This window comes from Rhizobium sp. SEMIA4064, from assembly GCF_003025035.1.
Classification (GTDB): Bacteria; Pseudomonadota; Alphaproteobacteria; order Rhizobiales; family Rhizobiaceae; genus Rhizobium; species Rhizobium paranaense.
On sequence record NZ_PYJN01000016.1, the window covers coordinates 114,211 to 228,595 of the forward strand.

Here is a 114,385-nt window from a genome sequence, read left to right on the forward strand (position 1 = left end):
GCTCCTCGGCCTGACGTCCATGGTTGAATTGGGTGGCACCCATCGGGTCGCCGCCGGTGATGCGGCTGACCATGATCGGACGCGCAGTGCTGCCCGAGCCGGCAATCGCACCATCGACCCAGTGATTGCCGGTCGCGTCGAACGCCTTTGCCAATTCGGCCACGGCGGCAGCTTCACCACCGGACGTCCACCAATGCGTTACTTCAAGGTCAGTTGCCTTGGCCGCACCAAGCGGCAACGCGACGGAAGCAGCCAGTGCAACGGCCATCAAACGAATATTCATGAGTTCTCCTCCCTCACTGAAACGTTACCGGAAAAACGTAGTCTAATCATTTTCAACGCGCAACCGCCCGCCCGCAAAATTTTTCAGCAAGCTCAAATATACCACTTAAGATTACATTCCTTCTCCTAAATAAGCCAAAGTGCCCGACTATTCATCTCATCATTTCCGGGTGACGAAGCAATTTAATTTATTGATTATATTTCGTTATTTTCATCATCATTCACCAGCTCCTTTCAATTGCCTTTCGCACTTGCAAAATTTTCGGCAGGACCTGTGGATTCAACTGCCGGGTATACCGGCTCTATCGACGTCAGAAAAAGCGCTCGACTTTTCTACTGTATCGTTACAGATTTTCGAGACGAGGGAGGAGTGACCACATCGCGCATATGCTTGCAGCGCTACGGCAGGCAATATAAGCGGATGGTCGCGGGAGGCAGCATTGCAGGACATGGACAGTAAGAAGATTTCCGGCGGCGGCACGCAATCCGCCCACGAGCGACCGACGCTCAAGACGATCGCCTTCATGACCGGGCTCGGAATAACCACCGTCTCACGCGCCTTGAAAGATGCTCCTGACATCGGCGCCGAGACCAAGGAGCGCGTGCGCATGGTCGCCCGGCAATTGGGGTATCAGCCCAATCGTGCCGGCGTGCGTCTCAGGACCGGGAAGACCAACGTTATCGCCCTGGTACTCAGCATCGACGAAGAAATCATGGGCTTCACCAGTCAGATGGTCTTCGGCATTTCCGAGGTTCTGGCCGGTACGCAATATCATCTTGTCATTACGCCGCACTCGCATAGCAAGGACCCGCTGGTCCCCGTGCGCTATATTCTGGACACCGGCTCGGCCGATGGCGTCATCATCTCACGCACGGAGCCGGACGATCCGCGTGTGGAACTCATGCACGAGCGCGGGATGCCTTTCGCGACACATGGGCGCACGAATATGGGAATTTCCCACCCTTTTCACGACTTCGACAACGAGGCTTTTGCGCGCGAGGCGGTGCGTGCCCTGGTCGCCAAGGGGCGGCGGCGGATCGCGCTTTTGCAGCCGCCGGGCAAACTCACCTATTACCTGCACACCCAGATCGGCTTTCAAACGGGACTGCGCGAATGCAACGCCCAGGAGGTTCCGCTGAGAGCCAGTACCGACACGACGCTTTCCGAAATCAAGGATACGGTCGAGGAACTGATGCGTTCCCCCCATGCGCCTGACGGCTTCGTCTGTTCCAGCAGCGCCGGCGCCATCGCCGTCAATGCCGGCCTCGAAGCGGCAGGTTTCCGTCTCGGCCACGATATCGATATGGTCGCCAAGCAATCGACGGATGTGCTGAGCTGGATACGCCCGGAAATCATCTCGATCCTCGAAGATTTTCGCCAAGCCGGTCGGGAACTGGGTAAGGCGGTCATTGCGCGCATAGACGGCGTCGAGCCCGAGTTGCTGCAAAGTATCAGCCCGCCTGTCTGGCCAAAGAGCTAACGAAGCTGACCTTCACAAGAAAAAGGCCCGCCGAAAATGTCCGGCGGGCCTTTCCTTTAGTCTCTTCAATCCGAAGCGGCGGATCAGCCGTTCGCGCCGCTGCCCCACGGGCCGTGATGGATGTCCTTGCCATCGACGCGGTCAAAACCATGGGCGCCGAAGAAGTCGCGTTGCGCCTGAATGAGGTTCGCAGTGCCGCGAGCTTGGCGGTAGGCGTCGAAATAGGTCAGCGCCGAAGCCAGAGCCGGAACCGGCAGGCCGGAAGCCGTGGCCGCAGAAACAATGCGGCGCAGCGACGGGATCGATTCCTTGACCATGGCGGCGAAGGCCGGCGTCACGATGAGGTTGGCGGCATCCGGCGCCTTGGTGAAGGCGCTGGTGATTTCATCGAGGAACTGCGAACGGATGATGCAGCCCGCGCGCCAGATCTTGGCGATGACCGGCATCGGCAGCGACCAGTTGAACTCCTTCGAGGCTTCCGCCATCACGGCAAAGCCCTGTGCATAGGCACCGATCTTGGCGGCAAAGAGTGCCAGCTCCAGATCCTTCAGCAAATCGGGACCAAAGCCGATCGGGAACTTATAATCCGGCGTGCCGAAAATCTCCTGGGCGGCTTCGCGCTGCCCCTTGATGGCCGACAGGCTACGAGCTGCGACAGCGGCTTCGATAGCGGTTGCCGGGATGCCCATGTTCTGAGCCTCGATGGCAGACCATTTGCCGGTGCCCTTCTGGCCCGCCTTGTCGAGGATGACGTCGGGCATGGCATTGCCGGTCGCCGGGTCCTTGGCGGCCAGAACCTTCTCGGTGATCTCGATCAGGTAGGAGTTCAGCCGGCCCTTGTTCCATTCGCCGAAGATGCCACTGATCTCTGCGGCGCTCTTGCCGAGGCCGTCGCGCAGGATGCCGTAGATCTCGGCGATCATCTGCATGTCGGCATATTCGATGCCGTTATGGATCGTCTTGACGAAATGACCGGCGCCGTCATTGCCCAGCCAGGCGACGCACGGATCGTCCTTGTACTTCGCGGCGATCGAAGTCAGCACCTTCTCGACGCGCTTGTAGGATTCTTCCGTGCCGCCGACCATGATCGACGGACCATGACGCGCGCCTTCCTCACCACCCGAAACACCCATGCCGATGAAGGTCAGGCCGGTATCCTTCAGACGGTCGAAGCGCGAAATCGTATCGCGGAAATTGGCGTTGCCAGCGTCGATCATGATGTCGCCCTTGTCGAGATACGGCTGCAACGCCGCCATCTGCTGGTCGACCGGCTCGCCGGCCTTGATCATGATGATGATCGGCCGCGGCGGACGGATCGCTTCGACGAACTCCTCGATCGTCTTGCAGGGAATGATCTTGTCTTTCAGCGCACCGGCGTTCGCATAGAACTCATCCGTCACCTGCGGCGTGCGGTTGAACACCGCGATTTTATTGCCCTTTTCGGCAATGTTGAGCGCCAGATTCGATCCCATGACAGCGAGACCGATCAGTCCGATTTCTGCCTTTTCCACGACAATCCTCCAATGGGCTGCGTACTGCGCTGCACGGCCTGAACACGGGCAAAGGACGCAATAACACTTTGAAATGACACATAACCCGAAAAAACTGACTCCGATTTTCAGGCTCTGCGTTAGCCGATGTTGTTGCACTCCGGGCGTGAAACGGCAAGCCTTTGCCGGCCTCGAATCGTCTCCATTGCAGGACCGTGCAAGAATGCCCCAGGATTCTTCAAGAACCGGCCTTTCCATTGAGCCGGTCCGTGCCCAATTCGGTAATTCACAAAGGACAAATATACAGGAGGAGGTATCCATGTCGACCATGACCGCAAAGATCGTTCATATCTCCATCGATCGCCCTTGGAAGGAAGTTTACGGCTTTGCCGGCCGTCCGGAAAACATGCCGCTCTGGGCCTCCGGACTCGCATCGGGTTTGGAGCAGGATGGCGAGGATTGGGTTGCCAAGGGCATTCTCGGCACCGTCCGCGTCAGCTTCGCGCCTCGCAACGAATTCGGCGTCATCGATCATACGGTAACAATCGAATCCGGCTTGAAGGTTCAAAACGCGCTCCGCGTCGTGCCGAATGGCGATGGCTGCGAGGTCATGTTCACGCTGCTAAGATTGCCGGGAATGACCGACGAGCAATTCACCGCAGACGCAGCGCACATCGAGAAGGACCTTGGCACGTTGAAGTCCCTGATGGAGCGATAGACGGCTCGGTCCTTTAGCAACTTCGGTACGAAAACTGCTTCGAACCTTACCTGGATTTGCTCTAAATCGAGCGCAGCGTCCAATCGACGAGTTCGGCCGTCACGCCGGCAAAGGCCGTGTCGAGCCCTCGAACGAAATCCGGATTGCTGCCGCCGCTGACCGGCACGACCTTGCGAAAGACATTCTGCGCCTTGACCGTGCCCGAGCGGTCGTTGAGAATCTTAACCGAGATTTCGACAGCAGCCGATTTCTGGCCCGCCGCCGTATCGATCTCAAAGGACCTGATATCCGTGACGATCTGATAGTCGATCGCCAGCCCCTGCCCCGGCACGCCGACGCCGCCGAGCTTGCCGGTGTTTTCGAAGGCTTCGACCAGCTTCGACTGCACTATCCGGCTCAGCTTGTCGCTCCACTGCGACTTGCCGAGATACTGAATCTCCCGGGGCGAAACGCGGATCACGATCTGATTGCTGTCGAGCGGCTGCAGCGCGGTCGGCAGCGGGATCAGAATCTGCCGGCGCTTCATCGACGGGCCGCTCGCCTTGACCGCGGCCGTGAGATCATACGTGTCATTGACGGCGGCTGAACCGCAACCGCTAAGTAAAGCTGCAAGCAGCGGCAGAACGATCGCTGCCTTTCGATTCACTTGAAAACGCTCACCCGAAACGCAACCAACCATAGTCAGCCTATCCCTTGCAGCCCAAAAATTGCTTTTCATTAACGCCTCGCCCGGCCGTCATATTGCTTGACGGTATCGCCGCCGAAAATCAGGCGCTGCGGATTGCGGTCGAAGTTAGTGATTGTATTGTTAAGGTTATTAACCGTGCCTCGCATATCGTTGACGAGAGACTGCACGTCGCGCAGGCCGCCGCTCGAGAACTTCTGCAGGTTGTCGGCGATCGGCCCGATCCGGGCGTTGAGATTGTCCGCCATCGTCTTGAAGGATTGGAGCGTGTCCCTTGCCTCCGCAAACAGCGACTTCGTATCGCCGGAGCCGAGCAGCGAGTCGACCTTGGTGAGAATGCCGTCGACCTTGTTGGAGGCGGAATTCAGCTTGTTGGAAATATCCTTGCCATTGGCAATCGTCTGATCGATATCCTGCTGATGAGCCGCAACCGAATTGGCAACATCGCGGATAGATATCACGGCCTTTCTGGCGTCCTTGGTCACCTCGGCGATATCGTCCATCGAACCCTTCACCTTGTTGGGATCGATCTGCGCTATGATCGCATCGACGCGGTCCAGGGTCTTTTGTGCATTCTCGCCGAAGGTCGTATAGGTATCGGCGGTCTTCTTGAAGGATGCGATCGTCCCCTTCAGATCGGTCGTCGCGTCAGCCACATTGGCGGTGATCTTGTCGGCATTGTTGACGACGTCATTGATCTTGTTCGCATCGACGGCGCGCACCAGCTTCTCGATCGCATCCAGCGTCGATTCGACACGAGGCGATACGCTCTTGATGGTATCGGAGAGCTGTCCGACGCTGGCGAGGAACTTGTCGATATTGTCGGAATTGTCAGCCAGCGCCTTTGAGAACTTCTGCGCGTTGCGCACCGTATCGGTCAGCGGCCCTCGGGAGTCGGAGATGAAGCCCTGGACGTCGCCAATTGTGTCGTTGGCGCGGTTCAGGATCTTGTCGGCGGTAGCAAGCAGGTTTGTCACGCTCGACTGGTCGGCGAGCAATACTGCCCGCTTACCGGTTTCGATCGACCGCTTGAGGATGTTCTCGTCGCCATTGCGACCGCCGGAAAGCTCGATATAGGCCGCACCCGTCAGGCCCTGGATTTCCAGAATGGCCTTGGTGGACGTATAGACCGGCGCGTCGGCGCGCACTTCGGTAAAGGCCAGCGAATAGTTCGGATCATCGGCATCGATCGAAAGCCCCTGCACGGAGCCGACCTGAATGCCATTGAAGCGGACGGGCGAGCCGACGCTGAGGCCGTTTGCCGAACCAGGAATGCGAACGACCAGCTCGGCCATCGGACCGCCGCGGCCATATTCCGCCATCCAATAGACAAAGCCGAAGGCGGCTGCGATGACCAGCAGCGTGAAGAACCCGACGATCGTGTAGTTGGCTTTGGTTTCCATTGTTCCAGTTACTTCTTGCGGCTGTTGGCGCCAGCGCCATTGTCGTCGTTGCGATTCCCTATGTCCTCCCGCGGCACGATTGATCGCGCACGTTTGCCCCGGAAATAGGACTGCACCCAAGGGTCGTCGCAGGCCAGCATGTCTTCAACCGTTCCCTCCACCAATACCCGCTTCTGTCCGAGAACGGCGATACGGTCGCAAACGGAAAACAGGCTGTCGAGGTCGTGAGTCACCATATAGACCGTCAGGCCGAGCGTGTCGCGCAACTTGGCGATCAGCTCGTCGAATTCCGCTGCACCGATCGGATCAAGGCCGGATGTCGGCTCGTCCAGGAAAACGAGATCTGGGTCGAGGGCCAGGGCCCTGGCAAGGGCGGCGCGTTTGATCATGCCGCCGGAAAGCTCGGACGGATATTTATCGGCAGCATCGGCGGCCAGGCCAACCATGCGGATCTTCAGATGTGCCAGCTCGTCCATCAGGGCCTGCGGCAGATCGAGATATTCCCGCATCGGTACCTGGATGTTCTCCTTCACCGTCAGCGAGGAAAACAGCGCGCCCTGCTGGAACAGCACGCCCAGGCGCATATCCAGCCTGTTGCGCTCCGGCTCCGAGAGCTTGTCATAGTCTTCGCCGAGGATCTCGATCTTGCCGGAACGGCGCGGCAGCAACCGCAGCACTGTGCGCAGCAGCACCGACTTACCTGCGCCGGAAGCGCCGACGAAACCCAGGATTTCGCCGCGATAGATATTGAGGTTCAACTTGTCGAGCACTACTTTCGATCCGAAAGCGACGGTCACGTCCTGCGCGGAGAGTACGATATCTCTGCCCTGCTCATCCTTGTCCAACGGGATTTCCGAGTGAAGCGCGCTCATCCTTGCCGGCCCTCAGAAATCGATCGCTGCGTAGAACATCGCAAACAGCCCGTCCATCAGGATCACCACGAAAATCGATTTCACAACGGACTGCGTCACATGCTGGCCAAGCGATTCGGCGCTGCCACCCACCTTCAGCCCTTCGACCGCAGCAACGATGCCAATGACCAGCGCCATGAACGGCGCCTTGATCATGCCCGAGATGACGGTGGAGAGACTGATCGCCTCGTGCAGGCGCGAAACGAAAGTGGCGAAGGTGATGCCGGAATAGGCCCAGGCGACCACAGCCGCGCCGCCAAGCGAGGCGAAATTGGCAAGGATGGTCAACAGCGGCAACGCGACGGTCAATGCCACCAGCCGGGGGAAGATCAGAACGCCGACCGGGTTCAGACCCATGACCTTCAGGGCGTCGACCTCTTCGCGCATCTTCATCGAGCCGATTTCGGCAGTAATGGCGCTGCCTGAACGGCCGGCGATCATGATGGCGGTCAGCAGCACGCCGATTTCGCGCAATTGCAGGATACCGACGAGATCGACGACGAAGATTTCGGCGCCGAAATAGCGAAGCTGGAATGCGCCTTGCTGCGCGATGATCGCACCGATCAGAAAGGACATCAGCAGGATGATCGGCACGGCGCGCACCGCCATATGGTCGATCTGATTGACGATCGAAGCCGGCGAAACACCGCTGCCGCGCCCGAACTTGAGCTGCGCGCCGCGCACCGCCGAACCGAGTATGTACATGGCCGCGACGAGATTGCCCCATATCTCGTAAACGCTTTCGCCGATCGGTGCGAAAATCCGTTCCGCGAGCGATTTCTTTGGCTTGGGCTCCGCCGCCTCCTGGTTCGGGTCTTCGGTAAAGGCGGTAAGCAGCTCATCGATATGGGGATTGGAGCCGTCGATGCTGACCGTAACGCCGTGCGCTTCCTGGCTCTCCCTCAGGCGACGGATCAGCAGCGCCCCCGCGGTGTCGACATCGGAGAGATCAGAGAGATCGATCACCACATGATCGCCGCCATGCTGTTTCGTAAGCTGATCGATCTGCCGCAACACGCCGTGCACATTGGCACTACGCCAATTGCCTTCCAGCCGATAGCGATGCCCGTTGCCATCAGGCTCGTCATCGATCCTCGGTGCATCGGGGCTTTGTTCGGCTGCTTTCAAACTCATGCGTCTTTCAGATCTTGCGTCACAATCGCCGACTCAGGAATCCCAGCTCGACGGTAATGGTTAATATCCGAGTGCATAGGCGATTTCCATGCCGCGCCGATGTCAAAATATGCCATAGCATTTTGATATCCAAATGAATTCGTTTTGCCCGCCTTCAGGAGGCCTCGCCCGCCCTTTCGCCAAACCCGGAACTGTGGGGCTGAAGATTGCGGGCAAGCACCACCATGGCGAGGCCGAAAGCTGCAACACCGGCCATGACATAATAGCTGGAAACACCGAGCCACGCGTAGAGATAGCCGGAAGCAAGCGTCATAAGCCCGAGAAACATGCCGTTATAAAAGAAATAAGAGCCCTGGGCGGAAGCCTCCTGGGCTTCCTGCACCGAGGCGACGATACGGCGCTGAATGCCGGTATGGACGCAGGCATAGGTGCAGGAATGAAAGCACTGCAGCACGAAATAGCCGATGAAACCGAAGTTGATCGGAAACAATATCCAGCGCAGGACACACATGCTTGAGCCGAAGAAAATCAGCGTCCAGGCGCTGAAACGACGGCTCAGCATCTTCGACATGAAGAAGACCATGACCTCCGCCGCGACCCCTATGCTCCAGAGGACGGCGATCTGCGTGCCGGAAAAACCGAGCGTCCGCCAATAGATCGACGCGAAGGTATACAGCACGGCATGGCTGGACTGCTGCACCGACACACCGATCATGGTGATCAACAACTGCGGTGAGCGCAGCCCGCCGCCGGTCGGCGCCTGCAGGTTGATCGGCTGATTGCGCCGGCGTGTCGGTCCAATGCGCGGACAGAAGAAGGCCATCACCGTCGTCAGGAAAAAGCCGCCGACCATGCTGGGCAGAACCATGCTGCCACCCCATTTCTGGATCATCTGACCGCCGATAAGGGTCGAGAAGATGAAAGCAATCGATCCCCATACGCGCATCGAGCCATAATCGAAACGCCAGCGCCGCACGCCGGAAATGGCGATCGATTCCACGACGGGTAAGTAAGGCGCGTATGTCGCCCCCTGAATGCCGTAGACCAGCAGAACCGGCCAGAAATCGCTTGTCCAGTAAAGCGCGATCGCCGTCAGCAGCGACAGTGCGCCCGACCAGAACAACACATTCGCACGTTCCTCGACGCGATCGGCCAGGATGCCGACAATGGGCACGACAAGAACGCGAACCACCATCGGTACAGCGAGGATGAGACCGATCTCGCGGTCACCGAAATTCAGTCCCGCCAGCCAGACGGGGAAAAACGGCAAGGCGATCCCGTTGACGAGCAACGGAGCACAATAGGACAAGGCGGTGCGCAAACGAAAATGCGGAGGAGCGCCCTCGCCCTGGAGAGATTTTGTCGCGGGAATCATGACAGACCTGAAGGGAAACTGATTGCTCCCTATCACTCCATCGTGAATACGACTATGGCGAGAAATAGCCCGATCGAAACGTTTCAGGGAAAATATGAGGCTGCAATCAGATAACGACGATCAAAAAATGTGACGGCGCGTTATCGGATGCGTGAGCGGCGCATATTATGCCGCCCGCACCCCAAGGGTTTCCGACAGATCCTCGATGGCGGCGCCGACCGGCTGTACCTCGGTGATCGTCTGCCAGGTGATCAGCTCGAAAGTGCCGTCTTCATGCTCGGCGATCGCCGTGCAGCTTTCGACCCAGTCGCCGGTGTTGATATACCGGATGCCATCGAAATCCTCGATGATGGCGTGATGGATGTGGCCGCAGATGACGCCGTCGGCATCGTTGCGCTTGGCCTCTTCGACCACAACGCGCTGGAACTCGCCGATGAAGTTGACCGCATGCTTGACCTGAAGCTTCGCCCAGGCCGAGAACGACCAATAGGGCATGTTCAGGCGGCGGCGAACCGCGGCGAGGCCGACATTGATGAGGATCGCCATATCGTAAGCCCAATCGCCGAGATAGGCGAGCAGACGCGCGTTGCGGACGACGACGTCGAATTCGTCGCCGTGCAGGACGAGGTATTTCTTGCCGTCAGCGGTCTCGTGGATCGCCCGCTGCGCCACTTCGATGCCGCCGAAATGCATGCCGGGGAAATCGCGCAGGAATTCGTCGTGATTGCCGGGGATATAGACGATGCGGGTGCCCTTGCGCGCTTTACGCAGCAGCTTCTGCACCACGTCGTTGCAATCCTGCGGCCAGTACCAGGTGCGCTTCAGCCGCCAGCCGTCGACGATGTCGCCGACAAGAAAGATGGTGTCCGCTTCGTGATGGCGCAGAAAATCGATCAGATAGTCCGCCTTGGCTGCTTTCGAGCCGAGGTGCACGTCAGAAATGAATAGCGTTCGAAACCGCCTGACATTCATGTTTTCATTCACGAACTCTATGTCCGTGCCCTATCCTACGTTGGCTATTCCAAAACCAGACTCGTGTTTCAGGATGATGACAAATCCTGTGCGATAGGACTATCGCGCAAGATCAGCCGCGCTTTGCAGCTATGGCGAGATCTGGGCGATCGGTTGTGAAACTTGCGACACCGAGGCGAAACATCGCCTTTGCTGCCTCGCTGGTGTGAGCCGCCCAGCCGTGCACCGTCACGCCGTTTTTCCGAAAGAACTCCGTTACTTCGGCATCGATGGACTCGGCCCGCAAGGCAATCTCGCGGACGCCAAACCGGCCGAGTGCGGCAATGACGCCTCTCCAGCCGATTTGCGCGACCATCAAGGGCGAACAGAGAAAGATAAGGCCCAGAAGTTCGCCGGCATTCAGGCCACGCTCCTCCAGCGCGACGCTGAAAACCTCCAGGCGCGGGAGCGCGAAACTGGTCACCATTGTCCGCTGCAGCATGTCGGTCGCCAACAGCTCGTCCGCAATACGGCCTTCCATGCCTTCATAGGGTTTTCCGTCCGGCCTCGCCTTGATCTCCAAGCGAAGGTCGACCGCGGACGGCCCGAAGATATCGATGGTCTGGGCAAGTGTCGGAATGGTCTCGCCGCCACTGCCGATGACGATATGGCGCATCAGTTCGTCATAGCTGAAATCGGCGATCGCGCCCTTGCCATCCGTCATGCGGTCGATCAACGCGTCGTGATGGATGACAAGCTTGTTGTCACGCGTCTGGTGCACATCGAATTCGACGAGATCGACATCGAGCTTGGCGGTTTCGGAAAAGGCGAGCCGGGTGTTTTCAGGCCACAGATGCGTACCGCCGCGGTGGGAAGCGATGAGGGTCATGAGCGTTCCTCCGTTTTTGCCCTCATAGGCCAGCGCCGTGACCCCCATGTGACGCATTTTCGCCCTTCGCTTACCATCGGGTCCGGAAGTCAGCGTTTGCGGACCGGAAAAACAATTCTGAAAACGACGCGACAAAAAACCTTCTGTCCGCGTCAATTGCATACTGTGCACCCTGGGTGATTGATGTATGCAGGGGGAATCAAACGCGAGCGCGCAAGCAGGAATGGAGGAGCGTAATGGATACGCACGACACATCGAAGGCAGCCAAGAACATGGCGAGTGGCAATCTCGACGACCAGGCTCTCTTCTTTCATCGCTATCCCCGTCCCGGCAAGCTGGAAATCCAGGCGACGAAGCCGCTCGGCAACCAACGCGACCTGGCGCTTGCCTATTCTCCCGGCGTTGCCGCGCCCTGCCTTGCCATCCGCGACAATCCGGAAACGGCCTTCGACTACACCTCGCGCGGCAATCTCGTCGCGGTCATCTCCAACGGTTCGGCCGTCCTCGGTCTCGGCAATATCGGTCCGCTTGCCTCCAAGCCCGTAATGGAAGGCAAGGCTGTACTCTTCAAGAAATTCGCCGGCATCGATGTCTTCGACATCGAAGTTGCCGCACCCACCGTCGATGAGATGGTCAGCGCGATTTCCGCGCTGGAGCCGACCTTCGGCGGCATCAATCTGGAAGACATCAAGGCGCCCGAGTGCTTCGACGTCGAACGTCGTCTGCGCGAAAAGATGGAGATCCCGGTATTCCACGACGATCAGCACGGTACCGCCATCATCGTTGCCGCCGCTATTCTCAACGGGCTTGAATTGGCCGGCAAGAAGATCGAAGACGTCAAGATCGTTGCTTCGGGCGCCGGCGCGGCGGCGCTTGCCTGCCTCAACCTGCTGGTCATCCTCGGCGCCAAGCGTGAAAACATCTGGGTCCACGATATCGAAGGCCTCGTCTATGAAGGCCGTACCGAGCTGATGGACGAATGGAAGTCCGTTTATGCCCAGAAGAGCGATAAGCGCGTGCTTGCCGAGTCGATCCCCGGCGCCGATGTTTTTCTCGGCCTCTCTGCCGCCGGCGTATTGAAGCCTGAGCTGTTGGAGCAGATGGCGGAGAAGCCGCTGATCATGGCGCTCGCCAATCCGACACCAGAAATCATGCCGGATCTCGCCCGTGCCGCCCGACCGGACGCGATGATCTGCACCGGCCGTTCGGACTTTCCGAACCAGGTCAACAACGTCCTCTGTTTCCCCTATATCTTCCGGGGCGCGCTCGACTGCGGCGCCAAGACGATCAACGAGGAAATGAAGATGGCCGCAGTGCGCGCCATCGCGTCGCTTGCCCGCGAGGAGCCGTCCGATGTTGCCGCACGCGCCTATACCGGCGAAACGCCGGTCTTCGGGCCGAATTACCTGATCCCCTCGCCCTTCGACCCGCGTCTGATCCTGCGCATTGCGCCCGCCGTTGCGAGAGCCGCGGCCGAAAGCGGTGTGGCCCTGCGCCCGATTGCCGATTTCGACGCCTATATGGACGAACTCAACCGCTTCGTCTTCCGCTCCGGCTTCATCATGAAGCCGATTTTCGCCGCAGCCAAAACCGCGGAGCGCAAGCGCGTCGTCTTCTCCGAAGGCGAGGATGAGCGCGTGCTGCGCGCTGCCCAGGTTCTTCTTGAAGAAGGCACTGCGGTTCCGATCCTGATCGGACGTCCGTCCGTTATCGAGACCCGCCTGAAGCGCTATGGCTTGAAGATCCGGCCGAATACCGATTTCGCCGTCATCAATCCGGAAGACGATCCGCGCTTCCGCGAATATGTCGAGCTCTATTTCTCGCTGGTCGGCCGCAGCGGTGTCATTCCGGAAGCAGCGCGAACGATCGTGCGCACCAACACCACCGTCATCGGCGCCCTGGCGCTGAAGCGCGGCGAGGCCGATGCGCTGATCTGCGGCCTCGAAGGCCGTTACGAACGCCATCTGCGCGTCGTACGCCAGATCATCGGCAAACGCCCCGATGTTCGCGATTTCTCGGCGCTCAGCCTGCTGATCTCGCAGCGCGGCGCGACCTTCTACACCGACACCTATGTCACCTTTAATCCGAATGCCGAGGAGATCGCCGAGTCGGCGGTGCTGGCAGCCGAAGAAATCAAACGCTTCGGCATTTCGCCGCGGGCCGCTCTCGTTTCGCATTCGAATTTCGGGTCGCGGGAATCGGAAAGCGCGACCAAGATGCGCAATGCCCTGGCGCTTGTCCGCGAAATGGCACCGGAGCTGGAAGTCGACGGCGAAATGCATGGCGACAGCGCCATCTCCGAAAGCCTGCGCCGTCACGTCATGCCGGACAGCACGCTTACCGGCGAAGCAAACCTGCTGGTCTTCCCAAATCTCGACGCCGCCAACATCACCCTCGGCGTGGTCAAGACCATGACCGACGGCCTGCATGTCGGCCCGATCCTTCTCGGCACGGCGCTCCCCGCCCACATCCTGTCGCCGTCCGTCACGTCGCGCGGCGTCGTCAATATGGCGGCCCTTGCTGTGGTCGAGGCTTCCCAGCCGAATTGAGGCAACAACCTTGTCGGACCGTCTTCTGAGGCGGTCCGACGGGCTCATGGCGGTCGGTTTCCGATTGTGTCGAAAATTTGCCTGGCAAAGTCACCAAACGGCGACAAGAGGCGAAGCCATGCTCCGTCTTTGATCATTTCGCAGGAATCCTCCTACCAGAAGTGTATTTCTGATAGGGACGTTGTTAAGCTCCACGCTGTATTCTTTCTCAAAGTCGAACCGCTTTCGAAGAGCAAAATCGTGAACCGCGGCAGAAATTCCTTCTCCTGTCTTTTGTTGTCCCTCTTGGTTGCATCGCCGGCTTCGGCGCAGACGAATACGCTCTGCGACGAACTGCACGGCCGGTTTGCCAATATCACGCAGGTTGTCGGTGCCAGCGCCGAGACACGGCAGCTTTCGCGCGCTATCGCCCAACAGAATCTCATGATCCGGCAGCTAAAGAGCGATATGCGCAATCAGGGCTGTGCTTCCGACAGCAGCGTGGTGATCTTCGGTTCCGGCTCCGGGGATAGTGGCGCCTGCGATGAGATGCAGACGTCGCTGGACCGGATGCAGCAGGACCTTGGTTCACTGATGGATGAGCGCGAGTTGAGCTTGACCCGCGTCGACGCCGAAGGGGCACAACGCCGCCAATTGCTCGCTACCATGCAACGCAATGGCTGCAACGCTCCCGCGTCAGCCGAGCCGGACACTGTTATCAACACCCGGTTGAAGCAGGAGCCTTACACACCTGAAGAGCAGTCGCTGGCGCAACCCGAAAGCTCGGTCACGTCAATCGAGACGCGGAAGCCCCAGCCGGACGCGACGTTGCCGCAACGGCAGATGCCGACGACCTCGGCGCCGGCAGTCACCCAGATTCAACCCAGACAAATGCCGGCGGACCGGCCTTACGATCCCTCGGCAAACAAGGTGCGCCAGGTCGGACCGCAATTCCTCGCGACCGACCAAGGTGGCATCGATCTCAAACATCCGAAAGCGGCCGGTCCGCAGCCGGCACAATAGCCGCTTTGAGCAGCGAGACGATCGCCTCATCGCCCGTTTCCCGCGCCAGATCCCGGTACGAGAGGCCGGATGCATCTCTCACCGAACGATCGGCGCCGCGCTCCAGCAGAAAGCGCATCGCATCGACCTGAGCATTGAGGATGGCAAAGCCGAGCGGCGTCAACCAGTCGCGGTCTGCGCTCGCCTGCCCGTGTGGACGAAAATCGCCGAAGCGGACGTTGATCTGATGAGGATGTTTTTTTAGACGCGCGGCCAATTGCTCAACTTGGCCAAAGGCGGCAGCCGCAAAGACATCGAGCGGCTTCGTCTTCAGGAATTCGACCATCTCCTCCTTGCCGTTGTATTCCGCCCAATCGATCGGCGGTGAATAGTAATAGGGATCGCGGATGGTGGTGTCGGCCCCATGTTCGATCAGCAGCTTCGCCATGTCGATATAGCCATGCAGGGCAGCCTCATGCAGCGGCGTGCGGCTGGTCATGGCGTTGACGTCGAAGCCGAGAGCAAGCATCCGGCGGACCGGCTCGAAGGCATTGTCCCCCGCCGCTTCGTGCAGCATCGCGGGGTAAATCCGCTGCATCGCTTCGGGAATGTCGAGCTCACGCGCTATTCTCTTTATGTGATCTGCAAATATCCCGAGATCGACGGGCATATTACCGGTCATAATCTGGATATAAACCCAGTCCTCCGTCTTGAGCCGAACGGCAACAGCGCCCTTTTGCACAAGGTACAGCGCAAGATCCTTGTCGCCACCGATCCGTGCCCATTCAAAAGGCGTTCGGCCATTGACCGGCTTGTTAACGTCAGCCCCATGCTCGACCAGCAGCCTGACGCGCGCGCCAATGCGTTTCTCGCAGGCCCAAGCCAGTTGATAGTCGAACACCGTCTGCGAATTCGCCACCATCAGACCGTCTTCGCGCACCAGCCAATTGTTCTTGTCGACAGCGGAAAGCCCGTACTCAAGCAGCAATTCCAGGCAGGAATTGTCGGGCTCGAACATCCGGTTATAGAGCGCCTGGCTGTCATTCACCTCCGCGCCGGCGTCGAGCAAAAGGCGCGCGAAAGCCTCGCAGTCGGGATGCGGCGGCTGCCTGACCTTGCCGGCTTCTCCCTCTCCGAAAACACCGGTCAATGCCGTGAAGCGATATTGACCGCCGTCGAGGAAGAAGGCGTTGGGATCCGCTCCACGCTCTATCAGGACCCGCGCCGCCGGCAAGCTGGAGTGGCCAGGCAGGCGAGCATAGGTGGCATAGAGCAAGGGCGACCAATCGTAAGGCCCGCCTTTCCGATCAAGAAGCTGCGGCTGCCGATCGAGCCAGCGCGCCACACCGGCGGCGTCGCCAAGTGCCGCGGCAATGTAGATACTGTCCTCGGCAAGCTCAGGGTTACCCTCCAGCAATTGCCGCGCCTCATCGAAGCGTACCGGATCAGCCGGGATATGAGGGAAGTAGGAAACCGTCGCCAGCGACAGGAATTGGTTGGCGAGCTGATCGCGAGGCGTTTGCTCGCGATTGGCGCTTTCCAGATGCGCTTTGAGTTTTGTCCAGCTTGAGAAGCCATACTCGCGGGCAAGAACAAGCTGGATCTCCTGAAGCCCGACTTCGGCGGCATTGGCGAAATACGGCTGGACACGACTGCGTGCCGCTGCCTCGCCGGAATGAACGGCTTTCAGAAAGGCCTTGGCCTGTTTTTTCAGGGAATCGACGGTGGCATTGCCCGCCAGAGAGCGCGTGGTCACGAAAGACCTCCTTTCATTCACGTCCGGTATCCGCGCCCACAGACTGAAAAGAGGTGTGGCAGTCTTACGTTCTATGCATCAGGTGGGCCTTGCCCTTCCCGCGGATCGGATGCGCCCTGCGAACGATCCGGAACTTATAGCGAGCCATCTGACCTGTCCAGAGAGATCAGGCCGGCTCGTAGCGGACATAGGCGAACTCGTCACCATCCGGTGACCAGTTCGGCACATTGATCGTCCCCTGTCCGCCGAAAAGCTCGAACAGCGTTGTGAGATTGCCGCCATCCATATCCATCAGCCGCAGCCGGACATGGAGATCGCGCGGATGGTCGAAGACATCGGGGTCGTAGGAGATCAGCACGACCTTGTCGTTCTTCGGCGACGGATGGGCGAACCAGTTGCCGTAATTGTCGTTGGTTATCTGCTGCAGCCCGGTACCATCGGGATGGATGCGCCAGATCTGCATCAGGCCGGTGCGGCTGGAGTTGAAATAGATCCATTGCCCATCGGCGGAATAGTCAGGCCCGTCATTGCGGCCTTCGCCATGCGTCAGCCGCGTCTCTTCGCCGCCATCGATAGAGATCGTGTAGATATCGAAGACATCGTCGCGAATGCCGCAATAGGAAAACCGCTGCCCATCGGGCGACCAGCCATGCCAATAAGAGGGCAGATTGCGCGTCACTTGCCGTGGCGTGCCATCCTCGGCGGGCAGGACATAGATGCAGGACTTGCCATGTTCCGTCTTGTCGGAAATGGCGATCAGCGAACCGTCGGGCGATATGCCATGGTCGTTGTTGCAGAGCGTCGCAAAACCGGTATCGACTTGAACGGCCTCGGCCTTGCCATCGAGCGCGAGCCGATAAAGCAGGCCATCGCCATTCAGCAGCAGATAGCGCCCATCCGGCGAAAAATTCGGCGCCTCGACCAGCCGCTCAGTCTGCCAGACGACCCGGCTTTCACCGGTACGGATGTTGTAGATCTCGACCGAACTGCGCATTGGCTCTCCACTTGCCGCGGGGCGTAGCGATCAACGATCGCGGAACCGGTTGGTGATCGGATAGCGTCGATCGCGACCGAAATTCTTCTTGGTAATCTTCACGCCTGGCGCCGACTGGCGGCGCTTGTATTCGGCGAGATAGAGCAGATGCTCGACGCGATGGACAGTGGCAACATCATGCCCACGCGCAACGATCTCCTCGACCGCCATCTCCTTTTCCACCAGGCATTCCAGAATATCGTCGAGCACCGGATAGGGTGGCAGCGAATCCTGGTCCGTCTGGTTAGGCCGCAGCTCGGCGGACGGCGCCTTGTCGATGATGTTGAACGGGATCACCTCACCCGATGGGCCAAGCGCGCCCGGCGGCACATGCAGATTGCGCCAGCGCGACAGCGCATAGACCTGCATCTTGTAGAGGTCCTTGATCGGATTGAAGCCGCCGTTCATGTCGCCATAGAGCGTGGCATAGCCGACCGACATTTCCGACTTGTTGCCCGTGGTCACCACCATCGAGCCGAACTTGTTGGAAATCGCCATGAGAATGGTGCCGCGGGCACGGCTCTGCAGATTTTCCTCGGTGATGCCGCTGTCGGTGCCTTCGAACAGATCCGAAAGCGCTGAGGTGAAGCCGGTCACCGGCTCCTCGATCGGCACGATGTCGTAGCGGCAGCCGAGCGCCTTGGCACAATCGGCCGCATCCTTCAGCGAATCCTGCGAGGTATAACGGTAAGGCAGCATAACGGTGCGCACCCGCTCTTCGCCGAGTGCGTCGACGGCGATGGCGGCGCAGATCGCCGAGTCGATGCCGCCGGAAAGGCCAAGCACGACCGATTTGAAGCCGTTCTTGTTCACGTAGTCGCGGAAGCCCAGCAGGCAGGCGCGGTAATCCGCCTCCTCACCCTCCGGAATATGGGCCATCGGGCCTTCGGCGCAGTGCCAGCCATTGCCGTTCTTCTTCCAGGTCGTCACCGCCAATGCGGTTTCGAACTGGCTCATCTGGAAGGCCAAGGACTTGTCAGCGTTGAAGCCGAAGCTTGCGCCGTCGAAAACCAGTTCGTCTTGACCGCCAACCTGGGCGGCAAAGATGAGCGGCAGGCCTGACTCGATCACCTGCCGTAGCGCAACCTGATGACGGACATCGACCTTGCCGCGATAATAGGGAGAGCCATTCGGAACGAGAAGAATTTCCGCTCCGCTTTCAGCCAGCGTTTCGCAGATGCCGAGATCGTTCCAGATCTCCTCGCAAATGGGAATACCGATGCGAACGCCGCGAAAATTAACCGGTCCCGCAATGGTCCCTTCGTCGAAGACCCGCTTCTCATCGAACTCGCCATAGTTCGGCAGATCAACCTTGTCCCTGACGAAGATAATCTTGCCGCCATCGAGCACGGCCACCGAATTGTAGCGACCGGTCTCGTCCTGACGCGGAAAGCCGATGACGACGCCCGGCCCGCCATCGGCGGTATCGGCCGCAAGGCTCTCCACAGCCTTCCGGCAGGCGCGGATAAAGGCCGGTTTCAACACCAGATCCTCCGGCGGATAACCGGAGATGAACAGCTCCGTCAGCAGCACAAGCTGAGCGCCCTCGCGCGCCGCCTCAGCCCGCGCTTCCCGCGCTTTTGCAAGGTTGCCGGAGACATCGCCGACCGTCGGGTTAAGCTGGGCGACAGCGATGCGGATGGTCTGGGTGATGGGGCTTTGTTCTGTCATGCCATATATTTAGCGAGCGCAACCCCGTTCCGCAACCGCCTTCCGCCCTCTCCATGTGTCAAAGATCGCGGTGCTCGCAAAGGACGTATTTTACCACCGAAAAATACTAAGGGAGCCTTGCGGTTCACCTGCCGTTCATGACAGAGAGGTGACAATTATATAAAGGTTTTATTAAATTGGAGAGACCTTTGGTCGCGCTGGTCCCCAGTTCTGCGTTGGCAGGCAGATTTGCCCCTCTACAAAAGCTTGGTGCCGCGAGCCGACAACAGACGGCTTTACGTCAGCTTCTCAGCCTTATTCTGACCTTCCTGCTCGCACTTTCCACCATCGTCGTGGTCGAATGGGTCGCGCGCGGTGAGCTGACGGATCTCCCCGACTATTTCATGTCGCCGATCCATCCCGGCTTCACCACGGTCGGCATCGTCATGTTGCTGATGCTGGTGCTTGACGCCATGTTCGGCCGGGCGCACCAATCGATCTTGTTGGTTGTGCCCCTCGTCCTGGTTCCGGCCTTTATCTCCAATCAGAAGCAGCATTATCTTTCCGATCCGCTCTATCCTTCGGACTTCCTTTTTGCGCATCAGATCCTGGAACTCATGCCGGTGATCGTGCGCGAGCGGCCGTGGACGGCGGTTGCCGTCGCTCTCGGGATTATCGCCTCGATCGTCGGACTCGCCCTTCTCTGGCGCTATACTTGGCGACATGCGACAGCGCTTTCGCGCAATGCAAGGATCGCGCGGCTGTCCGTCTGCCTGCCATTCATGGCCGTCTTCGTCTCGCAGATGGATCCGACGCAAAATTCCTTCATCAGGGAAAAGCTGCGCATCATCCCCATCGTCTGGGATCAGAAGGAAAACTACGGTTACAACGGCTTCATCATCGCCTTCTCGCTGAACCTGCCGATGGCCGACGTCAAAGCGCCTGCGGGCTATGGGCAAAATGTGATCGATGCCATACCTGCCCGCAACTATGGCTATCTTTCCGGCCCACGCGAAAAACCTGACATCATCATGCTGATGAGCGAGTCTTTCTGGGACCCGACCAGGCTTTCCGGTCTGACCTTTACGCCCGACCCCATGCCGAACATCCGCGTGGCGCAGTCGGGCTATGTCTTCTCCCCCGAATTCGGCGGCATGACCGCCAATGTCGAGTTCGAAGCTCTGACCGGCTTCTCCAACGCTTTCCTGCCCTATGGCAGCATCCCCTATCAGCAATATGTCCGCCGGCCGATGCCGTCGCTGGCCACCTTCTTTCGCGGCGAAGGCTATGCCGCGCGTTCCATCCATCCATTCAGCGGCTGGTTCTGGAACCGCAACGAAGTCTACAAGGCTTTCGGTTTCGAGGAGTTCCGCACCGAGGAGACCATGCCACCCATGGAGAAGCGCGGCCTTTTCGCCTCCGACGACTCGCTGATGAAGGAGATCATGCGCGAGGGCGATGCCATGGAGCGGCCGTTCTTCTTCTTCGCCGTCACACTACAGGGCCACGGCCCGTACGAACCGCATCGCTATGCGGAAAACACGGTCGATATCAAAGGCGATCTGAGCGACGCCGATCGAGACACGCTTGCGACCTATACGCAAGGCGTGCGGGAAGCCGACCAGAGCTTGAAAATGCTGATGGATTGGGCGTCTAAGCGCGACCGTGAGACCATCATCGTCCTCTGGGGCGATCACCTGCCGCCGCTTGGCACGGTCTATCCGGATACGAATTACATGCCCGAGCAGGTGGCGACCCGAAAAGCGCCACTCGACATCATGAAGCGTGAGCACGAAACGCCACTGGTCATCTGGTCGAGCAAAAAGGGCGTGCGCAAGGATGTCGGGACGATCAGCCCGTCGCAACTGCCCTATCACATCCTCAAGACCGCCGGCTACGAGCACCCGTTCTACACCGGCTTTCTCGGCCGCCTGCAGAAGAAATACACCATCGTCGACCGTTACCAATTGGCGACGCGCGACAATCAGGCTTTTCCGGATTGGGCTCGCAAGGAGCAAAATCTCGATCCGCTGATGCGCGAGTATCGCTATCTACAGCATGACGCGATGTTCGGACACGAATATGGGCTCGACCGGTTCTTCCCGTCGCATGTCTTGCTGGCAGACCAAAGCAGCTAGACTGCGACCCTTTTTGCATTGCATTTCCTGCGGGCAGTCGAATACTTGCGGCCAAATTGACCAAGTCTTCGGAGTGTTCCCATGTATAATCTACCCAATTTCGTTCATCAGCATTTCGACAAGACGGCCGAGGAGCTCGGCGAGATCGAAAAACGCGTATTGAAAAAGGCGCATGAGCGGAAAATCGTTTCCACCGATATCAACGCCGCCTTTTCAGCCGAGGCATCCACCGGCGAACGCCTCGCAGACGGTATTGCACGCGTGGGCGGCTCCTGGTCCTTCATTCTGGCGTTCCTCGCCTTCCTCGTCGTCTGGTGCGTCGTCAACACCATCGTGCTCATGACCCGCGCCTTCGACCCCTACCCCTTCATCTTCCTCAACCTCGTCCTCTCCATGCTCGCCGCCATCCAGGCCCCGATCATCATGATGTCGCAGAACCGCCAGGCCGAACGCGACCGCTTCGAAGCTGCGAAGGATTACGAAGTCAATCTCAAGGCGGAATTGGAAGTGCTGTCCCTGCATCAGAAGATCGACTTGCATGTCCTGACAGAGCTGTCGGCGGTGCGAGAGGAAATAGCGAAACTGAACAGGCTCGTCGCACAGAAGAACGGGATTTGATGTCAAAGGCCATACTCAGGATCGGAAATTGACTTTCAGCGATCTTCTTCTATTTTGTAATACAAACGGAGGTGAAATAGATGAAAAATCAAAGAGAGCTTTCCGACCCCATCACCTTGCGGGTTCCCGCTGACATTCTTGCAGAGATTGAGGAGATCGCTGAGGTTTGCGAGCGGACGCGCAGTTGGGTTTTTGTCCGCGCGCTTAAATCATATCTCGCATCCGAAGGTCGTGAAGTATTGGAGATCGCCAAGGCTCGCCGGGAGATGGCGAATGGCGAAGCATACGATCTCGACGATGTCATCAGTGAAGTGGCGAAGGTCGTCAAAGGGGCGGCCGCTTGAAACGAGTTCGCCTTTCGGCTGGCGCCAGAGCATACATCAGGTCGGAGGCGCAATATCTGAAGGATAGAAGTCCGGCTGCAGCTCTCCGTTTTCTCGACGACCTGAATCGGCTCAAAACCAACCTGCTTCTTTTCCCGTTAATGGGCTTTCAGAGCGACGAATTACCGATCCCCGGCGTTCTGAGATTCACTATGGGAGATTATCTGGTCGACTACGAAGTCGCTGGTGATCTGATAGAGATCAGAGCTATTCGCCATGGCCATCAAAGACCTCCGGGTCTCGCGATCGATGATGATTTCGATTTCGAGGGTTCCGAATAAATTGACTGCTCACCCTCTGGTCGGTCCGAAGGCCCTGCCGTCAGCAATCCCGGCCGCCCTTGCTTGTATTGCGGCAATCCATCGCCGATCTCGTAAAAATCGCCCTTGTCGGCACAATAGATATGGTAGGCCAGCTTTAGGTCACTTGGATTATCGAAGAGGCCAGCCATGATCGAGATTTCCCCGGCGTCGTCGGCGACCCAGAAAAGTGCCGAACCGCAGGTTCGGCAGAAGCCCCGACGGGCAAAGGAGCTGGCGCGATACCAGGTGATCGCGTCTTCGCCTTCGATCGTGATGTTGTCGAGGGGAACATTGGTCGCGGCGTAGTAGAGCCCCGTCTGCTTGCGGCACTGCGAGCAGTGACAGGCGACCACCTCCCGCAATGGGCCACGTGTTTTGAAACGCACGCTGCCGCAGAGGCAAGCGCCGGTGTGATCGTCATTCATGCTGATCCCCTCTCTTTTCGCGACAACTTCGACGACGATGTCCGTCGCGTCAAATGCAAAGAAGTGAAGGACGCTTCAGCAGGATTGATTTGCACAAAAAACGGGCCGGTATGAGCCGGCCCGTTTGCAAATGATGATGACAGCTTTCGATCAGCCGTGCGCGCGCATACGCTTCTCGTCCCGGCCGCCCTTCATGCGTTCGGCGAGCAGGAAAGCAAGCTCCAGCGCCTGGTCGGCATTCAAGCGCGGATCGCAATGGGTATGGTAGCGATCCTGCAGATCCTCTGCACCGACGGCGCGAGCGCCGCCTGTGCATTCGGTCACATCCTTGCCGGTCATCTCGATGTGGATGCCGCCAGGATGCGTGCCCTCGGCGCGGTGAATCTGGAAGAAGCTTTCGACTTCCGACAAAATCCGCTCGAACGGCCGGGTCTTGTAGTTGTTGAGCGTGATCGTGTTGCCATGCATCGGATCGCAGGACCAGACGACCTTGCGGCCTTCGCGCTCGACAGCGCGAATGAGACGCGGCAGATTGTCGGCGACCTTGTCATGGCCGAAGCGGCAGATCAGCGTCAGGCGACCTGCTTCATTCTCCGGGTTCAGAATATCGATCAGGTTGATGAGATCGTCCGCCTGCAGCGAAGGACCGCACTTCAGACCGATCGGGTTCTTGATGCCGCGGAAATATTCGACATGGGCGTGATCGGCCTGACGCGTGCGGTCGCCGATCCAGAGCATGTGCCCGGAGGTGGCATACCAGTCGCCGGTGGTGGAATCGACGCGGGTGAAGGCTTCTTCATAGCCGAGCAGCAGCGCCTCGTGGCTGGTGAAGAAATCGGTCTCGCGCAGACTCGCATTGCTCTCGGCAGTGATGCCAATCGCGCGCATGAAATCCATGGTCTCGCCGATGCGATCGGCAAGCTTGCGGTAGCGCTCGCCCTGCGGGCTGTCCTTGACGAAGCCGAGCATCCACTTCTGCACGTTTTCGAGATTGGCGTAGCCGCCCATGGCGAAGGCGCGCAGCAGGTTCAGCGTCGCGGCAGACTGGCGGTAAGCCATCATCTGACGGTCCGGATTGGGAATGCGTGCTTCTTCGGTGAACTCGATGCCGTTGATGATGTCGCCGCGATAGCTCGGCAGCGACACGCCATTCTGCGTTTCGATGTTCGAAGACCGCGGCTTGGCGAACTGACCGGCAATACGGCCGACCTTCACGACGGGCAGTTGCGCACCAAAGGTCAGGACGACGGCCATCTGCAGGAAGGCGCGGAAGAAGTCGCGGATGGTGTCGGCACCATGCTCGGCGAAGCTTTCGGCACAGTCGCCACCCTGAAGCAGAAAACCGTTGCCTTCGGCGACATTGGCAAGATGCGCCTTTAAACGACGAGCTTCACCGGCAAAAACGAGCGGAGGATAGCTTGCAAGCTGCGCTTCGGTAGCCGCCAGCGCTGCCTGATCCGGATATTCCGGCACCTGCTGGATCGGTTTTTGCCGCCAACTATTCGGTGTCCAATTCTGTGCCATCTCACTCACCTGTTTTCGCACTCGGTCTTTGCCAAGTGTCTCGCCGTCATAAATAACGCGCGCTTATAAACCTTTGCCGGCTGCTTGCAAAGGCGAACCATCTATTCAAGATGGTCTTTTGTGCGCGGTTGGAATTGCTGCCTAATTCTTTATACGCGCTCGCCGTTACGGATGCGATAGCTCGGCGTATACATCGTCACCAACTCTTCGGACGCCGTCGGGTGAACGGCCATGGTGCGGTCGAAATCTTCCTTGGTGCAACCGGCCTTCACGGGAATGCCGAGCAACTGCGCCATCTCGCCGGCGTCATGGCCGAGAATATGCGCGCCGATCACTTTGCGGTCGGCGGCATTGACGATCAGCTTCATGATTATCTTCTCGCTGCGGCCCGACAATGTTGCCTTCATCGGCCGGAACTGGGCACGATAAATTTCGAGGTCCCGAAACCGCTTCGCGGCGTCCTCTTCGGTCAGGCCGACCGTGCCGATCTCCGGCTGCGAGAAGACGGCGGTCGGGATCAGTTCATGATCCGGGCGGGTCGGATTGTTCTTGTAGACGGTTTCGATGAAGCACATGGCCTCATGGATCGCCACGGGGGTCAGTTGTACCCGATCTGTGACATCGCCAAGCGCGTAGATGTTCGGCACCGATGTCCGCGAATATTCATCGACGATGATGGCACCGAGTTCGTTGACCGCGACGCCGGCAGCCTCAAGCCCGATATTCTTGGTGTTCGGCGTGCGGCCGAGCGCCAGCATCACCGTGTCCACCGTCAGCCGCTTATCGTTCTTCGTCAGAACGCTCAGGCCATCTTCCGTCTTCGTCACCCGCTCGATGATGTCGTGGCAGAGGATACGGATGCCCTTGGCCTCCATCGCCTCATGCAGGCCCTTGCGCAGGTCCTGATCGAAGCGGGATAGGATCTCGGCGCCGCGATAGATCAATGTCGTCTCGACACCGAGCCCGTGGAAGATGTTGGCGAATTCCACGGCGATATAGCCGCCGCCGGCAATCAGGATCGATTTCGGCAGCTCTTCCAGATGGAACGCCTCATTGGAAGAGATGCAGAGCTCGTGGCCGGGAAGCGCCAGATGCAGGTTCGGCGTACCACCGGTGGCAACGACGATCGTTTCGGCCGTGACGGTTTTGCCAGTCTTCAGCAGGCGGATCGTATGGGCATCGACCAGCTCGGCGCGCGTATCGAAGATCTCGGCCTTGGCATTGTCGAGCCCCTTGCGATAGAGCCCTTCCAGGCGGGCGATTTCCTTGTCCTTCGCTTCGATCAGCTTCTTCCAGTCGAATGTGCTTTCGCCCACCGTCCAGCCGAAACCGGCTGCGTCCTCAAAATGCTCGCTATATTGCGAAGCGTAGACGAAGAGCTTCTTCGGAACGCAGCCGCGGATAACGCAGGTGCCGCCATAGCGGTATTCCTCGGCGATGCCGACCTTCTTTCCGAGGGACGCGGCAACGCGTGCGCCGCGCACGCCGCCGGAACCGCCGCCAATGACGAAAAGATCGAAATCGAAGGAAGACATTCGAATACTCCTGCAGAAATGAAACGGCACGCAACGCACCGACAAAGGATCGGCACTGATATAGGATTTCGAAGGGCAAAAAGAAAAGCCCGGAACGATATCCGGGCTTTGAAATTCGAAGGTCTAGTCCGCGATCCCGAAAAATGTGGAGATCGTGGAAAGGATCAAGCTTACTTCTGCTTCGCTGCCGGCTTCTGTGCTGGAGCCGTCGCCGGTGCCTGCTGAGCGTTGTCGGTGGCGTCCGTCGGCACGGGAGCGATCGGGGCCTTCACAACCTTCTGCAGAGCGTCACTGCTTTGGTTGGCGAGATCCCGCGAGATGCCCTGCCCCCAGATATCGGCAGCCTTGTAAAGCGCGCGCGTTGCGATCGGGCCGTCCTTGAGAAGCTTCTTGCCAGCCGGCGAGTTGTAGAAATCGGCAATCGCTTTCAGTTCGTCGGTGCTAAAAGCCTTCGCATAGGTCACGGCAGCTTCCCGCTCGAGATCGGCGCGGCGCGGCGCCAGAGCAAGTGCGGTTGCATCGACGGACGAATTGATGGCGTCACCGAAGTTCGGGTTCGCCTGGATCATCGTGCTCTTCAATTGCTCGGCGAGATTCGGCAGGATGTTGTCGAACTGGTTCGTGATGCCGAGCGCGGTGATTGCCGCCCGCGCGGCCTTGATCTGCTCTTCCGAGACTTCCTGAGCGCTGGCGGAACCGAGCGCGATTCCCGAAAGAACGATGGTCGCAGCGGCAAAACGGCCAAGACCCGCTATTTTGATCATGAGTTCAGTGCTCCTATGTATTGTTCGCCTGCAACGTGCGTGCGCCGGCAGGACCGGCAATGATCGCAAGTGTCGCCATGTTGATGAAGAGCCCGTGTTCGACAACACCGGGAATCGAATGCAGCTCAATCGACAGCGCCTCTGCATCAGGAATGCGGCCAAAAGATGCGTCGATAATGAAATGCCCACCGTCGGTAAGGAAGTTACCATCGCCCGACTGGCGCAGGCTGAGCGCCCCGGAGAGGCCAAGGCGGGATGCCGCCTTCTCGATCTTGATACGCGTGGAAACGAGGCCGAACGGATTGACCTCGATCGGCAGCGGAAACGCGCCAAGCGTCTCGACGACCTTGCTCTGGTCGGCAATGACGATCATCCGGGCCGATGAAGCTGCGACGATTTTTTCCCGCAGCAAAGCACCGCCGCCGCCCTTGATCAGCCGCAGCGCGCCGTCCAGTTCATCGGCACCGTCGATGGTAAGGTCAAGCTCGGGAAGCTCATCGAGCGACTTCAGCGGCACGCCGAGTTCGACGCAGAGCTTTGCCGTACGCTCGGAGGTCGGAACGCCCTCGATCACGAGGCCAGCCTCAACCTTCTCGGCAAGCAACCGAACGAATTCTTCCGCCGTGCTGCCCGTGCCAATCCCGAGCCGCATGCCGCTTTCGACATGGGCCAGAGCCGCTCTAGCAGCTTCGATCTTCAATTGGCGGGCGTCCATGCGCCACCTGCTCCCGATTGTTACGTTGGAGTGCTGTTTACACGGCTCTCCCCGCAAACGAAAGCCAAAATAACGGCGCCTCATAGAAATCCGCGACCATATTCGGCAGGGCTTAAAGAGGCTTTGGTTGCAATTGCCAGCCTGATCTTTTAACTCGAAAAGACCTGCTTCTTCTTACCCAAAGGCTGATTGCTCGTGAAATCTCCCCTTGTCGTATTCGATCTCGACGGCACATTGATCGACACCGCGCCCGATCTCATCGCGAGCCTCAACCATACGATCGCCAGCCTCGATCTCGCTCCAGTCAATTACGAAAACCTGACGCATCTCGTCGGGCACGGCGCGCAAGCCATGATCGAACGGGCCTGCCGCCTGCGCGGCCATCCGCTCGAATCCGGCGATCTGCCGCCGCTGCTGCAGCGCTTCATCGCTTTTTATACCGACACCATGCCCGGCGACAGCAAGCCTTTCCCCGGCATCGTCAACGCCATGGATGCGCTGAAGGCCGCAGGCTTTGGTCTGGCGGTCTGCACGAACAAGCTGGAAAAACTGGCGGTGACGCTGATCGAGCGGCTGAACCTGACGCATTATTTCGACGTCATCACCGGCGGCGACACCTTCACCGTCCGCAAGCCGGATGCACAGCATCTGATCGGCACCATCGAGCGCGCCGGCGGAACACTTTCCCGCACAGTCATGGTCGGCGACAGCGCCAACGACATATTGGTCGCCCACAATGCCGGTGTGCCTTCGATCGCCGTGCCCTTCGGCTATTCCGATGTCGGCGTCGAAACATTGGGACCGAGCCGGGTCATCACGCATTACGACGAATTGACACCCGACCTCGTTCGCGGACTGCTGGCTGCATAGAGCAGCGAAACGTCAGATCGTAAAATCGCCAGCGCTGTCTTTTTTCTTAGAGTTGTAGCGGGTCTTGCGTAATTCGCGCTCCTGCGCCACAACTCATTCACGCCTCAGCTCAAACGAAACGATCGGCCGGTTTTGCAACAGATGATCCGGCTTGGTGTGCGTCGAAGATGAAGTGTACAACGCATCTCGACAGCGGAGCGCACGCTTGCTCATAGCAGACCCAGAAGACCGCAATGCCGGTAGACTGCCCTCTCGCAAAGGGCCTTTCGCACCCATCTTCCGCACCGTTCTAATTTGCATCGCGCTCTGCGCCGGCATTGCATCTTACATCTATGGCGATCGCATTATTGGTTACGCCGAGAAGGTGGTAGCAGCGAAGCCGGATCCGGCGTTGCTGGCCGTCTATAAGCAGTACGATATCGATCCGCTGCCGAATGTCGTTGCCGGTCGTAACCCGATGTCCACCTATCTTGACATGCTGCGTCGCGAGCCATGTGATTGGAACGCGCTCTACCAATTCGGCACGGAATTACAGGCACAGGGTTATCGCCACGAGGCTGCGATCGTGCTTGTGGCGTTTTCCAATAAGTGCACCCCCTCCAATGTTGCCCTTCAGAGTGCGGCGAGCATTCTTCTTAATCTGAGCGAATTCGACCAAGCGCTGAAGGTCGCCAATGACTTGATCACGATGACGCCGGGCGTGCCGGATTACCATTTCCTGCGAGCGCAAATCCGGCAAAGAGCAAAGAAATATCGCGACGCCATCGGCGACTACTATTCAGTTATCGGCCTCACAGAGAACGTGGCAAACCTGAACAGCCTCACCTATGAGGGCATTTCCGACAGCTACCGTGCGCTCGGCGACTATTGCGCGGCGATCACTCCGCTGGAGAGCTGGATCTCGATCAACCCTGATCGGAACGACACCCCTGTCGTGCGTGGCATCATCAAGAACTATGCCGCACAAGGAAAATGTACGTCCACCTATGCGACAGGCAGCGATCGTTTCCCAACGCAGGGCAAGAACGTCATCGTTGCCAAAGTGTCGATCAATGGCGTCAGTGGCAATTTCATAGTCGACACCGGCGCCGGATTCGTCAGCGTCACCAAGGCGTTCGCGTCCCGCGCCAACCTGCAAGTCGATTCCGCCAACGACATCTTGCTGCAGACGGCCAACGGCGTATCGCAAGGCACGCGAACGTCTGCGGCTCTGGTGAAAATTGGACGCGTCGAGGCTAATGACGTCGCCACCGTCGTCTTCAACGACGATATGGCACTTGGCGGTGCCATCGACGGTCTGCTCGGCCGTTCGTTCCTCTCGCGCTTTGACGTCACCTTCGGCGCCCATGAATGGCGGATCGAAACAAAGGAATAGCGCCAGCCAGCCTTTTTTTTATTTACCTCGGCTTTACACGAAACCTCTTCGCGTGCATCCACGCGAGGATTGCAGGTCCAAGCACTTAAATGACAAAAGGCGGTCCAATGGACCGCCTCTCGGTATTCTTAAAGTTCATCCGCAATCAAATCTGTGCGGTGCGCGCCTTGGTCGTCGCGTCGAGCGCCTTCTGCGTTGCCGCATCGCGATCGTAGACGTCGTTGAAATACTGCACGACGCCATCCTTGTTCGGCCAAGCCGTGAAGTAGGCGATGTAGATCGGGAACTTCTGCGGCACGGGCACGGCTTTGTTCTGGCCGGTGGCGATCTGCTTTGCGATATCATCGACCGTCGTGTTCAGCACGGCAGCAGCCATGGCACGCGGATCTGCAAGACGGACGCAGCCGTGGCTGAGCGCGCGCATATCCTTCTTGAAGAAGCTCTTCTGCGGTGTGTCATGCATGTAGATCGCATGCGAATTCGGGAAAAGGATCTTCAGCTCGCCCAGCGCATTGTCGCTGCTCGGCGGCTGGCGGACGGAGACGTTCTTCGTCGAGCCATACCAGTCAACGCTGGTGGACGCGACGGCATGGCCACCAACTTCGACCTGGTAACCCATGCGATCGAGATAGTTCGGATCGGCGCGCAGCTTCGGCAGCATTTCGTTGATGATGATCGACTGCGGAACGCCCCAGAACGGGTTGAACTCGACCGTCTGGACCTGATCTTCGAAGAAGAAGGTCTGATGCTCCTTGCCGCCCACGACGACGCGCATCGACAGTTGTTCGTGATTGTTGTTGTGGTAGTAGACCATGAAGGCCGGCTGGTTGATGAAGACGTAGCGCGGGCCGAGTTCAGTCGGCAGCCAACGCAACTGCTCCATGGCGATGACCAGTTTCTGGATCTTCGAGTCGTTGTTTTCGCCAACCATGGCGCGAACGGAAGACTGGCCGATGACGCCATCAGACGTCAGGCCCTTTTCCTTCTGGAAGTCTTCGACGAGCGTGACGAGCTCCGGCGTATAGTCCGGCGTGCCCTTGTAGGCAGCGAGCGTCACGGCGTTCTTGACCTTCAGCGCATCCGAGCCGCGATGCTGGATAGCCTTGACGATGTTGGCCATTTCCGGCGAACTGCCGCCCGGCTTTAGGGTGCCGCTCAACGAGATGGAGATGTGCGTGCTGTCATTGCCGCTTTCGGCGCGAAGCTTGGCAAGCTCAGCCTTCAGCTCCCCGAACTCCTGGTTCGAAGGGCTACGGCTGTTGAGATAGGCGGCGACATCCGGGCTTGCACGCAGCAGGCCGAGAACCGGCGTCAGATTGACGTCCTTGCGCTTGAAATCGTGATAACCGGAGATCTTGTTCGGGTCGAGACGGCCGCGGATCGTGTCCTGAACGAACATCAGCACCTTGCCGGAAAGTGCAAGTTCGAATTGCATCAACGCGCGGTCACGCATCGTCGGATCGACGCTTGCCGGATCGAAGCTCGGCGCTTGGACAGCATAGTCGGCAGGATCAAGGCCAACGGAGCCGGCATCGGCCAGAACAGCCATGGCAGCCTTCGCCTTGTCACCGACTGCGTTGTCGGCAACCCAAACGAGCGGCTTGCTCTGATCGGCATAGTAAGCCTCGAGCGCCTTGGCGACGTCATTCGTCGCCATCACGCGAGCTTCGGTCAGATAGCGACGCTGCGAAGCGCTGGTGTCGACCGCAACCGGCGTAGCGGATGCGTCGGCGACCGCGCCAGTTACCACCGGATCGGCAAAGCGGTTCGATGCCACGAGGCGCATGGGATCGGGTTTGTAGGTATAATATTTAGGCGCACTGACGCTGGGCAGCGGCTCTTTTGCCTGTACTGGCGCATCGGCGCCAAGACCAGTCGGTGCCTGATTGGCCGTGACCGGGGCGGAGATTTGCGTGCTCTGCTGGCGTCCCTGCCCGCCGCGAATGAAGTCCATGAGAGACATTGCATTTGCGGACGTCGCGCCGGCGGCGATGCAGCAGGAAAGAGCCAGAACGGATGCTGCGGCTTTGGTGACAAGTTTCATTCTCTAATCAGTCCCTGTATCAAGCGGTAGTTTCGAGACAGATGGTGCTGTTTTCCAATCAACTCGGCCGCGATGTTCCAAACACCGTTTAACCATTAGAATTAAAACGGCCAGACCCCGTCTTTCGTTCAATGCCTCAACTTTGTGTGAAAAAGCGAAAGCGAACTTCGCGGTTTAGTTCACACAAAATTATGAAATTATTAGTTAATTTTTTATTGAATTTTCGCGCGGTTTTTGAGTGGCAATAAAGACGCTCTGAAGAATATCTATCGAGCGTGTTAAAAAGAACACGGCCTTCCTTATCGTGTCAAAAACATGATAGAAACACTCATAAAATCTCCTTCCGCTGTTTCCTTGCGCATTGTTCGGACCTATATGACAGCTATCCTTTTCAACGGAAAAGCAGGACCAGGGACAATGACCTCCACCCGCACCGAAACCGACACTTTTGGCCCGATCGAAGTGGCAAGCGACCGCTATTGGGGCGCGCAGGCACAGCGCTCGCTCGGCAACTTCAAGATCGGCTGGGAGAAGCAGCCTCTGTCGATCGTACGTGCCCTCGGTATTGTGAAGCAGGCCGCCGCCCGCGCCAATGTGGAGCTTAGCCAGTTGGATCCCGCTCTCGGTAAAGTGATCGCCGAGGCGGCGCAGGAAGTGATCGACGGCAAGCTCAACGAGCATTTCCCGCTGGTCGTCTGGCAAACAGGCTCCGGCACGCAGTCGAACATGAATGCCAATGAGGTGATCTCGAACCGCGCGATTGAAATGCTGGGCGGCGTCATGGGCTCGAAGAAGCCGGTGCATCCGAACGATCACGTCAATATGAGCCAGTCGTCGAACGACACCTACCCGACAGCGATGCATATCGCCTGCGCCGAGCAGATCGTCCATCATCTGCTGCCGGCTCTGCGGCATCTGCATGCCGCCTTGGAAAAGAAGGTTTCGGACTTCGCCCACATCATCAAGATCGGCCGCACCCACACGCAGGACGCCACGCCACTGACGCTTGGCCAGGAGTTTTCCGGCTATGCCGCCCAGGTTGCGTCTTCGATCAAGCGGATCGAACTGACACTGCCGGGCCTTTGCGAACTCGCACAGGGCGGCACGGCCGTCGGAACGGGCCTCAACGCGCCGATCGGCTTTGCGGAAAAGGTGGCGAACGAGATCGCCGAGATCACCGGCCTGCCCTTTGTCACCGCGCCGAACAAGTTCGAGGCCTTAGCCGCCCATGATTCGATGGTCTTCAGCCATGGCGCCATCAATGCCGCTGCCGCCGCTCTCTTCAAGATCGCCAACGATATCCGCCTGCTCGGCTCCGGCCCCCGCTCCGGCCTTGGCGAGCTGGCTTTGCCGGAAAACGAGCCTGGCTCGTCGATCATGCCGGGCAAAGTCAATCCAACGCAGTGCGAGGCGCTAACGCAGGTCTGCATTCACATCTTCGGCAACAATACCGCGCTGACCTTTGCCGACAGCCAGGGTCATTTCGAGCTGAACGTCTACAATCCGATGATGGCCTATAACTTCCTGCAGTCGGTCCAACTGCTCGGCGACGCCGCCGTTTCCTTCACCGACAATTGCGTCGTCGGCATCGAGGCGCGCGAGGACAATATCAAGGCCGGCCTGGAGCGTTCACTGATGCTGGTGACAGCGCTCGCTCCGAAAATCGGCTACGACAATGCCGCCAAGATTGCCAAGACGGCCCATAAGAATGGTACGACGTTGAAGGAGGAGGCTTTGGCGAGCGGTCTGGTCTCGGCAGAAGATTATGATGCAATTGTTCGTCCGGAAACGATGATTGGGCCGAAGTGAATTCCCCGTTTATTGATCGTCAGGCAGGTTTCCGGCTGACGCAATGGTCTGCCGGCCCCCTCACCCCAACCCTATCCCGCTCATGCGGGGCGAGGGAGTTTACCTCGTTAAACTATGAATTTCCCAACGCCATTGTCTTGCACGGCCGTCCCCTCTGCCCGCATGCGGGCAGAGGGCTAGGGTGAGGGGGCCGGCACAAGATTTCCCCACCGGAAAATCCACCCGACCCGCGTATGCCCTATGACAACCTCCCTTTTGAAATTTCGAGATAGCATCCAACCAATTGCATTTGACCCTTGCCGGATTTAGACCGTTCGCAAACGTCTCCTCCGCCACATCAAGGCATTGAAAGGTCCCCCGCATGGCTGACGATCTCTTTCCCCTCGGCGACGACGCCACTCCCTATCGCAAGATTTCCGGCGACTACGTCTCCGTAGACACGTTCAAGGGCCAGGAAATCCTGACTGTGGACCCGGAAGGCATCCGCCTGCTCGCCGAGACGGCTTTCGCGGATATCAATCACCTGCTGCGCCCCGGTCACCTGAAGCAGTTGGCCTCGATCCTAGAAGACCCCGAAGCCACCGATAACGACCGCTTCGTTGCCTATGATCTGCTGAAAAACGCCAATATCGCCGCCGGCGGTGTGCTGCCCATGTGCCAGGACACCGGCACCGCGATCATCATGGGCAAGAAAGGCCGTCGCGTCTGGACCGAAGGCGGCGACAGCGCGGCTCTGGCAAAGGGCGTGCTCGACGCCTACGAGAAGAAGAACCTGCGCTATTCGCAGCTCGCGCCCATCAAGATGTTCGAGGAAAAGAACACCAAGAACAATCTCCCCGCCCAGATCGACATCTACGAAGAAGGCACCGACGCCTACGAATTCCTCTTCGTCGCCAAGGGCGGCGGCTCGGCCAACAAAACCTTCCTCTATCAGGGCACGCCGTCGCTGCTCACCCACGATCGCATGCTGGATTTCCTCAAGGAAAAGATCCTGACGCTCGGCACGGCTGCCTGTCCCCCCTACCATCTGGCGATCGTCATCGGCGGCACGTCGGCGGAGATGAACCTCAAAACGGTCAAGCTTGCCTCGACGCGCTATCTCGACTGTCTTCCCGCGGAAGGCTCCGAAAGCGGGCACGCCTTCCGGGATATCGAAATGGAAAAGGAAATCCATAAGCTGACGCAGAGCCTCGGCGTCGGTGCGCAGTTCGGCGGCAAATATTTCTGCCACGACGTCCGCGTCATCCGCCTGCCCCGTCATGGCGCTTCTCTGCCGATCGGCCTTGGCGTCTCCTGTTCCGCCGATCGTCAGGCCAAGGGCAAGATCACGCGCGACGGTATCTTCATCGAGCAGCTCGAAACCGATCCGTCGAAATACATGCCCGAAATCGACGAGGCCAAGCTTTCCGAATCGATGGTCCGCATCGACCTCAACAAGCCGATGGCCGAGATCCTGGCGGAACTGTCGCAGCATCCGGTCAAGACCCGCCTCTCGCTGACCGGCACGATCATCGTCGCCCGCGACCTTGCGCACGCAAAGATCCGCGAGCGCCTGGAAAAGGGTCAGGGCATGCCGGACTATCTGAAGAATCACCCGGTTTACTACGCTGGCCCTGCCAAGACGCCCGCCGGCTACGCCTCCGGTTCCTTCGGCCCGACGACGGCCGGGCGTATGGACAGCTACGTGGACCAGTTCCAGTCCTTCGGCGGCTCCATGGTAATGCTCGCCAAGGGTAACCGCTCGCGCGCCGTGCGCGAGGCCTGCAAGGCACATGGCGGTTTCTATCTCGGCTCGATCGGTGGCCCGGCCGCCCGTCTCGCTCAGGACTGCATCAAAAAGGTCGAGGTGTTGGAATATCCCGAGCTCGGCATGGAAGCAGTCTGGAAAATCGAAGTTGAAGACTTCCCGGCCTTTATAGTTATCGATAACAAGGGCAACGATTTCTTCCAAGAACTCAATCTCGGCTGACCTTTATCACTAATCACATAAAAGAAGGCGCCATCTTGGCGCCTTCTTTTTGCAAGCATTTCTTCTTCACAGTAAAGTTATTTCTCTGTCCGATTTCATGTAAGATTTTATATTCATTGCCTTAATCTTTTTCAAAGAATCTTAGGCTAAGTAAAAACAGTGCTTTCATGAAATCATTTAATGGAGTTCGCCGATGAGTACGGTGGTTGCGCCCAAGGCGCAAGTTCCCGACGTGGCAGGACAGATTACCTATGCCATGCGATCCATGGGGGTCGCGCCGATCCCGCGCAATTACGAACTTTTCTATGAAGCCTATATTGGTTCCAATCCTGCCTTGACCCGCGAGCTTGCCGCGCTTGGCAGCAACGCCACGCAGGAAGAATTGGACGCACTCGGCGCCCAGCACTTCGCCCACCATGCCGGCCGGATTTTCGACGACGCTCACACCCGCCTGATCACGGAGCTCGATGCTGTACTGCGCACGCTGCGGCAAGAACAGACTTCACTCGAAAGCTACAATCGGCTGCTGGGCGAAACGTGCGAACGTATCACGTCCAAGAACAACAACAGCGTCGACCTGCTACGCAGCGCCATCGACATGCTGGCGGAAGCGACCGGCGACACCATGGCGCACGGCGAAAAGACCGTCGAGAATGTCGCCCAGCGCAGCCACGAAATGGACCAGGTGCGCAAGGAGTTGGACGAATACAAGCGTATCGCCAATACCGACTCTCTGACGCGACTCTCCAATCGCCGCGCCTTCGATGATCGCCTGGCCACCATCTTCGACAATCAGATGGCCCGCCCCGTCACTGCGCTAGTGCTGGCCGATATCGATTACTTCAAGAAGATCAACGACACCTACGGTCATCCGGTCGGCGACAAGATCCTCGCGACCGTCGCCTCTCTCATCCGTGCCAATGTCCGCCGCGACGCCTTCGTCGCCCGTACCGGCGGCGAGGAATTCGCGCTGATCCTGGAAGGCACGCGGGAAGAGGTCATGGCGGTCTGCGAACGTATCCGCCGTGCACTCGAGGCAACGCCGTTCAAGAACTCCCGCACCGGAGTCAACTACGGGCCGATCACTCTTTCGCTCGGCATCTGCATGGCCTCGGAAGCCGGAGATCCCGGCGAACTCTACAGCAAGACCGACATTGCGCTCTATAGCGCCAAGAACGCCGGCCGTAACTGTAGCAGTATCTACCAAGACGGTATGCAGAAAGACTTCACGAAAAGCTGGCTAATCTACAAAAGCTAGAGCTGAAATCAGAACTAGAGCCAATCCGCCGGCGCCGCTCTTCCTGGCGCGCCGGCGGATTTTTATTACCACATGCTTTTGGCGGCTCGCGCCGGCCATTCGCGGTCATAGGTCTCTTGATCGAAATCGCCCTTCGCCGCCTTCAGCAACATGCCGGGCGTCGGCAGGCTCGCCGGATCGATAAATGTCTCCGTCTTCCAGAGTTCGGCACGCATCACGGCCCGCGCGCATTGGAAATAGACCTCGTCGATGGTGATCACCACGACGCTGCGCGGATGCTTGCCCTCCATCTCGAAGCTCGCCAGCAGGCTTTCCTCGATGGAGACGACCGCACGGCCATTGAGGCGCATCGTGGTGTTCGAGCTGGGAATCAGGAACATCAGCGCTATGCGGGGATCCCTGACGATATTGGCCAGTGAATCGACACGATTGTTGCCGCGCCAGTCGGGAAGCAAAAGCGTCTTGTCATCCTGCACGCGCACGACACCGCCCAAGTCACCGCGCGGTGAGCAATCCAACCCTTCCGTGCCTACCGTCGCCAGCGCCATGAAGGGCGATGCTTCGATCATCCGGCGATAAAGTGGCGTCAACGCAGTGGTCACCTTGGCGATCGATGCTTCGCTCGTGCCGCCATAGAGCTCATTCAATTCTTCAACGGAAGTGATGATCCGCATGTTACCTCACGTCATTTTGATCCGGATACCGGCGGGTTAGACGCAAGGCGTGACGCTGCTATGACACGCGCCTCACCGAGGTCCGAAGTAAGGATATAACCGTTTCACCGTCGGTTTCGAACGCATTTTCTTGAAGTGACGCCGGCGCTTCCGCCAGGAACTCGCCGATCGCGGCCAGCACGGGAGCGGCGCTGACGATACGGCGATGACCGAAGCCGTTTGCCCAGAAAAGGCGAACATGATCGCCCGCGGTGGCATAGGCGCGGGCATGATCGGCGCTGACTTCCTTGTCGTCTTCCGCATGGATGATCAGCACGGGCCTGCCGAGATCGTGAACGCTGCGTCCGGCGGCATAATCCCCGAGCGGCCTGCCGGTGACGCGACCGACCTCCGCCTCAAGCGCTGCCTGTGCCGCGGCATCAAGCTTCATCATCCCGCCGAAATCCGTGAACAGCCAGCCCATCGCGCTCGGTGCGCCGATCAGCACTAGGCGACCCGGCAGAACCGGGGCGATGCCCGGCAGAAAGCCGGCCGCGGCCAGTGCGATAGAAGCTCCGCCGAAGGAATGGCCGATCATGGCATCGAAGGCGCCAAATCGCTCCGCCGCCGCAGCGATAGCCGAAACGGCGAGGCGTACATTGAGGAAGCGCCCTGGCGAGCGGCCATGGCCCGGCAGATCGAGCGAGATCACTTCGGCACCGGTATTTGCGAGAAAGACGGCGAGTTCCGACATGTATTCGCTGCTCGATCCCCAGCCATGGACCACAAGAAAGCGCTTACGCTCGCCCTTGGCACCACCGTTTAAGCGATGGCTCATCGCCTGTCCGCCTTGGAAAGACAGCATGATCTGCTCGGCGGAATTCAGACGCGCTCTGCCCTGTGCGTGCGCAGCCTCCGCCTTGGCGCCTTGCGGCCGGCGCGACGCCGTCAGGCAGAAAAGCTTGAAAGCGGCCTTGCCGGCAAGTCGCGGCGAAATCCTGCCAAGGCTGGATAGGCCCAGCCGGGTGACCTTAAGCGCAAAGGATGGCATAGTGGGAATCCAATAATGTTCAATCATGAACAATAAAGTACAACGATGAATAAAAATCAATCCCTGCCCTGGGACCATCCGCGTTTTCGTAGCTGGATTGCCGTTGCCCGCGCCTGCCAGCTCATGCAGCAGTCGCTCGGTCGGGCGCTCGCCCATCTCGATATCAAGCCGCCGCATCTCGACATTCTCGTCAATCTCTTCCGCTTCGAAGGCATCTCGCAACAGGAATTGGCCCGCAAGCTGCTGGTCGGCCGCTCCAACATGAGCATGCTATTGCCGCAAATGGAGAAACGCGGCCTGATCGAACGTCGGGGCGACAAGCACGACAAGCGCGTATTGCGGCTTTATCTGACCGGCGAAGGCCGGCGCGTGACAGAAGAAGCGATGGCCATCCAGACCGACCTCATCGACCGCATGCTCTCGGACGCGCCGCTCAACGAATGCGAAATCATGACGGCGCACATGGAGCGGATCGTCAGCCTGTTGCTGCAGGACGAGCGCGAGCCGCTGGAAACAATCGGCGATCAGTGATTGCTTGACCGGCGGCCCAACGGCACTGTACGGTTCAGCGAGGCGAATTCCCATATTGCCACGACGAGAAGTACGGCCGTGGCGAGGATGCCGAGTTGGTAGACATCGATCTGGGAGAGCGCGAGAACCAGTAGCGCTAGCCCCGCAAGACCGGCAATGTGCGACAGCGGAGGTCGGCCGGTCGTCGCCCCTTTGAACCAGAGATTACCGATCAGGAACACCGCCGGCCCGCCAAGGATCGCCGCTCCCGCATTCATGTCGGCCGGGTCATGGGGATGGGAGAATAAGAACTCATGGCCGACGACGCTCAGAATGATGCCGGCCAGAATTGGAATATGCGCATAGGTAAAAGCCTGTCGCGCCAGGCTGCCGGGTGTCTCATCCCGTTCGATACGCTGGGCGGCGCGTTCATGGCCGAATCGGAAATAGATCCACCACATGGCGACCGTGCCGACGAAGACGGTGACGAATACCGCAACGATCAGCGGCGAAAGCGGCTGTTCGGCAAATGTCTTGCCCGCCTGCAGGATCGCCTCGCCGAGGCAGATGATGATGAAGAGCGCACAGCGCTCGGCGAGATGTGCACCGGAAACATCCCAATCCGCAGCGGTCGACTTGCCAAGGCCAGGCACGGCGAAGCCGAAGGCGGGTGCGGCATATTCGATCGCGAGTGCTGCGAGCCATAGCGCCACCCGCGTCTCGCCTTCCGTTACGGCGCCGGAAACCCAGAAGATGCCAGACAGTATCAGCCAGCAGGTGATACGGACGAAATTCCGATGATTGGCAGGGCTGACGTCCTTGAGGGCATAGACGGTAAACAGCGAGCGGCCAACCTGCATGAACACATAGGCGCCGACGAAGAAAACGGCCTTCTCACCAAAGGCATCCGGAATAGAAGCTGAGAGAACCAGCCCGGCGAACATCAGCACGAAAAGCATGATGCGCACCGGCATACGATCGGGATCGAGCCAGTTCGTCACCCAGACGGTGAATATCCATACCCACCAGACGGCAAAAATCAGCATGCCTGCTTCGAGAGCGCCGAGGGGCGTGAAATGATCGCCGAGCGCATGCGAAAGCTGGGAGATGGAGAAGACGAAGACCAGATCGAAAAACAACTCGACGAAAGAGACCCTGCTTTCGTTTTTGCTGCCTTTGGCGCGCAACCAGCTTCCCGGATCCCCACCTGCCATGCCGGCCCCCTTGCTACTGACAGTGCTAGTGCGGCTTACCCGCCACGTCGCGGCTCAAGCCCTTTTCCTTCAGTTCAGCCTCATAGGCAGCGAAAAGCTCGGAAGCTTTTTCGCCAAGTTCGCGAAGATAGGCCCAGGTAAAAATGCCGCTGTCATGCATATCGTCGAAACCGATGCGGACGGCATAGTTGCCGGTCGGCGTCATGGACATGATGCCGACATTGCGTTTGCCGGGCACGGTGATCTTTTGCCCCGGCCCATGTCCCTGCACCTCGGCCGATGGCGACAGCACGCGCAACATTTCCGCCGACAGATCGAAGCTCGCGCCGTCATTGAAGCTCACCACCAAGTGATGGCGGTCCTTCGACACTCTCAATTCGGTTGGCCAGACGTCGCTCATCGATTTTCCCATGCGTTTCAATGCGTCCAGGAGAAGTAGGCCGCCAGTCGCTCACGCGCAAGTGCATTCGAAAATGCATTTCCCTTGACGCAACAATCGCCTATGCACACATTAACATGACAACGGAGGTTTTCGTGAACAGCATTGTCGGTACGATAGGCAACGGATCGCCGCTGGTGGCGGATGCGTCACCGATGATCGACCCCTTCGGGCGGGCGGTCACCTATCTGCGCGTCTCCGTGACCGACCGCTGCGATTTCCGCTGCACCTATTGCATGGCGGAACACATGACCTTCCTGCCGAAGAAAGACCTGTTGACGCTGGAGGAGCTGAACCGGCTCTGTTCCGCCTTCATTGCCAAAGGCGTCCGTAAGATTCGACTGACCGGCGGCGAGCCGTTGGTGCGCAAGAACATCATGTTTCTGGTGCGCGAGCTCGGCAAGCGCGTTCAAAACGGTGGGCTCGAGGAGCTCACGCTGACCACCAATGGTTCGCAGCTCTCCCGCTATGCCGAGGAACTCTATGATTGCGGCGTGCGTCGCATCAATGTCTCGCTCGACACGCTCGACCCGGACAAATTCCACGCCATCACCCGCTGGGGCGATTTCGCCAAGGTGATGGAAGGGATTGACGCCACCCAGAAGGCCGGCCTGAAGATCAAGCTCAATGCGGTGGCGCTCAAGGACTTCAACGAGGTGGAGATACCCGAGTTGCTGCGTTTCGCCCATGGCCGCGGCATGGACCTGACCGTCATCGAGACGATGCCGATGGGCGAGATCGAGGAGGACCGCACAGACCGGTACTTGCCGCTCTCCAAAGTGCGCGCCGATCTCGAACAGCAATTCACGCTGACCGATATCCCCTACAAGACCGGCGGTCCGGCCCGTTATGTCGAAGTTGCCGAAACCGGCGGCCGTCTCGGCTTCATCACGCCGCTGACCCATAATTTCTGCGAGAGCTGCAATCGTGTCCGCCTGACCTGCACCGGCACACTTTACATGTGCCTCGGCCAGAACGATGCCGCCGACCTGCGCACGGCGCTACGCGCCACCGAAGATGATGCGCTTGTCTATGCCGCCATCGATGAAGCCATCACCCGCAAGCCGAAGGGTCACGATTTCATCATCGACCGCACCCATAACAGGCCGGCTGTTGCCCGCCATATGAGCGTAACGGGCGGCTGAATCCATCCGATACAAAGATGAAGCGCCGGACAGGACATCCGGCGCTTCAATCGTTTATCGTTATCGTCTCAAATATGACTTCAGGCGGCGCGATACCGGTCCATGCCGTTATGGTGGCCTTCATACGCCCCGTCGCCATCGCCGGTGCGGAAACGATCGATCTTGTCGGAGAGCATGTCGACGCGTTGGCGCAGGCCATGGATTTCGGCGTTGTTTTCTTCCACCATCGCCGCATTTCTTTGGGTGATCAGCTCGACCTCGCCGACCGCCCGCGTCACCTCTTCGATGCCCGTCGACTGCTCGGCCGTTGCGGAGGAAATGTCGGCCACAAGCTTCTGGACGCCGGTCACATGCCCGATGATTTCGCAGAGCGCAGCGCCGGTCTGCTCGACCAGATAGACGCCATTCTGCACCTGCGAGGAGCTTGCCGAAATCAGGCCCTTGATCTCCTTCGCCGCGTTGGCGCAGCGCTGCGCCAGTTCCCGCACCTCTTGGGCAACGACGGCGAAACCTCGACCGGCCTCTCCGGCGCGAGCCGCTTCGACACCGGCATTCAGTGCCAGCAGGTTGGTCTGGAACGCGATCTCGTCGATGACGCCGATGATCGTAACAATCTTTTCGGACGAACGATTGATCTCACTCATGGCGCCAACGGCCTTGGCGACGACTTCGCCGGATTGGGTTGCATAGGCCTGGGTCTCGTTGACCGAGACCGCCGTCTGCTTCGCGCGGTCGGCGGTGGAGCGCACGACCTCGCTCAGACGGTGGAGAGCCCGCGAGCTTTCCTCAAGGGCCGCCGCCTGCTGCTCGGTGCGGCGTGCGAGATCGTCGGCAGAAGCGGCGAGATTACCTGTGCCGCCCTTGATCTCCTCGGCCGTGTAACGGACATCCGTCAGCGTCTCGCGTAGGGCTTCGACAGCGTGATTATAGGTGAAGGCCATTTCGACGAAATCAGCGGAAAGGTCCTCGCGCATGCTCTCTTCCAGATTGCCGTCGGCAAGCTTGGCAAGAACATCGGCCAGCGCATTCAGCGCCTGCTTCTGTTCAGCTTCAATGCGGGCGCGATCGGCGGTGCGCCGTGCGTTTTCCTCCGCCGACAAAGCGCGGGCGCTTTCGGCCTCCCGCTCCAGCCGGACATTTTCCAAGGCGGCATCGCGGAAGACGGTAACGGAGCGCACCATATCGCCGATCTCGTCGCCACGATTGCGGCCGTCGATCGCCACTTCCAGGTCGCCGCTGGCAAGCCTCGTCATGATTTCCGTAACCCGCTTCAGCGGTCCACGCAGCGTCTCGACCAGCATCAGACCGCCGACGATGGCCAGCAGCGTGCCGAGGATCATGGCAATGACGGAAACATTGGCGGAGCGCTCGCTGTCTTCCTTGCCGATCTCCTGCGCTTGGGCAACGAAGCTGCGCAGCGACGTCATCGCATCCGCCAGCAGCGTGTTGGAATCGACCCGCGTCTTTTTCCAGTCGGACGCGGTCTGCAGTAGATCCGCCGAACCCTTGGTCACGCTATCGATCAGAGGCTGAGTATGGCTAGCAAAATCGCGCATGGTGGCATTGGTCGGGCCGAGCGCCGAGATCTTCGCTCCGACGTCGTGCAGATCCTTCAAATCGGCGACAACGGCATCCCGCGAGGCGCCGTCCCGCACATTCTCCATCCGGGCGGCATGCAGCGTCAGGTGATCGATCATGACAAGCGCCTGGTCGACATGATCCAACAACTCTTTCTGGCTGTCGATGATCTTGTCGAGGCTGACGAAGCGGTCCGCAGCCGTGTCGCTGTTCTTGGCCGATTGCAGGGTCATATCCCCTTCGATCTTCACGAAGCTCTGCAGGATCGGTCCCATGGCCTCGACCTTCTGGTCGGCCGTGTCGCTGCCCTTTAGGACAGCGTCGAGTTTATTGGCTGCATCGGCCGCGCTGTCGACCAGCGCGGCACCGCGCTTGGAAACCAGGGCTTTCGACGTGGCGACCTGCTTGAGGATCGCATCGGTATAGGTACGGGCATCCGTGATTTCCTCATTGGAATCGGTGGCCATCTGCACCTGGATGCGCAACTTGCTCATCTTGTCCGACAGGCCCTTGAAGGCCGCGGCATCATAAAGCAGTTCCTTGGCAAAGGTTTCCTTGTCGCCAAATTCCTTGCGGATGATGTCGATCTGTTTTCCGGCTGCCTTGCCGCTGGCATCGATGCCCGACACGGCCTTCTGGATCGCATCGACATCGCTGTCCTGCTTTTGCTTGATATTCCAGAGAGCGGTCGTCTGATTGCGCATCTGGTCGGCCAGAGCGCTGACGGCGGAAATCTTGGCGCGCTGATTATTGCTGAGCAGGCCACCCAGGCGCTGCACGCCCGCGGCCTGCGCATCGATCTTGTCAGTCAGTGCCTTACGCGTCTCATCGGATGGCGACGTGGTGAACTCCTGCAGAGCAGCCTGCAAATTCTCGAAATCGCTGATGTTTTCGATCGTCGCCCGAGTCACGGTCATATGGCCGTTGAGGATATTGGCCGTGTGATAGCCGACCAGGCCGATACCGGCGATCAGCACCACCAGCGGTATGACGAAGATAAGAACCTTGGTCACGATACGGCGGCTTTGCAGAAGACGATCAATGAAGAACATGCCACGCCCCAATGAAATTGGTTGGTATCCGGCGTAGGCGGGACAGTCATTCCCTGCTGCGCTGCGGTAGATGCTTCTGCCTCATGCAAAACTGAGCCGAGCGTCCGGAAATTAGATTGAATAAGGATTAATCGCGAACCTAAAAGATTGTACCATCTGCCAAAAATCAGCAATTCTGTCCCATTTTCGCGATTTCGGCATAATGGTTGGCGCGGTCAGCTCACATTTTCATTGCAACGCACCATCGAATTTGATCATCCCCTACACCGTGAACGATTCCCATTTGCGGAAAACCGCAGTAGAGCGAGCTCATATATCTAGGGAATCGCTTTTATGCCGCTGACGAAGAATACGCAGGGCGCGCTATACATGGCCGCAGCAATGGCCGGTTTTTCCTGCAGCGACGCACTTTCCAAATCAGTCATCGTGGTGATGAACGCCGGTGAGATCATGTTTCTCCGCGGGCTTTTTACCAGCGTCTTCGTCTATCTACTCGCATGGCAGATGGGCGCCTTGCGCTCCTGGAAAGTTATTCTGCAGCCGATGATCGCGCTGCGCGTCGTCTGCGAAGCGATCGCGGCCATAACCTACATCACCGCGCTCGGCATGATGCCGATTGCCAACGCCTCCGCCATCCTGCAGGCCCTGCCGCTCGCCGTCACCCTAGGCGCGGCCCTGTTCCTGAAGGAGCCGGTCGGCTGGCGGCGCTGGACGGCGATCACCGTCGGCTTTGTCGGCGTGCTCATCATCATTCGCCCCGGCCCCGATGGCTTCACGACGGCTGCCCTGCTCGTTGTCGCCAGCATGTTCGCCACCGCCGCCCGCGATCTGGCGACGCGTTGCGTCAGCAAGGATGTGCCGTCGCTGATGGTGACGGTCATAACCGCGATTTCGATCTCCATCTTCGGCGCTTTGTCGATCACCCCGCTCGGCGGCTGGCAGCCAATCAGCTTCACGCCGTTCTCGCACATCCTGCTCGCGTCGATCCTGGTGCTCGTCGGCTATCAATCGGTGATCCAGGCGATGCGCACGGCCGAGATCTCCTTCGTCGCACCGTTCCGTTATCTAAGCCTCATTTGGTCCGCATTGCTCGGCTTGCTGTTCTTCGGCGAGACGCCGGATGCCTGGACCATGATCGGCTCCGCCATTGTCATCGCCTCGGGTCTCTATACATTCTATCGGGAGAGCAAACGGCAAGCGGCCGAGCGTGTCGCCCAGGAATCCGAGCCGCGTGTGCCCGCCTGAGGTCGCCAGCATGCCCGGCTTCATCACAAATCCCGCCGATATCCCGCCCTATCTGCTCGCCGGCGGCCGCTCCAGCCGCATGGGCGCGAATAAGGCGCTTGTCCTTCTCGGCGGCGAAAGCCTTCTGGCGCGCATAGCGACTCGCATTGGACAGCAGCAGAGAAAATCGATCGTGCTCAATGCTGATGCCGATTGGTCGGATACGGTAGGGCTGCCGCTTCTTCCCGATACCCTCCCCGGCAAGCTCGGCCCGCTTGCCGGCGTGCTCACCGCCATGCGTGATGCGGCGAAAAAGCACCCGCAGGCTTCGCATATCGCCACCGTGCCGATCGACAGCCCATTCTTTCCGAGCGATCTCGTCGCGCGGCTGGCCAAAACGATTGAAGGCCGAGACGAAATCGCGATAGCTGCGTCGTCGGGCCGCGATCATCCCGTGTTCGGCCTATGGCCCGTCTCGATTGCCGACGATCTCGAAACCTGGATTCTTGGTGATGATAAGCGGCGCGTCAGGGATTTTCTCGCCCGCCATATTGTCCGAAAGGTCGACTTTGCTATGATCCAAACGCCGATCGGTCCCCTCGATCCATTCTTCAACGTCAACACGCCCGATGACCTGATCGCCGCAGAAACATGGCTCGCGGCATTGGAGCAGACACCATGACAACGATGCGACCCAAAATCTTCGGCATCGCCGGCTGGAAGAACTCCGGCAAGACCGGCCTTGCGGTGCGGCTTGTCACCGAGTTCACCCGCCGCGGCTACAAGATTTCGACGATCAAACATGCTCACCACGACTTCGACATCGACAAGGTCGGCGCCGACAGCTTTCGTCATCGCGAAGCCGGAGCGCATGAAGTCACCATCGTCTCCGGCACGCGCTACGCCATCATGCACGAACTGCGCGGCGAGCCGGAACCAAGCTTCGAGGAAATCCTGGCGCGGCTCGCCCCTTGCGACCTCGTCCTGATCGAAGGCTACAAGCGCGAGCCGATCCCCAAGATCGAAGCCCGTCGCCTGGAGGCCGCCAACCGAGCGCCCTTGGCGCCGCAGGATCCGCATATCGTCGCCATAGCCGCTGATCATCCAGTGGAAGACACTGGCGCGCTGACCGTTTTCGATCTCGACGATACGCTTGCGATCGCCGATTTCATCGCCGCGACGGTTGGCCTCAGCGAACCGGCAAAATGAAAAGGCCGCCGGACAAAGATCCGACGGCCTCACGCGTTTGAGACAGGAAAAGCTTACTGAGTTGAAGCGACCGGACGTACCAGCGCCGTAACACGGCGGATGGTAACGCGACGGTTTTCCTGCTCGGGCCCCTGCGTATTCACCTTGAGATATTGCTCGCCGTAACCCTGGGTCACCAGGTTTTCCGGCGGAATGCCGTAGACATCGCTGAGGACGTTGGCGACGGATTCGGCACGCTGGTCGGAAAGAACCAGGTTGCTTTGCGCAGTGCCGACGGCATCCGTATGACCTTCGATCAGGAAGGTCTCGGTTGGGTCCTTCTTGACGATCTTGCCCATGGCGTCGGCAACGCCGCGCAGCGAACTTGCCTGCGACATCGGGATTTCCGCACTACCCGTCGCAAAGGTGATCGTATCGAGGTCGATACGGCGCACCTTGTCGCGGATGCGGGCGGAATAACGCACTTCGTTCAGCGAATAGACCCGCTCGACCGGCTCGACCGGCGGTTCGCGCAAGAAGCCGTAATAGTCCGCCTGGCGGTCCGTGCCAGTATCGATGATGTACTGGTTCACCGGAATGCGCAGGCGCATCGGCGGCAATTCGTCACCGGGATCGCGGAAGTAGTCGTCCTGGTCCGGCTGATCCTCCAGTTCCGGCGAATAGAACAGCACATATTCGCGGCCGCGCGCGTCGATGCGCGAGCGCTGAATGACGTCGCCATAGCGATTGCGCACCGTGATAATGCGATCGCCATCCGGCCGGTCGATCGTTTCGCGATAACGGTCGCGCGGAAGCTGCTCATAGGTCGGACGTTCGCCGTCGCGAACGAAGCGCTCGCTGTCATCGTGACGGACCACAAAGTTGTTGTCGATATTCAGGATGACGCGATTGTCCTGAGTGCCATTCGGCTGAACGGCGACACCTTCCGGCGCCGCGAAATCCGGCCGGCGATCAAGCCGTCGGCCCTGCTCGCTGGTAATGGCTTCGATCCTCACAGGCTGTTGCTGCTGTCCGCCGAGCGCGCGTTGCGCTTCGGCATCGGAGGTCGGTGGCTTGGCATAGGCCGGCTGCGGTTGCACCGGGGCGTTCTGCCCTTGTTGCGTCTGAGGCTGGGCCTGACCTTGAACCGGCGCCTGACCCGCCTGACCGCCGGCGGCTTGGCCACCCTGACGAAGGCCGCGCCGTGCCGTGTCCTTATCGCTATCCAGCACGGCAGCGCCGTTCTGCACCGGCAGAATGACGGTTTCGTTGGTGGCCGCAGGATTTTCCGCGATCTTCTTTCGGCGCTCGAGTTCCTGAGGCGAGACCGGTGCGGCGGCGGGAGCTGCTGTCTGGGCGCCCTGCTGTACGGCACCATTGGCCGGTGCCTGCGCGGCGTTACCCTGGGCGGGAGCACCGGTTTCGACGTTCGGCTGCGCTTGTTTGCCAGTCTGCGGAGCGGCCTGATTCTGCGGCTGAGCCTGCAGTCCCTGGCTTTTCTGAACCGGCTGCTGTTCGGGAGCGGCAGCAGGCTGCTGTCCGGTCTGCTGCTCATTCAGCGGCAGCTTGTGGCCCGGCTTCTGTCCCTGCTGCGTGCCGGGCTCGACCTGCGTTCCCGGCTGAGCCTGGGTATTCGGCTGGGCCTGCGCTGCGGAAGGAGCTTGTTTCAGGGCTGGCGCTGCCTGCTGCTCAGTGGAAGGAGCCTGCTTCGGGGCTGGCGTTGCCTGCTGTTCGGCCGGTTGCTGTGCCGGCGCTGCCGATTGATCTTGCTTCTTCTGATGCTTCTTTGGCTCGGGCTGGCCTTGTGTCTCCGGCTGAGCCTGTTGGCTCTGAGACTGTTGCGTGGCCGGGGCCGGTTGCTGTGCGGGCGCGGCCTGCTTTTCCGCTGGTTGCTGAGCAGGCACCGCCGGCTTTTCTGCCGGCTGCTGAGCGGGTGCCGCCTGCTTTTCCGCCGGCTGCTGTGCCGGTTCAGCCGCCTGCCCCTGCGACTTCTGATGCTTCTTCAGTTCGGGCTGGGCTTGCGGTTGCGCTTCAGGGGCAGCCTGTTGCTGAGCGGCCTTCGTCTGCGGCGTTGCCTCCGGCTGCACCGCTGGCTGTTGCTCCGCATTCTGCTTAGGCTTCTTTTGCTCCGGCTGAGCCTGCTGGGTTTCCGGTGCGGCCGCCTTGGGCTGCTGCGTTTCCTGTTGCTGCTGCTTGCCCGGCTTCGCCTGTTCAGGCTGAGCTTCGGGCTGCGCTTCTTTCATCTTGTGTTGCGGCTCTGCCCCGCCCTGCTGTGCCGGCTTCTGGCCTTGCGGTTCTCCCTGCTCGGCAGCACCTGGCTTCTTGTGCTTGCGCAGTTCTTCCTCGGATTGTCCGTCCGGAGCCGGCTGCTCCTGGGCAACTTCGAAACTTGCATTGCCGTCGATGGCCGCCGATTTGGCGGCATCATTGCTCAACGGTGCGATGGGCTGTTCGCGCAGCGCTGTGGCGGCGGCGGGCTCAAATGCCAGTGTTAAGGACAGCAGCGGAAATGCTGCACTGGCAAATAGTCTGGATCGCTTTCCCATAGTTGGGGTCTCCTTTTATTATCATTATCCGCCGAGGTGCGGATCCCAGCCCATGGAGCTGATGCCCGATGATCCCGGCCAATTTTCGGTGCCCATAGGGCTGAATCGCGGCAGGCAGTGATATGTTCCGAACAATTAGGCACGCAAAATTAACCCCGCCTGAACGCGCCGGAAGGCTTCCGTTCAGCTTTGCGGGATCACGCAAGCGCTTTGGAGATCGTGTGTGCGACGCAATGCGGCTTTGTAATTCCAGTTGCAATTTGTGAAAAAAAAGTACGAATATCCGCAGCAGGCGGGCCACGCACCCGCTCCATTCTGGCCGGTCGCCAATGAAGAAAAATAGCCGCCGGTCGTCAACAGAGAGGATCAAAATGCGCATCTCCACTCGTCTTTTCGCCGCTGCGTCGCTTGCCGCGATGTCGCTTTTCGCCGGGGCAGCACTCGCTGACGGCGATTCGATCGTTATCGGCACCGATGCCACCTATCCGCCGTTCGAATCCCTCGACTCAGCCGGCAAATTCGTCGGCTTCGACATCGATATAGCCAATGCGCTTTGCGATCAGATGAAGGTCAAATGTACCTTCGTGAACCAGGATTTCGACGGCATCATCCCGGCCCTGCAGGCCAAGAAGTTCGACGCCATCGTATCGTCCATGTCGATCACGCCGGAGCGTGAAAAGACGATCGACTTCACCAACAAATACTACAACACCCCACCGGCGATCGCCGTGCCGAAGGATTCGACCGTGACCGCCGCAACCGATGAGGCCCTGAAGGGCAAGACCATCGGCGCGCAGTCCTCGACCACGCACGCAAACTACGCCACCGCACATCTGAAGGATGCCGAGCTGAAGCTCTATCCGTCGCCGGACGAATACAAGCTCGACCTCGCCAACGGCCGTATCGACGCTGTCATCGACGACGTCGTGGTTCTTTCCGAATGGGTTAAGTCCGACTCCGGCAATTGCTGCAAGATGCTCGGCACGCTGAAGACCGATCCGCAAATCAACGGCGTTGGCGCCGGCATCGGCCTCCGCAAGGGCGACACCGCGCTGAAGGACAAGCTCAACGCTGCGATCGCTGCGATCCGCGCTGACGGCACCTACAAGAAGATCCAGGACAAGTATTTCGACTTCGACGTCTACGGCGAGTGATCGCCGTCGATTCCTTGGGAAAAGACGACGGCGGAAGCTTGCTCTTCCGCCGTTTTTGTTTGACAACTAATAGAATTATAAGAGAGACGCGGCAAAAGCTGCGAGGGGAAATACGGTATGGGCGGATTGTTTTCCGCGTTTGGTTCCTTGTGGACCTGGATGAGTGACGCCTTCGATCCACTGTGCGGCCCCGTGGGGCTATTCACCCTGTTCGGCCAGAACACTGTTATCGCCTGCGGAGACACCGGCTGGGGCGACGAGATCGCGGGCGGCCTCAAAATCACGATAACGGTGGCCGTCCTGACATTGCCGCTCGGCTTGATCGTCGGCTTCCTGGTGGCGCTCGCGCAGCAATCCGAAGAAAAGTCCCTGCGGCTCGCTGCCGGCGTATTCACCACCATCTTCCGCGGCCTGCCGGAGCTTCTGACGCTCTTCATCATCTATTACGGCATCCAGATTCTGCTGCAAACGGCACTCGCCTACGTCGGCTACACCGGGCAGGTCGAAATCAATGCCTTCGTCGCCGGCATGGTCGCGCTTTCGATCGTCTTTTCCGCCTATTGTTCGGAAGTTCTGCTGTCAGCCTTTAGAGCGATTCCCAAGGGACAGTATGAAGCGGGCGATGCTCTCGGCTTTCACCGCGCCCGCACGATGCGTCTTATCATCCTGCCGCAATTGATCCGCATCTCGCTTCCCAATCTTGGAAACCTCTGGATGAACCTGCTGAAGGACACATCCTACGTTTCCGTCATCGGACTCGCTGACATCATCCGCCAGACGGGCCTTGCCGTACGCGCGACCAAGGAACCGTTCTTCTTCTACCTGGTTGCCTGCGGCCTTTATCTGGTGCTCGCCATCATCTCTTCGGCCGGGTTGCTTTATCTCGATCGCTGGGCCAAACGCGCGGAGTTTCGCCGATGAGCTATGCTGAAGTCTTGATCCCGGCGCGCCCGGCGCCACCGGAGACGATGAAGCGCCTCTCCAAGGCCCGCCTCGCCGGTTATTTCTTCCTGGCGCTCTGGGCACTGCTCGGCATCGCGCTCATCACGATGATGATCACCAATTGGGACAACGCGAAATTCTTCAAGTTCGGTCCGCGCTTTCTTCACGGCCTCTGGATTACAGTGAAGCTCGTCGGCCTTTCCTTCATCCTCGGTGCGATCCTCTCCATTCCGCTCGCCTTCGCGAGAATGTCGAAGAACAGGATTCTCAAAGGCCTGACCTATTGCTATGTCTATCTCTTCCGCGGCACGCCGCTGCTGGCGCAGATCTTCATGGTCTATTACGGCTTTCCGCAGGCGCGCGGCTTCATTGACAGCATCGGTCTCTGGTGGTTCTTCCGCGATCCCTTCAATTGCGGTCTGTTTGCCATGACGCTGAACACGGCGGCCTATCAGACCGAAATTGTCCGTGGCGCCATCCAGAGCGTCCATCACGGCCAAAGCGAGGCTGCGGCGTCGCTCGGCCTTCACAAGCTCGTCACCTTCTACAAGATCATCTTGCCGCAGGCGTTGATCGTGGCGTTGCGCCCTTACGGCAACGAGATCATCCTCCTGATCAAGAGCTCCGCGACCGTCTCGATCATCACCGTCTACGATCTGATGGGCGAGACACGCTATGCCTTCTCACAAACCTACGACTACCAGACCTATCTCTGGGCGGCGATCTTCTATCTTTCCATCGTCGAGCTGATGCGCAACGGTTGGGCGCACATAGAAGCCTATCTGACGCGCCATCTAAGACGTTGATCCTCACCCGGACGGCGTCACCCTTTCGCCGTCTGCGCTTGGCAGCACTCACCTGATAAGGCTGCTATCATATTGATCTTCGTGACAAAATTTCTTTTTTGCAACACTTTTGTAAAGCTTGGGTTTACCATGAGGTGTTTCCATTTTCCTGTGACCTCCGAGTCACGAAGAACAGTGGGAACAGAAAGAGAGACCTCATGCACAACGACATGCAAAAGCAGTTGCAAGGCTATGGGCTGACCACGGCGCAGATCCTCTATCGCCTGCCCGATCATCCGCAATTTCTACAGACCTACATCTGGCAGGACTATGATCTCGCTCCGAATTTCCCGGAAATGCGCGGCTTCCTGAAATTCTGGCAGGAGAAGCTCGACGGGCCGTTACATTCGGTGCGCTACGTTCACCGCCGGCTGATCTCGGCGACCGAGTGGCGGGCGGTGAAGGGAGAGTTCATCCTGCATTAGTCTGGGCTTTGCCAACGATCAGACATGTGCTTCGCCATGGGTGAAATCGCCGTCATCCGGCCCGCGGCGTAATGTGCCATAGAGAATGACGGCGTAGAACACAGCGACGATTGCGATCACCGGCCAACCGGGGATCGGTCCAAGCGCGGCGTTGTCGGCAATATAGCTCCACGAATGCACAAAATCTTGCGGCACACCTTCCGCCTGTAGCTTGGGCGTCGAAATCTTCAATACCCACGCCAACAGCAGAATCGCATACATCCAGCAATAATTCCGCCGCAGGCGCCGCTGCATTGCTTCGAAATAGCTGAGCAGAAACCGTGGTGCACGCAGGCTTTTGGCAATCGACAGTGCCCAATCGGGATTGAGCTCGGCTTCGGGCGCCAGGATCTGCGCAAAATAGCTCCGCTCCAGTTGCCGTATCCGCGCCCGGTAGACATCGAAGAAGCGATAGCGCCGCGCCTCGATCATCAGCAGCAATGTGATCAGCATGATGCCGAACAACAGCACGCCATGATGCGACGTCGGCGATGAGAGCGATACGGAAAGCAAAGCCGCGACGACGGTAATTGCCCAATTCGAGGTCCGGTCGATGCGGTCGCGCCAACTCGTCATCCGCCCAAGCTCGCCACGGTAATAATGGGTCAACGTGTTGGTGATCTCTCCCGTCGTCGTCGGCATGGGCGGCGATTTCCGATCCGTGGCACTGTCCATGAGATGGGGCGTGGTGAGCTCGGTGGCCATGGTTTTTTCCTCCTTTTTTCTTCTTTCGCGCAACGGCCTTATGGCCCGACCCTGCTGCGAACGAATATTTTGCTCCTTCAACGCGGCCATTGCAAAAGCCTTTCAAGCACCTTAATGCCTCCCTAACGAATGAAGGACCGAACACTCATGGCAAAGAAAAAGATCGACGAAGATGCGCTGGCGGAAGCCTACAACCGCGCCCTTGCGCTCGAAAAAGCCGGCGATATCGACGCTGCGGTCAAGGCCTATGAGGATGTGCTGGCGATCGATCCCGAGGACCACGGCGGCGCAGCCGTGCGCATCGCCTCGATGGGCCGCGGCGAAACGCCGGTGAAAGCGCCGGATGCTTATGTCGAAACCCTCTTCGATCAGCATGCTGAAGTCTTTGAGGACGTGCTTGTCGAGCAGCTTGGCTACCATGTTCCCGTTCTCGTGCGGCAGCGGCTGCAGGCACTCGGCCTCGGCCCCTTCAAGCGCATGCTCGATCTCGGCTGCGGCACCGGCCTGACCGGCGGCACGCTACGCGACATCGTCGAGGACATCACCGGCATCGATATTTCCGAAAACATGGTCGAAGTCGCCCATGAGAAGGATCTCTATGAGACGCTAATCGTCGCCGAAGTCGAGGATTTCCTCGACGACAATGACGAGGAGGCGTTCGATCTGATCACCGCCACCGATGTGCTGCCCTATCTCGGCGCGTTGGAGCCTCTGTTCTTCGGCGCCGCCGAAAACATGACACAGGGCGGCCTCTTCATCTTTTCATCGGAAACCCTGCCCGAGAGCGCAATGGCAGGCCGCCCTTACATGGTCGGTCCGCATCAGCGCTTTGCCCATGCGGAAAGCTACGTGCGCGAACGGCTAACCGCGACCGGCTTCGAACTGATCGAAATCACCGACATCAATGTCCGCATGGAAGACGGCCACCCGACGCCGGGCCATCTGGTGATTGCGCGTCTCGTTGCGGCGTGATCTGACTTATTGAAACCGGCCCGAATAGTTATCCAATTGGATAACTATTCATTGCACTCGATCGCGCGATCTGTTACTTAGCCATTTAGGTAAGTTTCAGCATAAGCCCCGATGCAGGAAAGGTCGTTGCATGTCTCTCATCCTCTATCAGCATCCCCTCGCCTCCTTCTGCCATAAGGTCTTGATCGCGCTTTATGAGAACGGTACGCCCTTCGAGAGCCAGATCATCGATCTCGCCAACGAGGAGTCGCGCGCATCGCTGCTGCGCCTCTGGCCGATCGGCAAATTCCCTGTGCTGCGCGACGAGGCGCTCGACAGCACCATTCCTGAAACCAGTATCATCATCGAATATCTCGACCGACACTATCCCGGCCCGACGCCACTATTGCCGCTCGATCCGACGGATGCGCTCTGCGTCCGCCTCTGGGATCGTTTCTTCGATCTCTATGTGCAGGAACCAATGCAGGCGATCGTCGCCGATATTCGTCGTCCGGAAGAGGAGCGGGATCCCAGAGCCGTCGCGCAGGCGCAGGCGTTGTTGCGCACCGCCTACGGTATGATCGAGCAGCAACTGGGCGAAAAACGTTGGATCGCGGGTGACGCGTTGACAATGGCGGATTGCGCCGCGGCCCCGGCATTGTTCTACGCCGAAACACTCGTCCCCTTCGACGACCAGCAGGTCCGGCTGCAGCAATATTACCAACGCCTACTCGATCGTCCGTCTTTCGCGCGCGTGCTCGAAGAGGCGATACCCTACTTCCATTTCTATCCCTATAGCCAAAAGCTGCCCGCCCGTTTCCGTCCGGAACAGCCGCATGCTTGACGATCCTCTTGCGCTCGATCGCATGTTCCAGGCCCTATCGGATCAAAGCCGGCGCGGCATGATCGACCGTCTCGGCCGCGGTCCCGCCTCGGTAATGGAATTAGCCCAGCCGTTCGCCATGGCACTGCCGACCGTGATGAAACATCTGCACGTATTGGAGACGAGCGGTCTGGTGCATTCGGAAAAGATCGGCCGGGTGCGGACCTACCAACTCCGGAAGGAGGCGTTGGATTCGGTCGAGCGCTGGATCGCCGAGCGCAAAGCGGGATGGAACAGGACCTTCGACCGGCTCGACCAATTCCTAGCCGACAATTCCGAGGAGACAGCGGTGAAATGACCGGGAGAACGACGGAACATACGACACTGACCATAGAGCGCCACTTCAAGGCGCCGCTGTCACGCGTCTTCGGCGCATGGGCGGTGGCTGAGAACAAGCGCCAGTGGTTCGCTTGCCATGGGGATTGGACACCACTGGAATTCCAGCTCGACTTCCGTCCCGGCGGCAATGAAAGCAACCGCGTGGCTTCGACGGACGGCGTGATACACGCCTATCAGGGCCGCTACATCGATATCGTACCGAACGAACGCATTATCTACGTCTTTGACATGATGCTCGACGACAAGCGCATCTCGGTGTCGCTGGCCACTGTTACCTTCGCTCCGGCGCCCGGCAGCACGATAATGCTGTTCACCGAGCAGGTGGTTTTTCTCGATGGCTACGGCGACAATGGCTCGCGGCTGATGGGTACGGAAATCGGCTTTGACAACCTTCGACTCTATGTCGAGGGTGATGAAAGCAGGCCGAACTAGCCTGCTCGCGCATCCCCCAGGATCGTCGCCGGCAACTGGCCTTCACCTCGGCCAGCGCCGGATCACCGTGCCGATTGCTTGGTCGCGTTACGAGCCGGAAACGACCTTCAGATTGCCGCCATGGCTGCCGCCGGCAAAAATATGCTTCGCCCCGAATTCATTGCGGAAGCCGGCTCGCTGTTCCTCGCGGGATAACCCAAGCTCCGGAAACAGCAGTTCAGCGACGCGATAGGCCTCTTCCAGATGCGGATAGCCGGAGCCGATCACGGTTTCGATGCCGATATCCTGATACTCGCGCAGCCTTGCCGCCACGGTCTTCGGCGACCCGACCAGGGCCGTGCCGGCACCGGCGCGCACGAGGCCGACGCCCGCCCAAAGGTTTGGCGAAACCTCCAGCTTGTCGCGGCGGCCGCTATGAAGAGCCGCCATGCGCCTCTGACCAACGGAGTCGGATTGATTGACGAATTGCTCCTGCGCTTCCCGGATCGTCTCATCGTCGAGCTTGGAGATCAGTCGGTCGGCGGCCGCCCACGCCTCCTCGTCCGTCTCGCGGACAATGAAGTGCAGGCGGATACCGAAGCTGACTTCACGACCCTTACGGGCGGCGGCGGCGCGTACCTTCTTCACTTTCTCGGCCACTTGCGCCGGCGGCTCGCCCCAAGTCAGATATTTGTCGACGCGGCCGACCGAAAATTCGATGCCGGCATCCGAGGAGCCGCCGAAATAAAGTGGCGGACGCGGCGCCTGTACCGGCGGCAATCCCAGCCTTGCGTTGGTCGCCTTGATATACTTGCCATCGAACGTCGAGCTACCCTTCTCCAGCAGCTCTTCCCACACGGTAAAGAACTCGTCGGCATGGGCATAGCGCTCATCATGCTCGAGATGGATACCGTCACCGGCCAATTCGGCGGGGCTGCCGCCAACCACGATGTTGAGCAGCACGCGACCGTTGGAAACGCGATCGAGCGTCGAGGCGAGACGAGCATAATAGGCCGGCGACGCCGTGCCCGGACGGATGGCGACCAGGAACTTCAGCTTCTGTGTGTGCGCAGACAGGGCCGCCGCGGTGACGAAGGACTCCTCGCAGGAGACGCCGGTCGGCAGCAACACGCCGGAAAAGCCGAGCCGATCGACCGCCTGGGCGATCTGCGTCAAATAGCCAATTTCCGGCCCACGATTGAGATCGTTCGAGCCGAGATAGGTGCCGTCGCCCGAGGTCGGAATGAACCACAGGAAGTCGATGGGTTTGGCGGTTGCGGTCATGATATGTCGTGTCTCCTGGACGCGTTTGATCGGGAGCCCACCTGCGGAGGCCTGTATCGGAATATTGGCATAGACTACCGATTATATCGACAATATGGATTTTCATTTGTGGTCGGCTTGGCGGAATATTTTTCCCGGCGCTGCCCACTCCATCACGTTTCGGCCGCGAGCCATGTCGGTGACAAATCGGCCTTTCGCCCCCTTCGCCTTTCCGCTAAGCCTTCAGGCAAAATTTTTGGAAGGAGTCTTCGCGAATGGCAAAGGTCGCTTTTATCGGCATGGGCGTCATGGGCTATCCCATGGCGGGGCATCTGAAGGTCAAGGGCGGTCATGACGTCACCGTCTATAACCGTACCGTCGCCAAGGCGGAGGCCTGGGCCAAACAATTCGACGGCAAGTTTGCCTCGACACCTGCTGCTGCGGCCGAAGGCGCGGATTTCGTATTCACCTGCGTCGGCAATGACGAGGACCTGCGTTCGGTAACGATCGGCAAGGATGGCGTTCTCTCCGGTATGAAGGCGGGCGCCGTCCTGATCGACAATACGACGGCAAGCGCCGAAGTCGCCCGCGAACTCTATGCCGCAGCCAAGGAAAAAGGCGTGGACTTCATCGACGCCCCCGTCTCCGGCGGTCAGGCCGGCGCGGAAAACGGCGTGCTGACCGTCATGTGCGGTGGCGATGAGGCGGTCTTCGAAAGAGCAAAGCCCGTGATTGACGCCTATGCCCGCATGGTCGGCCTCATGGGTGCCGTCGGCGCAGGCCAGCTCACCAAGATGATCAACCAGATCTGCATCGCCGGCATCGTTCAGGGCCTCGCCGAAGGCATCCATTTCGGCAAGCAGGCGGGCCTGGATATCGAAAAGGTGGTGGAGGTCATCTCCAAGGGCGCGGCCGGTTCCTGGCAGATGGAAAACCGTCACAAGACGATGAATGTCGGCAAATACGACTTCGGCTTTGCCGTCGACTGGATGCGCAAGGACCTCGACATTGTGCTGGCGGAAGCGCGCCGCAACAAGGCCAAACTGCCGCTGACCGCCCTGGTCGATCAGTTCTACGGCGACGTCCAGGCCATGGGCGGCAACCGCTGGGACACGTCGTCGCTGCTGGCACGCTTGGATAAGAAGTGAAACGACTTGGCGTCGGAAGCGATGATACCAACCGGGAAATATCGCTTCCGCGCTATGCTACCAGCCGAACTTAATCGTCGCTCGACTTCGCGTTCTCCAGGAGCATGTAATCCAGCGGCAGTTCCGTCGAATACTTGATCTGTTCCATGGCGAATGCCGAGGATACGTCGCGAATTTCGATCTTGGCGATCATGCGCTTGTAGAACGCGTCATAGGCGGCAATATCCGGCACGACGACGCGCAGCAGATAATCGACATCGCCGCTCATGCGATAGAATTCCACCACTTCCGGGAAGTCGGCGATCACTTCGGAAAAGCGCTTCAGCCACTCGATCGAGTGACTGTTGGTGCGGATCGAGACGAAAACGGTGACCTTGGTGTTGACCTTTTCGGGGTCCAGCAGAGCGACGCGACGGCGGATGACGCCATCCTCTTCCATCTTCTGGATACGGCGCCAGCATGGTGTCGTCGACAGTCCGACCTTTTTGGCGAGATCGGCCACGGCCAGAGTGGAATCCTCCTGCAGCAGGCGCAGGATTTTGCGGTCAAGACGGTCCATTTCGAGTGCCCTTTCGAATTATATTCTCTCTATAGCGCATTTTTGCCAGAGGAAAAGAAACTTGTTTCACAAAACAAGGATTTTCACACGTTCTCGCAAAACGGGCAGCAGCTCCGCTTCGAACCAAGGATTGCGTTTTAGCCAGCCGCTGTTGCGCCAACTCGGATGCGGCAATGGCAAAACGGCCGGCGATTGGTTGGTGAGGAGATAACGCCGCCACTCCGAAACGGTTTCCGTCATCGACGCCATTCGCGCCGGGCCGAGATGCCATGCCTGGGCATATTGGCCGATCGTAAGGACGAGCTCGATTTGCGGCATCGCGTCGATAGTCTTTTGACGCCAGAGCGGCGCGCATTCCTTGCGCGGCGGCAAATCGCTGCCTGCATCGTCGTAGCCGGGAAAGCAGAACCCCATCGGCACAATGGCGAAATGATCAGGATTGTAGAAACTATCGCGATCGACGCCCAACCATTGCCGCAGCCGGTCGCCGGAAGCGTCATTAAATGGCAAGCCGCTCTCATGCACCCGCAGCCCCGGTGCCTGCCCGGCAATCAGAATACGCGCGGTCGCCGACAATACGGCAACCGGCCTCGGCTCATGCGGCAATCGGTCGGCCTCCCCGCGCAGTGGCGTGTCCCGGCAGACGCGGCAAGCGGCGATGGCCTTGTCCAGCGCCTGCAACTCTTCCTGCCGCGCCATCAGCGATCCCATCCAATAAATCGTCGAAAATAGTCGCCCAACCCGGCCAGCGGATCACCGCCGCCCGCCATCCGCTCCTCGCGCCGATAGTCGCGCGGCCGCTCGAAATCGCCGGCCCACAGCCCCGCCTTCGCCTGCCGCGCCTCAGCTTCCTCGGCAGCATAACCGCCGTACGAAACCGCCATGCCGCTGCGCACCATCGCGCCATTGATGTCGACGTCGCCGGCTTTACAGGTCACCAGCGGCCGGCCGTACCGATCATGTTCGCTTCCCCGACATTCTGCCGCGCCCGTCTTCATTAATTTATCAAGCGCCTTGCGAGCCTCTTCACCGCAGGCCCAATTCACGTCGGCGCGCTGACATTGCTGCCGATATTCCGGCGCATCGATACCGAGCAGACGAAAACGATCACCATCGCGGGCGAGCGTATCGCCATCAACGACATAAAAACTTCCAGTTTGAATGAGTTCCGGGCGATTGTTCATCTTCAACGCCAGCAAACCGAGCAGTGCCAGCAACGCGAATGTGGTCACGCCGTCACGAAAAAGCCGGCCAGACCGCGTCACGCTTTTGCCTCCTTAAAGAACAAACCCTTGGCAAAGATGGCAAACAAATCATTTCTGAGCAGCATCTTCTTAAGGTTTGGCCGCTAGTCTGTAACCCTTGGCAGGCCAAACTTCAACGTAGCTATGAGCACCGGCGTCAGCACATCGACAGATAAAATCATCGTCGACCGATCGCGCAGTCACCGTAACCGGGCTGTATCGAAAGCGGTGCGGCAGACGCGCGAGCGCCTGCAATCCGGCCACAGCAGCAGCTTCGACCGAGAAGTCATGATGATGCATGTCGACACCCTCCTGCAGGGTGCCTCGGTCATGCCGATCTTCGTCGTCCTCGTCGCCGCGATCGGCGTCTATCTCGCAGGCGACGCGCATATCTTTATCTGGGCCATCCCGACCCTCTCGGCACATGCCGTCAACATGCTGCTCGGCCGGCGCGCAAAAAAACGCGAAATGACCGCCGAGAGTGCCAGAAAATGGCGCCAATTGCTATTGCTCGGCCAACTCCTCATCGGCTTTTGCTGGGCATACTTCGCCATGCAGACCTGCCCGACCTGCGGCGGCGACGGTTTTGCGCTCTATAAAGGCGCGACGCTGCTGGTGGGGATCTGCGTCACGGCGATGGCGAATTTCATGCTGCCGCGCGCCGTGCCCTTCTCCTTCGGGCCGGCCATCGTGGTGCTTGCCGTCAGAGCGGTGCTGACGCGCAATCCGATCGATGTTGCCCTCACCGCCGCCGTCGCCGTCGCCGTCATCTTCTTCACCTTCATTACCAACCGCATGTTTCAGTCGAACCTCAAGATCCTCTCCTTCCAGTCGGAAAAGGACGATCTGATTGCCGAGCTGGAAGTCGCGAAATCCATGTCGGATGAAGCACGTCGGCGCGCAGAAGAGGCAAACCTCGCTAAATCGCGCTTCCTGGCCTCGATGTCGCATGAACTCAGAACACCGCTCAACGCCATCCTCGGCTTCTCCGAAGTCATGTCGGCGGAGGTGATGGGACCGCTGAACAACGCCACCTATCGCGAATACACCACTGACATCCATCGCTCCGGGCAGCACCTTCTCAACCTGATCAATGAGATCCTCGACCTCTCCCGCATCGAGGCCGGCAAATATGAGCTGAACGAGGAAGCAATTTCGCTGCTGGATGTGGCGGAGGATTGCATCGGCATGGTGCAGTTGCGCGCGCGTGGCAAGAACATCTCCATCGCGTCGCAGTTCGAGCCGCAACTTCCCTCGGTCTGGGCGGATGAGAAATCCATGCGCCAGGTGATCCTCAATCTTCTCTCGAATGCGGTAAAATTCACCCCGCAAGGCGGAGAGATCAGCGTCAAAGTCGGTTGGACTGCCGGCGGCGGTCAATATGTGGCGATCAGGGACAACGGTCCGGGCATTCCCGAAGAAGAGATACCGGTGGTTCTTTCCGCTTTCGGCCAGGGCTCGATCGCCATCAAAAGCGCCGAACAAGGCACCGGCCTCGGCTTGCCGATCGTTCAGGCGATCCTCGCCAAACATGACGGCCAGTTCATGCTGAAGTCCAAGCTGCGCGAAGGCACGGAGGTCATCGCCATTCTGCCAGCCAAACGAGTGCTGCAAAGCCTGCCAGCCGTCGAGGACGCGCCCTTGGTCGAACGCCGCAAGAAGAGCTTCGCGTGACGCTCAGCCCATAAATTTGCTAGCGGAAAAACAGATGGCTGGCGATCGTATAGAGAAGATAGAGGCCGGAAGCGACCAGCATGCAGAGGACGGCAAAGGAGCCGAGATCTTTGGCATGCTTGCCGACGTTGGAAATCTCCGGTGAAATCCGGTCGATGACTTCTTCCACTGCCGTATTCATCGCCTCTACGGCAAAAACGCCGAGAAACAGCACGACGGCAATCATGAGTTCCGCAAGCGTTGCGCCAACCGCGACGAGCAGGATCAATCCAACGGCTGCGAACAGCAGTTCCTGCCGGAAGGCCGATTCCTGCAGCAGGCGCTGAAAGCCACCCCAGGAATAACCGGCAGCGGCAAAGAAATGCCGGATACCCGTTTCCTTGGTTACCGCTGATTTCGAAAACTCGGCCATCCCTGCCCCGCTGCAATGTCCAAACCGCAATTTAGCAGCCTTGCGAATACCGTCTCGCCATTCCCAAGGCAAGCCGGCAACCGACTCGGCCAGAAAAATCATTACAGTTTTATGACATAGATCGAAAGTCGGTCGGAATTTTGGAGGCGGAACGCTTAATTACGCGTTCCGCCGTTTTCGTTCGTCAGTGCTTGTTGGCGACGCCGGCGCTTTCGAAGGTCGCCATGCCGGAATGGCAGGCAGCGGCAGCCTTGACGATGCCGGCGGCAAGCGCTGCACCCGTGCCTTCGCCAAGCCGCATGCCAAGCGCCAGCAGCGGCGTCTTGCCGAGCTTGTCGATGGCTTTGATGTGCCCCGGTTCGGCCGAAACGTGGCCGATCAAGCAATGGTCGAGAGCCGACGGATTGGCGGCCTTGAGGATCGAAGCAGCAGCAGTTGCGACATAGCCATCGATAATGACGGGGATACGCTCCATGCGGGCGGCGAGGATGGCGCCAGCCATGGCAGCGATCTCGCGGCCGCCGAGGCGGCGCAGCACTTCCAACGGATCGGAAAGATGGTCGCGGTGCAGCGCCACAGCCCGTTCGACGGCGTCGACCTTGCGCTTCAGCATCTCGCCTTCCGAACCCGTTCCGGGTCCAACCCATTCCGCCGCCGAGCCGCCGTAGAGCGCATAGTGGATGGCAGCCGCGATCGTCGTGTTGCCGATGCCCATTTCGCCGACGCAGAGCAGATCCGTGCCGCCGGCAATCGCCTCCATGCCGAAGGCCATGGTCGCGGCGCAATCGCGTTCGCTGAGAGCCGGCTCTTCGGTAATGTCGGCGGTCGGGAAATCCAGTGCCAGATCGAAGACCTTCAGGCCGAGATCATAGGCCACACAGATCTGGTTGATGGCTGCGCCGCCAGCGGCGAAATTCTCCACCATCTGCCGTGTTACGGCTGGCGGAAACGGCGTGATGCCCTGCTTGGTGACGCCATGATTGCCGGCAAAGATCGCCACGAGCGGCCGGTTGACGGCCGGCGCACGGCCGGTCCAGGCAGCGAGCCAAAAAGCAATCTCTTCCAGACGGCCAAGAGCACCCGGCGGCTTGGTGAGCTGTGCGTCACGCTCGCGCGCAGCGACAAGCGCCCGGGAATCCGGACCCGGAAGGTCGCGCAGCAGCGTGCGGAAATCGTCGAATGGCAGGCCGGTAACGCTCATGAATGCCGTTCCTTGTCTTTTGGTCTCAAATCAGGTTCTTTGCGTGCGACTCTATTAGTCTTCGGCACCGGCGCGAACAACTCCAAAAACGTCCGATGCTGTCGCAGGAATAGCGGGGAGAGGATGAATATTCGGGAATACACAGGCGATACCGCGCGCGCCGTCGCTTTTTTGAGCCGTATTCCCGTGCCGCCGTCTTTCTTTGAGAACTATGACGGCAAGCTTACCCGCGTCTCGCGGACCTTTCCCCTCGCCGGCCTGCTGATTGCCCTGCCCGCAGCAATAGTCTTCGGCACCCTGCTTGCTTTCCACGCCGATCCGCTGATGGCGGCGCTGCTGGCGCTTACAGTTCAGACGATGACGACAGGCGCTCTGCATGAGGATGGCCTGAGCGACATGGCGGATGGTCTTGGCGGCGGCAAGGATCGCGACAAGGCGCTCGCCATCATGAAGGATAGCCGGATCGGCACTTATGGCGCGGTAGCGCTGATTCTCTCTTTCGGACTGCGCGCAGCAGCCCTTGCCGCCATCGCTCGCGGCCTTACACCCTTTGCCGCAGCCCCTGTTCTGCCGGCCACCGCCGCGCTCAGCCGGGGCGCCATGGTCTGGCATTGGTATATTCTGCCTGCCGCCAAGCCGGATGGAATTGCCGCCTCGGCCGGCAAACCGGACTACGGCGCAATGCAGGTGGCACTCATCACCGCGCTGGTACTTTCGGCTTTTCTGCTCTGGCCGGGCCTCAGGCTTCCCGCCTTCATCCTGTACCTTTTGGTCGCCGCAGCCGCGACATTTCTACTCACCCGCCGCGTGCGTGAAAGGCTTTCCGGCCACACCGGCGACACCATCGGTGCGACGCAGCAGATTTGCGAGATCGCCGCCTTCTGTACCCTTGCCATGTGCGTTTGAAGCATCGATATATGCCACTATGCTAACACCCTGCATTCTTGTCTGCTCCATCGATATGAACACCGGCTTTTGCTTCGGCTGCGGACGCACGCGCGAAGAAATCGGCGCATGGATGAACTACAGCGACGATCAGCGACGAGAGATCATGCAGGTCCTGCCGGAACGCCTCGCAACCGTCGAACGCAAGCCGCGTCGGGAAACCCGTCGCCAGCGGTTGGCGCGGGAGCGCAACCCCGTATGAACCGGCTGAACGTTGCCCTCGCCATCATTGGCATCGGTCTCGCGCTTCTCGTCTTCAACAATAGCAGCGGCACGACCTTCGGCATGAACAATGACGACTTTGCCGGCGTCGTCTACCTAGTGCCGCTTGCCCTAGTCATGGGCGCAGGCATTTGGGCGAGCCGCCATACGGCCAGCCAGTCGCTACGCAATCTGCTGATCTGGCTGGTCATCATCATGGCGCTGGCGACCGCCTATATTTACCGCCGCGATGCGCAGCAGGTCGGTGACCGGCTGATGGCCGGCCTTGTGCCCGGACACGCAGTCGTCGTCACGACCAGCGAAGGCGGTCAGGAAGTCATTCTCCACAAGCTGATGAACGGTCATTTCGAGGCGCAAGTGATGATCAACGGCCAGCCGATCGACATGCTCGTCGATACCGGCGCCAGCGCCATCGCATTGTCACAGAAGGACGCCGAGCGCGTCGGCATCATCCCCGAAAACCTTACCTATTCAATGACGGTCATCACGGCCAACGGCCGGGCCAGAGCTGCTCCCGTCCAACTCGGCTCCGTCGCCATCGGCCCGATCCAGCGCCGCGATGTCCAAGCGACCGTCGCCGAAGAGGGCAAGCTCGACCAGAGTCTGCTCGGCATGAGCTTCCTGGAAACACTGGGCTCTATGCAGATGCAGACGGACGAGCTGCGGTTGCGGGATTGAGGGCTTTGAGGGCTTGCGCGGCATACTTCGACGAGGCCCGAAGCATCACGCACCCATTGAACGCTAGGCATGATGCATATGCCATCACAGATCTCGAAAGTTCGACCGTCATGTCGCCAACCAAAACCAACACGACGACGGAGCTTTTGCTCCTGCTCCTGCTCGCGACCTTGTGGGGCGCCTCCTATACTTTCATCAGGATCGGCGTAGCGACGATTCCGCCGATCACCCTGATCGCCGCGCGCACGCTCATCGCCGGCTGCGTACTGTTTGCAATCGTGCTCTGGCGCGGGTTAGAGCTTCCGCACGATCCCGCCACATGGCGGCGCTTCCTCATTCAGGCCTGTTTGAACAGCGTCATTCCCTTCACCCTGATCGCCTGGGCCGAGCGAACGGTGGATGCCGGTCTGGCGACCATACTGAATTCCACCACACCGATCTTCACCTTCCTGCTGGCGGCGACCCTGCTGCGCAATGAGCGCGTCACCGCACGCAAGCTCTTTGGTATCGCGGTCGGATTGACGGGCATCTGCTTCATCATCGGCGTCGACGCGTTGAACGGTTTCGGCCAGCAATTGCCGGCACAACTTGCCGTGATCGCGGCATCGATTTGCTATGGCGGTGCCGCTCTGTTCGGCCGCAATTTCAAGGGCCTCGATCCGATGATGCCTGCAGTCGGCTCGCTTCTTTGCGGCGCCGTCATCCTTATTCCGATCAGCCTCGTTGTGGATCAGCCATGGACGCTTGCGCCTTCGACGGCGTCGATCGCCGCTCTCTTCGCGCTTGCGATCCTGTCGACTGCCCTTGCCTTCTCGATCTATTTCCGGCTGATCCAGACCCTTGGTTCGATCGGCACGACGGCGCAAGCCTACCTGCGCGTCCCGATCGGCGTCGCGATCGGTGCCGTCTTCCTCGGCGAGCCCTTGACCCCGACCGCCGGCATCGGGCTGGTCTGCGTCATCATCGGCGTAATGGCCATGACGATGACACCCCTAAGGAAAGCCGCGCAGGGATGAACGGGCCGGCTCGAAGCTAGATCAACAACGACAAATCGTCCCAAACGAAGATGATGTTGTCCGAGCGCCAAATCGGGCCGGGATCGATATAGCGTCCTGCCATCCGTCCGCCCAGCGACCAGTAAAACGCGATTGCCGGTTCGTTGCCGGCAACGACGCCCAGGGCGGCGCCGGGATAGTGGAGATCGGCAAGATGCCGCGCCAGTTCCCGCATCAAACGACGGCCGAGGCCCTGACGTTTCAGGGAGGGATCGATGTAGAGAGATCGTATTTCCCCGCGCCCTTCGAAGAAGACATACGACGGTGCACCAACCGCGCCGATGCCAACCAGCCGATCGCCTTGCTCTGCAAGCAGCACCAATTGATCACGGCCGGGCTCGGCCAATGTCGCCGCCCATCTGGCTTGCCGATGGGCCTCATCGAGCCTGCGAAAAGCCTCGGGGGATGCCAACGTCCGATAGGTTTCTCGCCATACGGTGACATGCAGATTGGCCATCGCTGCCGCATCTTCGGGAAGAGCCGATCGAATATTGACGTCCATCCTCGATCAGCCGCCTTTCAATAAGACGCTTCGCAGCGCTCCCACAAGATAGAGCGACCCGGTCACGAGAACCCAGCCGTTATTCTGCGCCGCCATCGCCGCGGCGCGGTCCAACGCCTTTCGCACATCAGGCTCGGAGTCGCACGCCATTCCCATGGAGGTTGCCACTGCCTCCAGCTCATTGGCCGGATGAAACCGGCCGGCCCCACCCGCTTCCGTGAACAGTGCATAGGCAGCGTAGCGAGACAGCACGGTCAAGAACCCAGTGGCATCCTTGTCGGACCCCAGCGCAACAATAGCGATACACCCGCCGCTGAACTCGCTATCGCGGCTGATATCCCGCAAAACGGCCTCGATATTGAATGGAACATGCGCGCCATCCATCACCATCGGTACCGTTCGCGGAGCCGCGTTCGGAGCTGCGGGCAGTTCGAAGGCAAACCGCTCCATTCGTCCCGGCAGATGCGCGCTATCCCTGACCGCCTGATCAAGCAGCCGTGCACTGACTGGAATGTCTGGTTGAGCACCGTCGCGCACGCATTCACCACGCTGTCCCAAATAATCCAGAACTAGGCCGGCCAATGCAGCATTCCGGTCCTCTATCGTTGCATCATCGGGAAAATCAGTGCGCAATACGGGACAACCAAGCTCGTCTGCGCGCTGCTGCACAACCTGGCCCGCAGCATCGGAGACAGGAAGTGTCGTCGCGAGCGCCGCGCCGGGCTTCAATATACCCACCTTCTCGCGGGCGATCGCCTCGCGTGTGCTGCCGAGGATCTCCGTATGCTCGAGCTCGATATTGGTGACGACGGCGACCTCGCCAAAGACGATATTGGTGGAGTCCAGCCGGCCGCCAAGCCCGACTTCCACAACCACCCAATCCAGACCGGCGTCTCGGAATGCAAGAAAGGCGGCAGCCGTGATCACGTCGAACCATGTGGCGTCTTCGCCGGCCGTCGCTTCCCGCTTTGCAGACTCGTAGCAATCCAGCGTCTGTTCCACTGCGCTCGCCAGCGCATCGTCTTCGACCGCTCGGCCCAAAACGCTGATCCGCTCGTTCACACGGTCGACATGCGGCGAGCCATAACGACCGACCTTCCATCCTACATGCAGCAAGGCAGCCTCGATGAGTGCAGAAACGGACCCCTTGCCTTTGGTCCCGCCGACATGAATGGCGCGGAAACTTTTGTGGGGGTTACCTAGCCTCTGCATGAGATCGAGGATCGGGTCGAGACCGACACGCATCTCTCCGCGCGGCTTACGCTCCCAATTGGTCAGCAGATCGAGGCGCGAGAGGACATCAGATAGTGAACGGGGCTGGGGGATTGTGGGCATGGAACACCTGCAGCAAGGCTCGCATTGGTCGCCCAGGCGCGCGGCTTGCCATCTTGTTTCGCCAGTGACGTGGACATCAAATCTATGAACCGCGGAGATGGCGATTGCAACCCATGTGCTTGCGGGAAAGCGCCTATCAATCAGTTCCTTAACCGATATCCCGTTTTGAAAATCCACCCGAGGGTCGCCAGGCAGATCAAGAGGAAAAACGTGATCATCGCAAGGCTCAGCACCGGGTTGACGTCGGCGATGCCAAAGAAGCTCCAACGGAAACCACTGACGAGATAAAGAACAGGATTGAGGTGACTGACGGCCTGCCAGAAGGGCGGCAGCATGTTGATGGAATAGAAGCTGCCGCCAAGGAAGGTCAGCGGCGGCACGACCAGCATGGGAATAAGGTTGAGCTGCTCGAAATTCCCCGCCCAAATGCCGATCATGAAGCCGAACAGGCTGAAGGTCACCGCCGTCAGCACGAAGAACAGGATCATCATGAATGGATGTTCGATGGTGATGTGCACAAAGAAGTTCGCCGTCAGCAGGATGATCAGCCCGATCAGCATCCCCTTGGTCGCAGCAGCGCCGACGTAGCCAAGAACGATTTCCGTCATGGCGACGGGTGCGGAAAGAACCTCGTAGATCGTGCCGGTGAACTTCGGGAAATAGATGCCGAAGGAACCGTTGCTGATGCACTGGCTAAGCAGCGTCAGCATGATCAGGCCCGGTGTGATGAAAGCCCCGTAGGATACGCCCTCCACCAGTTGGATGCGCGAGCCGATCGCGGCGCCGAAGACGATGAAATAGAGCGAGGTGGAAATGACCGGCGAGACGACGCTCTGCAGCAGCGTGCGGCGCGTGCGGGCCATCTCGAACGCATAGATGGATTTGATCGCCTCGAAGTTCATTTGTCTTCTCCCACCAGCGATACGAAGATGTCTTCGAGCGAGCTCTGCCGCGTCGACAGGTCTTTGAAATGAATACCCGCGGCCGCCAGACGCGACAGCAAGGCGGCAATGCTCGACTGCTCGTGTTCGGCATCGTAGTCGTAGATCAACGTCGTGCCATTCGGCCCCAGCGACAGGCCATTGCCATCGAGATGATGCGGAACGGCATCCAGTGGCTGCAAGAGATCGAGGATGAGCTGTTTGCGGCCGAGCTTGGCCATCAAGGCCTTCTTCTCTTCCACCAACAGTAGCTTGCCGCCATTGATGACGCCGACACGGTCGGCGATCTCCTCGGCTTCCTCGATGTAATGCGTCGTCAGGATGATGGTGACGCCGGAAGCCCGCAGCCGCTCGACGACGTGCCACATATCTTTGCGCAGCGTCACATCGACGCCCGCCGTCGGCTCGTCCAGGAAAAGGATCTCGGGCTCGTGCGACAGCGCCTTGGCGATCAGGACGCGCCGCTTCATGCCTCCGGAGAGCTGACGCAGCATATTGTCTCTCTTATCCCAGAGCGACAGGTCACGCAGCACCTGCTCGATATGCGCGGGATTCGGTTTCTTGCCGTGCAGGCCGCGTGAAAAGCTGACTGTGTTCCACACGGTTTCGAACTGATCGGTCGTCAGCTCCTGCGGCACAAGGCCGATCATGGTGCGCGTGGCGCGGAACTCCTTGACGACATCGTGACCGCCGACGGTCACCGTGCCGCCGCTCGGATTGGTGATTCCGCAGACAATGGAGATCATCGTCGTCTTGCCCGCGCCATTCGGCCCGAGCAGCGCCAGAATCTCGCCTTTCTCGACGTCGAGATCAACGCCCTTCAGTGCCTGAAACCCATTAGAATAGGTTTTGGTAAGATTACGGATGGAAATGATCGGGGCCATGATGGAGGCGAAGTCCGGCTTTTCTGGTTAGTTTTGCGGCGTTTGCCCGCTATATAGCCGTGTCTGAGGCTTTTATCACCCAGCCGAAATGAAACACTGTGTTCGCCCAAAGGAAAGAACCAGACAACAGGCTGTCATTAAACCGTGACCTTCCTCGGGCATATCTTCCCTAGGTGAGCAACGACTGTCGCACTCCGCCCAACGCCTCTTGGCGACAGCGTCGGCGCCGATGATATTTGCAGATTGATTGCCTTAGCATTCATATTGCATGCGCCATTGCGACATAGAATTCTTTTTCTGGAGCCAGCAAAGATCCCCTGTCGTTGCTGTGCGCCACTCCAGCCGGCCCTGCGCCGGCTTTTCTTTTGCCGGCGATCGATCCCCAACTACCAGGCGCCCACCAACTACCAGGCACCGTTGACGCCGCAGCCTGCCGGCGGCAGGGTCTTGTTTTCGAAGCGCGCCTTCAACATCTCGCAGCCCTTTTCACGTATCGGGCCTGGCATCATCGAGTTAAGGCCGATGCCGACCTCATCGAACGGATCGTTGGCATAGGCAACATAGGCATACCAGCGCCCGCCGATGACAAGAACGATCGCAATGAGAGCGGCGACCAAGGCCTTCCCCAGGCCTCTCTTCCTTCTCGGCGCTTCTTCCATAAACAACTCCCCCACTTTGGCTGGCACGGTTATAGGGAACTACAAGAATGCAGGTAAATGCAACTTCTTGCCCACAGGATTCCGCAGTGAGCCATTGCGATTTTTCTCGCAACGCTCCTCAAGCGCTTTTTGATTTTTTCTGAGAGCGGGCCGGACGAGCGGCACGCGCCGCCGTATTCAGTGCCACCGCCGCGCGAATGAGTGCCTTCAATGCCTCTTCATCGATCTTGTCGCCCTCGTGGAAATCGATGGCACGCCTAGTATTGCCTTCCATGCTGGAGTTGAAAAGGCCTGATGGGTCCTCCAACGAGGCGCCCTTAGCGAAGGTCATCTTCACGACATTCTTGTAGGTCTCGCCGGTGCAGATGATTCCATCATGCGACCATACCGGGACCCCTCTCCACTTCCACTCCTCGACCACTTCGGGGTCCGCTTGCTGAATGAGAGTTCGGACCCGAGCGAGCGTTTCGCCCCGCCAATCACTCAGCTCCTTGATTCTTCCATCTATCAGAAGAGAGGGAGAGTCCTCTGCCGTTCCTTCCTTCGGATCACTCTTCGCCATGCTTGTCGTCGCTTTCTTAATGGATATCGTCCCCCTGTCATTTGAGCATACAACACGCTTATGCCGCAGTGCCCATCACATTCGTTCGCCGGATAATTGGCTGGCTTGCTTTATCCAGGCAGCAAGCTGAGCTTCGTCAAGCTGATCGCCCTCGTGGATGTTGAGATAGCGCGTGTCGTTGCTCTTGGAATCGCCGGGAGGGACGGGAGCGAGCGACGTGCCACGGAAGAAGGCAACTTTAATGTATTTCGTGAAGCAATGGATACCGAGGAACCAGCCTTGGCCTTCCATCCCATAGAGCGGCGAGTTCCATTTGACCGCCTTCTGCACACCCGGAACGGTGCGCTCGATGAGCGCATCGAGACGGCGGCCGACGTCGCTTTTCCAGTCCGGCATGGCGGCAATATAGGCCTGTACGGGGGCGTCACCCTCACCCTTAGCGATCTGCGGATTGCCACCTGCAAGAAGAGTGGCGCCAGCGTTGCTCGGCTTGGCCGTCTTCTCCGCGACTTTCTTTGACCTGATGGACGTCTTCTCAGTCATTGCGTTCACTCCATCGATAGACGGACAACTATCAAGATTGCTTGATTTTGTAACGGCGACCTGCTCGGCGTAGTGGCAAACACGCTCGAGATAACAGCTTCTGCGACAACTAGCCTCCCAACCAACGCATTGCCACTATTTGCAGTTCCCGCAAGGTAAGATCTGCATCACAGGCTGCAGTAACGCCGCCCGCCCCTGCGATCCCTCAGATCGAAGTGGAAATGGTTCCAGTGTTCGGCGTTGCTGCCGGGGCCGAGCACAGTGTCGAAATAGTTGCAGCTATCGCTGCGCACCGCCTTCAGAAGCCGGCCCTCACGGAAGGAGAACAGCCCCTTCTTGCGGACATCGATGACGTGTCCGTTTTTCAGGACGAAGGTGCCGACGTCGATGGCATTGCCATGGGCATGTTCCGACATCGGATTGTAGCGTTGCCGGCTATTGTTCATCCGGCGGCAGGAATAACCGCCGAGTGGCACGATCGTGCCGATACCCGTCCAGTAGCGCGTACGGGCCGCCGGGGCCAATTCGTTCTTCACCCATTTTGCAAAGGCAAGCGTTACCTGACAGTTCAATGTCACCGCCGGCTTGACGGCGATATTGCCAGAAAGTCCGCTCAGCGAAACCGGGTAAGGAACCTGGCAGGCCGGGCCATCGGAAATCGGCGGCTTGTCGTTGTAGACGACGCCCATGCGCTGCAATTCCTGCCGGCAGGCGATTTCCGAAGCAGGCATGGCACCGCCGGGCGACGATTGCGGCACTTCCTCCTGCTGTTCGATCCGTGGCATTGGGTTGCCGACACGCGGCAACATGGCGACCTGCACGTTGGGTTGCTGCCGGCGGATCGGCGACTGATTGAGTTCAGCCTGAGCGCTCGGGCGTTGAATAATGGAGCGATTGGCCTGCACGGGCGTATCCGAGCCGATCCCGTCGACGACAGGCTGATCGGTTTCGCCCTCAGCAATATTCTGCCCTTCCTCCTGCGCCAGTCCAACGACCGGTCCGGACTGCGCTTCCTCGCTTGGTCCAACGCCAAGTTCCGCATCCATATTGACGCCCTGAGAGGCCGCATCCGACTGCTGTGCTAAGCCCTGTTCGACGTCCGTGGTCGTCACAGCCTCATTGGCACCAGCCATCGGCAAGCGGCCCTGTTTGGCGGCGGCAGAGGCAGGCATCTTCGCGGCACTCTGCCGGCTGCCGGAGAGATTGTAGGTATTGGCGTAATTGGCTGAGGCGGAGTTAACCGGAGCTTGGTCACCTTGGTAGGTGAACTGCCGCTGCGCCATGCTGCGATGTGGCTTGATCGAGCCGACACGGGCGCTGCTGTCGATGTTCGACGGCGGTACGAGGCTATCAGCCGTGCAGGCGACCAGCGCCGACGACATGAGCAGCGGCAGGACAGCCCGCCGTAGAAAGGACAAATACGCCATACTCCAGATCCGCTCCTGCTGCCCCAGCCACGGTCGGCAACTATTACGAATCTTAAATAAAAACGGTGAATGAATGCTTACCGCCCCACGAAAGCGGGACATTCGCGATGGTCAGAAAAAGCGTGAGGCATTCGAAAGAGCTGTTGTCGAGCGCAGACGAAGCCTTCCCCATCGAGATTCGATTGCGTAGGCTGAACGCCGGAATCAAAGTCTTTGTCGATTGGAGCGAATGAATGAACGACAGCGTCAAGCCAAGAGGCGAATTGACCTTGCGCACGCTGGCCATGCCCGCCGACGCCAATCCTGCCGGCGACATCTTCGGCGGCTGGGTCATGGCGCAGATGGACTTGGCGAGCGGCATTCGCGCCGCCGAGCGCGCGCGCGGGCGCGTCGTCACCGCCGCCGTCAAGGAAATGGCTTTCGAACTGCCGGTGAAGATCGGCGATACGCTGAGCGTCTATACCTATATCGAACGCGTGGGCCGAACCTCGATCACGCTCATCGTCGAAGCCTGGGCCCATCGCTCGCGTTACGCCAAGCTGGAGAAGGTCACGGCCGGTACGTTCATCATGGTGGCGCTTGATGAGAACGGCGCGCCGAAGCCGGTTCCCGCGGAGAGCTGATGGATGGAGGCTGCGCGGACGCCCGAGGTCTACGTCTATATCAGGACGGTCATGAGCATGGTCATCGGCCTCGCTCTTGCCCAGCTCCTGACACGCCTCGCCGGTTTCGTGCAATCGCCTGGCAAGCACCGCGTCTATCTGGTTCATCTCGGCTGGGTACTATCGATGTTCCTGTTCATCATCCATTTCTGGTGGTGGGAATATCGGCTGCAGTCCGTCGCGGAAATCAATTTCGGCGTCTATCTTTTCCTGATCTGCTTCTGCTGCCTGTTCTACTTCCTCTGCGTGCTGCTGAATCCTCCCTCGATTGAGGATTATGGCGGTTTCGAAGAATATTTCATCTCACGTCGCCGCTGGTTTTTCGGCCTGCTCGCGGTCACCTACGCCGTCGACCTCATCGACACATTATTGAAGGGCGAGACCTATTTCCGGTCGCTCGGCTGGGAGTATCCGACCCGCAACGTCGTTTACATCGTCCTCTGCATTATCGCCGCCATCACCGCCAATCGCCGTTTCCAGGCGGTGTTCGTGTCGATCGGGCTGATCTACCAGATTAGCTGGATTTTTCGGCTGTACGATGTGCTCCCGGGATAGAAGCAACCAGCCATGCAGGGAGCGATACCCATATTTTGCTGCATTCCAAGCATGAGAACGGCAACGGTGCCGACCGGACCGATATCGGTAAAACGACTGCCATCTCCATGCTGTACACCCATTGACCAGAACTATCCCGCATTGTTCAGTGCGGCCGAATATTAGCTTGCGGACGGGAGGGCGCGCTTTTGAAGATCAACAGCTTTGCATTTGGATTGGCGCTCGCTCTTTCGCTCGCTCCCTTTGCCTATGCCGATGATCCCGCGCCAAGCCCCGACGACACGACGATCGCGCTGAAATATTGGGTACAATACGCAAAAGATGGCAATCCGGCCGCCCAATATGGCCTCGGCTATCTCTACGCCAACGGCCAGGGCGTCGAGCATGACGATGCGCAGGCTGTCGATTGGTATCGAAAGGCGGCAGCGCAGGGCAACGCCAAGGCTGAATACGCCCTTGCCTACATGTATTCCAACGGTCGCGGCGCCGACAAGGATCTGGCACAGGCAAATGCCTGGTACCGCAGAGCCGCCGAACAGGGCAATGCAGACGCGCAATATGCCCTCGGCTATTCCCTCGCCAACGGCCGCGGTTTGGATATCGACAACGCACAGGCGGTCGGCTGGTACCAGAAATCCGCCGCGCTCGGCCAACCGCAGGCCCAGTATGCGCTCGGCTACATGTATTCACACGGCATCGGCGTCCGCGAGGACGATACGATGGCGCTCGCCTGGTATCGCAAGTCGGCCGATCAGGGACGCGGCGATGCACAATATGCGCTCGGCTATATGTATGATAACGGCCTTGGCACGGCCGCCGACCTAAGCCAGGCGATAGAGTGGTATCAAAAATCAGCAGATCAGAGCGATTCCCAAGGCGAATATGCGCTCGGCTATGCCTATGCCAACGGCCGAGGCGTCGATCAGGACGATGCCCAGGCCTATTCCTGGTATAGGAAATCCGCCGAGCAGGGCCGCGCGGACGCGCAATACGCGCTTGGTTACGGCTTCGCCAACGGCCTCGGCGTTCCCCAGGACGATAAGCAGGCGCTGCAATGGTACCGCAAATCGGCGGATCAAGGCCGTGCCGATGCGCAATATGCCGTCGGCTACTCCTACGCTAATGGTCAGGGCGTTCCGGTCAATGATGATATCGCGGTCGAATGGTATCGCAAGGCGGCCGACCAGGGAGATGCCCAAGGCGAATACGCTCTCGCCTTCATGCATGCCGGCGGCCGCGGCATCGCCAAGGATTATGGCAAGGCATTGCAATGGTACCGCAAGTCCGCCGATCAGGGCCGTGCCGATGCGCAATATGCACTCGGCTATATGTATGACAACGGTCAGGGCACAGCTTCGGACAAGAACGAGGCGGCGGCCTGGTACCGCAAATCGGCCGACCAGGGCAATTCGGAAGGGCAATATGCCCTTGCCTACCTCTATCACAGCGGCGACGGTGTTCCCAAAGACGACGGCCAGGCCGTCGACCTCTTCCGCAAGGCCGCCGAGCAAGGCGACGCCCGCGCCCAGTATGGCCTGGGATATATGTACTACAATGGCTACGGCGTGGCGAAGGATACCAACCAAGCCTCCGATTGGTTCCACAAGGCAGCAGATCAGGGCCTGCCGGAAGCGCAACATGGCCTGAGCTACATGGCAGCCGATGGGGGCGGTCTGATCAAGGATGTTGGCCCGGAGGGTCAAGAGCCCGTCAAAACGAATGGCCAGAGCGACGAGCCAGGCTGGGTCCTTCTCAAGGTGCTGACGACGCTGTTGCCATAGTCCTATAACTCCTGCGTGCAGCAGCGCCTTGCGCGCTCGCCCGTGGCGTTGTTTAGTATTCACATAAATGAGATCACAGGTTGAGGAGTCTAACGTGCGTTTCAAGAGGGCGGCCATCGGATTGCTTTTTGCGCTGGCATCCATCGGCATCGCGCATGCCGATCGAGGACAGGACGCCTATAACCGAGGCGACTACAAGGCGGCGCTGGACTACTGGCGCCCGCTCGCGAGCAAAGGCGACGCCGCGGCGCAATTGAAACTCGGCGAAATGTACGAGGAAGGCGATGGCGTCGAGAAGGATCTCACCCAGGCGCTCAACTGGTATCGCAAGGCTGCCGATCAGGGCAATGCCGAGGCGCAGTTCAACGTCGGGACGATGTATGACGAGGGCGAAGGTGTCGCAACGGACGACGCCCAGGCCGTCGTCTGGTATCGCAAGGCCGCGGAACAAGGCTATCGCGATGCGCAATACAATCTCGCTTTGATGTACGACAATGGCGAAGGCGCGGCTCAGGACAGAGCGCAAGCTTTTGTCTGGTACAGCAAGGCAGCCAAGCAGGGCGATGCAGATGCACAGTTCAATATCGGCGTCATGTACGACAACGGTGACGGCGTAAACCAGGACAAGGGCGAGGCCGTCGCCTGGTATCGCAAATCCGCCGACCAGGGTAACGCCGACGCGCAATACAATCTTGCCATCATGTACGACGAGGGCGACGGGGTGCCCCGCGACGATGCCCAGGCTTTAGCTTGGTACCGCAAGTCCGCTGACCAGGGAAAAATCGAGGCGGAATACAATCTCGCCGTCATGTATCGCGACGGTGAAGGCGTCCCCAAAAACGGCAATCAAGCCGTCTTTTGGTTCCGCAAGGCGGCCGATCAAGGCGACGCAGAGGCGCAATATAATCTCGGCGCCATGTATGCCGATGGCGACGGAATTGCTGAAGACGACGTTGAGGCCCTTGCCTGGTTCCGCAAGGCGGCGGATCAAAATGACGTCGAAGCTGAGTACAATCTCGGCGTGATGTATCGCGACGGCGAAGGCGTTGCCAAAGACGGTCTCCAGGCCGTCGACTGGTTCGAAAAGGCGGCCGCGCAGAACTATGCCGACGCTGCCTACAACCTCGGCGTCATGTATCGTGACGGCGATGGCGTGCCGGCGAATTGGGCAAAATCCTTCGAATGGTTCCGCAAGGCAAAGACCATGGGTCACAACGACAATGAGCCCGATGACAATGAGGAAAAGCCGCTGCAGAAAAAGACCATCCGGATTTGAAATGACCGGATGAACGAAGTCTCTGCCAGCCTTGCGCTGACAAGCAGCTATGCTTAGGTCTTGCCGGAACGGGAATCATGGATGGGAGATCGCCGGATGCGGCTCAGACAGATAGGCCTCGGACTGACGCTGGCACTTTCGATCGCTTTCCAAGCCCATGCCGAAGACGGGCAAGCCGCCTTTGACAAGGGCGACTATGCCAGCGCCCTCGCCCAATGGCAGCCTTTGGCAATCAAAGGCGATGCAGCGTCGCAGGATGGCCTCGGCAGTCTTTATGCGCTCGGAAAGGGCGTGCCGCAGGACTATACCCAGGCGATCGCGTGGTTCACCAAAGCCGCCAATCAAGGCCTGCCCAAGGCACAATTCCATCTCGGCTACGCTTATCTCCGCGGCGATGGTGTAACCAGAGACCGTAACACGGCGATAGGCTGGTTCCAGAAAGCCGCTGCCCAGGGCTATGCGCCGGCACGGGGTATTCTCGATCAGATGAATTGAGCCGGAGCGCTCGCATCTAGAGCGGTTCAGCGTTTCACGGAATCGCTTTCCCGCTCTATCCCTTTGTTTTGACGCATTCCGGACGGAAAACCGCTGCGCACTTTTCTTGGAAGTGCTCTAGAGCATATCCCCCAAGCTCCAGTGATTGCCCCAGCGGGCGTCGATTTCGTCCTCGACATTCTGATAGCGGATGTCGGTCGAGAGGCGCAGGCGGCCCTTCGGATCGCGATTGGTCGTGGACGCATGGATCATATAGGGGCTGTGCAGCACGATATCGCCGGCCTCGTAGTCGGCAGCGAGCCAGCGCGTCTTGAAGCGCTCCGCCATGTCGGGCAGGTCTTTGGAAACCCAGCCGCCTTCGGTCATGTTCTTGTTGAAGGCGCTGACGCGTTCCTCCGGCGAGAGCGACGCGCTTTTGGCCGCGAACTCCTTCTCCATATCGGTGCCGATCCGGTGCGATCCCTCGAGATAGACGAGGCCGCCCATATCGACCGGGGTGTCGCCGATCGGAATCCAGGCTGTGACGATACGGCTCGTGCCGCCGCGCAGATAGACGAGATCGTAGTGCGCAGGGGTCACGACGCTGGTGTTCGGCCGGGTGAAGCGCATGATCTTGCGCTTGTGCAGATAGGAGATGCCCTGCAGGAATTCGTCCATGAACGAAGCCAGCCGCGGCTGGGTGCAGAAGCCCTCATAGGCCACCGAGCGCACCAAGGCCATTAGCCTCCGGTCGGCCTGCGCCTTGTCAGCCTCCCCCTCCGCAGCGAGGCCGACCATCGGGTCCGAGCCGGGCTGCAGAAGCCCGGTGTCCATCAGATGCGCAAACACCCAGGCGCGGAAATCGAGTACGTCTTGCCGCTTCAGAAATCCCTTGAGCCAGAGATAGCCATGCTGCTGATATTGCTCGCGCAGTGTCGCAATATCAGTCGCGGCGTCGGTCGGTTCGAGATAGCCGAAACGATCCGGCGCCATCGACAAGATCTTGCCGTTCGCCTCCAGCGGCGCCAGCCCCCGCGCCGTTTCATCCAATACCGAACGCAACGAACCCGACATCTCTTCCTCCCGAAACATGCCATTCGCCGGCAGTTCCGCGAAGGCCGAACCGCCAGACGAATCATAGGATGAATGGCGAGCGCTGCCTAGCGGCTTATGCCCGCTTCATCCCCGGAAAATGAAGGAGGCGCCGACGGCGATCAGCGCAAAACCGATGGCGTGGCCCCAGGTCAGATTCTCGCCCAGCCAGAGGACCGAGAAGCCCGAGAACACGATCAGCGTGATCACCTCCTGAATGGTCTTCAACTGCGCCGTCGAATAGTAGCCGGAGCCGATGCGGTTGGCGGGTACGGCCAGGCAATATTCGAAGAAGGCTATAGCCCAACTGCCGAGAACGGCGATCGCGATGGCCGTGCTCTTGTGCTTGAGATGGCCGTACCAGGCGAAGGTCATGAAAATATTGGAAGCAAACAGCATGACGACCGGCCAGATGGCGGCCGGGTTGAGAATAGAGGGCATGGCAAATCCTTTGGGCATAACGAATCGCTCGCACCATGGCCCGGCAGTCCCTGAAAATTCAAGAGCGGAGTGCCGCGCCTAAACGCGGCAGTGAGGTGAATAGGGAAATGGGGCGAATTGGCGGTGGCTGGAAGCGTCGTGCGTTCACAAGAATGTGGGGATTGCTACGTCGGCCGGAGACATGGAAGACTGCGCACATAGTCTCCTGTCCTATCCGCCAAGGAATCGACCTCTGTGATCAAGACATCCGCTGCACTTCCCTCCTCGCTCCCGCCGTCGCTTCGCATGGGATTGTTGGCCGTCGCCTTCGTTCTGCCGCTCTCTCCTCTGCCTATGGCATCCGCGCAAGCCCAAAGCGGGCCTGGCTCCTGCTGGTCGCTGCTGCAGAGCAAGTTCGGTCCGCAGATCGAGAAGTCGGTGAACGAGGCCGACCCTTGCAAGAAACTGCCGGGCGTCGATCACAAGGAGAAATTCGAGGTCAAATCTCTTGATCTCTGCAGCGCAGCCAGTGGCGTGCAGATCAACGCCCGCGCCGATCTCGCCTGCAAATCGCACGGCATCGTCCAGGCAACCGTCAAAGGGCAGTTGGAAGCCTCGGTGACGGTCGACGTCGGGGCCTGCAAGATTACCGATTCACATGTCAGCGTCAGCGGGCCGATCGGCGACCTGATATCCTCCGTTGGCGGAATACAGGAGCTTGCCCGCGGCTTTGCGCAGGCGAAGATTTCCGAGATCTGCGGCAAATAGAGCACTTCCAGGAAAAGTGCGAAGCGGTTTTCTGTCCGGAAAGAGATAGAGCGGGAAAGCGATTCCGTGAAACGCTGAACCGCTCTAGGCTGGAGGCCGGCGGTGATGAGCCGCCGGCCATGCTCCGACGAGGGCGCGGCGATCAGATCGGCATCGCGCTCTGGGGTTCCTCCGTCCCCTTCCCGCCGAAGCGGATACCCTTCTTCTCGAAACCAAACCCGGAGAACAACGCCACGATGACCGCGACGATGATCAACACGATCATCAACGCAAAGGCGTAGTCTCCGTTCCAACGCGCCGCCAGGCCAGCCTGGATCGTTGCATTGCCGGATGCGAGCAGGTTGCCAAGCTGATAGGCGAAACCGGGGAAGGTGCCCCGCACTTCGTCGGGCGACAGTTCGTTGAGATGCACCGGCACGATGCCCCAGGCGCCTTGCACGAAGAACTGCATCAGGAAGGCGCCGATGGCGAGCAGCACTGGCCCAGGCGCATACACCCATAGCGGGGCAATCGGGATTGCCAACGCCGCGGCGATGACGATCGCCCGCCGCCGGCCGATGCGCTGCGACAGGGCTCCGAAGAACAAGCCGCCAATGATCGCGCCGATATTGTAGACGATAGCGATGGCACCGACTGTGTAGCTGCTATATTGCCGCTGCACTTCGAGGAAGGTCGGATAGAGATCCTGCGTGCCGTGGCTGAAGAAATTGAACGCGGTCATCAGAACCACCGCCCACAGGAACAGCGGTAAGTTCTCGCGCAGCACGGTGGCGAACGCCCGTTGCGGCTTTCCCTGCCGCTGCAGGAAAGCCGGCGATTCCTCGACGTTGCGGCGGATATAGAGCACCAGCAGCGCCGGCAGGGCGCCGACCATGAACATGCCGCGCCAGCCGATGATCGGGAACAGCAGGAAGAACACGATCGACGCCAGCAGATAGCCGGAGGGATAGCCGGCCTGCAGAATGCCGGAGATGATGCCGCGCGAGTCTTCGGGCACCGTTTCCATCGTCAGCGATGCGCCGACGCCCCATTCACCGCCCATGGCGATGCCGAAGAGCGCCCGCAATATCAGAAACATCGTCAGCCCGGTCGAAAAGCCGGTGAGGAACTCGAAGATCGAATAAAGCAGCACATCCACCATCAGCGTTATTCGCCGGCCGAAGCGATCGGCGGCTAGCCCGAAGATCAGCGCCCCGATCGGCCGCATGGCAAGCGTCAGGAAGATCGCCACGGAGACCGTCGGAACGTCGGTATGGAACTCATCGGCGATATGTTTGAGAACGAAGACCAATATGAAGAAATCGAAAGCATCCAGCGTCCAGCCGAGATAGGCGGCAATGACGGTGTTGCGTTGCTGTGGAGACAAAGAGCGTAAACTATCCAATGCTGACATCATGGTCCTCCGACCGGATGGCGGCGGCGAGGCGGGCAATTCCGGATGCCGTCGAAGCAAGGGGGGACCCGGCATTTCGCCGGGCAGGTTTGACGCTGCGGCGGGCTTTTCCTCCGGCGCTCACGCAACGAGCCGGCGGATGTCTGGGGCAGCGTCCCGCCAACGTCTCGGCCGCCTTTGGGTTCCATCACATTTTGCGTGATGAGGAGCCGAAAAATCGACGATCCGTTTCCCTTTTGTACTCTTTCCCCCTTCACATCGGCGGTGACTCCCTCCATATTCCGCCCATGGCAAAATCACCGAAAAACTCCCCCGCCCCGACCGGTTTCGAAGAGGCGCCGCAGGCCTCGTTTGAAGGTGCGCCGCTCAGCGGCAGCGTCGCTGATTGGGTCAAGCAGCTCGAAGCGGAGGCCGAGGCCACCAGCGTCGAAAGCCAGCGCGAGATCGCTTCCAAGGCGGGCAAGCATCGGAAGAAGGTCGAGATCGCGGCGTCGAAATCGGCGCGCGGCACCTCCATGGGCGGTTCCACCGACCCCAAAACACGAGCCGCCGCCGGGCTCAATCCGGTGGCCGGCATGGATACGACGCTCGAGGACGCCGTCAATGCCGGCACGGCCGTCACCGCCACGGTCGAGGCACTGTCGGCGCTGATCGAAAGCGGCAATCCGCTGCACAAGAACGGCAAGATCTGGACACCGCACCGCCCTGCCCGGCCGGAAAAATCCGAAGGCGGCATCAGCATCCGCATGGCCTCGGAATACCAGCCGGCCGGCGACCAGCCGACCGCGATCCGCGATCTCGTGGAGGGCCTGGAAAACGGCGACCGCAGCCAGGTGCTGCTCGGCGTCACCGGCTCCGGCAAGACCTTCACCATGGCCAAGGTGATCGAAGCGACGCAGCGCCCGGCCGTCATCCTGGCGCCGAACAAAACGCTGGCGGCGCAGCTCTATTCGGAATTCAAGAACTTCTTCCCGGACAACGCGGTCGAATATTTCGTCTCCTACTACGACTACTACCAGCCGGAAGCCTATGTGCCGCGCTCGGACACCTATATCGAGAAGGAATCCTCGATCAACGAGCAGATCGACCGCATGCGCCACTCGGCGACGCGTTCGCTGCTGGAGCGCGACGACTGCATCATCGTCGCCTCGGTCTCCTGCATCTATGGTATCGGCTCGGTCGAGACCTACACGGCCATGACCTTCCAGATGAATGTCGGCGACCGACTGGACCAGCGCCAGCTCCTGGCCGACCTCGTGGCGCAGCAATACAAGCGCCGCGACATGGATTTCATCCGCGGCTCCTTCCGTGTCCGCGGCGATACGATCGAAATCTTCCCGGCCCACTTGGAGGATGCCGCCTGGCGCATCTCCATGTTCGGCGACGAGATCGACGCCATCACCGAATTCGATCCGCTGACCGGCCAGAAGACCGGCGACCTGAAGTCGGTGAAGATCTACGCCAATTCGCACTATGTCACGCCGCGCCCGACGCTGAACGGCGCCATCAAGTCGATCAAGGAGGAGTTGAGGCTCCGCCTCGCCGAGCTGGAAAAGGCCGGCCGCCTGCTGGAAGCGCAGCGCCTGGAGCAGCGCACGCGCTACGACGTCGAGATGCTGGAAGCCACCGGCTCCTGCCAGGGCATCGAGAACTATTCGCGCTACCTCACCGGCCGCAACCCCGGCGAGCCGCCGCCGACGCTGTTCGAATACATCCCCGACAACGCCATTATCTTCATCGACGAAAGCCACGTCACCGTGCCGCAGATCGGCGGCATGTATCGCGGCGACTTCCGGCGCAAGGCGACACTGGCCGAATACGGCTTCCGCCTGCCCTCCTGCATGGACAACCGGCCGCTGCGCTTCGAGGAATGGGACGCCATGCGCCCCGACACGATCGCCGTGTCTGCAACGCCGGGCGGCTGGGAAATGGAGCAATCCGGCGGTGTCTTCGCCGAGCAGGTCATCCGCCCGACCGGCCTGATCGACCCGCCGGTGGAGGTCCGCTCCGCCCGCACGCAGGTCGACGACGTGCTCGGCGAAATCCGCGAGACCGCCGCCAAGGGCTACCGCACCCTCTGCACCGTGCTGACCAAGCGCATGGCCGAGGACCTGACCGAATATCTGCATGAACAGGGCGTGCGCGTCCGCTACATGCACTCCGACATCGACACGCTGGAGCGCATTGAGATCATCCGCGATCTTCGCTTGGGTGCTTTCGACGTGCTCGTCGGCATCAACCTGCTGCGCGAAGGTCTCGACATCCCCGAATGCGGCTTCGTCGCGATCCTCGATGCCGACAAGGAAGGCTTCCTGCGCTCGGAAACCTCGCTGATCCAGACGATCGGCCGCGCGGCGCGCAACGTCGACGGCAAGGTCATCCTCTATGCCGACAATGTCACCGGCTCGATGCACCGCGCAATGGAGGAAACCAGCCGCCGCCGCGAAAAGCAGATGGTCTATAACGAGGAAAACGGCATCACGCCGGAATCCGTGAAGGCGAAAATCTCCGATATTCTCGACAGCGTCTACGAGAAGGACCACGTCCGCGCTGACATCGGCGGCGTCTCCGGCAAGGGCTTTGCCGATGGCGGCCACCTCGTCGGCAACAACCTGCAGACCCACCTCAACGCGCTGGAAAAAGCCATGCGCGACGCCGCCGCCGACCTCGACTTCGAAAAGGCCGCGCGACTGCGCGACGAAATCAAACGCCTCAAGGCCGCCGAACTCGCCGTCATGGACGACCCGATGGCGCGCGAAGAGGCGAAGAGCATCGAAGGCGGCAAAAGCGGCCGCCCCAATCCTTCGAGGCTCCGGTCTTCAACCTCCGCACCTCAGGATGAGGACGGAGCGAGCGCCGCATCCGGAGGCAGCCCTCATGGTGAGGCGGGAGTGCAACGACCCTCGAACCATCCTGGCGAAACCGGCGCGAGGGCCTCAACAGGTAGCCCTCATGGTGAGGAGGCCCGCAGGGCCGTCTCGAACCACGAGGGCGGGTCACAGCGCTCCTACTTCGCCAAGCCCAACCTCGACGAAATGGGGCCCGGCAGCGACGCCGGCACGCCCCTCTTCCGCAAAAATACGCTCGACGAGATGACCGTCGGCAGGACGGAGAAGCCTGTACTCGGCAAGATGCCGGACAAGCCGATCATTCGGGCAAAGCCGGGCGTCGGGTCCTATGAGGATGCGGTGGATGAGAAGCAGCGGAAGGGTCGCACCAAAGGGAAGACCGGGCGGCCTGGGAAGTAGGCGGCTTCAGTTTTCCAGTCGCAACTTGCCCGCAGCACGGAAATCCTGGGCGCATTGCTGGCGTTAATGCTCGTTAGCTGGCTGTTGATGGAAGCCCGCAATCCTCAAACTCTTACAGAAACGGAACTCGCCCCATGACCATGGACGTCACGATCTATCACAACCCGGCGTGCGGCACGTCGCGCAATACGCTGGCGATGATCCGGAATGCGGGCATCGAACCGACTGTCATCGACTATCTGAAAAATCCGCCGACCCGCGAACAGCTCGTCAAGATGATTGCGGATGCGGGTTTGAGTGTCCGCGAGGCAATTCGCGAGAAGGGCACGCCCTACGCCGAACTCGGCCTCGACGATCCGGGCCTGACCGACGATCAGTTGCTCGATGCCATGTTGAAGGACTCGATCCTGATCAACCGCCCATTTGTCATCACGCCGATCGGTACCCGTCTTTCCCGGCCTTCCGAGATCGTTCTGGATATCCTGCCCGACACCCACAAAGGCGCCTTCACCAAGGAGGACGGCGAGCAGGTTCTCGATGCCCAGGGCAAACGCCTTATCTGAACGTGTGCCGCTTCCTGTCGCGCTGCCCGTCGACGCCGATACGCCCTCTTCCGCAAGAACACGCTGGACGAAATGACCGTCGACAGGGCGGAGAAGCCGGTGCTCGGCAAGGTGCCGGACAAGCCGATTATCCCAGCGAAGCCGTGTGTCGGGTCCTATGAGGATGCGGTGGCTGAGAAGTAAAGGACGGGGTGGACGAAGGGGAGACGGGGCGGCCTGGAAGGTGATTATCGTCCGAACTCAACGAGCTATCCCTTCCAGAACCTCTCTAAAATTTGGTTCACGCCAGCCTCGTCTTATGATCTCCTGAACAGACGCTAAAAGGATACGAAAACCAAAATCAGCAGTATCTATGAATCGAGAAGTCATTTCATCAACCGACTTGTCTAGCATTTCATTTTGCAGGGGATGAATTACCTCAAGGCCGCCATGCACAAAAGCACTTCGTATGTCATACAACTCACGCATCTTTTTCTTTAAAATTTTGAACTCCGCCTCACTGAGGTCTAACAAGAGCTGAATTCTCGAAACAAGTGTTCTAAAATTTTCGCCGATCTTGGTATCAAAAAGCGTCTCCAGTCCGTAGAATATCCAAATCACGTTTGTTGGTGAGATGCCTGCTTTACACAAATGAAGCATTGCAAAAACAACTCTTTCCATTCTGTTTTTTGGCAGCAACTTCATTTCCGATCTGATGGAATAAAACCACACGATCACTTCACTTAAATTCAGAAAACCTACCTTTGGCCAGCTATCGCTTCTGGCATCCAATATCGAACTCTCGAAGAGAACATTTGACAAATTTATTTGCTCAGCAAATCGGTCTTCCGGCTGGATAATTTTTGTGCCGTAGAAGTTGCAAGCTCCGGGCGCGGCCAAGTTCACAATAAGAAAGAAATCGTGCAGAAAATACTCGGAAATAGCCACCAACGATGGTGTTTTGGAGAGACGGTCACCATTAAGCTGAAATAAAAATGTGACCTCTACGGAAGCCAATGAAAATTGATGAGCAATCTCAGAAGCTTCTGGCGTACCTTTTACTTTCTCCAATCGTTGCATTACATCAAAATCGTTTTGAAGTCGTGCAATAACTGGACCCCAGTCAACGCTGAGATTGACGGTACAATCACCACAATTGAATTCCCTCTGATCAAGCATTGATCTTGCAGATTGCCAGCAAGCAATGCGGGAGGCGTCTGTTCGCTCCCAATCATCATCAGCAAAGTTCGTAGTCAAATGATGACCAAGATCGATTCTTACTCGGTGGAAAGAAGGCCTAAAGTTAGCTATCTCTGCGGCAGTGGTCATCCGGCATCCTACCAATATTACTCATCGAACGTTTCGCGTGATTATTACGTCCGCGCTTACAAATTCACCATCTCAGCGTCTAAAATTCCTCCCCGTACCCTGGCCGTTCAACGCTCGGCGATTGCTCAGGCCGACTTGTTCTCCTTTTGACCACGCGGACGCACGTTCCATTCTCTGCTATAGTCTCAAACCACCAAAACACCTCCAAAGCCACGGCCAAACCTGATCGGTAGCTGAAGCGCAGGTGCCATATGACTGACGTTCAGGAACGGCTCCTTGAAAGCAAGATCGCTGAGATCGAGCAGGCCCGGCCCTGGAGTCCGCGGGTCATCTCCAAATTCGAAACGCTGATCCGCAGCGGCGACGACTTGTCTCTTTTCCGCGTCAATCCCCTCGCCTTCGCTCGCGACCGCGCCATCGCGGTGGCGGAAAGCATTGATCTGTTTCTCCATGCGACCCGAAGCGGATTGTTCGAAATGAGCTGGGATGTGGTGTGTCCCCAATCCGGCATGGTGCTCGACAGTTTCGGTGCCTTGCGGACGTTGAAGACCCACTATGTCTGCGGCCTCTGCGATGTCAGCGGCGAAACCAACCTCGACGATTTCATCGAGGTTACCTTCACGGTGTCGCCGCACCTCCGCCGGCTGACGTTTCATGATCCCGCCTCGCTGTCGGTCGAGGATTTTCATTGGAAGGCGCGATTCCTGAGCGACGCGCGGATGCCCGGCCAACAGGTCCGCTTTCTCGACGTCCTGCAGGGTCTGGTTCGCGGCCTCTCCTTCCTGCCGCCGGGCTCGATCACAACGTTAAGGGCGGAGCTCGGTCCCGGCGCCCTGGCGGGCATCAATGTCCAGACGCAGGCGAGTTTCGCGCTGCCGGTCGCAGGCGAGCCCGTGACAGTGCCGACGCACCTGCGGATCGGATATGACGGGCAGCGCTTTTCCGCTTCGCTGCCGGCGGTGCCGCCGGGTCCTGTCATCATCGACGTGCAGAATTCCGGCGCCTCACGCGGCTCGCTGCTGCTGATCAATTGGCCACCTGAAATCCTGGCGCAGACGGTCAAGCCGGCTCTCGACTTCGATCCCTACATGTCGGGCGGCATGCTGCTGGCCCGACAGACGTTTCGGCGCCTATTCCGATCGGAAAATGTCGATGAGAAGGAAGGTCTGGGTATCCGTCAGGTGACCCTGCTGTTCACGGATCTCAAGGGATCGACCGCCATGTATGAGCGGCTCGGCGATCTCAATGCCTATGCGCTGGTTCGCGAGCATTTCGCATTGCTCGGCGCGACGGTGCAGGAGCATTCGGGCGCGATCGTCAAGACGATCGGCGACGCCGTGATGGCTGCTTTCTCCCGCCCGGCGGATGCCGTCTCGGCCGCGCTGCACATTCTGGGGGTCATCGAGCGCTACAATGCTCAGCATGGCGACCCTAGCCTCATCCTGAAGATCGGAGCCCATTGCGGCCCCTCGATCGCCGTGAGTTTGAACGAAAACCTCGATTATTTCGGCCAGACGGTCAATGTTGCCGCACGCGTCCAGTCGCTGGCGGGCGCGGGAGAGATTTGCATTTCCGAAGCACTGTTTTCGGCGCCGGGCGTCAGCCAACTTCTCGCCGGCCAAAGATTGGTTGCCTTCGAGGCTCCTCTCCGGGGCGTCGAGGGAACTGCCTGCGTGTATCGGGTGATGCCCAATTAGACATCGCAGAGGCCATCACGTTCGCCTGCCCCACTCCCCCTCAGATGCGCAGACTCTCATCCAACCAGACCCGGAAACCGCCGCGAAAGGCATTGTCGTTGCTGCCGCGTCGGCATTTCGGGGGCAGTTCCTTGAGCTTTTCGACATTGCCGCCGCCGATGACGATGTAGTTTGGCAGCAGGGCCTTGTCCAAGCGCTCGACGACGTCGAAGACTGATTTTCGCCATTTGCCCTTGCCCCGACGCTCTAGGCCGCGTTCGCCGACATAGTCCTCGAAGGTCGCCTTGCGGTAGGGCATATGCGCCAGTTCCAGGGGCATGCAGACGCTCTCGGCAATCATGGCCGAGCCAAGGCCGGTACCAAGGCCGAGGAAGAGCATGCGGCCCGCCTCGTAGCTGCCGATCGCCTGCATCAGCGCGTCGTTGACCATCCGCACGGGCTTGCCGAGGGCTGTTTCGAAATCGAAATCCTTCCATCCCGGCCCGAGGTTGAACGGATCGGCGGCGGCGCGGTGGGCGATCACGGGTCCGGGGTATCCCATGGTGACGAGGTCATAGTGCCAGTCGGCCGTGAGGTCGCGCAGCGCCTCCACCATCTTGGCCGCCGTCAGTTTGGCCCCCGATTCGACCGCGCGTCGCTCGCTGCCGCTGCTGAGTTCCACCTTCACATGCGACCCGCCGATATCGACGGCAAGCACAATGCGGCTCGCCGGCGCGGCATGCGCCTTCGGCTTGCTATGGCTGCGTGTCTGCTCCGCTGCGGGTGCTTCCGTCATGTCATCCATGTCTAGCGCTCCTCTCCGGGCCATGCCCTCGATCGTTCTCCCGCCCCTATCGGGCGCAAGTTCGGCGCCGGCTGTCAAGCCCAGGCGTATTGCGGATCGCTCAATTTCAATCCAGGATGGCCCGCCGAAGAGGAGCGCATACGACGGAGGATCGACACTTGGCCTTTCCGACACTGCCACCCGGTTCCATAGTCCCGCCCGGTGCCCCGGGCATCGAGCCCCGCTGGACCTCGAGCGATAAGAGTGCGGTCGGCACTGCCGTCAGCACGGCGAGCAGCGTCTGGTTCACGGCGAGCCACGGCATCCTCAACGAGATCTACGCGCCGCGGCTCGATATGGCCTGCGTCCGTGATTTCGGTTTCATCGTGACGGCTGACGGCTATTTTTCCGAGGAGAAGCGCGACGCCGATCATCGCGTGCAGGCAATCGAGGACGGCGTCCCGGCGTTTCGCCTCGTCAACACTGCTCGCGACGGTCGTTATCGCATCACCAAGACCATATTTTCGGACCCAGAGCGTGAAGTGGTGCTGCAGAATGTCCACTTTCAGGCGCTCATCGGCCAGCTCTCCGACTATCGGCTGCATGCCCTCGTGGCGCCGCATCTGGTCAATGGCGGCTCGGATAACACCGGCTGGTACGCCGATTTCAAAGGCAGGCCGATGCTCTTTGCCGAGGGTTCCGGCCGGGTGCTCGCGGTCGCCGCCTCGGTGCCCTGGCTGGCGCGTTCGGTCGGCTATGTCGGCTTCTCCGATGGCTGGCAGATGCTGTCGCGCGGCGAGAGCCTGAAGGAGGAGTACCGCTGCGCCACCAGCGGCAACATCGCGCTGTCGGGGACGCTCGATATCCAGGCAAACGAGGGGCGCGCGCTGATCGCCATCGGCTTCGGTACGCAGCCGGAGGAAGCCGCCTTTCGTGCCGTCCTCAGCCTGGACCAGGGCGTCAAGCCGGCGCTGAAGCATTATCGCAGCGGCTGGCGAGAATGGCAGGCAAGCCTGCTTGCCCTCGATGAGCCCCATGATCCCAACCAGCTAAACCGATACCGCGTCAGTACCGGCGTGCTCGCCACCCACCGCGACGATGCCTCCGGTGCCATCATCGCCAGCCTCTCCATCCCGTGGGGGTTCAACAAGAGCGACGATGATCTCGGCGGCTATCACCTGGTCTGGACACGCGATCTCGTGGAAACCGCCGGCGCGCTGCTTGCCGCCGGCGCCAAGGCCGATGCACGCTCCGTGCTCGACTATCTCGCGGCGATTCAGGAGGCGGACGGCCATTGGGTGCAGAACGCCTGGCTCGACGGCCGGCCCTACTGGTACGGCATCCAGATGGACGAGACGGCCTTTCCCATCCTGCTCTACGACATGCTGCTGCGCGCCGGCGCGATCGACGCCTCGGAGAGCGGCCGGTACCTACCGATGATCGAGGCCGCCGCGGCCTATATCGTCAAAAACGGTCCCGCCACCCAGCAAGATCGCTGGGAAGAGGACGCCGGCTACTCGCCCTTCACGCTCGCCGTCGAGATCGCCGGGCTTCTCGCGGCCGCCGATGCGGTGGAAGCGGCCGGCCGGCTGGCGGCAGCGCAATATCTGCGCGAGGTGGCCGACGGCTGGAACGAGCGCATCGAGGAATGGACCTACGCCACCGATACGGACCTGTCGCGCAGCCTCGGCATCGAGGGCTATTATGTGCGCATCGCATCGGCCACGGACGGCAGCTCGTCACTGAGGCGTGACTTCATCCCGATCCGCAATCGCGACGACGGGAATGAAGTCGTGGAGGCGGACTTGCTTCTCAGCCCGGACGCGCTGGCACTGGTGCGCTTCGGCCTCCGGGCCGCCGACGATCCACGCATCGTCGGCACCGTCGCGGCGATCGATTCGGAATTGCGGCGCGAGCTTCCCGCCGGCCCCTACTGGTACCGCTACAATGACGACGGCTATGGCGAGCGCACCGGCGGCGCGCCCTTCGCCGGCAGCGGTATCGGGAGACTCTGGCCGCTGCTGACCGGCGAGCGCGCCCATTATGAACTCTCCGCCGGGCGACCGGATGAGGCGCGACGCCTGCTGGCAGCCCTGGAGGCCTCGGCAAGCGAGGGCGGGCTCCTGCCCGAACAGATCTGGGACAGCGCAGACGTGCCGGAACGTGAACTGTTCCTCGGTCGCCCCTCCGGCAGCGCCATGCCGCTCGTCTGGGCCCATGCGGAACACATCAAGCTGCTGCGCTCGATCCGCGACGGTGTGATCTTCGACATGCCACCGCAAACCTTTGCCCGCTACGTCGCCACAAAGCCGGCCCCCGCGCCCTTCGCCTGGCGCCCGACCAACAAGCGCGCTCAAATGCCGGCAGGCCGCGCCCTGCGCATCGAACTGCCCGGGTCCGCCCTGGTGCACTGGTCCACCGACGGCTGGGCAAACTTCACCGACACCCCGTCTCGCGACGCCGGCTTTGGCACCTACGTCTGTGACCTGCCGACGAAGACGCTCGGCCCCAGCACTGTCGTTTTTACGATCTTCTGGACGGATACGCAGCGGTGGGAAGGCACGGATTTCAAGATCGAAGTAGTTTGAGACCGGCCCCGCGTGCGCAAAGCTGCGGCGCAATTCGCGAACATGCCGCCACAAGGGATTGTCGCCGACAGGCGCGAGCCCGTTGATCGTTTGACAACACCGCTTATTCCGGCCAATGGAAGCCATCCCAATTTCCCGACCGGTGTCCTCATGTTGCCTTTGCACTCCCTTGGCGAGCGCGTTGTCGTTGTCGGCCCTTCTAATGCTGGGAAGTCAACATTGGCCGTCGCCCTCGCTAAAAAGCTTGGTTTTCCGGCCGTGCATCTCGATCAACTTCATCATCTGCCCCATACGGATTGGCAGCCGCGCCCGGAAGCAGAGTTTGCCGCGCTGCACGATGCGGCAATTCTTGGCGAGCAGTGGGTTATGGAAGGCAACTATTCGCGCCTGATGCCGCAGCGTCTGGCCCGCGCTACCGGCGCCATTCTCATAACGTCAAATCACTGGCTACGCTTTTCCCGCTATCTCAAGCGCACGCTGATCAACCGCTCGGACCGTGCGGGACATCTCGAAGGTGCCCAGGACAGCATCAAATGGGAAATGATTCACTGGATCCTTGTGAAAACCCGCAACAGCGGCGTCAAATACGCAAAAATTCTCCAAGAATCCGGCCTGCCGGTTGTCGAATGCCACTCAGCGGAGGCGCTCAACAACCTCTATCGGGTTTGGGATTTGCCAGCGCGGCGATAGCTCTGTCGTTATTTAAGTGACTCGTCGCAAATAAATTGTCCTCGAAGCGACGCCATTAATCGGTATCCGGGTAATTTTCGCCTCATCGTAGTATCAAAGTGAAACAATGACGCCCCTCGCCGGCACATGCATCACCTCTCCAACCCCTTGAAATCTCCCCCCTATCCGGGCTCATTCCCGCTTTGCCCCAATATTGCCCCTTGCCTTTTGTCGTAAATCCTGTCACCCATATGCGCGCTCGGGCATTTGCATGCCGGTGACTGGACTGATTTGGCAATGCCGACTACGCGAGGCAGCCTACAGAGGTTTATCCTCTGCGTAGACGTTCTTTCCCCGTACGTGAACTTCTCGACTGGCTTTCGCATGGCGCGGAGGCAAAGCCGTCCGGGAAGGTTTCCCGGACAGAATATTCAGACTGAAGGGAAAAGGACTATCCCAATGGCCACCAAGGGCATCGTAAAATTCTTCAACCAGGACAAGGGTTTTGGTTTCATCACCCCGGACGGCGGCGCTAAGGACGTATTCGTCCATATTTCCGCTCTCCAGGCTTCCGGCATCCAGTCGCTCCGCGAAGGCCAGCAGGTCACCTTCGACACCGAGCCGGATCGCATGGGCAAGGGCCCGAAGGCTGTCAACATCAAGGCTTCCTAAGTCTTAGTTGATTACCTGGATAAGGTTTCGAACGGCGCGGTGAAAACCGCGCCGTTTTTGCGTTTCCCCCTTCTCCCCGCCGGGGAGAAGGTGCCCGAAGGGCGGATGAGGGGGCCGCAGCGCGCAAGCGAGGCGGGCCTTGAGCTGTAAGCGAGCGCGGCGAATGCGGAGCCCTATCTCGCCCGCCGGGGGCGAGATAGGGCTCCGTGCCTAAGCGCTCACCCGCTCGCCCTCACCGGCGAAATCCACCGCGGCAAATGCGGCAGCGATCACCTCCGGCCCAGCCCCGGGCTTATTGGCGTCCGTGGAGAGGATCTGACGGTAGCGGCGGGAGCCCGGCAGGCCGGTGAAGAGGCCGACCATGTGGCGGGCGACATGCTGCAGGCGTCCGCCTTGCTCGATGTGGCGCTCCGTATAAGCCATCATCCGGTCGCGCAGGTCATTCCAATCCGGCTCGACGGACGGTTCGCCGTAGAAACGATGATCGACATCGGCAAGGATGGCGGCGTTCTGATAGGCGGTGCGGCCGAGCATGACGCCGTCGACATGGGCAAGATGCGCTTCGGCTTGATCCAACGTCTGGATGCCGCCGTTGATGCCGATGAAAACATCGGGCCAACGCTGCTTCATCCGGTAGACGATCTCGTAATCCAGCGGCGGGATCTCGCGGTTTTCCTTCGGCGATAGGCCCTTCAGCCAGGCCTTGCGGGCATGGATCCAGACGGCATCAGCGCCGGCATCGAGCACGCGAGTAATGAGTTCCGGCAGCGCCTGTTCCGGCTCCTGCTCATCGACGCCAATTCGGCATTTTACCGTCACCGGAGCCTTGGAAACCCTTTTCATCGACGCAATGCAATCCGCCACCGTCTCCGGCGTCAGCATCAGGCAGGCGCCGAAGGTGCCCGACTGCACGCGGTCCGAAGGACAGCCGACATTGAGGTTGATCTCGTCATAATCATAAGCCTCGGCAATCCGCACCGCCTCCGCAAGCTTGGCGGGATTGGAGCCGCCGACTTGCAGCGCCACGGGATGCTCGCTGGCGTCACGACCTAGCAACCGGTCGCGCGGCCCATGGATGATCGCATCCGCCACCACCATCTCGGTATAGAGCAGCGCATGCCGGCTGATCTGCCGATGCAGATACCTGCAATGCCTATCCGTCCAGTCGATCATCGGGGCCACGGCAAAAACGGGCTTCCGCCTATAGAGGCTACCTGCCTGCATTCCGGGCTTTTCTGCCGATTCAGTCATGTCTTGCTTACTCGCATAATTTTCTTCGCCCGTTCCAAGCGTCTATTGCTGCGTCGAAGCGATCCTAAAAGGCGCGCGGCAACAAGTTGGGCACGATTTCGAGGGGCGATATACAGCACAGATAGGAATAAAGCGAGACGGCGTCAAAGTTGGCGCTCTGCCGCAAAAAAAGCGTCGCGCTGACATGACCAGCAATGCGACCCTGAGCCTCAGGGCTTTGCCGCCGCCACAGGTTCGGCCTTCGGCTTCAGTAGAGTGACGAGCAACAGACCGACGACGATGATCGCAGCACCCTCAAGGTGATAGGATTGCAACTGCTCGCCGAGAAGCAGATAGGCGAGCACGGTGGTAAAGATTGTCTGGAGGTAGAGCATCAGACCAGCCCGGGCCGCCCCCAACGCCTCGACGCTGCGATTGAAGAGGTAATAGGTCATGGCGCCGCCGGGGATCGCCACATAGGCGAGTGCGATCAGCCCGTTGACATTGAGCGTCGAGCGCTCGTCGGAGCCAAGTTCCCAGAGGTAGAAAGGCAGTGCCGTGAGCACCGCGGCGCCCAAAAGCAGCACGAGCAGCGGAAGGCGCTCTATATCGAATTTCGCACGGCGAAGCAGGACGGTGTAGAGACTGAAGCAGAAGGAGCCGGCGACGATCCAAAGCTCCCCGGGGTTGATATCGAGACGCATCAATGCCGCCGGGCTGCCCTTGATGACGATGACCACGATGCCGAGGAAGGCGAGGATCGATCCCGTCACCTGCCAGGTTCCCATCGGCTCGCCGAGAAGGAGGCGGGCTAGAACCATGGTAAGAATGGGGATCAGAGCCATGATGATGCCGGCCGTCGTGGCATCCGCATGTTCCAGGCCGGTGAAGAGCAGGCCCTGGCAGATCGCGAGCCCGATGCCGCCAATGCACAGCAACTCCAGCGGACGAGCCTTGGCGAGCGCAAACATGGCGCCAAAATGCCGGCGCACGATCGGCAACAGGATGGCGCAGGCAATCAGCACCCGCCAGAAGCAGAGCGCCCAAGGCGGCATTTCGTGAGAGACCCATTTCGCGGCGATATAGACGCCGGACGACAGCAGCCAACAAAGGACCGCTACAGAATAGGCGACCGCAAGCGAATTGCCCACCGCCTGTTCCGTCCTGACGTGATCTGTGTGGACCCCCAAGACATTTATCGCCATCGCTCAGTTATGCCACAGTTCCTTCCGTCTGCACAGATGAGCGGCTTTGCCGGGGGTTACCGCGGATCCGCAGTCGCGTCGGTGAACACGAAGAACCCTTCTACCAACGCTTTACACCGAAACCTTTCCGTTGGTTGGTTTTCCCCTCTACTCCATTAGTGTTAGGTTGCCGTGGAGTCGGAGGGCATGGATCTTCTGGCAGCAGACGAACTATGTGAAGAGATTGTCATGACCGAACAGTTTGCCACCGTCATCCCCCTGCCCGCGCCAGTGCTGTTGCCGATCAATGGCGAAACCGCATCTTTCCCCGTGCGCCGCGTCTATTGCGTCGGCCGCAACTATGCCGACCATGCGATCGAGATGGGCCACGACCCAAGCCGCGAGCCTCCCTTCTTCTTCCAGAAAAACCCGAACAATCTGCTGCCGAATAGCGATTTCCCCTATCCGCCGCTGTCTTCGGATGTGCATCACGAGGTGGAACTGGTGGTTGCGCTGAAAAGTGGCGGCTCCGATATCCCGGCTGAAAGGGCGCTGGACTGCATCTACGGCTATGCCGTCGGCATCGATTTCACCCGCCGCGACCTACAGGGCGAAGCCAAGAAGCTCGGCCGCCCCTGGGAGGTCAGCAAGGCCTTCGAAAGCTCCGCCCCCGTTTCCGCTATCGCCCCGGCAACACAGGTCGGTCATCCCGATAAGGGCGGCATCTGGCTGATGCGCAACGGCGAGTCGGTGCAGAGGGGCGACCTGTCGCAGATGATCTGGAAAGTACCGGAAATCATCACCGAACTCTCGAAGCTGTTCACGCTGGCGCCCGGCGATGTCATCATGACCGGCACGCCGGCCGGCGTCGGACCGGTGGCCCGCGGCGACAGGATAAGCTGCGCCGTCGATGGCGTTGCGACACTGATGCTGAACGTCGTTTGATCGAGGAGAAATAAGATGCCGCTCTATGCCCTTTCCGGCCTGGTGCCGAAGACGCCCGATCCCGGCCGCTATTGGATCGCGCCCGACGCAAACGTGATCGGCAAAGTGGAGATCGGCGAGGATGTCGGCATCTGGTTCGGCGCAGTCCTGCGCGGCGACAACGAGCTCATTGTCATCGGCAAAGGCACCAACATCCAGGAAGGGACGATGGTGCACACCGATCCCAGCTTCCCGGCAACGATCGGCGAAGGCTGCACCATCGGTCATCATGCCATCATCCACGGCTGCACCATCGGCGACAATTCGCTGATCGGCATGGGCGCAACCATATTGAACGGCGCGAAGATCGGCAGGAATTGCCTTGTGGGTGCCAATGCACTGGTAACGGAAGGCAAGGAATTTCCGGATGGCTCCTTGATCGTCGGCGCCCCCGCCAAGGCGATCCGCACGTTGGACGAGGCTGCCATCGAAGGCCTGCGCCGTTCGGCCCGCAATTATGTTGCCAATTGGCAGCGTTTTGCCCGCGACCTCAAGAGGCTGGACTAGGCCGCATCTTCCAAAATGCGCGGAGCTTGGATTAAGAGCCGCGCTGACATTTAAGCAGCGCAACTCGCGCAGTGACCGCGAATCTCGATGGTCGATTTTTCGGCCTTGAACTTCTGCGATTTCAGCCAATCCATCAGCCGGTGATCCACTTCATGATCGTGGAATTCGATCACCTGGCCGCAACTTTCGCAGATGGCGAAGGCGACGAGGCCGTGGCTGTGGCAGTTCTCATCCGGATGGGCGCAAGCGACGAAGGAATTGATGCTCTCTAGGCGATGGACGACGCCATATTCCAGCAGCTTGTCCAGCGCCCGGTAGACCTGCAGCGGCGCACGGAAACCATGGTCGCGCAGCTTGTCGAGGATGGTATAGGCGCTGAGCGGCGCTTCCGCCTTGGTCAGGACATCGAAAACGAGCGACTGGTTCTTGGTGAGTGTCGGAGTGGTCATGATCCCTGTCCTCCCTGTTGCGCCGCCGGCGCGCCAGCCCTGCGGGCAAGGGGCAGCAGACTGATGATAAACAGAACGAGCGCCGCCACGACGATCGACGGGCCTGACGGCGTGTCGTAACGCAGCGAGCCGAACAACCCGCCGACGACAGCGACGGCGCCGATCAGCGAAGCAAAGACAGCCATCATCTCGGGCGTCGCGGCAAAGCGGCGGGCCGTGGCGGCGGGGATGATCAGCAGCGCCGTGATCAGCAGGATACCGACGATCTTCATGGCGATGGCGATAACGACGGCCATCAGCAGCGTGAAAAACAGCTTCGCCCGTTCCGGCTGCAGGCCCTCAGCCTCGGCCAGCTCCGGATTGACGGTGGAGGCGAGCAGCGGCCTCCAAAGCCAGGTGATCGCCGCCAATACCAGAATGCCGCCGCCCCAGATCAAAGCGATATCCGAACGATTGACGGCCAGAATGTCGCCAAACAGGAAAGCGATGAGATCGATCCTTACCCAGCTCATGAAAGCGACGATGACGAGGCCGATCGCCAGCGTCGCATGCGACAGAATGCCGAGCAACGCATCCGCCGACAGCGCCTGCCGGCGCTGAAGGAACAGGAGCAAGATCGACACCGCCGCCGCGACCGCGAAGACGGAAAGCGTTAGATTGAGCTGGAAGAGCAGCGACAGCGCTACGCCGAGCAGCGCCGAATGCGAGATCGTGTCGCCGAAATAGGCCATGCGCCGCCAGATGATGAAGCAGCCGAGCGGCCCGGTGGTCAGCGCCAGCCCGACGCCCGCGACGACGGCGCGCAGGAAGAAATCGTCAAACATGGCGTTCTCCTGCCGCCTGATGATCATGATCGTGGTCGTGGCGCTCGTGCCCGTGATCGTGATGTCCGTGGTCGTGATGACCGTCATCGGCGTGGCAATCATCGGTGATCGAGCCGTCGGCATGCTGCACGCGGCCATCAGGCAGATGCGTATGGTCGTGATGATGGCTGTAGATCGCCAGCGATTGCGCCGCCCGCGTGCCGAACAGTCTCACATATTCCGGGCTCTGTGTGACTGCCTGCGGTGTGCCGCGGCAGCAGACATGACCATTGAGGCAAACGACCGTATCCGTCGCAGCCATGACGACGTGCAGATCATGCGAGATCAGCAGAATGCCACAGCCTTCGGAATTGCGGATCGATTTGATGAGATCGTAAAGTGCTATCTCGCCGCTGAAATCGACGCCTTGTACCGGCTCATCCAGCACCAGCAGGTCCGGCTTGCGGGCAATGGCGCGCGCCAGCAAAGCCCGCTGGAACTCGCCACCGGAAAGATGCTGCACCTCGGCCTTGGCAAGATGGGCGATGCCCACCGCCTCCAAAGCCGCCTTCAACTCCGCTTCAGGCAAAGGCCCGGTCAACGTCATCAAACGGTGCACGCTCAGCGGCAGGGTCCAGTCAATGGCGAGTTTCTGCGGGACATAACCAACCTTGAGCCCGGCGATACGTTCGACGCTGCCTTCATCCGGTTTCAGCACGCCGATCGCGGTCTTGGCACTGGTGGATTTGCCGGAACCATTCGGGCCGATCAGGGTGACGATTTCGCCGCGGCTCACGGAAAAATCGACGCCACGCACCAGCCAGCGACCGTCGCGACGGACGCCGACGTCATGGAGCGACACGAGAGACCGGCTCTTATTGTCCACGGAAGAAAGCATGAAATTTCCACTTGCGCTGTTGCGTCCTGCTATCGCACACGTTATAGCATAACGCAATTGATGTAATAACATAACAGAACCCATTCAAGAGCAGTATCGCATGAGCCTGGCAAAGACCATCCTCCCCCTAGCCGCTTCCTTATTCTTCGCCTCCCCTGCATTCGCCAGCGATCCGCCGGAGGTAGTTGTATCGATCAAGCCGGTTCATTCTCTCGTTGCCGCGATCATGCAAGGCGTCGGCACGCCGGACCTGATCGTCGAAGGCGCGGCCTCGCCGCACACCTATGCGCTGAAGCCTTCGAACGCGCGGGCGCTCGAAGGCGCCAAAGTGGTTTTCTGGGTCGGTCCCGGCATGGAAGCTTTCCTGGAGAAGCCGCTTTCGGCCCTCGGCTCGAACGCCCTGGTGGTCGAACTCGATAAGGCGCCGGGCATCACCAAACTGAAATTCCGCCAGGGCGGCGCTTTCGAAGCGGATGACGACGGCGACGAACCGGCGGCAGACGCCGGAGATTCGCACGATCATGGAGCGTTCGACACCCATCTCTGGCTCGATCCGCACAATGCCAAGGCAATGACGGCTGAGATCACCACGACATTGGTCGCAGCCGATCCCGCCAATGCCCTGACCTATGAAGCGAACCAGAAGGCGCTGGACGACAAGTTGGATGCGCTCGACACGGAAATCGCTTCGACCATCGCACCGGTCAAGAACAAGCCCTTCATCGTCTTCCACGATGCCTATCAATATTTCGAGCGCCGTTATGGCGTGCATGTCGCGGGTTCGATCACGGTAAGCCCGGAAAGCATCCCCGGCGCGCAGCGGGTGGCGGAAATCCATAGCAAGGTCGCCGATCTCGGCGCAACTTGCGTCTTCGCCGAACCGCAATTCGAGCCGAAGCTGGTCAATGTCGTCATCGAGGGCACATCCGCCAAATCAGGCGTGCTCGATCCGGAAGCGGCAACGCTGCCGCAAGGACCGGATCTCTATTTCGACCTGATGCGCGGCATCGCCAAGTCCCTGAAGACCTGCCTCTCCTGAAGTGGGCCACGCGTCGACGAAGCCATGTCTCGCCCTCAAGGCTTTCGACGATAAAGGGGAAAAGACAACAGTATGATGCCCGCACATTGCGGGCGTGATCATACGGTTGTTGTTGGAACCAGAAACGACCGATCAGGCCACCAGCATGTTCGCTGAGACAGCACCGACCTCATGCACGACAACCAGCGCCCCGATCACTTCGCCCCTCGGCTTGGTGGCGCGCAGCGGCGTCATTCGGCAATGCAAGGTCTTGTTGACATCCGTCGGACGATAGGCCGGATAGTGGCAATTGACCGTCTCGCCGGCAAAACAGGCATCCAGCTTGCTCTTGAAGCAGCCTTCGAACAATTCAGAACCGATGAATTCGGAAAGATGCCGGCCGACCAGTTCGATCGGCTTCGACTTCAGGTATTCGGAATTGGCCGCATTGCTGTAGAGATAGCGATAGTCGCGCGTGATGACGGCGACACGATCCGGCAGGCTGTCGAGAATGACGTCGTTCAGAACATTGTCCTCGTCGAACCCGGCGCCCTCGCCTTCCTGCTCGTTCTTTCCCGTGGAAAATGCCATCAGCACTTCGGCCGCAGCCTCGCTGGCACCGCCGAAATAGCGATCGATCAGCGACGATAGCGACGCTGAGTTGCGCATCACCGTGAGCGGTCATCCGATTCCTCGCGGATCAGATTGCTCATAAATTGCAATTGCATATACATTTCGAGAAGGCTGGTGGCTTTATAAGCCAGGATCGCTGTAACGAGCGGCTCCAACTCGCGATCGAGCGAACCGACAAGTTCATCATCACCCAGCTTGATTGCCCTTTGAATCTGGGTGCATTTCATGGAGAAGGCATGAAAGAGTGCCAGCAAAATTGCCCTCCTGCCCTTGCCCACAGTTCAGCCTCGGGCCTCATCCCGACACTACTATGAACGAGGATATGCAGCCTGGCGCCCGCTATCTCACCAAGCTTTCTTGCAAATGCAATAACATGACTTACCCTCACATTCAATCCTGGCGAACTGAAGTTCTCGGAAAAGGCGAATTTTTCGAAAGGCAGGGCTTACCGAAGGTCAAATTTTGAGCCTTTTCGGACTTTAGATGGCTCATTCTGCTACGAATTGTTTTATTTAAGTGATTTCTTAGAAAAGGGTCTTCTTGATATTCCAGCGGTCATGATACCAGAGCCATTGCTCGGGATATTCCCTCACCCAGCTCTCTACCTTGTCGTTCAGAAGCTGTGCCGTAGCCGGCAGATCGAGATTGCCGCGCTCATCGCGGGGCATCTCCAGCCTCGGTTCTATTTCCAGCCGATAGCGATTATCGGGCAACCGAATGCAACGAGCCGGATAGACCTCGCAATTGAACTGACGAACCAGTTTCGGCAGCAAGGGATTGGTCTTGACGTCGCGACCGAAGAACTTCGTCCTCAGTCCCTTGCGAAACTTCTGATCGACCAGCACGCCAACCCCGCCGCCGGCTTCCAATTGCCTAGCTAGGGTGAAAGACGATCCTGCATGCGAGGGTACGAGATTGCCCATGCGCTTGGCGCGAAAGTCGAAAACCTTATCTGCCACATAGGGATTGTTCGGCGGTCGAAAGAGCACAGTGACCTTCAGCCCGAAGGCTGCACCGGCGACCGGCAGCAATTCGAAATTCCCCGTATGTCCGGTAAAGACGATGAATGGCCGCGGATTTTCCCTGAGGTCGAGAAAGATCGGAATGCCGGATACCTCGATGCGGCCCGGCTCCTCGCTGAACGGATCAAAATCGAACAGCCGATCGAGAAAGACATACTCCGCCGCCAGCCGCCCCATATTGCCCCAGCTTGCCAGGGCGATCTCGGCGATCTCCGCCTCGCTCTTTTCAGGAAAAGCGTTGCGTAGATTGGTCAGCATCAGCTTGTGCCGGCGCATGCGCGGCCCGATTTTCCGGGTCAGCCAGTCGGCGAATCTGATGCCGCCATCGGCGGGAAATAGCTTCAGGAAATTCAGGAAACCGAAGATGATCTGCGCGATCAACCATTGGCGGAAATGCCGGACGGCAAGCACGATCCGGGTGATGACGAGCTTCACGCCGGTCAATCCATCTTGAGGATGATCTTGCCGAAGATCTGGCGCGATTCCATCCGCTCCAGCGCCCGGTCTATATCGCTGAAGCTTACTTCGGTGTCGATGACCGGATGCACCAGCCCGCGCGCCATCTTCTGCATGGCATTCGCCATATTCTCCATGCGGCAGCCGAAGGAGCCGAGCAGCTTTAGCTGCTGCTGGAACAGCATCATCAGGTTCATGTCGGTGGAAACACCCGAGGTCGAGCCGCAGGTGACCAGACGCCCACCACGCTTCATGCACAGCATCGAGCCGGCCCAGGTGTCCTTGCCGACATGTTCGAAGACGACGTCGACGCCCTTCTTCTTGGTCAGCTTGCGCACCACGCCTTCGAAGCGATCCGTGCGGTAATTGATGACATGGTCTGCACCAAGCGCCTTGGCCTTCTCGATCTTGTCGTCGGAACCGACGGTAGTGATGACCGTGCAGCCGATCTTTTTGGCAAGCTGGATTGCCGCCGTGCCGATACCGGAGCCGCCGGCATGGACGAGGATCGTTTCGCCCGGCTCCAGCTTAGCGTTGTCGAACAGCATATGCTCGACCGTGCCGAAGGTGACGGGTGCCAGTGCCGCGCCGATTGCGTCAACCCCGGGAGGCGCCGGAACCAGCAGGCGTGCCGGCAGATTGACCTTCTCCTGCGCGAAACCGTCGAGATGGAAACCATGCACGCCGCCGACATGTTCGCAGAGATTGTCACGGCCTTCGCTGCAGTGACGGCAGAGACCGCAGGTGCGCGCACCGTAGATCGAGACGAGCTGGCCTGGCAGCACGTTGGCGACACCCGGTCCGATCGCTTCGACGACACCGGCTGCTTCCGCGCCGATCACGAGCGGCATCTTGCGCTTGGCGAACGCCATACCGCGCCAACCCCAGACATCGATGTGATTGAGGGCGACCGCCTTGACGCGCAGGGTCACCTCACCCGCGCCCGGAGCGTCTGGCTCCGGCAGATCGGTGATCTCAAGTTTGCGGTCGTCGATCAATTGCAAAGCGCGCATGGCAAAATCCCCCGCCCCTCGGGCGCAGTAATGTCTTTTTGTTCGAAGGTCCGATTAAGCCGGTTCAAGCGCCATGACAAGGCTGGCGTTCTGTCCGCCGAACCCGAAGGAGTTCGAAAGAATGGCGCCTACCTGCTTTTCGCGCTTCTTGTTCGGCACGACGTCGAGAATGATCGACGGATCGGGATTGTTATAGTTGATGGTCGGCGGCAGCGTGCCGGTCAGCATGGTCTGCAGCGAGAACACTGCTTCGACCGCGCCGGCGGCGGTCAGCGTATGGCCGATCATCGACTTGTTCGACGATACCGGGATCATCGGCAGTCGATCGCCGAAAACGGCGGACATCGCCCCGTATTCCATCTTGTCGTTTTCCGGCGTCGACGTGCCGTGCGCGTTGATATAGCCGATATCGGTCTCGGCCATACCCGCATCGGCAAGAGCCGCGCGGATCGTCGCGATCGCCGGGCCGCCGTCCGGCGACGAGCGGGTGCGATGGAAGGAATCCGCCTTGTCGCCGGCGCCCTTCATGATGCCGAGGATCTTAGCGCCACGGGCAACTGCGGATTCTAGTGATTCTAACACCAGCGTTGCGGCACCTTCCGCGATCACGAAGCCGTCGCGGTCCTTGCTGAAGGGTTTGGATGCCTTGGTCGGCGGGTCGTTCTGTGTCGACAGCGCCGACAGCAGCGAAAAGCGGATCAACGCCTCGGCACTGAGCGATCCATCGGTCGCAACCGTCAGCGCCCGCGTGGTGCGGCCCTGGCGGATTGCCTCGATGCCGAGCTGGATCGCGGTGACACCAGATGCGCAGGCGGTCGACAGGGTTACCGGCAGGCCGCGCGTGCCGAAGCGGTCGGCAAGACGCTCTGAAATGGCGCCGAACAGGGCCGCCTCGTGGAAAACCGGATCGGGACGCTCATGCATCGCCGCGAGAAAACGCTCATAGGCATCGCCCGGATGATCTGCCGGCGGCGAACGGTCGGCCAACTCGAAGCGCGCGCTCCATTCCGGCTCGATCGGCGGTGCGGCGAGGAACAGCGGCCCGTTGAAATCACCGGAAATGCCGGCCTGCGCGAGCGCCTCGATCGTGGTCTCGCGAGCAAAGGCATAGGAGCGCTCGACGGCGTTCGGTGCAGGGATCTCGATGAAATCCACCGTACCGGCAATGCGTGTCGAAAGGCCGTCGGTCGGGAAGCGCGTGATGCCGTGGATACCGGACGTGCCCGAAGAAAGCGCGTTCCAATTATCCTGCAGCCCTTGGCCGAGCGACGTGATGATGCCCATGCCGGTGACGGCGACGATCGGGCGGCCGAGATGATCCTTATAGGCGGATGCGGTCATGATCCTAACTCCTCACGCTTCGGCGGAAATTACGGCGACGCCTTCGCCGCGCGCATGCCCGACGGTCGTCACGACTGCTTTGCGCGCGCCGGCATTCATCGGCTTTTCATGCGTTGCGTCGAACGGCGGCACCTTGGCCTTGTTGGCGACCGCTAGAGCGGCAAAAGCAAGCCCGAGCGGAAACTGGCTTTCAAGCCCGTGGCCGGAAACCCCGGCATAACCGCGAATGGCCGATGCCGGCAACTGCGTTTCCAGTACGGCCTTCTCGCGCGTCGCGAGATCCGGGATTGCCGTCGTTCCGCTGAAGATGACAGTGCTTTCGGCCTCAGCATCCTTGGCAGGCGCCAGCAGGCGCTCCAGCCGCGCCTCGAACTTGCCGCCATCGCGATTGCCGCGATCGCCTTCGATGGCGTCGATGGTTGCATAGATGCGCGCGCCGCGGCCTTCGGCATGGGCGCGCGATTCAAGCACGAGGAAAGCGCTGAGCGAACCCATGATCATGCCGCCGCCGTCTTCCGGCTTGCGGGACCAAAGCGGATGCCAGTCGCCGATCGCATGCGCATTCACGGCTTCGATGAGCAACATCATGTCCTGGCGTTCGGCCGAAAACGCGCCGCCGACCAATGCATGGCTCGATTCGCCCGACTTGATACGATGGAATGCAGTTTCGACGGCCGAGATACCGGAAGCTTCCTCGCCCATGAAGGTGCGCGACGAACCCGTGACCTTGTGGACGATGGAGATATTGCCGGCGAGCAGATTTGAAAGCTGAGCCAGGAACAGCGTCGGACGGAGCTCGGTCGTCAGCTTCTCGTTCAGAAGTAATTCGCGATCGTTGCGCTTCAGGCCTTCGTCAACGATCAAGGTATCGACATTGATATCGCGCTCGCCGCCGCCCGCCGCAACGATCATGTCCATGCTGCCGCAAGCATCGAGATCGTCCTTGAAGCCTGCATCATCCAGTGCCAGACCGGCTGTGAAGACGCCGATGCGCTGCCAGTTTTCCATCTGGCGCTGATCGCCACGCTTCGGGATCTGCTGCGACCAGTCGATCTCCGGCAGCGGATGCACGGGATAGGGCTTGAATTTCTCGGTTTCGACGATGGTCGGCGGCGCCTTGTCCGATGTCAGCAGGGCGACATGCGCTTCCTTGCCGACACCCTGACAGGTAACGATGCCGATACCCGTGATCACCACATCATTCTGAGCCTTGCTCATTCATCAATCCTCTTAGAATGCGGCGCCATGCAAGCCGGAAACGTCAGCCATTGGCGGCGATGGCGTCGAGAAGCCCGACCTCACCTGCCCGCTTGCGCACGATATCGGCGAGCGGCACCTCATTAAACGGCATGGTGCGCAGCTTCAACTGCGCATCGCAGATCTTCTTGCCGGCGATCGTGATCCGCGCTTTTGTCACTGCAAAGCCCGAGCCGTCATGCTCCAATTCCGCCTCAATGTCGAGTTCGGCTTCCGGTTCGACGAAGGTGCGCATCTTGGCGCCGTCGACCGACATCAGGAATGGCATATAGGCGAATTTCGTTGCCGCAAGCACCAGCATGCCCGACGCCTGCGCCATGGTCTCGATCAGAAGGACACCGGGAACGAGCGGCATGCCCGGAAAGTGACCTTCGAAAACGGGGCTCTTCGCCGGGACGACCGAATGCGCCTTCAAAAGGCCCTTGGACAGATCGACCGAATCGACCCGGTCAATCATCTGGAAATATTCCAGCAGCATCAATGCCTCCGATCCGACCCGGTGAGCAATATGGCGCGGGCAGGATACGATAGTTAAGAATGAAACCGCCCGGCCGCCATATTCAGGGGCGGCTGGGCGTCAAAAAAAGCAAGAACGTTGCTCAGCCCTTGGCGGCGCGCAATTCGTCGATCTTGGCACAGAGATTCTTGAGGACAAAATATTCCTCGGTCGAAACCTTGCCTTCGTTGACTTCCTGCGTCCACTGTTCCAGCGGAATCTTGATGCCGAATTCCTTGTCGATGGCAAAAACGATGTCCAGGAAGTCGAGGCTGTCGATGCCGAGGTCGTCGATCGTGTGGCTCTCTGGGGTGATCGTTTCACGGTCGATTTCGCTTGTTTCAGCGATGATGTCGGCAACTTTGTCGAATGTAGCAGTCACGCCCATACCTCTTGAAATGATAATTCAACCCTCCTCATAGGGAAATCCATTCCAAAAGCCAATGGTTTCCACCTGAGACTCCAGTAATTTGACGGAGCACTGTTGCCTAAACAGCAAAAATACTTCCATTGCGCAATTGCAGGAATAGAGCGCGACATGCGAGCAAGATACGGCGGTATTGCGGCGGCGATCACTCGCTGATGATGATCCGGGTGTTTCTCAACCCTACCTGCGACGCCATCGAGAAGAAGGTGGCAGCATTTCGCGGTTCCAGACGTACGCAGCCGTGCGAAGCGGGCTGGCCAAGATGCCTCAGCTCATAGGTGCCATGCACCGCGTAGCCGCCATTGAAGAAGACCGCATAGGGCATCGGCGCATTGTCGTATTTCTTCGAGCGATGATCGCGCGACAGCCACTTCGCCGTATAGGAGCCGGTCGGAGTGACATAACCTCTGCGCGCCGTCGATACTCTCCAGCGATACTTGAAAACACCATCTTCGGAAACGGTCATGGTCTGCGACCGAAGATCAACATTGGCGAGAAGAGTTCCAGCCTGCGCTGTTGCGACATGAAACTGCAGGCATAAACATGCGGCAACGGCTGCCACTATCCGTTTCATCTTGCGCCCCTCCATCGTTTGCTTCTTTTTGAAACAATTCCGATGAAAGGAAGAACTATCAGCTCTCTGATTATACTAGATTAATACAGATAGTGAGCAATTCGTTAACGTGGATCGACCATTCACAACAGCAACAGGAAGGCCGCGAAGGCGACGAGCGTCAGCATCGTGCATGCCGAATAGAAGATCGAGATGCCGCTATCGACATCGTTGACGGTGGCGATATCACGGCCAGAACCGTTGATCATCGGCTCGCGCACGACCTCGCCGCCATAGACGCGCGGCCCGGCAAGCTGGATATCCAAAGCACCGGCCATCGCCGCCTCCGGCCGGCCGGAATTAGGTGAGCGGTGCAGTCCGCCATCACGAACCGCAACTCGGATCGTATTGCCGAGTGCCGAAAGCCCCTTCTTGGCGAGCGCACCGGCGGCGATCAGCAGGATCGACAGCCGCGCCGCCGGCCAGTTGGCGACGTCGTCGAGGCGCGCGGCGGCCCAGCCGAAATCGATATAGGTCTCGGATTTATGGCCGATCATCGAATCGGCGGTATTCAGCATCTTGTAGACAAACAGGCCCGGCAGGCCAAAAACGGCATACCAAAGCGCCGGCGCCACGACGCCATCGGAAAAATTCTCGGCTAGGCTCTCGATCGCAGCGCGGCAGACGCCGGGCTCGTCCAGAGTCTCAGGATCGCGGCCGACAATGCGCGATACGGCGCGGCGTCCGCCGTCCAACCCCTCGCTGCGCAACGCCTTCGATACCTCGCCGACGTGATCGGCCAGGCTCTTCTGCGCTAGGAAGATCGCCACCAGGCCCGCTTCGACCAGTATACCGAACCAACCGAAAAAGGCGAGCAGCCCATGCACGGCTGAGCCCGCAATGACCGCGCCGAAAAGCAGCGCGATGATCGACATCACGCCATTACGACGCCGCGCCATGCCCGGCAGATCCCTGACGTTGAAATGGCGGTCGAAAAAGGAAATCGCCTTGCCGAACAGCACGACGGGATGCGGCAGACGCTGCCACAGCCAATCTGGATCGCCCATGATGCGATCCAACAGCAATGCCAGAACGAGGATAAGCAAATGTTCGTCGATGATCATATCGAATAAGCCTCAAGTGCCCCGGCAAGCCTGCGATCTGCCGCCTCGTCTGGAGCAAGGCCAAAGCGCAGCCAATTCGGCGCATAGTCGAACTTGCGGACAAGAATATGATGGCGGCAAAGATGTGCATATATGTCGCTTGCGCGATCATCGGCAACAAGCGTGAACAGCCCCGTGCCGCCAGCCACCTGAAGCTTGGCTTGGCGAAGTACTGCATCCAGCGCCGACCTTCGATCGAGAATGCGGTTGCGAATGGTAGTCGTGTCACCGGCCATCAAGGAGGCGGCCAATGAAAGCGCCGGTCCGGAAACAGCCCACGGGCCGAGCCAATCCTCGAAACGCTCAAGAATCGGGGCCTGCGCGATGACAAAACCGAGGCGCAGCCCGGCTAAGCCGAAGAATTTGCCGAAGGAGCGGAAAATGATGAGGTTCGACATGGAGGAAGCGTAAGGCGCCAGGCTGCTTTCCGGCTCCATATCCCCGAATGCCTCGTCGACCAACAGCATGCCATCGCGCTGCTGCAGCTCATCATGCAGTTCCCGTAACAAATCGACAGATAGCGCTCGGCCATCCGGATTGTTAGGATTGACGGCGATGACCAACCGCTGTCCGGGAGTGAGATCACCGATGCCAGTAATCTTTGCAGCGGGCATACCGGCCAGTGCAAAGGCGCGGGCATATTCCCCATAGGTCGGCGACAGGATCGCCGCGCTGCCTGCCGCTCCGAGCCGCGGCAGTAGCTGGATCACCGATTGCGTGCCCGGGACGGGCAAAGGCAGGATATCGCCGCTGCGATAATAGGTCCTCGCGGCCTCCCTCGCCCGTTCCACCAGATGCTGATCCGGCAGCCGATGCCAGGCTGAAACGGAGATATCAGGCAATGCGATCGGATTGGGATTGATCCCGGTCGACAGATCGAGCCAGTCCTCCGGGCACCCGCCATAAAGACGAGCCGCCGCCGTGACGCCGCCGCCGTGTACGATCCTGTTCGTCATGCGGCGTCACCGGCAAGATCGATCAGGTGCATGTAGGAACCGGCGACATTGCCGCGCTGCAGGCCGGCCGTACCGAGATCGGTCCCAAGCGCGTCTTTAACCGTAAACAGCCGATCCGCCGCACCTTCGGAAACGATGGTCGAATAGTGAAATTCATGCGCGGTCATCGGCCGATCGAAGAATGAACCGTCAAGCGGCACGACGCGCCGGTAACCGAGATGCCGCTGGCGTTTCTCATAGCTGGTGACGACAGGCAGCAGCCCGAGCATTTCATGACGCATGCCGGTGGCATCCACCAATCCGTCGCCCAGCACCATGTAGCCGCCGCACTCGCCATAGATTCGCACGCCTCGCGCGGCGGCTGCCTTGATTGCCTCTTGGAAGCGGGACGCCGTCGCAAGCCTCCCCGCATGCAATTCCGGATAACCACCGGGCAGATAGATGGCGTCGGCATCATCAGCCGGAGCTTCATCGGCGAGCGGCGAGAAAAACGAAATCTCCGCTCCGCGGCGCCGCCAACCGAGCAACATATGCTCGTAGCAGAAGGCGAAGGCGATATCGCGCGCCACGGCAATGCGCTGTCCAAACGGCATCAGCCGAGCGATGTTGGCGACCGACGGCCGAACGATATTCAGATGTGCCGCGCGCAGCAGCAGCCCGAAATCGCATGCCTCGGACACAGTCTCCGCCGCATGTTCGATAAATTCCTCAAGCCCGGCATGTTCTCCTGCCTGTACCAGCCCAAGATGCCGCTCCGGTAGCGTCAGCCCCTTGTCGCCGCGAATGACGGCGGCCACGGGAACGCGCACGGCCTCCAAGGCTCGGCGCAGCATCGCCTCATGCCGGTCGCTGCCGACACGGTTGAGGACGACGCCGGCGATACGGACGTCGGCGCGGAAATTGGCAAAGCCGCTGACGAGCGCGGCAATCGACTGCGACATCCGCGAGGCGTCGACGACGAGCACGACGGAAAGCCCAAGGAAGGCGGCAAGATCGGCCGGCGTGCCCGAACCATCCGCCGCGCCGTCGAACAACCCCATCATGGCTTCGATGACCAGCATCCGCCCGCCGGCCCGATGAAGTGCCGAATTGGCCGAGATCAACTCGGGACGCATGGCCCAGGGATCGAAATTGAGGCAGGGCGAACCGCTGGCGGCGGCGAGGAAGGCGGGATCGATATAGTCAGGACCGGCCTTGCCCGGAGCCACCGCAATCCCTCTTTTCCGCAACGCGCGCAAAAGGCCGAGCGTGACCGTGGTCTTGCCCGAACCGGAGGACGGCGCGGCGATCAGCAAGCCGCTCATGCCGGCACCTTGTGACCCGCCCCCGCCCGCACGTCCGTTTCCGGCAGAAGCTTACGGCCGGATAGAGCGCCCAGCCAGTCGAGGGAAGGTCGCAGCTTGACCACTTTGCCGACAACGACGATCGCCGGCGGCTCCATGCCGGATGCGGCGACATCGGCTTCGGCCTGCCCGAGCGTCGTCTCCAGCACCTGCTGCGCCGGCGTCGCGGCATTGCAGACGAAGGCAACCGGCTCGTCGGCCGAGCGACCAGCGGCGATGAGATTGGCGCTGATCTGCGCGATATGCTTCATCGCCATATACATGACGATGACGGGCGAACCCTTGCCGATCGCTTCCCAATTGATCGCGTCCGGCACGACGCCAGAGGAATCGTGGCCGGTGAGGAAAGTGACGGCATGATTGACGTCGCGATGGGTGACGGGAATGCCGGCATAGGCAAGGCCGCCGATACCGGCGGTAATACCGGGCACGATGCGGAACGGAATCCCGTGTTCGACCAGCGTCAGCGCTTCTTCGCCGCCCCGCCCGAACACGAAGGGATCGCCGCCCTTCAGCCGCAGTACCCGCTTGCCCGCCCGCGCCAGCTCGACAAGACGCAGGGATATATCCCGCTGCTTGGCCGACGGCTTGCCGCCACGCTTGCCCGCATATTCCAGTATCGCACTGGGATGGGCGAGTTTCAGGCAGTCCTCGTTGACGAGCGCGTCGTGCACGATGATATCGGCATCGGCCAGTCCCTTCGCCGCCAGCAGGGTCAAAAGCCCAGCATCGCCCGGCCCGGCGCCGACAAGCCAGACGGAGCCCGGCTCAAGCGCCGGCAGATTGGAAAATGCGGTATCGTTCATCCCACCTGTCCTATGCCCGGATGGCCAAAATTGCAATCTTGAGAATGGGATAAGGCCGCTCCGGCTCAAGTCTCATTTCCCTCCCCGAATGATAGGGCAGATCGGGTCTCGGCAGCAGCAACGATGCGCTATTCAATTGCCCCAGGGCGACGAAGACGTCGGAAGGAAGAGCCGATACATTGTCGGAAATCTCTGACTCAAATTGTCAGGGCGCCAGCGCAACAATTTGATAATATTATAAAATAGATAATTCTTCGAATAAGAAGCATTCGAAGAGGGCAGCACAGCCGCCCTCTCCGAATTTGCGTCAATGGTTTGCCTTGCCGAGAATCACGTCGCGGATCAGGTCGATAACCGCTTGCGAGCGGATGCCGGTGCAGACGATTTGGCTCGGCAGATTGTCCCATTCATTCGGCGGAAAATGCCGGCCGTCGGGCTTTACGATCGTTTGGCCGTCGGCAATACCGCCGCAGACGACGCGCACCGAACCCTCTATGGTATCGAACAGTTCCGGCGCCACGACATAGACGCAGGCACAGCTATCGTGCACCATCATGCCGTCATCCACCGCATGGCTGTAGAAATCGATGTAGGACTGCGACAGGTCGGAGAGCAACTGCACGGACGGACCGCCGGCCTTTGCCATGTCGGCGAGATAGCTGCGGCTCATCGTCGTGACCGCGGTTACGTCGAGCCCGACGACCACGACTTTCCAGGCCGCAGTCATGACGACGTCAGCGGCTTCCGGATCACCGTGGATATTGGCTTCCGCCACCGGCGTGATATTGCCCGGAACATAGAAATTGCCGCCCATGATGACGACGTCTTTCACCAGCTTGGTGATCTCCGGATCGTGCTTCAGGGCCAGCGCCAGATTGGTCATGCGGCCGACAGCGACGAGCGTCACCTCGCCCGGATTGGCGCGCACGGTATCGATGATAAACTGATGAGCCGGACGCGGATCGGCCGGCAGATCGATCGTTGCCGGCACTTCGATATCGCCGAGACCATTGTGGCCATGCACGAAGGTAGGCCAATCCCGCTCCTTTCGCGACGGATCGAACGTGACGCTGGCGCCGCGGGCAACCGGGCACGGAATGTTCCACTCGCGCTTCAGAAACAGCGCATTGCGCGTCGTCGTGTCGACGGAAGCATTGCCGAACACGGTGGTGATGCCGAGAAGATCGATATCCGGATGGCGGTGCAGAAAGAGAAGCGCCATGGCGTCGTCGACGCCAGGGTCCGTGTCGTAAATGACCTTGTGCATGATTTTTCCTTGTTATCCTTTTGATCAGCTTGATCTTGTCCAAAGACTGCCCTGCAGTTCTTGGGATCATGCTCCGAAGTCGCCGGGACGCATGTGGGCAGCGGCCGGCGAAATGCCCCACCATAGCCGCAGTCGCCATTTCTGCAATATCGGATGCAATCTCGCGCGATTTCGTCACAGATTGCGAGAAATCGCGGCCGGGGAACCAAAAAATCAACCGATTTTCGCAATTGCGGCGGTGGCAAAGCCGGATTTGATTTTCGGTAGAACAAGCTCAGCGATCGGTCCAGCCGCCGCCAGCGCAGCCGCCTCGGCAACCCCATGGCAGCCGACGCGGGCAAAGACGAACTCGGATGGGTTCTTCAGGCGAGGCGTTTCGCGCTCCAGTGTTGCGGCGTCGAAAAAACGCAGCGGCAGTTGAAGATGAGCAGCCGTCTCCAGGATCGCCGGCTCGTTACTCCGCGTGTCGAGAGAGGCGATCGCAAGGACCTGAGCGACCTCTATCCCGCTCTCCCGCAACGCCCGTTCGGCAAGCAAGCGCACATCGTTCCAGTCCGTACCGCGCTCGCAGCCGAGGCCGAGGATGTAACGGCGGGCATTAGGTTGAGGATGTGATGTCATATGGGACCTCAGCGACGGCGATTATAGTCAAGCACGTCCTGTCTCGCTGCACCTTTGTGCCTGGTCCCTCTCCCTGCAATGCGAGGAGAGGGAGCACCCATGGCCCGCAATGCTGGTGATTTAGCAGCGAGGCCGAATGTTTGCTCCGTCGTCCCCTCTCCCCGTTTCAACGGGGAGAGGGTTAGGGTGAGGGCCAGGCACAGAGGCACGGCAAAAACGCACTCACCTGACCGTCTACAGAACCATCCCCCTGCCCGTCAATTTCACTTGGTGTGTCCCTGTAGCAATTGCCCTGAAGCAATTGCAGTGCCAGAAGACATACGAAATCACACGCCTTCGAGTTCCTCGCCTTGCAAGACATCACCCTACATCTGCTGCTTCTGCTCTTCGCCGCCGCCTTCTTCGCCGGTTTTGTCGATTCCATCGCCGGTGGCGGCGGGCTGATTACCGTGCCTGCCATGCTG

The 114,385-nt window shown here is 59.7% G+C and carries 109 protein-coding genes and 3 pseudogenes (2 of these 112 running past the window's edge); 49 read left to right on the forward strand and 63 right to left on the reverse strand.

The features are described from left to right. Positions 1–283, reverse strand: the start of a protein-coding gene (locus C9E91_RS10545; protein ID WP_107108240.1) for an ABC transporter substrate-binding protein. The gene continues 953 nt to the left of window position 1, outside the view; 283 of the gene's 1,236 nt are visible here — the first part of the coding sequence; the start codon lies at positions 281–283; its stop codon lies off the left edge, out of view. Between the two features lie 448 nt (positions 284–731). On the opposite strand from C9E91_RS10545, the gene C9E91_RS10550 reads away from it, so the two are divergent. Beyond that, the gene (locus C9E91_RS10550) at positions 732–1,763 is read left to right on the forward strand and encodes a LacI family transcriptional regulator (protein WP_107108533.1); all 1,032 of its coding nucleotides are present in this window, start codon (positions 732–734) and stop codon (positions 1,761–1,763) included. Between the two features lie 83 nt (positions 1,764–1,846). On the opposite strand, the gene gnd is transcribed toward C9E91_RS10550, so the two are convergent. Beyond that, positions 1,847–3,274, reverse strand: a complete 1,428-nt coding sequence (gnd, locus tag C9E91_RS10555; protein ID WP_107108241.1) for an NADP-dependent phosphogluconate dehydrogenase — start codon at positions 3,272–3,274, stop codon at positions 1,847–1,849. 298 nt (positions 3,275–3,572) lie between these two features. On the opposite strand from gnd, the gene C9E91_RS10560 reads away from it, so the two are divergent. Next, the gene (locus C9E91_RS10560) at positions 3,573–3,971 is read left to right on the forward strand and encodes an SRPBCC family protein (RefSeq protein ID WP_107108242.1); all 399 of its coding nucleotides are present in this window, start codon (positions 3,573–3,575) and stop codon (positions 3,969–3,971) included. Positions 3,972–4,032: 61 nt separating this feature from the next. Here the strand turns inward: C9E91_RS10560 and C9E91_RS10565 are convergent, their stop codons facing one another. The 7 genes from C9E91_RS10565 to C9E91_RS10595 all read right to left on the reverse strand — a co-directional run bounded on the left by C9E91_RS10565 (position 4,033) and on the right by C9E91_RS10595 (position 11,319). Beyond that, complete coding sequence (locus C9E91_RS10565; RefSeq protein ID WP_107108243.1) at positions 4,033–4,650, reverse strand: ABC-type transport auxiliary lipoprotein family protein; 618 nt, start codon at positions 4,648–4,650, stop codon at positions 4,033–4,035. Between the two features lie 38 nt (positions 4,651–4,688). Then, positions 4,689–6,059, reverse strand: coding sequence for an MlaD family protein (locus tag C9E91_RS10570; RefSeq protein WP_107108244.1), 1,371 nt, complete (start codon positions 6,057–6,059; stop codon positions 4,689–4,691). A gap of 8 nt (positions 6,060–6,067) precedes the next feature. After that, complete coding sequence (locus C9E91_RS10575) at positions 6,068–6,931, reverse strand: ABC transporter ATP-binding protein (protein ID WP_107108245.1); 864 nt, start codon at positions 6,929–6,931, stop codon at positions 6,068–6,070. 12 nt (positions 6,932–6,943) lie between these two features. Next, a complete protein-coding gene (locus tag C9E91_RS10580; RefSeq protein ID WP_107108246.1) occupies positions 6,944–8,104 on the reverse strand; it encodes an ABC transporter permease in 1,161 nt (386 codons plus the stop codon). A gap of 154 nt (positions 8,105–8,258) precedes the next feature. Beyond that, positions 8,259–9,479: an MFS transporter gene (locus C9E91_RS10585; protein ID WP_107108247.1), complete on the reverse strand. Its 1,221-nt coding sequence runs from the start codon at positions 9,477–9,479 to the stop codon at positions 8,259–8,261. Between the two features lie 165 nt (positions 9,480–9,644). Continuing rightward, positions 9,645–10,451 (reverse strand): UDP-2,3-diacylglucosamine diphosphatase, encoded by an 807-nt coding sequence (locus C9E91_RS10590; RefSeq protein WP_107108248.1) that lies wholly within the window; start codon positions 10,449–10,451, stop codon positions 9,645–9,647. Positions 10,452–10,563: 112 nt separating this feature from the next. After that, positions 10,564–11,319 (reverse strand): glycerophosphodiester phosphodiesterase, encoded by a 756-nt coding sequence (locus tag C9E91_RS10595; protein WP_181316062.1) that lies wholly within the window; start codon positions 11,317–11,319, stop codon positions 10,564–10,566. A 236-nt stretch (positions 11,320–11,555) separates the two neighbouring features. Here C9E91_RS10595 and C9E91_RS10600 point away from each other — a divergent pair, with 236 nt between their 5' ends. Continuing rightward, complete coding sequence (locus tag C9E91_RS10600; protein ID WP_107108249.1) at positions 11,556–13,868, forward strand: NADP-dependent malic enzyme; 2,313 nt, start codon at positions 11,556–11,558, stop codon at positions 13,866–13,868. Between the two features lie 240 nt (positions 13,869–14,108). Beyond that, on the forward strand, positions 14,109–14,870 hold the full coding sequence (locus tag C9E91_RS10605; protein ID WP_107108535.1) for a hypothetical protein: 762 nt from the start codon (positions 14,109–14,111) through the stop codon (positions 14,868–14,870). Here C9E91_RS10605 and C9E91_RS10610 read toward each other — a convergent pair. The 3 genes from C9E91_RS10610 to C9E91_RS10620 form a co-directional block, all read right to left on the reverse strand. Further along, a complete protein-coding gene (locus C9E91_RS10610; protein ID WP_107108250.1) occupies positions 14,830–16,605 on the reverse strand; it encodes an ankyrin repeat domain-containing protein in 1,776 nt (591 codons plus the stop codon). The genes C9E91_RS10605 and C9E91_RS10610 overlap by 41 nt on opposite strands. A gap of 166 nt (positions 16,606–16,771) precedes the next feature. Then, a complete protein-coding gene (locus C9E91_RS10615; protein ID WP_107108251.1) occupies positions 16,772–17,599 on the reverse strand; it encodes a TolB family protein in 828 nt (275 codons plus the stop codon). A gap of 30 nt (positions 17,600–17,629) precedes the next feature. Continuing rightward, positions 17,630–19,309, reverse strand: a complete 1,680-nt coding sequence (locus tag C9E91_RS10620) for an NAD+ synthase (protein ID WP_107108252.1) — start codon at positions 19,307–19,309, stop codon at positions 17,630–17,632. A 188-nt stretch (positions 19,310–19,497) separates the two neighbouring features. Between C9E91_RS10620 and C9E91_RS10625 the strand changes: the two genes are divergently transcribed. The 4 genes from C9E91_RS10625 (at position 19,498) to C9E91_RS10640 (ending at position 22,708) form a co-directional block, all read left to right on the forward strand. Further along, on the forward strand, positions 19,498–21,426 hold the full coding sequence (locus tag C9E91_RS10625; protein WP_107108253.1) for an LTA synthase family protein: 1,929 nt from the start codon (positions 19,498–19,500) through the stop codon (positions 21,424–21,426). Positions 21,427–21,507: 81 nt separating this feature from the next. Next, complete coding sequence (locus C9E91_RS10630; RefSeq protein WP_107108254.1) at positions 21,508–22,044, forward strand: DUF1003 domain-containing protein; 537 nt, start codon at positions 21,508–21,510, stop codon at positions 22,042–22,044. A gap of 80 nt (positions 22,045–22,124) precedes the next feature. After that, positions 22,125–22,388: a CopG family ribbon-helix-helix protein gene (locus C9E91_RS10635; protein ID WP_107108255.1), complete on the forward strand. Its 264-nt coding sequence runs from the start codon at positions 22,125–22,127 to the stop codon at positions 22,386–22,388. After that, positions 22,385–22,708: a type II toxin-antitoxin system RelE/ParE family toxin gene (locus C9E91_RS10640; protein ID WP_107108256.1), complete on the forward strand. Its 324-nt coding sequence runs from the start codon at positions 22,385–22,387 to the stop codon at positions 22,706–22,708. The genes C9E91_RS10635 and C9E91_RS10640 overlap by 4 nt, the downstream gene beginning before the upstream one ends. A gap of 23 nt (positions 22,709–22,731) precedes the next feature. On the opposite strand, the pseudogene C9E91_RS10645 reads toward C9E91_RS10640, so the two are convergent. The 5 genes and pseudogenes from C9E91_RS10645 to rpiA all read right to left on the reverse strand — a co-directional run. Next, positions 22,732–23,154 (reverse strand): annotated as a pseudogene (locus tag C9E91_RS10645) (GFA family protein); the annotation flags it as partial. Between the two features lie 150 nt (positions 23,155–23,304). Beyond that, the gene (locus C9E91_RS10650; protein WP_107108258.1) at positions 23,305–24,678 is read right to left on the reverse strand and encodes a class II 3-deoxy-7-phosphoheptulonate synthase; all 1,374 of its coding nucleotides are present in this window, start codon (positions 24,676–24,678) and stop codon (positions 23,305–23,307) included. A 149-nt stretch (positions 24,679–24,827) separates the two neighbouring features. After that, a complete protein-coding gene (gor, locus tag C9E91_RS10655) occupies positions 24,828–26,213 on the reverse strand; it encodes a glutathione-disulfide reductase (protein WP_107108259.1) in 1,386 nt (461 codons plus the stop codon). Positions 26,214–26,383: 170 nt separating this feature from the next. Beyond that, positions 26,384–26,977 (reverse strand): DUF2059 domain-containing protein, encoded by a 594-nt coding sequence (locus tag C9E91_RS10660; RefSeq protein WP_107108260.1) that lies wholly within the window; start codon positions 26,975–26,977, stop codon positions 26,384–26,386. 13 nt (positions 26,978–26,990) lie between these two features. Next, a complete protein-coding gene (rpiA, locus tag C9E91_RS10665) occupies positions 26,991–27,692 on the reverse strand; it encodes a ribose-5-phosphate isomerase RpiA (RefSeq protein WP_107108261.1) in 702 nt (233 codons plus the stop codon). A gap of 195 nt (positions 27,693–27,887) precedes the next feature. On the opposite strand from rpiA, the gene C9E91_RS10670 reads away from it, so the two are divergent. Together C9E91_RS10670 and C9E91_RS10675 are read left to right on the forward strand one after the other, a co-directional pair. Beyond that, complete coding sequence (locus tag C9E91_RS10670; RefSeq protein WP_107108536.1) at positions 27,888–28,562, forward strand: HAD family hydrolase; 675 nt, start codon at positions 27,888–27,890, stop codon at positions 28,560–28,562. A gap of 205 nt (positions 28,563–28,767) precedes the next feature. Then, the gene (locus tag C9E91_RS10675) at positions 28,768–29,937 is read left to right on the forward strand and encodes a retroviral-like aspartic protease family protein (RefSeq protein ID WP_107108262.1); all 1,170 of its coding nucleotides are present in this window, start codon (positions 28,768–28,770) and stop codon (positions 29,935–29,937) included. 145 nt (positions 29,938–30,082) lie between these two features. Here C9E91_RS10675 and C9E91_RS10680 read toward each other — a convergent pair whose 3' ends face one another. Next, a complete protein-coding gene (locus C9E91_RS10680; RefSeq protein ID WP_107108263.1) occupies positions 30,083–31,981 on the reverse strand; it encodes a L,D-transpeptidase family protein in 1,899 nt (632 codons plus the stop codon). A 417-nt stretch (positions 31,982–32,398) separates the two neighbouring features. On the opposite strand from C9E91_RS10680, the gene fumC reads away from it, so the two are divergent. The 3 genes from fumC to C9E91_RS10695 all read left to right on the forward strand — a co-directional run bounded on the left by fumC (position 32,399) and on the right by C9E91_RS10695 (position 37,017). Then, positions 32,399–33,790 (forward strand): class II fumarate hydratase, encoded by a 1,392-nt coding sequence (gene fumC / locus C9E91_RS10685; protein ID WP_107108264.1) that lies wholly within the window; start codon positions 32,399–32,401, stop codon positions 33,788–33,790. Between the two features lie 361 nt (positions 33,791–34,151). After that, the gene (locus tag C9E91_RS10690) at positions 34,152–35,759 is read left to right on the forward strand and encodes a fumarate hydratase (protein ID WP_107108265.1); all 1,608 of its coding nucleotides are present in this window, start codon (positions 34,152–34,154) and stop codon (positions 35,757–35,759) included. A 193-nt stretch (positions 35,760–35,952) separates the two neighbouring features. Next, complete coding sequence (locus C9E91_RS10695) at positions 35,953–37,017, forward strand: GGDEF domain-containing protein (RefSeq protein ID WP_107108266.1); 1,065 nt, start codon at positions 35,953–35,955, stop codon at positions 37,015–37,017. Positions 37,018–37,082: 65 nt separating this feature from the next. Here C9E91_RS10695 and C9E91_RS10700 read toward each other — a convergent pair whose 3' ends face one another. Together C9E91_RS10700 and C9E91_RS10705 are read right to left on the reverse strand one after the other, a co-directional pair. After that, positions 37,083–37,691, reverse strand: coding sequence for a pyridoxamine 5'-phosphate oxidase family protein (locus C9E91_RS10700; protein ID WP_107108267.1), 609 nt, complete (start codon positions 37,689–37,691; stop codon positions 37,083–37,085). Positions 37,692–37,749: 58 nt separating this feature from the next. Further along, a complete protein-coding gene (locus C9E91_RS10705) occupies positions 37,750–38,721 on the reverse strand; it encodes an alpha/beta hydrolase (RefSeq protein WP_107108268.1) in 972 nt (323 codons plus the stop codon). Positions 38,722–38,766: 45 nt separating this feature from the next. On the opposite strand from C9E91_RS10705, the gene C9E91_RS10710 reads away from it, so the two are divergent. Further along, the gene (locus tag C9E91_RS10710; protein ID WP_107108269.1) at positions 38,767–39,252 is read left to right on the forward strand and encodes a MarR family winged helix-turn-helix transcriptional regulator; all 486 of its coding nucleotides are present in this window, start codon (positions 38,767–38,769) and stop codon (positions 39,250–39,252) included. Here the strand turns inward: C9E91_RS10710 and C9E91_RS10715 are convergent. Next, complete coding sequence (locus tag C9E91_RS10715) at positions 39,246–40,445, reverse strand: low temperature requirement protein A (protein ID WP_107108270.1); 1,200 nt, start codon at positions 40,443–40,445, stop codon at positions 39,246–39,248. The genes C9E91_RS10710 and C9E91_RS10715 overlap by 7 nt on opposite strands. A 25-nt stretch (positions 40,446–40,470) precedes the next feature. Next, positions 40,471–40,845 (reverse strand): gamma-butyrobetaine hydroxylase family protein, encoded by a 375-nt coding sequence (locus C9E91_RS10720; RefSeq protein ID WP_107108271.1) that lies wholly within the window; start codon positions 40,843–40,845, stop codon positions 40,471–40,473. Positions 40,846–40,979: 134 nt separating this feature from the next. On the opposite strand from C9E91_RS10720, the gene moaA reads away from it, so the two are divergent. Then, complete coding sequence (moaA, locus tag C9E91_RS10725; RefSeq protein WP_107108537.1) at positions 40,980–42,029, forward strand: GTP 3',8-cyclase MoaA; 1,050 nt, start codon at positions 40,980–40,982, stop codon at positions 42,027–42,029. An 80-nt stretch (positions 42,030–42,109) separates the two neighbouring features. Here moaA and C9E91_RS10730 read toward each other — a convergent pair whose 3' ends face one another. Next, complete coding sequence (locus C9E91_RS10730; protein WP_107108272.1) at positions 42,110–44,659, reverse strand: methyl-accepting chemotaxis protein; 2,550 nt, start codon at positions 44,657–44,659, stop codon at positions 42,110–42,112. 333 nt (positions 44,660–44,992) lie between these two features. Between C9E91_RS10730 and C9E91_RS10735 the strand changes: the two genes are divergently transcribed. Genes C9E91_RS10735 through mobB form a run of 3 tightly spaced genes read left to right on the forward strand, consistent with a single transcriptional unit; the run spans position 44,993 to position 47,092 of the window. Next, positions 44,993–45,904, forward strand: a complete 912-nt coding sequence (locus C9E91_RS10735) for a DMT family transporter (RefSeq protein WP_107108273.1) — start codon at positions 44,993–44,995, stop codon at positions 45,902–45,904. A gap of 10 nt (positions 45,905–45,914) precedes the next feature. Further along, entirely contained in the window at positions 45,915–46,565 is a 651-nt protein-coding gene (gene mobA, locus C9E91_RS10740; protein WP_107108538.1) for a molybdenum cofactor guanylyltransferase MobA, read from the forward strand. Beyond that, a complete protein-coding gene (gene mobB / locus C9E91_RS10745; RefSeq protein WP_107108274.1) occupies positions 46,562–47,092 on the forward strand; it encodes a molybdopterin-guanine dinucleotide biosynthesis protein B in 531 nt (176 codons plus the stop codon). The genes mobA and mobB overlap by 4 nt, the downstream gene beginning before the upstream one ends. Positions 47,093–47,145: 53 nt before the next feature. Here mobB and C9E91_RS10750 read toward each other — a convergent pair whose 3' ends face one another. Beyond that, positions 47,146–49,617, reverse strand: coding sequence for an OmpA family protein (locus C9E91_RS10750; protein WP_107108275.1), 2,472 nt, complete (start codon positions 49,615–49,617; stop codon positions 47,146–47,148). 371 nt (positions 49,618–49,988) lie between these two features. Here C9E91_RS10750 and C9E91_RS10755 point away from each other — a divergent pair, with 371 nt between their 5' ends. From C9E91_RS10755 to C9E91_RS10770, 4 genes are all read left to right on the forward strand, one after another. Continuing rightward, complete coding sequence (locus tag C9E91_RS10755) at positions 49,989–50,771, forward strand: ABC transporter substrate-binding protein (RefSeq protein WP_107108276.1); 783 nt, start codon at positions 49,989–49,991, stop codon at positions 50,769–50,771. A gap of 117 nt (positions 50,772–50,888) precedes the next feature. Further along, complete coding sequence (locus tag C9E91_RS10760) at positions 50,889–51,692, forward strand: ABC transporter permease (protein WP_107108277.1); 804 nt, start codon at positions 50,889–50,891, stop codon at positions 51,690–51,692. Then, positions 51,689–52,519 (forward strand): ABC transporter permease, encoded by an 831-nt coding sequence (locus tag C9E91_RS10765; protein ID WP_107108278.1) that lies wholly within the window; start codon positions 51,689–51,691, stop codon positions 52,517–52,519. Before C9E91_RS10760 ends, C9E91_RS10765 begins: the two co-directional genes overlap by 4 nt. 197 nt (positions 52,520–52,716) lie before the next feature. Then, positions 52,717–52,983 carry an usg protein gene (locus C9E91_RS10770; RefSeq protein WP_104823311.1) on the forward strand — a complete coding sequence of 89 codons (267 nt, stop codon included), beginning with the start codon at positions 52,717–52,719 and terminating at the stop codon, positions 52,981–52,983. An 18-nt stretch (positions 52,984–53,001) separates the two neighbouring features. On the opposite strand, the gene C9E91_RS10775 is transcribed toward C9E91_RS10770, so the two are convergent. After that, the gene (locus tag C9E91_RS10775) at positions 53,002–53,697 is read right to left on the reverse strand and encodes a DUF2270 domain-containing protein (protein ID WP_245407477.1); all 696 of its coding nucleotides are present in this window, start codon (positions 53,695–53,697) and stop codon (positions 53,002–53,004) included. Positions 53,698–53,874: 177 nt separating this feature from the next. On the opposite strand from C9E91_RS10775, the gene C9E91_RS10780 reads away from it, so the two are divergent. The 4 genes from C9E91_RS10780 to C9E91_RS10795 all read left to right on the forward strand — a co-directional run bounded on the left by C9E91_RS10780 (position 53,875) and on the right by C9E91_RS10795 (position 56,332). Continuing rightward, positions 53,875–54,699, forward strand: coding sequence for a class I SAM-dependent methyltransferase (locus tag C9E91_RS10780; RefSeq protein ID WP_107108280.1), 825 nt, complete (start codon positions 53,875–53,877; stop codon positions 54,697–54,699). 130 nt (positions 54,700–54,829) lie between these two features. Further along, positions 54,830–55,522: a glutathione S-transferase family protein gene (locus tag C9E91_RS10785; protein ID WP_107108281.1), complete on the forward strand. Its 693-nt coding sequence runs from the start codon at positions 54,830–54,832 to the stop codon at positions 55,520–55,522. Beyond that, complete coding sequence (locus tag C9E91_RS10790) at positions 55,515–55,859, forward strand: ArsR/SmtB family transcription factor (RefSeq protein WP_107108282.1); 345 nt, start codon at positions 55,515–55,517, stop codon at positions 55,857–55,859. The genes C9E91_RS10785 and C9E91_RS10790 overlap by 8 nt, the downstream gene beginning before the upstream one ends. After that, entirely contained in the window at positions 55,856–56,332 is a 477-nt protein-coding gene (locus C9E91_RS10795; RefSeq protein WP_107108283.1) for an SRPBCC family protein, read from the forward strand. Before C9E91_RS10790 ends, C9E91_RS10795 begins: the two co-directional genes overlap by 4 nt. An 87-nt stretch (positions 56,333–56,419) precedes the next feature. Here C9E91_RS10795 and ssuD read toward each other — a convergent pair whose 3' ends face one another. Beyond that, positions 56,420–57,595, reverse strand: coding sequence for an FMNH2-dependent alkanesulfonate monooxygenase (ssuD, locus tag C9E91_RS10800; RefSeq protein WP_107108284.1), 1,176 nt, complete (start codon positions 57,593–57,595; stop codon positions 56,420–56,422). A 254-nt stretch (positions 57,596–57,849) separates the two neighbouring features. On the opposite strand from ssuD, the gene C9E91_RS10805 reads away from it, so the two are divergent. Beyond that, positions 57,850–58,722: an NAD(P)-dependent oxidoreductase gene (locus tag C9E91_RS10805; protein WP_107108285.1), complete on the forward strand. Its 873-nt coding sequence runs from the start codon at positions 57,850–57,852 to the stop codon at positions 58,720–58,722. 70 nt (positions 58,723–58,792) lie between these two features. On the opposite strand, the gene C9E91_RS10810 is transcribed toward C9E91_RS10805, so the two are convergent. The 3 genes from C9E91_RS10810 to C9E91_RS10820 form a co-directional block, all read right to left on the reverse strand. Beyond that, positions 58,793–59,281 carry an Lrp/AsnC family transcriptional regulator gene (locus C9E91_RS10810; RefSeq protein WP_107108286.1) on the reverse strand — a complete coding sequence of 163 codons (489 nt, stop codon included), beginning with the start codon at positions 59,279–59,281 and terminating at the stop codon, positions 58,793–58,795. Positions 59,282–59,347: 66 nt separating this feature from the next. After that, a complete protein-coding gene (locus C9E91_RS10815) occupies positions 59,348–59,980 on the reverse strand; it encodes a uracil-DNA glycosylase family protein (protein WP_107108287.1) in 633 nt (210 codons plus the stop codon). Beyond that, positions 59,980–60,546 carry a thermonuclease family protein gene (locus C9E91_RS10820; protein WP_107108288.1) on the reverse strand — a complete coding sequence of 189 codons (567 nt, stop codon included), beginning with the start codon at positions 60,544–60,546 and terminating at the stop codon, positions 59,980–59,982. Before C9E91_RS10820 ends, C9E91_RS10815 begins: the two co-directional genes overlap by 1 nt. Positions 60,547–60,669: 123 nt before the next feature. On the opposite strand from C9E91_RS10820, the gene C9E91_RS10825 reads away from it, so the two are divergent. After that, positions 60,670–62,199: a sensor histidine kinase gene (locus tag C9E91_RS10825; RefSeq protein WP_107108289.1), complete on the forward strand. Its 1,530-nt coding sequence runs from the start codon at positions 60,670–60,672 to the stop codon at positions 62,197–62,199. A gap of 19 nt (positions 62,200–62,218) precedes the next feature. Here C9E91_RS10825 and C9E91_RS10830 read toward each other — a convergent pair whose 3' ends face one another. Beyond that, the gene (locus C9E91_RS10830; RefSeq protein WP_107108290.1) at positions 62,219–62,611 is read right to left on the reverse strand and encodes a diacylglycerol kinase; all 393 of its coding nucleotides are present in this window, start codon (positions 62,609–62,611) and stop codon (positions 62,219–62,221) included. A gap of 184 nt (positions 62,612–62,795) precedes the next feature. Then, positions 62,796–63,812 (reverse strand): nicotinate-nucleotide--dimethylbenzimidazole phosphoribosyltransferase, encoded by a 1,017-nt coding sequence (gene cobT / locus C9E91_RS10835; RefSeq protein WP_107108291.1) that lies wholly within the window; start codon positions 63,810–63,812, stop codon positions 62,796–62,798. A gap of 123 nt (positions 63,813–63,935) precedes the next feature. Here cobT and C9E91_RS10840 point away from each other — a divergent pair, with 123 nt between their 5' ends. From C9E91_RS10840 to C9E91_RS10855, 4 genes are all read left to right on the forward strand, one after another. Continuing rightward, positions 63,936–64,718 (forward strand): adenosylcobinamide-GDP ribazoletransferase, encoded by a 783-nt coding sequence (locus C9E91_RS10840; protein WP_107108292.1) that lies wholly within the window; start codon positions 63,936–63,938, stop codon positions 64,716–64,718. Between the two features lie 19 nt (positions 64,719–64,737). After that, positions 64,738–64,959: a DUF1289 domain-containing protein gene (locus tag C9E91_RS10845; RefSeq protein WP_107108293.1), complete on the forward strand. Its 222-nt coding sequence runs from the start codon at positions 64,738–64,740 to the stop codon at positions 64,957–64,959. Then, positions 64,956–65,657: a TIGR02281 family clan AA aspartic protease gene (locus C9E91_RS10850; protein ID WP_107108294.1), complete on the forward strand. Its 702-nt coding sequence runs from the start codon at positions 64,956–64,958 to the stop codon at positions 65,655–65,657. The genes C9E91_RS10845 and C9E91_RS10850 overlap by 4 nt, the downstream gene beginning before the upstream one ends. Before the next feature lie 110 nt (positions 65,658–65,767). Then, positions 65,768–66,673, forward strand: a complete 906-nt coding sequence (locus C9E91_RS10855; RefSeq protein ID WP_107108539.1) for a DMT family transporter — start codon at positions 65,768–65,770, stop codon at positions 66,671–66,673. A 16-nt stretch (positions 66,674–66,689) separates the two neighbouring features. On the opposite strand, the gene C9E91_RS10860 is transcribed toward C9E91_RS10855, so the two are convergent. From C9E91_RS10860 to C9E91_RS10895, 8 genes are all read right to left on the reverse strand, one after another. Beyond that, positions 66,690–67,214, reverse strand: coding sequence for a GNAT family N-acetyltransferase (locus C9E91_RS10860; protein ID WP_107108295.1), 525 nt, complete (start codon positions 67,212–67,214; stop codon positions 66,690–66,692). Positions 67,215–67,220: 6 nt separating this feature from the next. Beyond that, positions 67,221–68,726, reverse strand: coding sequence for a bifunctional folylpolyglutamate synthase/dihydrofolate synthase (locus C9E91_RS10865; protein ID WP_348626961.1), 1,506 nt, complete (start codon positions 68,724–68,726; stop codon positions 67,221–67,223). After that, positions 68,690–69,451, reverse strand: a complete 762-nt coding sequence (locus C9E91_RS10870) for an ABC transporter permease (RefSeq protein WP_107108297.1) — start codon at positions 69,449–69,451, stop codon at positions 68,690–68,692. The genes C9E91_RS10865 and C9E91_RS10870 overlap by 37 nt, the downstream gene beginning before the upstream one ends. Then, positions 69,448–70,374, reverse strand: a complete 927-nt coding sequence (locus C9E91_RS10875) for an ABC transporter ATP-binding protein (RefSeq protein ID WP_107108298.1) — start codon at positions 70,372–70,374, stop codon at positions 69,448–69,450. Before C9E91_RS10875 ends, C9E91_RS10870 begins: the two co-directional genes overlap by 4 nt. Positions 70,375–70,778: 404 nt before the next feature. Further along, positions 70,779–70,991: a hypothetical protein gene (locus C9E91_RS10880; RefSeq protein ID WP_511458131.1), complete on the reverse strand. Its 213-nt coding sequence runs from the start codon at positions 70,989–70,991 to the stop codon at positions 70,779–70,781. A 160-nt stretch (positions 70,992–71,151) separates the two neighbouring features. After that, positions 71,152–71,595 carry a DUF1801 domain-containing protein gene (locus C9E91_RS10885; protein WP_210318803.1) on the reverse strand — a complete coding sequence of 148 codons (444 nt, stop codon included), beginning with the start codon at positions 71,593–71,595 and terminating at the stop codon, positions 71,152–71,154. Between the two features lie 75 nt (positions 71,596–71,670). After that, on the reverse strand, positions 71,671–72,138 hold the full coding sequence (locus C9E91_RS10890) for a DUF1801 domain-containing protein (RefSeq protein ID WP_107108301.1): 468 nt from the start codon (positions 72,136–72,138) through the stop codon (positions 71,671–71,673). Positions 72,139–72,305: 167 nt separating this feature from the next. Then, positions 72,306–73,565, reverse strand: coding sequence for an extensin-like domain-containing protein (locus tag C9E91_RS10895; RefSeq protein WP_107108302.1), 1,260 nt, complete (start codon positions 73,563–73,565; stop codon positions 72,306–72,308). A gap of 233 nt (positions 73,566–73,798) precedes the next feature. On the opposite strand from C9E91_RS10895, the gene C9E91_RS10900 reads away from it, so the two are divergent. From C9E91_RS10900 to C9E91_RS10920, 5 genes are all read left to right on the forward strand, one after another. Next, entirely contained in the window at positions 73,799–74,188 is a 390-nt protein-coding gene (locus C9E91_RS10900; RefSeq protein WP_107108303.1) for an acyl-CoA thioesterase, read from the forward strand. Between the two features lie 3 nt (positions 74,189–74,191). Continuing rightward, the gene (locus tag C9E91_RS10905) at positions 74,192–74,782 is read left to right on the forward strand and encodes a hypothetical protein (protein ID WP_107108304.1); all 591 of its coding nucleotides are present in this window, start codon (positions 74,192–74,194) and stop codon (positions 74,780–74,782) included. A 188-nt stretch (positions 74,783–74,970) separates the two neighbouring features. Beyond that, complete coding sequence (locus tag C9E91_RS10910; RefSeq protein WP_107108305.1) at positions 74,971–76,563, forward strand: SEL1-like repeat protein; 1,593 nt, start codon at positions 74,971–74,973, stop codon at positions 76,561–76,563. Positions 76,564–76,657: 94 nt separating this feature from the next. Then, positions 76,658–77,839 carry an SEL1-like repeat protein gene (locus tag C9E91_RS10915; protein WP_107108306.1) on the forward strand — a complete coding sequence of 394 codons (1,182 nt, stop codon included), beginning with the start codon at positions 76,658–76,660 and terminating at the stop codon, positions 77,837–77,839. Positions 77,840–77,935: 96 nt separating this feature from the next. Continuing rightward, positions 77,936–78,334, forward strand: coding sequence for a tetratricopeptide repeat protein (locus C9E91_RS10920; RefSeq protein ID WP_107108307.1), 399 nt, complete (start codon positions 77,936–77,938; stop codon positions 78,332–78,334). 117 nt (positions 78,335–78,451) lie between these two features. On the opposite strand, the gene C9E91_RS10925 is transcribed toward C9E91_RS10920, so the two are convergent. Together C9E91_RS10925 and C9E91_RS10930 are read right to left on the reverse strand one after the other, a co-directional pair. Continuing rightward, a complete protein-coding gene (locus tag C9E91_RS10925; protein ID WP_107108540.1) occupies positions 78,452–79,387 on the reverse strand; it encodes a phytanoyl-CoA dioxygenase family protein in 936 nt (311 codons plus the stop codon). A 105-nt stretch (positions 79,388–79,492) separates the two neighbouring features. After that, positions 79,493–79,846, reverse strand: coding sequence for a DMT family protein (locus C9E91_RS10930; RefSeq protein WP_107108308.1), 354 nt, complete (start codon positions 79,844–79,846; stop codon positions 79,493–79,495). Between the two features lie 234 nt (positions 79,847–80,080). Here C9E91_RS10930 and C9E91_RS10935 point away from each other — a divergent pair, with 234 nt between their 5' ends. After that, entirely contained in the window at positions 80,081–80,593 is a 513-nt protein-coding gene (locus C9E91_RS10935) for a hypothetical protein (protein ID WP_107108309.1), read from the forward strand. A 142-nt stretch (positions 80,594–80,735) separates the two neighbouring features. On the opposite strand, the gene C9E91_RS10940 is transcribed toward C9E91_RS10935, so the two are convergent. Beyond that, positions 80,736–81,986: an MFS transporter gene (locus C9E91_RS10940; protein WP_107108310.1), complete on the reverse strand. Its 1,251-nt coding sequence runs from the start codon at positions 81,984–81,986 to the stop codon at positions 80,736–80,738. Between the two features lie 287 nt (positions 81,987–82,273). Here C9E91_RS10940 and uvrB point away from each other — a divergent pair, with 287 nt between their 5' ends. From uvrB to C9E91_RS20155, 3 genes and pseudogenes are all read left to right on the forward strand, one after another. Continuing rightward, positions 82,274–85,234 (forward strand): excinuclease ABC subunit UvrB, encoded by a 2,961-nt coding sequence (gene uvrB, locus C9E91_RS10945; RefSeq protein WP_107108311.1) that lies wholly within the window; start codon positions 82,274–82,276, stop codon positions 85,232–85,234. Positions 85,235–85,368: 134 nt separating this feature from the next. After that, a complete protein-coding gene (arsC, locus tag C9E91_RS10955) occupies positions 85,369–85,797 on the forward strand; it encodes an arsenate reductase (glutaredoxin) (protein ID WP_181316063.1) in 429 nt (142 codons plus the stop codon). 42 nt (positions 85,798–85,839) lie between these two features. Then, positions 85,840–86,024, forward strand: a pseudogene (locus tag C9E91_RS20155) (hypothetical protein); the annotation flags it as partial. A gap of 13 nt (positions 86,025–86,037) precedes the next feature. Here C9E91_RS20155 and C9E91_RS10960 read toward each other — a convergent pair. Further along, complete coding sequence (locus C9E91_RS10960) at positions 86,038–87,105, reverse strand: HEPN domain-containing protein (protein ID WP_146143994.1); 1,068 nt, start codon at positions 87,103–87,105, stop codon at positions 86,038–86,040. A 251-nt stretch (positions 87,106–87,356) separates the two neighbouring features. Between C9E91_RS10960 and C9E91_RS10965 the strand changes: the two genes are divergently transcribed. Further along, positions 87,357–88,802, forward strand: a complete 1,446-nt coding sequence (locus C9E91_RS10965) for an adenylate/guanylate cyclase domain-containing protein (protein ID WP_107108313.1) — start codon at positions 87,357–87,359, stop codon at positions 88,800–88,802. Positions 88,803–88,842: 40 nt separating this feature from the next. Here the strand turns inward: C9E91_RS10965 and C9E91_RS10970 are convergent, their stop codons facing one another. Further along, on the reverse strand, positions 88,843–89,586 hold the full coding sequence (locus C9E91_RS10970) for an ROK family protein (protein WP_414124031.1): 744 nt from the start codon (positions 89,584–89,586) through the stop codon (positions 88,843–88,845). Positions 89,587–89,744: 158 nt separating this feature from the next. On the opposite strand from C9E91_RS10970, the gene C9E91_RS10975 reads away from it, so the two are divergent. The 3 genes from C9E91_RS10975 (at position 89,745) to C9E91_RS10985 (ending at position 93,494) form a co-directional block, all read left to right on the forward strand. After that, positions 89,745–92,153, forward strand: coding sequence for a glucan 1,4-alpha-glucosidase (locus C9E91_RS10975; RefSeq protein ID WP_107108314.1), 2,409 nt, complete (start codon positions 89,745–89,747; stop codon positions 92,151–92,153). A gap of 150 nt (positions 92,154–92,303) precedes the next feature. Beyond that, positions 92,304–92,843, forward strand: coding sequence for a P-loop NTPase family protein (locus C9E91_RS10980; RefSeq protein WP_107108543.1), 540 nt, complete (start codon positions 92,304–92,306; stop codon positions 92,841–92,843). Between the two features lie 438 nt (positions 92,844–93,281). Then, positions 93,282–93,494 (forward strand): cold-shock protein, encoded by a 213-nt coding sequence (locus C9E91_RS10985; RefSeq protein WP_028752932.1) that lies wholly within the window; start codon positions 93,282–93,284, stop codon positions 93,492–93,494. Between the two features lie 210 nt (positions 93,495–93,704). On the opposite strand, the gene dusA is transcribed toward C9E91_RS10985, so the two are convergent. Together dusA and C9E91_RS10995 are read right to left on the reverse strand one after the other, a co-directional pair. Then, entirely contained in the window at positions 93,705–94,718 is a 1,014-nt protein-coding gene (gene dusA, locus C9E91_RS10990) for a tRNA dihydrouridine(20/20a) synthase DusA (RefSeq protein ID WP_107108544.1), read from the reverse strand. Between the two features lie 236 nt (positions 94,719–94,954). After that, on the reverse strand, positions 94,955–95,929 hold the full coding sequence (locus tag C9E91_RS10995; RefSeq protein ID WP_107108315.1) for a DMT family transporter: 975 nt from the start codon (positions 95,927–95,929) through the stop codon (positions 94,955–94,957). A 228-nt stretch (positions 95,930–96,157) separates the two neighbouring features. Between C9E91_RS10995 and C9E91_RS11000 the strand changes: the two genes are divergently transcribed. Both C9E91_RS11000 and C9E91_RS11005 read left to right on the forward strand, forming a co-directional pair. Beyond that, a complete protein-coding gene (locus C9E91_RS11000; RefSeq protein WP_107108545.1) occupies positions 96,158–96,853 on the forward strand; it encodes a fumarylacetoacetate hydrolase family protein in 696 nt (231 codons plus the stop codon). A gap of 15 nt (positions 96,854–96,868) precedes the next feature. Further along, positions 96,869–97,399, forward strand: a complete 531-nt coding sequence (locus tag C9E91_RS11005; RefSeq protein WP_107108316.1) for a gamma carbonic anhydrase family protein — start codon at positions 96,869–96,871, stop codon at positions 97,397–97,399. A 50-nt stretch (positions 97,400–97,449) separates the two neighbouring features. Here the strand turns inward: C9E91_RS11005 and C9E91_RS11010 are convergent, their stop codons facing one another. The 3 genes from C9E91_RS11010 to C9E91_RS11020 are packed head-to-tail and all read right to left on the reverse strand — an operon-like array spanning position 97,450 to position 99,549. Then, positions 97,450–97,848: a Fur family transcriptional regulator gene (locus C9E91_RS11010; protein WP_028752927.1), complete on the reverse strand. Its 399-nt coding sequence runs from the start codon at positions 97,846–97,848 to the stop codon at positions 97,450–97,452. Next, entirely contained in the window at positions 97,845–98,672 is an 828-nt protein-coding gene (gene znuB, locus C9E91_RS11015) for a zinc ABC transporter permease subunit ZnuB (protein ID WP_107108317.1), read from the reverse strand. The genes C9E91_RS11010 and znuB overlap by 4 nt, the downstream gene beginning before the upstream one ends. Then, positions 98,665–99,549: an ATP-binding cassette domain-containing protein gene (locus C9E91_RS11020; RefSeq protein WP_107108318.1), complete on the reverse strand. Its 885-nt coding sequence runs from the start codon at positions 99,547–99,549 to the stop codon at positions 98,665–98,667. The genes znuB and C9E91_RS11020 overlap by 8 nt, the downstream gene beginning before the upstream one ends. 100 nt (positions 99,550–99,649) lie before the next feature. Between C9E91_RS11020 and C9E91_RS11025 the strand changes: the two genes are divergently transcribed. Next, positions 99,650–100,588, forward strand: coding sequence for a zinc ABC transporter substrate-binding protein (locus tag C9E91_RS11025; protein ID WP_107108319.1), 939 nt, complete (start codon positions 99,650–99,652; stop codon positions 100,586–100,588). 132 nt (positions 100,589–100,720) lie between these two features. Here C9E91_RS11025 and C9E91_RS11030 read toward each other — a convergent pair. The 14 genes and pseudogenes from C9E91_RS11030 to C9E91_RS11095 form a co-directional block, all read right to left on the reverse strand. Beyond that, positions 100,721–101,454, reverse strand: a pseudogene (locus C9E91_RS11030) (PAS domain-containing protein). A gap of 270 nt (positions 101,455–101,724) precedes the next feature. After that, complete coding sequence (locus tag C9E91_RS11035; RefSeq protein WP_107108546.1) at positions 101,725–102,657, reverse strand: lipid A biosynthesis lauroyl acyltransferase; 933 nt, start codon at positions 102,655–102,657, stop codon at positions 101,725–101,727. Between the two features lie 5 nt (positions 102,658–102,662). Then, the gene (locus tag C9E91_RS11040) at positions 102,663–103,691 is read right to left on the reverse strand and encodes a zinc-binding dehydrogenase (RefSeq protein ID WP_107108320.1); all 1,029 of its coding nucleotides are present in this window, start codon (positions 103,689–103,691) and stop codon (positions 102,663–102,665) included. 54 nt (positions 103,692–103,745) lie between these two features. Beyond that, entirely contained in the window at positions 103,746–105,032 is a 1,287-nt protein-coding gene (locus C9E91_RS11045; RefSeq protein ID WP_107108321.1) for a beta-ketoacyl-ACP synthase, read from the reverse strand. Between the two features lie 12 nt (positions 105,033–105,044). Then, complete coding sequence (locus C9E91_RS11050; RefSeq protein WP_107108322.1) at positions 105,045–106,250, reverse strand: beta-ketoacyl-ACP synthase; 1,206 nt, start codon at positions 106,248–106,250, stop codon at positions 105,045–105,047. 43 nt (positions 106,251–106,293) lie between these two features. Continuing rightward, positions 106,294–106,767, reverse strand: coding sequence for a 3-hydroxyacyl-ACP dehydratase FabZ family protein (locus C9E91_RS11055; protein ID WP_107108323.1), 474 nt, complete (start codon positions 106,765–106,767; stop codon positions 106,294–106,296). Between the two features lie 121 nt (positions 106,768–106,888). Then, positions 106,889–107,173 carry an acyl carrier protein gene (locus C9E91_RS11060; RefSeq protein ID WP_003495848.1) on the reverse strand — a complete coding sequence of 95 codons (285 nt, stop codon included), beginning with the start codon at positions 107,171–107,173 and terminating at the stop codon, positions 106,889–106,891. A gap of 184 nt (positions 107,174–107,357) precedes the next feature. Then, the gene (locus C9E91_RS11065) at positions 107,358–107,786 is read right to left on the reverse strand and encodes a L,D-transpeptidase (RefSeq protein WP_107108547.1); all 429 of its coding nucleotides are present in this window, start codon (positions 107,784–107,786) and stop codon (positions 107,358–107,360) included. 122 nt (positions 107,787–107,908) lie between these two features. Then, complete coding sequence (gene cbiB / locus C9E91_RS11070) at positions 107,909–108,889, reverse strand: adenosylcobinamide-phosphate synthase CbiB (protein ID WP_107108324.1); 981 nt, start codon at positions 108,887–108,889, stop codon at positions 107,909–107,911. Then, positions 108,886–109,884 (reverse strand): threonine-phosphate decarboxylase CobD, encoded by a 999-nt coding sequence (cobD, locus tag C9E91_RS11075; protein ID WP_107108325.1) that lies wholly within the window; start codon positions 109,882–109,884, stop codon positions 108,886–108,888. The genes cbiB and cobD overlap by 4 nt, the downstream gene beginning before the upstream one ends. Beyond that, the gene (locus tag C9E91_RS11080; RefSeq protein WP_107108326.1) at positions 109,881–111,188 is read right to left on the reverse strand and encodes a cobyrinic acid a,c-diamide synthase CobB; all 1,308 of its coding nucleotides are present in this window, start codon (positions 111,186–111,188) and stop codon (positions 109,881–109,883) included. The genes cobD and C9E91_RS11080 overlap by 4 nt, the downstream gene beginning before the upstream one ends. Continuing rightward, a complete protein-coding gene (gene cobA, locus C9E91_RS11085; protein ID WP_107108327.1) occupies positions 111,185–112,033 on the reverse strand; it encodes a uroporphyrinogen-III C-methyltransferase in 849 nt (282 codons plus the stop codon). The genes C9E91_RS11080 and cobA overlap by 4 nt, the downstream gene beginning before the upstream one ends. 307 nt (positions 112,034–112,340) lie before the next feature. Then, positions 112,341–113,300, reverse strand: a complete 960-nt coding sequence (locus C9E91_RS11090) for a nucleoside hydrolase (RefSeq protein WP_107108328.1) — start codon at positions 113,298–113,300, stop codon at positions 112,341–112,343. A gap of 213 nt (positions 113,301–113,513) precedes the next feature. Continuing rightward, positions 113,514–113,921, reverse strand: a complete 408-nt coding sequence (locus C9E91_RS11095; protein WP_107108329.1) for a cobalamin biosynthesis protein — start codon at positions 113,919–113,921, stop codon at positions 113,514–113,516. Positions 113,922–114,271: 350 nt separating this feature from the next. Here C9E91_RS11095 and C9E91_RS11100 point away from each other — a divergent pair, with 350 nt between their 5' ends. Further along, positions 114,272–114,385, forward strand: the start of a protein-coding gene (locus C9E91_RS11100; protein ID WP_107108330.1) for a TSUP family transporter. The gene runs 672 nt beyond the window's last position; 114 of the gene's 786 nt are visible here — the first part of the coding sequence; it begins with the start codon at positions 114,272–114,274; the stop codon falls past the right edge of the window.

Excerpts from the sequence above, each read along its gene's own strand:
- C9E91_RS11020 (WP_107108318.1), bottom strand. The coding sequence starts at position 99,549 with ATGCTTTCTTCCGTGGACAATAAGAGCCGGTCTCTCGTGTCGCTCCAT.
- C9E91_RS10875 (WP_107108298.1), bottom strand. The coding sequence starts at position 70,374 with ATGGCCCCGATCATTTCCATCCGTAATCTTACCAAAACCTATTCTAAT.
- C9E91_RS10765 (WP_107108278.1), top strand. The coding sequence starts at position 51,689 with ATGAGCTATGCTGAAGTCTTGATCCCGGCGCGCCCGGCGCCACCGGAG.
- C9E91_RS10995 (WP_107108315.1), bottom strand. The coding sequence starts at position 95,929 with ATGGCGATAAATGTCTTGGGGGTCCACACAGATCACGTCAGGACGGAA.
- ssuD (WP_107108284.1), bottom strand. The coding sequence starts at position 57,595 with ATGACCGCAACCGCCAAACCCATCGACTTCCTGTGGTTCATTCCGACC.
- C9E91_RS10980 (WP_107108543.1), top strand. The coding sequence starts at position 92,304 with ATGTTGCCTTTGCACTCCCTTGGCGAGCGCGTTGTCGTTGTCGGCCCT.
- C9E91_RS11060 (WP_003495848.1), bottom strand. The coding sequence starts at position 107,173 with ATGGGCGTGACTGCTACATTCGACAAAGTTGCCGACATCATCGCTGAA.
- C9E91_RS10750 (WP_107108275.1), bottom strand. The coding sequence starts at position 49,617 with ATGGGAAAGCGATCCAGACTATTTGCCAGTGCAGCATTTCCGCTGCTG.
- C9E91_RS10855 (WP_107108539.1), top strand. The coding sequence starts at position 65,768 with ATGTCGCCAACCAAAACCAACACGACGACGGAGCTTTTGCTCCTGCTC.
- C9E91_RS10780 (WP_107108280.1), top strand. The coding sequence starts at position 53,875 with ATGGCAAAGAAAAAGATCGACGAAGATGCGCTGGCGGAAGCCTACAAC.
- C9E91_RS10590 (WP_107108248.1), bottom strand. The coding sequence starts at position 10,451 with ATGAATGTCAGGCGGTTTCGAACGCTATTCATTTCTGACGTGCACCTC.
- C9E91_RS10680 (WP_107108263.1), bottom strand. The coding sequence starts at position 31,981 with ATGAAACTTGTCACCAAAGCCGCAGCATCCGTTCTGGCTCTTTCCTGC.
- C9E91_RS11010 (WP_028752927.1), bottom strand. The coding sequence starts at position 97,848 with ATGACCACTCCGACACTCACCAAGAACCAGTCGCTCGTTTTCGATGTC.
- C9E91_RS10985 (WP_028752932.1), top strand. The coding sequence starts at position 93,282 with ATGGCCACCAAGGGCATCGTAAAATTCTTCAACCAGGACAAGGGTTTT.
- C9E91_RS10960 (WP_146143994.1), bottom strand. The coding sequence starts at position 87,105 with ATGACCACTGCCGCAGAGATAGCTAACTTTAGGCCTTCTTTCCACCGA.
- arsC (WP_181316063.1), top strand. The coding sequence starts at position 85,369 with ATGACCATGGACGTCACGATCTATCACAACCCGGCGTGCGGCACGTCG.
- C9E91_RS10570 (WP_107108244.1), bottom strand. The coding sequence starts at position 6,059 with ATGGAAACCAAAGCCAACTACACGATCGTCGGGTTCTTCACGCTGCTG.
- C9E91_RS10770 (WP_104823311.1), top strand. The coding sequence starts at position 52,717 with ATGCACAACGACATGCAAAAGCAGTTGCAAGGCTATGGGCTGACCACG.
- mobB (WP_107108274.1), top strand. The coding sequence starts at position 46,562 with ATGACAACGATGCGACCCAAAATCTTCGGCATCGCCGGCTGGAAGAAC.
- C9E91_RS10695 (WP_107108266.1), top strand. The coding sequence starts at position 35,953 with ATGAGTACGGTGGTTGCGCCCAAGGCGCAAGTTCCCGACGTGGCAGGA.
- C9E91_RS10635 (WP_107108255.1), top strand. The coding sequence starts at position 22,125 with ATGAAAAATCAAAGAGAGCTTTCCGACCCCATCACCTTGCGGGTTCCC.
- C9E91_RS10850 (WP_107108294.1), top strand. The coding sequence starts at position 64,956 with ATGAACCGGCTGAACGTTGCCCTCGCCATCATTGGCATCGGTCTCGCG.
- C9E91_RS10705 (WP_107108268.1), bottom strand. The coding sequence starts at position 38,721 with ATGCCATCCTTTGCGCTTAAGGTCACCCGGCTGGGCCTATCCAGCCTT.
- C9E91_RS10660 (WP_107108260.1), bottom strand. The coding sequence starts at position 26,977 with ATGATCAAAATAGCGGGTCTTGGCCGTTTTGCCGCTGCGACCATCGTT.
- C9E91_RS10735 (WP_107108273.1), top strand. The coding sequence starts at position 44,993 with ATGCCGCTGACGAAGAATACGCAGGGCGCGCTATACATGGCCGCAGCA.
- C9E91_RS10940 (WP_107108310.1), bottom strand. The coding sequence starts at position 81,986 with ATGTCAGCATTGGATAGTTTACGCTCTTTGTCTCCACAGCAACGCAAC.
- C9E91_RS10620 (WP_107108252.1), bottom strand. The coding sequence starts at position 19,309 with ATGACAGAACAAAGCCCCATCACCCAGACCATCCGCATCGCTGTCGCC.
- C9E91_RS10805 (WP_107108285.1), top strand. The coding sequence starts at position 57,850 with ATGGCAAAGGTCGCTTTTATCGGCATGGGCGTCATGGGCTATCCCATG.
- cobA (WP_107108327.1), bottom strand. The coding sequence starts at position 112,033 with ATGAACGATACCGCATTTTCCAATCTGCCGGCGCTTGAGCCGGGCTCC.
- C9E91_RS10925 (WP_107108540.1), bottom strand. The coding sequence starts at position 79,387 with ATGTCGGGTTCGTTGCGTTCGGTATTGGATGAAACGGCGCGGGGGCTG.
- C9E91_RS10900 (WP_107108303.1), top strand. The coding sequence starts at position 73,799 with ATGAACGACAGCGTCAAGCCAAGAGGCGAATTGACCTTGCGCACGCTG.
- C9E91_RS11040 (WP_107108320.1), bottom strand. The coding sequence starts at position 103,691 with ATGCGCGCTTTGCAATTGATCGACGACCGCAAACTTGAGATCACCGAT.
- C9E91_RS11050 (WP_107108322.1), bottom strand. The coding sequence starts at position 106,250 with ATGAGCAAGGCTCAGAATGATGTGGTGATCACGGGTATCGGCATCGTT.
- C9E91_RS10930 (WP_107108308.1), bottom strand. The coding sequence starts at position 79,846 with ATGCCCTCTATTCTCAACCCGGCCGCCATCTGGCCGGTCGTCATGCTG.
- znuB (WP_107108317.1), bottom strand. The coding sequence starts at position 98,672 with ATGTTTGACGATTTCTTCCTGCGCGCCGTCGTCGCGGGCGTCGGGCTG.
- C9E91_RS10600 (WP_107108249.1), top strand. The coding sequence starts at position 11,556 with ATGGATACGCACGACACATCGAAGGCAGCCAAGAACATGGCGAGTGGC.
- C9E91_RS10650 (WP_107108258.1), bottom strand. The coding sequence starts at position 24,678 with ATGGCACAGAATTGGACACCGAATAGTTGGCGGCAAAAACCGATCCAG.
- C9E91_RS10730 (WP_107108272.1), bottom strand. The coding sequence starts at position 44,659 with ATGTTCTTCATTGATCGTCTTCTGCAAAGCCGCCGTATCGTGACCAAG.
- C9E91_RS10700 (WP_107108267.1), bottom strand. The coding sequence starts at position 37,691 with ATGCGGATCATCACTTCCGTTGAAGAATTGAATGAGCTCTATGGCGGC.
- fumC (WP_107108264.1), top strand. The coding sequence starts at position 32,399 with ATGACCTCCACCCGCACCGAAACCGACACTTTTGGCCCGATCGAAGTG.
- C9E91_RS10775 (WP_245407477.1), bottom strand. The coding sequence starts at position 53,697 with ATGGACAGTGCCACGGATCGGAAATCGCCGCCCATGCCGACGACGACG.
- C9E91_RS10595 (WP_181316062.1), bottom strand. The coding sequence starts at position 11,319 with ATGACCCTCATCGCTTCCCACCGCGGCGGTACGCATCTGTGGCCTGAA.
- C9E91_RS10785 (WP_107108281.1), top strand. The coding sequence starts at position 54,830 with ATGTCTCTCATCCTCTATCAGCATCCCCTCGCCTCCTTCTGCCATAAG.
- cbiB (WP_107108324.1), bottom strand. The coding sequence starts at position 108,889 with ATGATCATCGACGAACATTTGCTTATCCTCGTTCTGGCATTGCTGTTG.
- C9E91_RS10825 (WP_107108289.1), top strand. The coding sequence starts at position 60,670 with ATGAGCACCGGCGTCAGCACATCGACAGATAAAATCATCGTCGACCGA.
- C9E91_RS10565 (WP_107108243.1), bottom strand. The coding sequence starts at position 4,650 with ATGGTTGGTTGCGTTTCGGGTGAGCGTTTTCAAGTGAATCGAAAGGCA.
- C9E91_RS10630 (WP_107108254.1), top strand. The coding sequence starts at position 21,508 with ATGTATAATCTACCCAATTTCGTTCATCAGCATTTCGACAAGACGGCC.
- C9E91_RS11005 (WP_107108316.1), top strand. The coding sequence starts at position 96,869 with ATGCCGCTCTATGCCCTTTCCGGCCTGGTGCCGAAGACGCCCGATCCC.
- C9E91_RS10615 (WP_107108251.1), bottom strand. The coding sequence starts at position 17,599 with ATGCGCAGTTCGGTCGAGATCTACAACATCCGTACCGGTGAAAGCCGG.
- C9E91_RS11045 (WP_107108321.1), bottom strand. The coding sequence starts at position 105,032 with ATGACCGCATCCGCCTATAAGGATCATCTCGGCCGCCCGATCGTCGCC.
- C9E91_RS10710 (WP_107108269.1), top strand. The coding sequence starts at position 38,767 with ATGAATAAAAATCAATCCCTGCCCTGGGACCATCCGCGTTTTCGTAGC.
- C9E91_RS10905 (WP_107108304.1), top strand. The coding sequence starts at position 74,192 with ATGGAGGCTGCGCGGACGCCCGAGGTCTACGTCTATATCAGGACGGTC.
- C9E91_RS10575 (WP_107108245.1), bottom strand. The coding sequence starts at position 6,931 with ATGAGCGCGCTTCACTCGGAAATCCCGTTGGACAAGGATGAGCAGGGC.
- C9E91_RS11090 (WP_107108328.1), bottom strand. The coding sequence starts at position 113,300 with ATGCACAAGGTCATTTACGACACGGACCCTGGCGTCGACGACGCCATG.
- C9E91_RS11000 (WP_107108545.1), top strand. The coding sequence starts at position 96,158 with ATGACCGAACAGTTTGCCACCGTCATCCCCCTGCCCGCGCCAGTGCTG.
- cobD (WP_107108325.1), bottom strand. The coding sequence starts at position 109,884 with ATGACGAACAGGATCGTACACGGCGGCGGCGTCACGGCGGCGGCTCGT.
- C9E91_RS10585 (WP_107108247.1), bottom strand. The coding sequence starts at position 9,479 with ATGATTCCCGCGACAAAATCTCTCCAGGGCGAGGGCGCTCCTCCGCAT.
- C9E91_RS10550 (WP_107108533.1), top strand. The coding sequence starts at position 732 with ATGGACAGTAAGAAGATTTCCGGCGGCGGCACGCAATCCGCCCACGAG.
- C9E91_RS10815 (WP_107108287.1), bottom strand. The coding sequence starts at position 59,980 with ATGGCGCGGCAGGAAGAGTTGCAGGCGCTGGACAAGGCCATCGCCGCT.
- C9E91_RS10870 (WP_107108297.1), bottom strand. The coding sequence starts at position 69,451 with ATGAACTTCGAGGCGATCAAATCCATCTATGCGTTCGAGATGGCCCGC.
- C9E91_RS10690 (WP_107108265.1), top strand. The coding sequence starts at position 34,152 with ATGGCTGACGATCTCTTTCCCCTCGGCGACGACGCCACTCCCTATCGC.
- uvrB (WP_107108311.1), top strand. The coding sequence starts at position 82,274 with ATGGCAAAATCACCGAAAAACTCCCCCGCCCCGACCGGTTTCGAAGAG.
- C9E91_RS10810 (WP_107108286.1), bottom strand. The coding sequence starts at position 59,281 with ATGGACCGTCTTGACCGCAAAATCCTGCGCCTGCTGCAGGAGGATTCC.
- C9E91_RS10760 (WP_107108277.1), top strand. The coding sequence starts at position 50,889 with ATGGGCGGATTGTTTTCCGCGTTTGGTTCCTTGTGGACCTGGATGAGT.
- C9E91_RS10790 (WP_107108282.1), top strand. The coding sequence starts at position 55,515 with ATGCTTGACGATCCTCTTGCGCTCGATCGCATGTTCCAGGCCCTATCG.
- C9E91_RS10840 (WP_107108292.1), top strand. The coding sequence starts at position 63,936 with ATGAATATTCGGGAATACACAGGCGATACCGCGCGCGCCGTCGCTTTT.
- cobT (WP_107108291.1), bottom strand. The coding sequence starts at position 63,812 with ATGAGCGTTACCGGCCTGCCATTCGACGATTTCCGCACGCTGCTGCGC.
- C9E91_RS11025 (WP_107108319.1), top strand. The coding sequence starts at position 99,650 with ATGAGCCTGGCAAAGACCATCCTCCCCCTAGCCGCTTCCTTATTCTTC.
- C9E91_RS10845 (WP_107108293.1), top strand. The coding sequence starts at position 64,738 with ATGCTAACACCCTGCATTCTTGTCTGCTCCATCGATATGAACACCGGC.
- C9E91_RS10885 (WP_210318803.1), bottom strand. The coding sequence starts at position 71,595 with ATGGCGAAGAGTGATCCGAAGGAAGGAACGGCAGAGGACTCTCCCTCT.
- C9E91_RS11065 (WP_107108547.1), bottom strand. The coding sequence starts at position 107,786 with ATGAAACGGATAGTGGCAGCCGTTGCCGCATGTTTATGCCTGCAGTTT.
- C9E91_RS11095 (WP_107108329.1), bottom strand. The coding sequence starts at position 113,921 with ATGACATCACATCCTCAACCTAATGCCCGCCGTTACATCCTCGGCCTC.
- C9E91_RS10890 (WP_107108301.1), bottom strand. The coding sequence starts at position 72,138 with ATGACTGAGAAGACGTCCATCAGGTCAAAGAAAGTCGCGGAGAAGACG.
- C9E91_RS10830 (WP_107108290.1), bottom strand. The coding sequence starts at position 62,611 with ATGGCCGAGTTTTCGAAATCAGCGGTAACCAAGGAAACGGGTATCCGG.
- C9E91_RS10970 (WP_414124031.1), bottom strand. The coding sequence starts at position 89,586 with ATGGATGACATGACGGAAGCACCCGCAGCGGAGCAGACACGCAGCCAT.
- C9E91_RS10795 (WP_107108283.1), top strand. The coding sequence starts at position 55,856 with ATGACCGGGAGAACGACGGAACATACGACACTGACCATAGAGCGCCAC.
- C9E91_RS11055 (WP_107108323.1), bottom strand. The coding sequence starts at position 106,767 with ATGCTGCTGGAATATTTCCAGATGATTGACCGGGTCGATTCGGTCGAT.
- dusA (WP_107108544.1), bottom strand. The coding sequence starts at position 94,718 with ATGCAGGCAGGTAGCCTCTATAGGCGGAAGCCCGTTTTTGCCGTGGCC.
- C9E91_RS10580 (WP_107108246.1), bottom strand. The coding sequence starts at position 8,104 with ATGAGTTTGAAAGCAGCCGAACAAAGCCCCGATGCACCGAGGATCGAT.
- gor (WP_107108259.1), bottom strand. The coding sequence starts at position 26,213 with ATGTCTTCCTTCGATTTCGATCTTTTCGTCATTGGCGGCGGTTCCGGC.
- mobA (WP_107108538.1), top strand. The coding sequence starts at position 45,915 with ATGCCCGGCTTCATCACAAATCCCGCCGATATCCCGCCCTATCTGCTC.
- C9E91_RS11080 (WP_107108326.1), bottom strand. The coding sequence starts at position 111,188 with ATGAGCGGCTTGCTGATCGCCGCGCCGTCCTCCGGTTCGGGCAAGACC.
- rpiA (WP_107108261.1), bottom strand. The coding sequence starts at position 27,692 with ATGGACGCCCGCCAATTGAAGATCGAAGCTGCTAGAGCGGCTCTGGCC.
- C9E91_RS10715 (WP_107108270.1), bottom strand. The coding sequence starts at position 40,445 with ATGGCAGGTGGGGATCCGGGAAGCTGGTTGCGCGCCAAAGGCAGCAAA.
- C9E91_RS10860 (WP_107108295.1), bottom strand. The coding sequence starts at position 67,214 with ATGGACGTCAATATTCGATCGGCTCTTCCCGAAGATGCGGCAGCGATG.
- C9E91_RS10720 (WP_107108271.1), bottom strand. The coding sequence starts at position 40,845 with ATGAGCGACGTCTGGCCAACCGAATTGAGAGTGTCGAAGGACCGCCAT.
- C9E91_RS10755 (WP_107108276.1), top strand. The coding sequence starts at position 49,989 with ATGCGCATCTCCACTCGTCTTTTCGCCGCTGCGTCGCTTGCCGCGATG.
- C9E91_RS10965 (WP_107108313.1), top strand. The coding sequence starts at position 87,357 with ATGACTGACGTTCAGGAACGGCTCCTTGAAAGCAAGATCGCTGAGATC.
- C9E91_RS10920 (WP_107108307.1), top strand. The coding sequence starts at position 77,936 with ATGCGGCTCAGACAGATAGGCCTCGGACTGACGCTGGCACTTTCGATC.
- C9E91_RS10895 (WP_107108302.1), bottom strand. The coding sequence starts at position 73,565 with ATGGCGTATTTGTCCTTTCTACGGCGGGCTGTCCTGCCGCTGCTCATG.
- C9E91_RS10560 (WP_107108242.1), top strand. The coding sequence starts at position 3,573 with ATGTCGACCATGACCGCAAAGATCGTTCATATCTCCATCGATCGCCCT.